105 protein-coding genes, 1 other RNA gene and 1 riboswitch (2 of these 107 running past the window's edge) are annotated in these 112,689 nt (G+C 60.6%); of the genes, 49 read left to right on the top strand and 57 right to left on the bottom strand.

The window, feature by feature from the left end; genetic code table 11:
- From guaD to xdhA, 4 genes are all read right to left on the bottom strand, one after another.
- Positions 1-850, bottom strand: partial view of a guanine deaminase gene (gene guaD / locus FBY10_RS15985; RefSeq protein ID WP_131699676.1) — the 5' portion only. 455 nt of this gene lie to the left of the window's left edge; the window shows 850 of its 1,305 coding nt (coding positions 1-850); it begins with the start codon at positions 848-850; its stop codon lies off the left edge, out of view.
- A 7-nt stretch (positions 851-857) separates the two neighbouring features.
- A complete protein-coding gene (xdhC, locus tag FBY10_RS15980; RefSeq protein WP_131699675.1) occupies positions 858-1,715 on the bottom strand; it encodes a xanthine dehydrogenase accessory protein XdhC in 858 nt (285 codons plus the stop codon).
- Between the two features lie 118 nt (positions 1,716-1,833).
- Complete coding sequence (xdhB, locus tag FBY10_RS15975) at positions 1,834-4,233, bottom strand: xanthine dehydrogenase molybdopterin binding subunit (protein ID WP_145337019.1); 2,400 nt, start codon at positions 4,231-4,233, stop codon at positions 1,834-1,836.
- Positions 4,226-5,674, bottom strand: a complete 1,449-nt coding sequence (gene xdhA, locus FBY10_RS15970) for a xanthine dehydrogenase small subunit (RefSeq protein WP_131699673.1) — start codon at positions 5,672-5,674, stop codon at positions 4,226-4,228. Before xdhA ends, xdhB begins: the two co-directional genes overlap by 8 nt.
- Before the next feature lie 291 nt (positions 5,675-5,965).
- Here xdhA and FBY10_RS15965 point away from each other — a divergent pair, with 291 nt between their 5' ends.
- The 8 genes from FBY10_RS15965 (at position 5,966) to FBY10_RS15930 (ending at position 17,145) form a co-directional block, all read left to right on the top strand.
- Positions 5,966-6,625, top strand: coding sequence for a GntR family transcriptional regulator (locus tag FBY10_RS15965; RefSeq protein ID WP_053132831.1), 660 nt, complete (start codon positions 5,966-5,968; stop codon positions 6,623-6,625).
- A gap of 2 nt (positions 6,626-6,627) precedes the next feature.
- The gene (gene smc, locus FBY10_RS15960) at positions 6,628-10,116 is read left to right on the top strand and encodes a chromosome segregation protein SMC (RefSeq protein ID WP_145337018.1); all 3,489 of its coding nucleotides are present in this window, start codon (positions 6,628-6,630) and stop codon (positions 10,114-10,116) included.
- Positions 10,117-10,415: 299 nt separating this feature from the next.
- The gene (gene zipA, locus FBY10_RS15955) at positions 10,416-11,279 is read left to right on the top strand and encodes a cell division protein ZipA (RefSeq protein ID WP_131699670.1); all 864 of its coding nucleotides are present in this window, start codon (positions 10,416-10,418) and stop codon (positions 11,277-11,279) included.
- 86 nt (positions 11,280-11,365) lie between these two features.
- Positions 11,366-13,732 (top strand): NAD-dependent DNA ligase LigA, encoded by a 2,367-nt coding sequence (gene ligA / locus FBY10_RS15950; RefSeq protein ID WP_145337017.1) that lies wholly within the window; start codon positions 11,366-11,368, stop codon positions 13,730-13,732.
- Between the two features lie 119 nt (positions 13,733-13,851).
- Positions 13,852-15,018 (top strand): putative zinc-binding metallopeptidase, encoded by a 1,167-nt coding sequence (locus FBY10_RS15945; protein ID WP_131699668.1) that lies wholly within the window; start codon positions 13,852-13,854, stop codon positions 15,016-15,018.
- Positions 15,019-15,163: 145 nt separating this feature from the next.
- Positions 15,164-15,260, top strand: an RNA gene (gene ffs / locus FBY10_RS15940) — signal recognition particle sRNA small type.
- 246 nt (positions 15,261-15,506) lie between these two features.
- Complete coding sequence (locus tag FBY10_RS15935; RefSeq protein ID WP_065924756.1) at positions 15,507-16,553, top strand: N-acetylmuramidase family protein; 1,047 nt, start codon at positions 15,507-15,509, stop codon at positions 16,551-16,553.
- Position 16,554: 1 nt separating this feature from the next.
- Positions 16,555-17,145 (top strand): hypothetical protein, encoded by a 591-nt coding sequence (locus tag FBY10_RS15930; protein ID WP_145337016.1) that lies wholly within the window; start codon positions 16,555-16,557, stop codon positions 17,143-17,145.
- A 64-nt stretch (positions 17,146-17,209) separates the two neighbouring features.
- On the opposite strand, the gene FBY10_RS15925 is transcribed toward FBY10_RS15930, so the two are convergent.
- Complete coding sequence (locus FBY10_RS15925; protein ID WP_131699665.1) at positions 17,210-18,073, bottom strand: LysR family transcriptional regulator; 864 nt, start codon at positions 18,071-18,073, stop codon at positions 17,210-17,212.
- Between the two features lie 102 nt (positions 18,074-18,175).
- On the opposite strand from FBY10_RS15925, the gene FBY10_RS15920 reads away from it, so the two are divergent.
- Positions 18,176-19,135 (top strand): DMT family transporter, encoded by a 960-nt coding sequence (locus FBY10_RS15920; RefSeq protein WP_145337015.1) that lies wholly within the window; start codon positions 18,176-18,178, stop codon positions 19,133-19,135.
- Here FBY10_RS15920 and FBY10_RS15915 read toward each other — a convergent pair.
- Positions 19,049-19,420 (bottom strand): VOC family protein, encoded by a 372-nt coding sequence (locus FBY10_RS15915; RefSeq protein ID WP_131699663.1) that lies wholly within the window; start codon positions 19,418-19,420, stop codon positions 19,049-19,051. The two genes, FBY10_RS15920 and FBY10_RS15915, sit on opposite strands and share 87 nt — an antisense overlap.
- A gap of 54 nt (positions 19,421-19,474) precedes the next feature.
- Positions 19,475-20,224 carry an ABC transporter substrate-binding protein gene (locus FBY10_RS15910; RefSeq protein WP_131699662.1) on the bottom strand — a complete coding sequence of 250 codons (750 nt, stop codon included), beginning with the start codon at positions 20,222-20,224 and terminating at the stop codon, positions 19,475-19,477.
- Between the two features lie 133 nt (positions 20,225-20,357).
- Here FBY10_RS15910 and dnaX point away from each other — a divergent pair, with 133 nt between their 5' ends.
- From dnaX to recR, 4 genes are all read left to right on the top strand, one after another.
- Positions 20,358-22,406 (top strand): DNA polymerase III subunit gamma/tau, encoded by a 2,049-nt coding sequence (dnaX, locus tag FBY10_RS15905; RefSeq protein ID WP_131699661.1) that lies wholly within the window; start codon positions 20,358-20,360, stop codon positions 22,404-22,406.
- Between the two features lie 43 nt (positions 22,407-22,449).
- Entirely contained in the window at positions 22,450-22,788 is a 339-nt protein-coding gene (locus tag FBY10_RS15900; protein WP_003193199.1) for a YbaB/EbfC family nucleoid-associated protein, read from the top strand.
- Positions 22,789-22,921: 133 nt separating this feature from the next.
- A complete protein-coding gene (locus tag FBY10_RS15895) occupies positions 22,922-23,956 on the top strand; it encodes an NADP-dependent oxidoreductase (RefSeq protein ID WP_145337014.1) in 1,035 nt (344 codons plus the stop codon).
- Between the two features lie 66 nt (positions 23,957-24,022).
- Positions 24,023-24,625, top strand: coding sequence for a recombination mediator RecR (recR, locus tag FBY10_RS15890; RefSeq protein ID WP_145337013.1), 603 nt, complete (start codon positions 24,023-24,025; stop codon positions 24,623-24,625).
- A gap of 78 nt (positions 24,626-24,703) precedes the next feature.
- Here recR and FBY10_RS15885 read toward each other — a convergent pair whose 3' ends face one another.
- Together FBY10_RS15885 and fnr are read right to left on the bottom strand one after the other, a co-directional pair.
- Positions 24,704-25,252, bottom strand: a complete 549-nt coding sequence (locus FBY10_RS15885) for an adenine phosphoribosyltransferase (protein WP_131699659.1) — start codon at positions 25,250-25,252, stop codon at positions 24,704-24,706.
- A gap of 79 nt (positions 25,253-25,331) precedes the next feature.
- Entirely contained in the window at positions 25,332-26,066 is a 735-nt protein-coding gene (fnr, locus tag FBY10_RS15880; protein WP_131699658.1) for a fumarate/nitrate reduction transcriptional regulator Fnr, read from the bottom strand.
- Positions 26,067-26,218: 152 nt separating this feature from the next.
- Here fnr and FBY10_RS15875 point away from each other — a divergent pair, with 152 nt between their 5' ends.
- Positions 26,219-26,686 (top strand): hypothetical protein, encoded by a 468-nt coding sequence (locus tag FBY10_RS15875; RefSeq protein WP_145337012.1) that lies wholly within the window; start codon positions 26,219-26,221, stop codon positions 26,684-26,686.
- Here FBY10_RS15875 and hemN read toward each other — a convergent pair whose 3' ends face one another.
- The 16 genes from hemN to ccoN (FBY10_RS15795) form a co-directional block, all read right to left on the bottom strand.
- Positions 26,687-28,069: an oxygen-independent coproporphyrinogen III oxidase gene (hemN, locus tag FBY10_RS15870; RefSeq protein ID WP_145337011.1), complete on the bottom strand. Its 1,383-nt coding sequence runs from the start codon at positions 28,067-28,069 to the stop codon at positions 26,687-26,689. It lies immediately after the preceding gene.
- A gap of 102 nt (positions 28,070-28,171) precedes the next feature.
- Positions 28,172-28,855 carry a sulfite exporter TauE/SafE family protein gene (locus tag FBY10_RS15865; protein WP_131699655.1) on the bottom strand — a complete coding sequence of 228 codons (684 nt, stop codon included), beginning with the start codon at positions 28,853-28,855 and terminating at the stop codon, positions 28,172-28,174.
- On the bottom strand, positions 28,848-29,066 hold the full coding sequence (gene ccoS / locus FBY10_RS15860; protein WP_053132914.1) for a cbb3-type cytochrome oxidase assembly protein CcoS: 219 nt from the start codon (positions 29,064-29,066) through the stop codon (positions 28,848-28,850). Before ccoS ends, FBY10_RS15865 begins: the two co-directional genes overlap by 8 nt.
- A gap of 22 nt (positions 29,067-29,088) precedes the next feature.
- Entirely contained in the window at positions 29,089-31,539 is a 2,451-nt protein-coding gene (locus FBY10_RS15855) for a heavy metal translocating P-type ATPase (RefSeq protein ID WP_145337010.1), read from the bottom strand.
- Between the two features lie 8 nt (positions 31,540-31,547).
- The gene (locus FBY10_RS15850; protein WP_131699653.1) at positions 31,548-32,087 is read right to left on the bottom strand and encodes a FixH family protein; all 540 of its coding nucleotides are present in this window, start codon (positions 32,085-32,087) and stop codon (positions 31,548-31,550) included.
- A 34-nt stretch (positions 32,088-32,121) separates the two neighbouring features.
- A complete protein-coding gene (gene ccoG / locus FBY10_RS15845; protein WP_131699652.1) occupies positions 32,122-33,549 on the bottom strand; it encodes a cytochrome c oxidase accessory protein CcoG in 1,428 nt (475 codons plus the stop codon).
- 207 nt (positions 33,550-33,756) lie between these two features.
- On the bottom strand, positions 33,757-34,167 hold the full coding sequence (locus tag FBY10_RS15840; protein ID WP_053132925.1) for a type II toxin-antitoxin system VapC family toxin: 411 nt from the start codon (positions 34,165-34,167) through the stop codon (positions 33,757-33,759).
- Entirely contained in the window at positions 34,167-34,421 is a 255-nt protein-coding gene (locus FBY10_RS15835) for a type II toxin-antitoxin system Phd/YefM family antitoxin (protein WP_027603731.1), read from the bottom strand. The genes FBY10_RS15840 and FBY10_RS15835 overlap by 1 nt, the downstream gene beginning before the upstream one ends.
- 176 nt (positions 34,422-34,597) lie before the next feature.
- Entirely contained in the window at positions 34,598-35,575 is a 978-nt protein-coding gene (gene ccoP, locus FBY10_RS15830) for a cytochrome-c oxidase, cbb3-type subunit III (RefSeq protein WP_145337009.1), read from the bottom strand.
- A complete protein-coding gene (locus tag FBY10_RS15825) occupies positions 35,572-35,757 on the bottom strand; it encodes a CcoQ/FixQ family Cbb3-type cytochrome c oxidase assembly chaperone (RefSeq protein WP_003193169.1) in 186 nt (61 codons plus the stop codon). The genes ccoP (FBY10_RS15830) and FBY10_RS15825 overlap by 4 nt, the downstream gene beginning before the upstream one ends.
- Positions 35,758-35,763: 6 nt before the next feature.
- Positions 35,764-36,372: a cytochrome-c oxidase, cbb3-type subunit II gene (ccoO, locus tag FBY10_RS15820; RefSeq protein WP_003193167.1), complete on the bottom strand. Its 609-nt coding sequence runs from the start codon at positions 36,370-36,372 to the stop codon at positions 35,764-35,766.
- The gene (ccoN, locus tag FBY10_RS15815; RefSeq protein WP_131699650.1) at positions 36,372-37,814 is read right to left on the bottom strand and encodes a cytochrome-c oxidase, cbb3-type subunit I; all 1,443 of its coding nucleotides are present in this window, start codon (positions 37,812-37,814) and stop codon (positions 36,372-36,374) included. The genes ccoO (FBY10_RS15820) and ccoN (FBY10_RS15815) overlap by 1 nt, the downstream gene beginning before the upstream one ends.
- 350 nt (positions 37,815-38,164) lie before the next feature.
- On the bottom strand, positions 38,165-39,112 hold the full coding sequence (gene ccoP, locus FBY10_RS15810; RefSeq protein ID WP_131699649.1) for a cytochrome-c oxidase, cbb3-type subunit III: 948 nt from the start codon (positions 39,110-39,112) through the stop codon (positions 38,165-38,167).
- Positions 39,109-39,309 (bottom strand): cbb3-type cytochrome c oxidase subunit 3, encoded by a 201-nt coding sequence (locus tag FBY10_RS15805; RefSeq protein WP_145337008.1) that lies wholly within the window; start codon positions 39,307-39,309, stop codon positions 39,109-39,111. The genes ccoP (FBY10_RS15810) and FBY10_RS15805 overlap by 4 nt, the downstream gene beginning before the upstream one ends.
- Before the next feature lie 3 nt (positions 39,310-39,312).
- Positions 39,313-39,921, bottom strand: a complete 609-nt coding sequence (gene ccoO / locus FBY10_RS15800; protein ID WP_090400253.1) for a cytochrome-c oxidase, cbb3-type subunit II — start codon at positions 39,919-39,921, stop codon at positions 39,313-39,315.
- Between the two features lie 10 nt (positions 39,922-39,931).
- Complete coding sequence (gene ccoN, locus FBY10_RS15795) at positions 39,932-41,356, bottom strand: cytochrome-c oxidase, cbb3-type subunit I (protein WP_131699647.1); 1,425 nt, start codon at positions 41,354-41,356, stop codon at positions 39,932-39,934.
- 79 nt (positions 41,357-41,435) lie between these two features.
- Between ccoN (FBY10_RS15795) and FBY10_RS15790 the strand changes: the two genes are divergently transcribed.
- Positions 41,436-42,128, top strand: coding sequence for an alpha/beta family hydrolase (locus FBY10_RS15790; RefSeq protein WP_145337007.1), 693 nt, complete (start codon positions 41,436-41,438; stop codon positions 42,126-42,128).
- Positions 42,129-42,221: 93 nt separating this feature from the next.
- Here the strand turns inward: FBY10_RS15790 and FBY10_RS15785 are convergent, their stop codons facing one another.
- Positions 42,222-43,787, bottom strand: a complete 1,566-nt coding sequence (locus FBY10_RS15785; protein ID WP_145337006.1) for a PAS domain-containing methyl-accepting chemotaxis protein — start codon at positions 43,785-43,787, stop codon at positions 42,222-42,224.
- 103 nt (positions 43,788-43,890) lie between these two features.
- A complete protein-coding gene (locus FBY10_RS15780; RefSeq protein WP_131699644.1) occupies positions 43,891-44,682 on the bottom strand; it encodes a CPBP family intramembrane glutamic endopeptidase in 792 nt (263 codons plus the stop codon).
- Between the two features lie 424 nt (positions 44,683-45,106).
- Between FBY10_RS15780 and FBY10_RS15775 the strand changes: the two genes are divergently transcribed.
- Positions 45,107-45,967 carry a DMT family transporter gene (locus FBY10_RS15775; protein ID WP_145337005.1) on the top strand — a complete coding sequence of 287 codons (861 nt, stop codon included), beginning with the start codon at positions 45,107-45,109 and terminating at the stop codon, positions 45,965-45,967.
- Positions 45,968-45,996: 29 nt separating this feature from the next.
- Here the strand turns inward: FBY10_RS15775 and FBY10_RS15770 are convergent, their stop codons facing one another.
- Positions 45,997-46,881, bottom strand: a complete 885-nt coding sequence (locus FBY10_RS15770) for a DMT family transporter (RefSeq protein WP_131698658.1) — start codon at positions 46,879-46,881, stop codon at positions 45,997-45,999.
- A 52-nt stretch (positions 46,882-46,933) separates the two neighbouring features.
- Positions 46,934-48,544: a methyl-accepting chemotaxis protein gene (locus FBY10_RS15765; protein WP_371920976.1), complete on the bottom strand. Its 1,611-nt coding sequence runs from the start codon at positions 48,542-48,544 to the stop codon at positions 46,934-46,936.
- Between the two features lie 402 nt (positions 48,545-48,946).
- Here FBY10_RS15765 and aceK point away from each other — a divergent pair, with 402 nt between their 5' ends.
- Positions 48,947-50,668 carry a bifunctional isocitrate dehydrogenase kinase/phosphatase gene (aceK, locus tag FBY10_RS15760; RefSeq protein WP_145337004.1) on the top strand — a complete coding sequence of 574 codons (1,722 nt, stop codon included), beginning with the start codon at positions 48,947-48,949 and terminating at the stop codon, positions 50,666-50,668.
- Between the two features lie 131 nt (positions 50,669-50,799).
- On the opposite strand, the gene FBY10_RS15755 is transcribed toward aceK, so the two are convergent.
- Both FBY10_RS15755 and FBY10_RS15750 read right to left on the bottom strand, forming a co-directional pair.
- Positions 50,800-51,210 carry a hypothetical protein gene (locus FBY10_RS15755; RefSeq protein WP_131698655.1) on the bottom strand — a complete coding sequence of 137 codons (411 nt, stop codon included), beginning with the start codon at positions 51,208-51,210 and terminating at the stop codon, positions 50,800-50,802.
- Between the two features lie 538 nt (positions 51,211-51,748).
- Positions 51,749-52,009 (bottom strand): hypothetical protein, encoded by a 261-nt coding sequence (locus FBY10_RS15750; protein ID WP_145337003.1) that lies wholly within the window; start codon positions 52,007-52,009, stop codon positions 51,749-51,751.
- Positions 52,010-52,484: 475 nt separating this feature from the next.
- Here FBY10_RS15750 and hrpA point away from each other — a divergent pair, with 475 nt between their 5' ends.
- The 4 genes from hrpA (at position 52,485) to FBY10_RS15730 (ending at position 58,750) form a co-directional block, all read left to right on the top strand.
- Entirely contained in the window at positions 52,485-56,396 is a 3,912-nt protein-coding gene (hrpA, locus tag FBY10_RS15745; RefSeq protein ID WP_145337002.1) for an ATP-dependent RNA helicase HrpA, read from the top strand.
- A gap of 361 nt (positions 56,397-56,757) precedes the next feature.
- Positions 56,758-57,879, top strand: coding sequence for a beta-ketoacyl-ACP synthase III (locus tag FBY10_RS15740; RefSeq protein ID WP_131698652.1), 1,122 nt, complete (start codon positions 56,758-56,760; stop codon positions 57,877-57,879).
- Positions 57,880-57,896: 17 nt separating this feature from the next.
- Entirely contained in the window at positions 57,897-58,511 is a 615-nt protein-coding gene (locus FBY10_RS15735; protein WP_131698651.1) for an RNA polymerase sigma factor, read from the top strand.
- Entirely contained in the window at positions 58,505-58,750 is a 246-nt protein-coding gene (locus FBY10_RS15730) for an anti-sigma factor (RefSeq protein ID WP_131698650.1), read from the top strand. The genes FBY10_RS15735 and FBY10_RS15730 overlap by 7 nt, the downstream gene beginning before the upstream one ends.
- A 106-nt stretch (positions 58,751-58,856) precedes the next feature.
- Here FBY10_RS15730 and FBY10_RS15725 read toward each other — a convergent pair whose 3' ends face one another.
- Positions 58,857-60,200: a putative porin gene (locus FBY10_RS15725; protein ID WP_131698649.1), complete on the bottom strand. Its 1,344-nt coding sequence runs from the start codon at positions 60,198-60,200 to the stop codon at positions 58,857-58,859.
- 283 nt (positions 60,201-60,483) lie between these two features.
- Between FBY10_RS15725 and FBY10_RS15720 the strand changes: the two genes are divergently transcribed.
- A complete protein-coding gene (locus FBY10_RS15720; protein WP_145337001.1) occupies positions 60,484-61,608 on the top strand; it encodes a GNAT family N-acetyltransferase in 1,125 nt (374 codons plus the stop codon).
- Positions 61,609-61,667: 59 nt separating this feature from the next.
- On the opposite strand, the gene aqpZ is transcribed toward FBY10_RS15720, so the two are convergent.
- From aqpZ to FBY10_RS15695, 5 genes are all read right to left on the bottom strand, one after another.
- The gene (gene aqpZ / locus FBY10_RS15715; protein WP_145337000.1) at positions 61,668-62,369 is read right to left on the bottom strand and encodes an aquaporin Z; all 702 of its coding nucleotides are present in this window, start codon (positions 62,367-62,369) and stop codon (positions 61,668-61,670) included.
- Positions 62,370-62,594: 225 nt separating this feature from the next.
- Positions 62,595-64,427, bottom strand: a complete 1,833-nt coding sequence (locus FBY10_RS15710) for an ABC transporter ATP-binding protein (RefSeq protein WP_145336999.1) — start codon at positions 64,425-64,427, stop codon at positions 62,595-62,597.
- Positions 64,428-64,509: 82 nt separating this feature from the next.
- A complete protein-coding gene (locus FBY10_RS15705; RefSeq protein WP_032879982.1) occupies positions 64,510-65,073 on the bottom strand; it encodes a peptidylprolyl isomerase in 564 nt (187 codons plus the stop codon).
- A gap of 3 nt (positions 65,074-65,076) precedes the next feature.
- Positions 65,077-65,880 carry an alpha/beta fold hydrolase gene (locus FBY10_RS15700; RefSeq protein ID WP_145336998.1) on the bottom strand — a complete coding sequence of 268 codons (804 nt, stop codon included), beginning with the start codon at positions 65,878-65,880 and terminating at the stop codon, positions 65,077-65,079.
- Positions 65,881-65,894: 14 nt separating this feature from the next.
- Complete coding sequence (locus FBY10_RS15695) at positions 65,895-66,818, bottom strand: LysR family transcriptional regulator (RefSeq protein WP_065946860.1); 924 nt, start codon at positions 66,816-66,818, stop codon at positions 65,895-65,897.
- 49 nt (positions 66,819-66,867) lie between these two features.
- On the opposite strand from FBY10_RS15695, the gene FBY10_RS15690 reads away from it, so the two are divergent.
- The 4 genes from FBY10_RS15690 to FBY10_RS15675 all read left to right on the top strand — a co-directional run bounded on the left by FBY10_RS15690 (position 66,868) and on the right by FBY10_RS15675 (position 69,497).
- A complete protein-coding gene (locus tag FBY10_RS15690; RefSeq protein ID WP_131698643.1) occupies positions 66,868-67,182 on the top strand; it encodes a 3-phosphoglycerate kinase in 315 nt (104 codons plus the stop codon).
- A gap of 151 nt (positions 67,183-67,333) precedes the next feature.
- Complete coding sequence (locus tag FBY10_RS15685; RefSeq protein WP_145336997.1) at positions 67,334-67,933, top strand: FMN-dependent NADH-azoreductase; 600 nt, start codon at positions 67,334-67,336, stop codon at positions 67,931-67,933.
- A gap of 203 nt (positions 67,934-68,136) precedes the next feature.
- Complete coding sequence (locus tag FBY10_RS15680; RefSeq protein ID WP_131698641.1) at positions 68,137-69,012, top strand: carboxylate/amino acid/amine transporter; 876 nt, start codon at positions 68,137-68,139, stop codon at positions 69,010-69,012.
- A 68-nt stretch (positions 69,013-69,080) separates the two neighbouring features.
- Positions 69,081-69,497 (top strand): Lrp/AsnC family transcriptional regulator, encoded by a 417-nt coding sequence (locus tag FBY10_RS15675; protein WP_027603763.1) that lies wholly within the window; start codon positions 69,081-69,083, stop codon positions 69,495-69,497.
- 38 nt (positions 69,498-69,535) lie between these two features.
- On the opposite strand, the gene FBY10_RS15670 is transcribed toward FBY10_RS15675, so the two are convergent.
- The 6 genes from FBY10_RS15670 to FBY10_RS15645 all read right to left on the bottom strand — a co-directional run bounded on the left by FBY10_RS15670 (position 69,536) and on the right by FBY10_RS15645 (position 75,953).
- Positions 69,536-70,213, bottom strand: a complete 678-nt coding sequence (locus FBY10_RS15670) for a phenylalanine--tRNA ligase beta subunit-related protein (protein ID WP_131698640.1) — start codon at positions 70,211-70,213, stop codon at positions 69,536-69,538.
- A gap of 4 nt (positions 70,214-70,217) precedes the next feature.
- Complete coding sequence (locus FBY10_RS15665) at positions 70,218-71,444, bottom strand: ATP-grasp domain-containing protein (RefSeq protein WP_256663497.1); 1,227 nt, start codon at positions 71,442-71,444, stop codon at positions 70,218-70,220.
- Between the two features lie 3 nt (positions 71,445-71,447).
- The gene (locus FBY10_RS15660; RefSeq protein WP_145336996.1) at positions 71,448-72,629 is read right to left on the bottom strand and encodes an MFS transporter; all 1,182 of its coding nucleotides are present in this window, start codon (positions 72,627-72,629) and stop codon (positions 71,448-71,450) included.
- Between the two features lie 8 nt (positions 72,630-72,637).
- Positions 72,638-72,952 carry a Rieske 2Fe-2S domain-containing protein gene (locus FBY10_RS15655; protein WP_131698638.1) on the bottom strand — a complete coding sequence of 105 codons (315 nt, stop codon included), beginning with the start codon at positions 72,950-72,952 and terminating at the stop codon, positions 72,638-72,640.
- 12 nt (positions 72,953-72,964) lie between these two features.
- A complete protein-coding gene (locus FBY10_RS15650; RefSeq protein WP_256663495.1) occupies positions 72,965-74,344 on the bottom strand; it encodes an iron-containing redox enzyme family protein in 1,380 nt (459 codons plus the stop codon).
- 319 nt (positions 74,345-74,663) lie between these two features.
- The gene (locus tag FBY10_RS15645) at positions 74,664-75,953 is read right to left on the bottom strand and encodes a mechanosensitive ion channel family protein (RefSeq protein ID WP_131698637.1); all 1,290 of its coding nucleotides are present in this window, start codon (positions 75,951-75,953) and stop codon (positions 74,664-74,666) included.
- 193 nt (positions 75,954-76,146) lie between these two features.
- Here FBY10_RS15645 and FBY10_RS15640 point away from each other — a divergent pair, with 193 nt between their 5' ends.
- Positions 76,147-77,493, top strand: a complete 1,347-nt coding sequence (locus FBY10_RS15640) for a DEAD/DEAH box helicase (protein ID WP_090400172.1) — start codon at positions 76,147-76,149, stop codon at positions 77,491-77,493.
- Between the two features lie 49 nt (positions 77,494-77,542).
- On the opposite strand, the gene FBY10_RS15635 is transcribed toward FBY10_RS15640, so the two are convergent.
- Positions 77,543-77,818 carry a hypothetical protein gene (locus FBY10_RS15635; RefSeq protein ID WP_131698636.1) on the bottom strand — a complete coding sequence of 92 codons (276 nt, stop codon included), beginning with the start codon at positions 77,816-77,818 and terminating at the stop codon, positions 77,543-77,545.
- A 154-nt stretch (positions 77,819-77,972) separates the two neighbouring features.
- On the opposite strand from FBY10_RS15635, the gene FBY10_RS15630 reads away from it, so the two are divergent.
- A complete protein-coding gene (locus tag FBY10_RS15630) occupies positions 77,973-78,362 on the top strand; it encodes a transcriptional regulator (RefSeq protein WP_131698635.1) in 390 nt (129 codons plus the stop codon).
- A 16-nt stretch (positions 78,363-78,378) separates the two neighbouring features.
- On the opposite strand, the gene FBY10_RS15625 is transcribed toward FBY10_RS15630, so the two are convergent.
- The 3 genes from FBY10_RS15625 to FBY10_RS15615 form a co-directional block, all read right to left on the bottom strand.
- Complete coding sequence (locus tag FBY10_RS15625) at positions 78,379-79,245, bottom strand: DUF6279 family lipoprotein (protein ID WP_145336995.1); 867 nt, start codon at positions 79,243-79,245, stop codon at positions 78,379-78,381.
- Positions 79,246-79,311: 66 nt separating this feature from the next.
- Positions 79,312-80,034, bottom strand: a complete 723-nt coding sequence (locus FBY10_RS15620; protein ID WP_145336994.1) for a TorF family putative porin — start codon at positions 80,032-80,034, stop codon at positions 79,312-79,314.
- 206 nt (positions 80,035-80,240) lie between these two features.
- Entirely contained in the window at positions 80,241-80,420 is a 180-nt protein-coding gene (locus tag FBY10_RS15615; RefSeq protein WP_003193095.1) for a hypothetical protein, read from the bottom strand.
- Between the two features lie 322 nt (positions 80,421-80,742).
- On the opposite strand from FBY10_RS15615, the gene FBY10_RS15610 reads away from it, so the two are divergent.
- The 3 genes from FBY10_RS15610 to FBY10_RS15600 all read left to right on the top strand — a co-directional run bounded on the left by FBY10_RS15610 (position 80,743) and on the right by FBY10_RS15600 (position 83,731).
- A complete protein-coding gene (locus tag FBY10_RS15610) occupies positions 80,743-81,579 on the top strand; it encodes a S1 RNA-binding domain-containing protein (RefSeq protein WP_053133042.1) in 837 nt (278 codons plus the stop codon).
- Between the two features lie 112 nt (positions 81,580-81,691).
- Positions 81,692-82,090, top strand: a complete 399-nt coding sequence (locus FBY10_RS15605; RefSeq protein ID WP_131698631.1) for a DUF2177 family protein — start codon at positions 81,692-81,694, stop codon at positions 82,088-82,090.
- Positions 82,091-82,288: 198 nt separating this feature from the next.
- A complete protein-coding gene (locus tag FBY10_RS15600) occupies positions 82,289-83,731 on the top strand; it encodes an NCS1 family nucleobase:cation symporter-1 (RefSeq protein WP_131698630.1) in 1,443 nt (480 codons plus the stop codon).
- Here the strand turns inward: FBY10_RS15600 and FBY10_RS15595 are convergent.
- A complete protein-coding gene (locus tag FBY10_RS15595; RefSeq protein ID WP_145336993.1) occupies positions 83,643-84,851 on the bottom strand; it encodes an MFS transporter in 1,209 nt (402 codons plus the stop codon). The two genes, FBY10_RS15600 and FBY10_RS15595, sit on opposite strands and share 89 nt — an antisense overlap.
- Positions 84,852-84,954: 103 nt before the next feature.
- Here FBY10_RS15595 and FBY10_RS15590 point away from each other — a divergent pair, with 103 nt between their 5' ends.
- The 3 genes from FBY10_RS15590 to FBY10_RS15585 all read left to right on the top strand — a co-directional run bounded on the left by FBY10_RS15590 (position 84,955) and on the right by FBY10_RS15585 (position 88,194).
- Entirely contained in the window at positions 84,955-85,848 is an 894-nt protein-coding gene (locus FBY10_RS15590) for a LysR family transcriptional regulator (protein WP_131698628.1), read from the top strand.
- A 143-nt stretch (positions 85,849-85,991) separates the two neighbouring features.
- The gene (locus FBY10_RS31790; RefSeq protein ID WP_003193089.1) at positions 85,992-86,114 is read left to right on the top strand and encodes a PA1414 family protein; all 123 of its coding nucleotides are present in this window, start codon (positions 85,992-85,994) and stop codon (positions 86,112-86,114) included.
- A 475-nt stretch (positions 86,115-86,589) separates the two neighbouring features.
- Positions 86,590-88,194, top strand: coding sequence for an NAD(P)-dependent oxidoreductase (locus FBY10_RS15585; RefSeq protein WP_145336992.1), 1,605 nt, complete (start codon positions 86,590-86,592; stop codon positions 88,192-88,194).
- 65 nt (positions 88,195-88,259) lie between these two features.
- On the opposite strand, the gene FBY10_RS15580 is transcribed toward FBY10_RS15585, so the two are convergent.
- Genes FBY10_RS15580 through speB form a run of 4 tightly spaced genes read right to left on the bottom strand, consistent with a single transcriptional unit; the run spans position 88,260 to position 92,575 of the window.
- Entirely contained in the window at positions 88,260-89,642 is a 1,383-nt protein-coding gene (locus tag FBY10_RS15580) for a sodium:solute symporter (protein ID WP_145336991.1), read from the bottom strand.
- Between the two features lie 24 nt (positions 89,643-89,666).
- Entirely contained in the window at positions 89,667-91,181 is a 1,515-nt protein-coding gene (locus FBY10_RS15575; protein ID WP_131698625.1) for a cytosine permease, read from the bottom strand.
- A gap of 21 nt (positions 91,182-91,202) precedes the next feature.
- The gene (locus tag FBY10_RS15570) at positions 91,203-91,625 is read right to left on the bottom strand and encodes a nuclear transport factor 2 family protein (protein ID WP_145336990.1); all 423 of its coding nucleotides are present in this window, start codon (positions 91,623-91,625) and stop codon (positions 91,203-91,205) included.
- Entirely contained in the window at positions 91,625-92,575 is a 951-nt protein-coding gene (speB, locus tag FBY10_RS15565) for an agmatinase (RefSeq protein ID WP_027603787.1), read from the bottom strand. Before speB ends, FBY10_RS15570 begins: the two co-directional genes overlap by 1 nt.
- 149 nt (positions 92,576-92,724) lie before the next feature.
- Between speB and FBY10_RS15560 the strand changes: the two genes are divergently transcribed.
- The 7 genes from FBY10_RS15560 to FBY10_RS15530 all read left to right on the top strand — a co-directional run bounded on the left by FBY10_RS15560 (position 92,725) and on the right by FBY10_RS15530 (position 100,620).
- Positions 92,725-93,618 carry a LysR family transcriptional regulator gene (locus FBY10_RS15560; RefSeq protein WP_131698623.1) on the top strand — a complete coding sequence of 298 codons (894 nt, stop codon included), beginning with the start codon at positions 92,725-92,727 and terminating at the stop codon, positions 93,616-93,618.
- 6 nt (positions 93,619-93,624) lie between these two features.
- On the top strand, positions 93,625-94,230 hold the full coding sequence (locus FBY10_RS15555; RefSeq protein WP_145336989.1) for a tRNA-uridine aminocarboxypropyltransferase: 606 nt from the start codon (positions 93,625-93,627) through the stop codon (positions 94,228-94,230).
- A 231-nt stretch (positions 94,231-94,461) separates the two neighbouring features.
- Complete coding sequence (cysM, locus tag FBY10_RS15550; protein WP_015885254.1) at positions 94,462-95,364, top strand: cysteine synthase CysM; 903 nt, start codon at positions 94,462-94,464, stop codon at positions 95,362-95,364.
- On the top strand, positions 95,364-96,716 hold the full coding sequence (gene rlmD, locus FBY10_RS15545; protein ID WP_131698621.1) for a 23S rRNA (uracil(1939)-C(5))-methyltransferase RlmD: 1,353 nt from the start codon (positions 95,364-95,366) through the stop codon (positions 96,714-96,716). Before cysM ends, rlmD begins: the two co-directional genes overlap by 1 nt.
- A gap of 123 nt (positions 96,717-96,839) precedes the next feature.
- Positions 96,840-99,083 carry a GTP diphosphokinase gene (relA, locus tag FBY10_RS15540; RefSeq protein WP_027603791.1) on the top strand — a complete coding sequence of 748 codons (2,244 nt, stop codon included), beginning with the start codon at positions 96,840-96,842 and terminating at the stop codon, positions 99,081-99,083.
- 132 nt (positions 99,084-99,215) lie between these two features.
- A complete protein-coding gene (gene mazG, locus FBY10_RS15535) occupies positions 99,216-100,049 on the top strand; it encodes a nucleoside triphosphate pyrophosphohydrolase (protein ID WP_131698620.1) in 834 nt (277 codons plus the stop codon).
- A 25-nt stretch (positions 100,050-100,074) separates the two neighbouring features.
- Positions 100,075-100,620 carry a DUF2058 domain-containing protein gene (locus tag FBY10_RS15530; RefSeq protein WP_028617375.1) on the top strand — a complete coding sequence of 182 codons (546 nt, stop codon included), beginning with the start codon at positions 100,075-100,077 and terminating at the stop codon, positions 100,618-100,620.
- Between the two features lie 151 nt (positions 100,621-100,771).
- Here the strand turns inward: FBY10_RS15530 and FBY10_RS15525 are convergent, their stop codons facing one another.
- The 4 genes from FBY10_RS15525 to purM form a co-directional block, all read right to left on the bottom strand.
- Positions 100,772-100,960: a hypothetical protein gene (locus FBY10_RS15525; protein ID WP_131698619.1), complete on the bottom strand. Its 189-nt coding sequence runs from the start codon at positions 100,958-100,960 to the stop codon at positions 100,772-100,774.
- A gap of 307 nt (positions 100,961-101,267) precedes the next feature.
- Entirely contained in the window at positions 101,268-101,981 is a 714-nt protein-coding gene (locus tag FBY10_RS15520; RefSeq protein ID WP_131698618.1) for a DUF3108 domain-containing protein, read from the bottom strand.
- Positions 101,982-101,989: 8 nt separating this feature from the next.
- Positions 101,990-102,640, bottom strand: coding sequence for a phosphoribosylglycinamide formyltransferase (gene purN, locus FBY10_RS15515; RefSeq protein ID WP_065909707.1), 651 nt, complete (start codon positions 102,638-102,640; stop codon positions 101,990-101,992).
- Positions 102,640-103,698, bottom strand: coding sequence for a phosphoribosylformylglycinamidine cyclo-ligase (gene purM, locus FBY10_RS15510; protein WP_014719398.1), 1,059 nt, complete (start codon positions 103,696-103,698; stop codon positions 102,640-102,642). Before purM ends, purN begins: the two co-directional genes overlap by 1 nt.
- Positions 103,699-104,055: 357 nt before the next feature.
- Here purM and FBY10_RS15505 point away from each other — a divergent pair, with 357 nt between their 5' ends.
- The 5 genes from FBY10_RS15505 (at position 104,056) to FBY10_RS15485 (ending at position 108,656) form a co-directional block, all read left to right on the top strand.
- The gene (locus FBY10_RS15505) at positions 104,056-105,096 is read left to right on the top strand and encodes a DUF2066 domain-containing protein (RefSeq protein ID WP_145336988.1); all 1,041 of its coding nucleotides are present in this window, start codon (positions 104,056-104,058) and stop codon (positions 105,094-105,096) included.
- 43 nt (positions 105,097-105,139) lie between these two features.
- Positions 105,140-106,213, top strand: coding sequence for an AI-2E family transporter (locus FBY10_RS15500; protein ID WP_145336987.1), 1,074 nt, complete (start codon positions 105,140-105,142; stop codon positions 106,211-106,213).
- 203 nt (positions 106,214-106,416) lie between these two features.
- Positions 106,417-107,121 (top strand): DnaA regulatory inactivator Hda, encoded by a 705-nt coding sequence (gene hda, locus FBY10_RS15495; protein ID WP_027603798.1) that lies wholly within the window; start codon positions 106,417-106,419, stop codon positions 107,119-107,121.
- A gap of 209 nt (positions 107,122-107,330) precedes the next feature.
- Complete coding sequence (locus FBY10_RS15490) at positions 107,331-107,975, top strand: C40 family peptidase (protein WP_053133099.1); 645 nt, start codon at positions 107,331-107,333, stop codon at positions 107,973-107,975.
- Between the two features lie 144 nt (positions 107,976-108,119).
- Positions 108,120-108,656, top strand: a complete 537-nt coding sequence (locus tag FBY10_RS15485; protein ID WP_131698615.1) for a C40 family peptidase — start codon at positions 108,120-108,122, stop codon at positions 108,654-108,656.
- 73 nt (positions 108,657-108,729) lie between these two features.
- Here FBY10_RS15485 and FBY10_RS15480 read toward each other — a convergent pair whose 3' ends face one another.
- Positions 108,730-110,043, bottom strand: coding sequence for a sorbosone dehydrogenase family protein (locus FBY10_RS15480; RefSeq protein ID WP_145336986.1), 1,314 nt, complete (start codon positions 110,041-110,043; stop codon positions 108,730-108,732).
- A gap of 99 nt (positions 110,044-110,142) precedes the next feature.
- Positions 110,143-110,400, top strand: a riboswitch (cobalamin riboswitch).
- Positions 110,401-110,472: 72 nt separating this feature from the next.
- On the opposite strand from FBY10_RS15480, the gene cobO reads away from it, so the two are divergent.
- The 3 genes in view from cobO to bluB are tightly spaced (each overlapping or abutting the next) and all read left to right on the top strand, a layout consistent with a single transcriptional unit that may run on beyond the window.
- Positions 110,473-111,084: a cob(I)yrinic acid a,c-diamide adenosyltransferase gene (gene cobO / locus FBY10_RS15475; RefSeq protein WP_027603802.1), complete on the top strand. Its 612-nt coding sequence runs from the start codon at positions 110,473-110,475 to the stop codon at positions 111,082-111,084.
- The gene (locus tag FBY10_RS15470) at positions 111,081-112,430 is read left to right on the top strand and encodes a cobyrinate a,c-diamide synthase (protein WP_145336985.1); all 1,350 of its coding nucleotides are present in this window, start codon (positions 111,081-111,083) and stop codon (positions 112,428-112,430) included. The genes cobO and FBY10_RS15470 overlap by 4 nt, the downstream gene beginning before the upstream one ends.
- Positions 112,427-112,689: the 5' portion of a 5,6-dimethylbenzimidazole synthase gene (gene bluB / locus FBY10_RS15465; RefSeq protein WP_131698612.1), read on the top strand. Its footprint extends 388 nt past the window's final position; 263 of the gene's 651 nt are visible here — the first part of the coding sequence; its start codon is at positions 112,427-112,429; its stop codon lies off the right edge, out of view. Before FBY10_RS15470 ends, bluB begins: the two co-directional genes overlap by 4 nt.

Here is a 112,689-nt window from a genome sequence, read left to right as displayed (position 1 = left end):
ACCGCGCGCATTCGTCATCACACAGGTGCACGCCGTGGGCAAACACCGAACGCTCGCCCAGCAGCTTGTAGTGGTCGTACACGTCCAGATAGCCGTTTCGCTCGGGGAATAGTGCCTTTACCCACTCGACTTCCTGCTTGTTCTCACTGATGTGCGTCTGCATGTACAAGTCCGGGTACTCGCCCAACAGTTGCCCGGCCAGCGCCAATTGCTCCGGCGTGCTGGTCGGCGCAAAACGCGGTGTGACCGCATAGTGCAGGCGACCCTTGCCGTGCCAGCGTTCAATCAGCGCCTTGCTTTCCCGGTAGCCGGATTCGGCGGTGTCGGTGAGGTAATCCGGGGCGTTGCGGTCCATCATCACCTTGCCTGCGATCATACGCAGGTCGAGTTTTTCCGCCGCTTCAAAAAAAGCGTTCACCGACTGCGGATGCACGCTGCCGAACACCAGTGCGGTGGTGGTGCCGTTGCGCAGCAGTTCCTTGATAAAAATGTCTGCGACTTCTTCGGCATGGGCCTTGTCGGCGAACTGGCTTTCGCACGGGAAGGTGTAGGTGTTGAGCCAGTCCAGCAACTGCTCGCCATACGCGCCGACCATGCCGGTTTGCGGCAGGTGGATATGGGTGTCGATCAGGCCCGGGGTGATCAGCGCATCCTGGTAGTGGGTGATGTCGATGTCGGCAGGCAAGGTCGGCAGCAGGTCGCCAGCATGGCCAACGGCGCTGATCCGGCCGTTTTCGATCACCAGCAAGCCGTCTTCGAAATACTCGTAGGAGGCTTCGATCCCAACGATGGCGGGGTCGGCGATGCTGTGCAGGATGGCGGCACGGTAGGCTTTGCGAGTCAAAGGCATGGTGATCTCAATTCTTGGCAAAAGAAGGAATTGCTTGGCTGCGGCGCGAGGCCGGGAGCAATTTGGCAATGGGTTCGGCGCTCGCGGTGTGCTGGCCGAAATTGGCGTTATAGGTGGCGATGATTTCGCCGGCGATGGAGATGGCGATCTCCACCGGCAACTTGCCCTTCACCTCGGTGAGGCCCATGGGGCAGCGCATGCGTTGCAACTGCGCGGCGTCGAAGCCGCGATCGCGCAGGCGATGTTCGAACTTGACGCGTTTGGTCTTGGAACCGATCAGGCCGAAGTAGGCAAAGTCATTGCGCTTGAGCAGGGCGGCGGTCAGTTCCAGATCCAGCGCGTGATTGTGGGTCATGACGATGCAGTAACTGCCCACCGGCAGGTCGGCGATTTCGTCCACCGGCTCTTCGCTGACGATTTTACGCACGCCGTGGGGGATATGATCCGGAAACTCCTGCTCGCGCGAATCGATCCAGTGCACCCGGCACGGCAGGGTCGCCAGCAACGGCACCAGCGCGCGGCCGACATGGCCGGCGCCAAATACGGCGATCTGCGCCTGGACCTGGCCCATGGGTTCGAACAGCAACACGGTGACGCCACCGCAGCACTGGCCCAGGCTCGCGCCGAGGCTGAAGCGCTCCAGGTGGGTGTTCTGCTGGCCACGCATGAGCATATCGCGGGCGATCTGCATCGCTTTGTACTCAAGGTGCCCGCCGCCGATGGTGTCGAAGGTCTGCGCGGCGCTGATCACCATCTTCGAACCGGCATTGCGCGGCGTGGAGCCGAGCTCTTCGATGATGGTCACCAGTACACAGGGTTCGCCTTGGTTTTGCAGGTCGGCGAGGGCGCTGATCCAGTTGTTCATAGTCACCTCTTGTGGTGTCTTTCAGGCCGTCATCGGGGGCAAGCCCCACTCCCACATTTTGATCTGTGAATACCTTCAAATGTGGGAGGGGGCTTGTCCCCGATGGCAGCGCCTCGGTCTAGAGCGAAGCCATTTCAGTTTCAGTCTCGACAGCTGTCGCCGTCTGCACCTTGCGCATCTGCTCACACCCCCACAACACCCGCTCCGGTGTCGCCGGCGCATCAATCTTCGGCTGATGGCGATAATCACCCAGGCTCGCCACCGCATCCTTGATCGCGCACCACGAGGCTATCCCGAGCATGAACGGTGGCTCGCCCACGGCCTTGGAATGGAACACCGTGTCTTCCGGGTTCTTACGGTTTTCCACCAGCTTCACGCGCAAATCCAAAGGCATGTCGGCCACCGCCGGGATCTTGTAGCTGGCCGGGCCGCAGGTCTCTAGCTTGCCCTTGTTATTCCACACCAACTCTTCCATGGTCAGCCAGCCCATGCCCTGGATAAAGCCGCCTTCCACCTGACCGATGTCGATGGCCGGGTTCAGTGAGGCGCCCACATCGTGAAGGATGTCGGTGCGCAGCATCTTGTATTCGCCGGTCAGGGTGTCGACGATCACTTCGCAGCAGGCAGCGCCAAACGCGAAGTAATAGAACGGCCGACCGCGCGCCTGGCTGCGGTCGTAGAAGATTTTCGGGGTCTTGTAGAAGCCGGTACTCGACAGCGAGACCTGGGCGAAATACGCCTGCTGGATCAACGCCTCGAAGGTCAGAATCTGGTCGCGCACGCGCACATGGCCGTTGTGGAATTCCACATCCGCTTCGCTCACGTCGTACTTGCGCGCGGCGAATTCTACCAGGCGTTGCTTGATGGTTTCGGCGGCATTCTGCGCGGCTTTGCCGTTCAGGTCCGCACCGCTGGAGGCAGCGGTCGGCGAGGTGTTGGGTACCTTGTCGGTGTTGGTGGCGGTGATCTGCACGCGGTCGATGTCCACCTGGAACACTTCGGCCACCACTTGCGCGACCTTGGTGTTCAAGCCCTGGCCCATCTCGGTGCCGCCGTGGTTCAGGTGGATGCTGCCGTCGGTGTAGATATGGATCAGCGCGCCCGCCTGGTTCAGGAAGCTCGCCGTGAACGAGATACCGAACTTGACCGGCGTCAGCGCCAGGCCTTTTTTCAGGATCGGGCTGTGGGCGTTGTACAGGCGAACCGCTTCGCGGCGCTCGGCGTATTGGCTGCTGGCTTCAAGTTCGGCGGTCATCTCTTCGAGCATGTTGTGCTCGACGGTCTGGTAGTAGTGGGTGACGTTGCGCTCGGTCTTGCCGTAGTAATTGGCCTTGCGCACCGCCAGCGGGTCCAGCGCCAAATGACGGGCGATGGCGTCCATCACTTCCTCGATGGCGACCATGCCTTGCGGGCCACCGAAGCCGCGATAGGCGGTGTTGGACGCGGTGTTGGTCTTGCAGCGATGGCCGTTCACCGTGGCATCGCCCAGGTAATAAGAGTTGTCGGCATGGAACATCGCGCGGTCGACGATCGAGTTGGACAGGTCCGGTGAGCAGCCGCAGTTACCGGCCAGCTCCAGATTGATCCCGTGCAGACGACCGCTGTCGTCGAAGCCCACGTCGTATTCGATATAGAAGGGGTGGCGCTTGCCGGTCATCAGCATGTCTTCGACGCGCGGCAGGCGCATCTTGGTCGGTTGGCCGGTGAGGCGCGCCACCACCGCGCACAGGCACGCCGGGCTGGCGGCCTGGGTTTCCTTACCGCCAAAACCGCCACCCATGCGGCGCATATCGACGACGATCTTGTTCATCGACACGTCCAGCACTTCGGCCACCAGCTTTTGCACTTCGGTGGGGTTCTGCGTGGAGCAGTAGACGATCATGCCGCCGTCTTCGGTGGGCATCACCGATGAGATCTGGGTTTCCAGGTAGAAGTGTTCCTGGCCGCCGATATGCAGCGTGCCCTGGATACGGTTTTTCGCCGTGGCCAGCGCGCCCGCCGAATCGCCCCGTTGGTGGGTGTGACTGTCGAGTACGAAATGCTTGTTGCGAAATGCCTCGACCACATCCAGCACGGGCTCCAGGTCTTCGTATTCGATCACCGCGGCCATCGCGGCCTTGCGTGCGGTGTCCAGGTCGCGGGCAGCCACGGCCAAAACGACCTGGCCGACGAACTGCACCGTATCGATAGCCAGCAACGGGTCGCCGGGCATGAGCGGGCCGATGTCCTTGAGGCCCGGCACGTCTTCATGGGTGATGACGATGCGCACGCCGTCAAAGGCATAGCAGGGCGCGGTGTCGATGCTGATGATCCGGGCGTGGGCGCGGTCGGACATGCGCGCATACAGGTGCAACTGGTTGGGGAATTCCAGGCGGTCATCGATGTACTGCGCTTCACCGGACACGTGCTTGGCGGCACTGTCATGCTTGACGCTGCGGCCGACCCCGGAGGTCAGGTCCTGGGCAAACAGCGCGGCCAGTTCGGCCTGGGTTTTTTCCACGGCGTGATGGTTAGACATAAGCGGTCACCCGAGTCTCGATGTGCGGCGTTTGCAGTTCGATGAAGTATTTGCGCAGCAGGTTCTGCGCGCTGAGCAGGCGGTATTCCTTACTGGCGCGGAAGTCCGACAGCGGGGTGAAGTCCTCGGCCAGGGCGGCGCAGGCTTTCTCGACGGTGGCGGCGTTCCAGGTGGCGCCGACCAACACGGCTTCGCAGCTTTTCGCGCGTTTTGGCGTGGCGGCCATGCCGCCAAAGGCGACGCGGGCCTCACTGATCACACCGTTGTCGATCTTCAGATTGAATGCAGCGCAGACGGCGGAAATATCATCGTCCAGGCGCTTGGAAACCTTGTAGGCACGGAACAACGCGTGGCCTTTAGGAACGATAATTTTCTCGATGAACTCGCTGTCCTGGCGCGCCGTCACACGGTAGTCGATGAAGTAGTCTTCCAGCGCCAACGTACGGCGCACGTTTCCTTTGCACAGCACGATCTGCGCGCCAAGGGCGATCAGCAGCGGCGGCGAATCGCCAATCGGTGAAGCGTTGCCGATATTGCCGCCGAGGGTGCCTTGGTTGCGGATTTGCAGGGAGGCGAAGCGGTGCAGCAGGTCGCCGAAATCCGGGTATTCGTGGTGCAGCGCGGTGTAGCAGTCGGAGAGGGCCGTGGCGGCGCCGATTTCCAGGCGGTCGTCGAAGCGCTCGATGCGCTTCATCTCTTCAATATTGCCGACATAGATCATCACCGGCAGGGTGCGGTGGAACTGGGTGACTTCCAGGGCCAGGTCGGTGCCGCCGGCCAGCAGGCGGGCTTGGGGGTAGGCATCGTAGAGGTCGGCCAGGTCGGCAACGGTGAGTGGCACCAGGCAGCGTTTGTCGCCGCTGTTGAGTTCACCGGTTTGGGTCGGCGCGATGGCTTTGAGGCGGGCGATGGTCTCGGCCTGGCGGCTGTCGAACTGGTCCACCGGTTTATTGCAGCAGGCCTGTTCGGCGGCGGCGAGGATCGGCCGATAACCGGTGCAGCGGCACAGGTTGCCGGCCAGGGCTTCGTGGGCTTTTTGGCTGTCGGGAGCGTCGCTGTTCTTTTGCAGGGCGAACAGCGACATCACAAAACCTGGGGTGCAAAAGCCGCATTGCGAACCGTGGCACTCCACCATGGCCTGTTGCACGCTGTGCAGTTGGCCCTGGTGCTTGAGGTCTTCGACGCTGATCAGTTGTTTGCCGTGCAGCGACGAGACAAATGTCAGGCAGGAATTGAGGCTGCGATAACGGATCTGCTCAACGCCCTGAGGGTCGGTGTGCAACTCGCCGACCACCACGGTGCACGCGCCGCAGTCGCCGCTGGCGCAGCCTTCCTTGGTACCGGGTTTACCCACATGCTCGCGAAGATAGTTGAGCACGGTGAGGTTGGGGTCCAGGGCGTGCTCGCTACGGAGTTCCTGGTTAAGTAAAAACTGGATCACGGAAGGCCTCGCAGACTCATTATTGTTGTTAACCGCTTTGCGCCGAATCTAGTCATGTCTGACTTTTCGGTCAACGATTTTCTGACTTTAAGGTCAAGAAATTGCGATCTCAACACATTCAATTATGGTCCAGTCTTCTGGAACCGGCGTTTTTGGCGGCTTATGGGTTTCGCCTGATGCGTAAAAGTTGCTTATTTCATGCCAAATTCGCCACGGTGGGCGTAGCGCCATCAGCGGGCCAATGCGCTACACTGCCGCGCTTGTACCGATAGAAGATTTTGAAGGGAAAACATGACGTTCAAGGCGCCGGACAGTCTCGCCGAGCAGATCGCTCACCACCTCGCCGAACGTATCATTCGCGGCGATCTCAAGCCTGGGGAGCGGATCCAGGAACAGAAAGTCACGCTGGCGCTCAATGTCAGCCGTGGTTCCGTGCGTGAAGCTTTACTGATCCTTGAACGTCGCCACTTGATCGCGATCCTGCCGCGCCGTGGCGCCCACGTGACCGAGCTCACGGCGCACAAGGTGCAGAGTCTGTGCACGCTGATGAGTGAGCTGTATATCCTGCTTGGCAATGCGGTCGCCCAGGGCTGGCAGACCCAGGCCGACATGGCGCCGTTCGTACAGATCCAGCAGCGCCTGGTGAGCAATTTCGAGCGCCAGGACATCCGCGCCTTTGTCGAAGAATGCTTCAATGTGATGCGCGCCGCATACCCCTTTGCCAACAACCCGTATTTGCAGGAAACCGTCGAGAACCTGCAGCCAGCGATGAACCGCGCCTATTACCTGGCCCTGGATCAGCGTAAGGCGTCCATGAGTGAGTACCTGGCGCTGTTCGAGCAACTGCTCGCCGCCGTGCTCGCCCGTGACCTTCTGCAGATTCGCCAGGTGCTGTCGGCCTACTGCGAGCGCAGCAGCTCGCTGGTCATCGCTGCGTTGGCGGACGCCTAAACGTGCGGCTCAAGTGCATCAAACTGGCGGGGTTCAAATCCTTCGTCGACCCGACCACGGTGAACTTCCCCAGTAACATGGCGGCAGTGGTCGGGCCCAATGGCTGCGGCAAGTCGAACATCATCGACGCCGTACGCTGGGTGATGGGCGAGAGCTCGGCAAAAAACCTGCGTGGCGAGTCGATGACCGACGTCATCTTCAACGGCTCCACCAGCCGCAAGCCAGTGAGCCAGGCCAGCATCGAACTGGTGTTCGACAACTCCGACGGCACCCTGATCGGCGAATACGCGGCCTACGCGGAAATCTCCATCCGCCGCAAGGTGACGCGCGACAGCCAGAACAGTTACTTCCTCAACGGCACCAAGTGCCGACGCCGGGACATTACCGACATCTTCCTCGGCACCGGCCTGGGCCCGCGCAGCTATTCGATCATCGAACAGGGCATGATCTCCAAGCTGATCGAAGCCAAGCCCGAAGACCTGCGCAACTTTATCGAGGAGGCGGCCGGTATCTCCAAGTACAAGGAGCGCCGCCGCGAGACCGAAAACCGTATCCGCCGCACCCATGAAAACCTTGCCCGCCTCACCGACCTGCGCGAAGAGCTGGAGCGCCAGTTGGAGCGCCTGCACCGCCAGGCCCAGGCTGCCGAGAAGTATCAGGAATACAAGGGCGAAGAGCGCCAGCTCAAGGCACAACTGTCGGCCCTGCGCTGGCAGGCGCTGAATGACCAGGTGGGCCAGCGCGAAGCGATCATCGGCACCCAGGAAATCAGCTTCGAGGCCCTGGTGGCCGAGCAGCGCAATGCCGACGCCGCCATCGAGCGCCTGCGCGACGGGCACCATGACCTGTCCGAACGCTTCAATCTGGTGCAGGGCCGCTTCTATTCGGTGGGCGGCGATATCGCCCGGGTCGAGCAAAGCATCCAGCACGGCCAGCAGCGCCTGCGTCAGTTGCAGGACGATTTGAAGGAAGCCGAACGCGCGCGCCTGGAAACCGAATCGCACCTGGGCCACGATCGTACCTTGCTGCTGACGTTGGGCGAAGAGCTGGACATGCTCACCCCCGAGCAGGAGATCACCAACGCCGCCGCCGAAGAGGCCGCCGCTGCGCTGGAAGAAGCCGAAACCACCATGCACGGTTGGCAGGAGCAGTGGGACGCCTTCAACCTGCAATCTGCCGAACCGCGGCGCCAGGCCGAGGTGCAGCAGTCGCGTATCCAGCAACTGGAAACCAGCATGGAACGCCTGGCCGAACGCCAGCGTCGTCTGCAGGAAGAGCGGGTGCTGCTTGCCGCCGACCCGGAAGACGCGGCGATCATGGAACTCAGCGAGCAACTGGCCGAAAGCGAAATGACGCTGGAGGAGCTGGAAGCCAGCGAAGAACAACAAGTGGAGCGCCTGGAGCAACTGCGTCAGCAGCTGCAACAGGCGACCCAGGCCCAGCAGCAGGCCCAGGGCGATTTGCAGCGGCTCAATGGCCGGCTGGCGTCCCTTGAAGCCTTGCAGCAAGCGGCGTTGGACCCAGGCACCGGCACCGCCGAATGGCTGCGTGATCAGCACCTGGCGGAGCGTCCGCGTTTGGCCGAGGGCTTGAAGGTTGAAGCCGGTTGGGAGCTGGCGGTAGAGACCGTTTTAGGCGCCGACCTGCAAGCCGTGCTGGTGGATGATTTTGGCGGCTTCGACCTGGCCGGTTTTACCCAGGGTGACCTGCGTTTGCTCAGCCCCGCCGCTGATGGCACGCGGGTGCTGGGCAGCCTGCTGGACAAGGTCGAGGCGGCGATTGACCTGTCGCCGTGGCTGGGCCAGGTCAAACCGGTGGAGTCCCTTGAGCAGGCCCTGGCCCAGCGCGGTCAACTGGCTGCCGGCGAAAGCCTGATCAGCCGCGACGGTTACTGGGTCGGCCGCCACTTCCTGCGAGTGCGCCGTGCCAGTGAAGCGGAAAGCGGCGTTCTGGCCCGTGGCCAGGAAATCGTCAACCTGATCGCCGAGCGTGAAGAGCGTGAAGCCACTCTGGAAAGCCTCGAAACCGAACTGCAAACCTTGCGCGCCACACAGCGCCAGCAAGAGACCGGCCGCGAACACCTGCGCCGCCTGTTGCAGGACGAAGCACGCCAGCAAGGCGAATTAAAAGCGCAGCTCTCCGCGAGCAAAGCCAAGGCCGAGCAACTGACCCTGCGCCGCACCCGCCTCGACGAAGAAGTGGCGGAGATGGGCGAGCAGCGCGCCCTCGAACACGAACAGATCGGCGAAGCGCGCCTGCAATTGCAGGAAGCCCTCGACAGCATGGCCCTGGACACCGAGCAGCGCGAACTGCTGCTGGCCCAGCGTGACAGCCTGCGCGAGCGCCTTGATCGTGTGCGCCAGGAAGCCCGCCAGCACAAGGACCACGCCCATCAGTTGGCAGTGCGCCTGGGTTCGCTCAAGGCCCAGCACAATTCCACGGCCCAGGCCCTTGAACGCCTGGAAATGCAGTCCGAACGCCTGACCGAAAAGCGCGAGCAACTGAGTCTCAACCTGGAGGAGGGCGAAGCGCCGCTGGAAGAGTTGCGCCTCAAGCTTGAAGAGTTGCTCGACAAACGCATGACCGTCGACGAAGAACTCAAGACCGCGCAGATCGCCCTGGAAGATGCCGATCGCGAACTGCGCGATGCGGAAAAACGCAGGACCCAGGCCGAGCAGCAATCCCAGCTGATTCGCGGCCAGCTCGAACAACAGCGCATGGAATGGCAAGCTTTGACCGTGCGCCGCAAGACCCTGCAAGACCAATTGCTCGAAGACGGCTACGACTTGCATGGCGTGCTCAACACCTTGACCGCCCAGGCCAACGAGAAAGAGGCCGAGGAAGAACTTGAACGGATTGCCGCACGTATCCAGCGACTCGGCGCGATCAACCTCGCCGCCATCGATGAATACCAACAGCAGTCCGAGCGTAAACGTTATCTGGATGCCCAGGACGCCGACCTGGTGGAAGCACTGGACACCCTGGAAAACGTGATCCGCAAGATCGACAAGGAAACCCGTAACCGCTTCAAAGATACCTTTGATCAGATTAATGGCGGTTTACAGGCGTTATTCCCGAAAGTTTTCGGTGGTGGCAGCGCTTACTTGGAACTGACGGGCGAAGATCTACTCGATACAGGGGTGACGATCATGGCGCGGCCTCCGGGCAAGAAGAACAGCACCATCCATTTGTTGTCCGGCGGCGAAAAAGCCCTGACCGCATTGGCCTTGGTGTTTGCCATCTTCAAGTTGAACCCGGCGCCGTTCTGCATGCTCGACGAAGTTGACGCACCACTGGATGACGCTAACGTTGGACGCTATGCGCGACTGGTCAAGGAGATGTCCCAGACGGTGCAGTTCATCTATATCACCCACAACAAGATCGCCATGGAAATGGCTGATCAGTTGATGGGGGTGACAATGCATGAACCGGGCTGTTCACGTTTGGTCGCGGTGGATGTGGAAGAAGCGATGGCGATGGTGGACGCCTAGCGGCAAGCTTCAAGCAGCAAGTGAGTTGGCTTGAAGCTTGTAGCTTGTAGCTCAGGGCTTGTAGCTCACAGTCGGCGCATGCTGTAGGAGATTGCCTACTATGCCTGAAAGCTGGCAATTCGACACATTTCGCGTCAACTGTGTAAAGTTATCTTTGGTCGTGCTAGTTTAATGTCAATTTTTCGTATGCGTGGGCAAAACGTCAGTCAGAACATAGAGTTGGCGCCACGTTTTAAAGCGGTTTGCACGGTGCTAAACCCCTTATTTTTCAGCATTTTTTATTAGAGGCACGGGATTACATGGAAATCGGTCTGCGCGAGTGGCTGATCGTCATCGGCATCATTGTCATTGCCGGTATTCTTTTTGATGGCTGGCGCCGCATGCGCGGTGGCAAGGGCAAGCTCAAATTCCGTCTGGACCGCAACCTGTCCAACTTGCCTGACGACGACGGCAGCGCCGAGCTGCTGGGGCCGCCCCGTGTGCTGGATACCCATAAGGAACCGCAACTGGACGAGCATGACTTGCCGTCGATGAGCGCGCCGGTGCGTGAAGCCCGCGAGCCATCCTCCAAGCGTGGCAAGCGTGGCAGCGCCAGCGTTGCCGAACCGCATCAGGGTGACCTGAACCTCGATGTCGATGAAGGCCCGAGCTTCAGCAGCCGCGACGATGATTTCCCGGATGAAAACGCTGGCAAGAATGCGCCGCGTCAATCGGTCAACGATCAGCCTGCCGCTGAAGAAGTGCTGGTGATCAGCGTGATCTGCCGCGACGCGGCCGGCTTCAAGGGCCCGGCGCTGTTGCAGAACATCCTCGAAAGCGGCCTGCGCTTTGGCGAGATGGATATTTTCCACCGCCACGAAAGCATGGCCGGCAACGGCGAAGTGCTGTTCTCCATGGCTAACGCAGTCAAGCCAGGCACCTTCGACCTTGACGACATTGACCTGTTCAGTACCCCTGCGGTGAGCTTCTTCCTCGGCCTGCCGGGCCCGCGTCACCCGAAACAAGCGTTCGACGTGATGGTGGCCGCTGCCCGCAAGCTGTCACAGGAACTCAACGGCGAGCTCAAGGACGACCAACGCAGCGTCCTGACCGCCCAGACCATCGAACACTACCGTCAGCGCATCGTCGAGTTCGAGCGTCGCGCCCTGACACAGAAACGCTGAGGATTGGTTTCCAGCGTTGTCATTAGAATAAGCGCACCAACATTTGAGCAGCTTCGGCTGCTCTTTTGCTTTATGAGAGAACACCCATGACCGCCGTCCACACCCGCATCCTCGAACTGCGCGCTGAACTGGATCAGCACAACTACCGTTACCACGTCCTCGACGAGCCGAGCATTCCGGACGCCGAGTACGACCGGTTGTTCCACGAGCTCAAGGCCCTGGAGGCCGAGCATCCGGACCTGGTGACGCGTGATTCACCGACGCAGCGGGTTGGCAGTGCGGCGTTGTCCGCCTTTACTCAGGTACGCCATGAGATCCCGATGCTCAGCCTGGGCAACGCGTTTGATGAAACCACCATGCTTGAGTTCGATCGCCGGGTCACCGAGGGTCTCGACCTGCCCGTGGGCGATCTGTTCGGCGGTGGCGCGGCGGTGGAATACAGCTGTGAGCCGAAGCTGGATGGCCTCGCGGTCAGCCTGCTTTACCAGGATGGCGAATTGGTACGCGGCGCCACCCGAGGCGACGGCACCACCGGCGAAGACATCAGCGTCAACGTGCGCACCGTGCGCAATATCCCGTTGAAACTGCATGGCAGTGGCTGGCCGGCGACCCTGGAAGTGCGCGGCGAAGTGTTCATGTCCAAGGCCGGTTTCGAGCGGCTCAACGCTTCGCAGCTGGAAGTCGGCGGCAAGACCTTCGCTAACCCGCGCAACGCTGCGGCGGGCAGCCTGCGCCAGTTGGATTCGAAGATCACCGCCAGTCGTCCGCTGGAATTCTGCTGCTATGGCCTCGGCCAGGTGACCGCGGATATCAGCGACACCCATATCGGCAACCTGAAGCAGTTGCAGCAGTGGGGCATGCCCATCAGCCATGAGCTGAAGTTGGCCAAGGGTATCCAGGAGTGCCTCGATTACTATCGCGATATTGGCGAGCGGCGTAACAGCCTGCCCTATGAAATCGACGGCGTGGTGTTCAAGGTCAACAGCATTGCCTCGCAACGTGAGCTGGGCTTTCGCGCCCGCGAGCCGCGCTGGGCCATCGCGCACAAATTCCCGGCCATGGAAGAACTCACCGAGCTGCTCGACGTGGAATTCCAGGTCGGCCGCACGGGTGCCGTGACGCCGGTGGCGCGCTTGAAGCCGGTCAAGGTCGCGGGTGTCACCGTGTCTAACGCCACCCTGCACAACATGGATGAAGTCGCGCGCCTGGGCGTGAAAATCGGCGATACCGTGATCATCCGTCGTGCTGGTGATGTAATCCCGCAGGTGGTGTCGGTGGTCCTCGAACGCCGCCCGGAAAACGCCCGTGCGGTGCCGATCCCTGAGCGCTGCCCCGTGTGTGGCTCCCATGTGGAGCGAACCCAGCTGGTCAAGCGTAGCAAGGGCAAGGAAACCGTCAGTGAAGGTGCGGTGTACCGCTGCGTCGGGCGCCTGGCCTGTGGTGCGCAGCTCAAGCAGGCAATTATCCATTTCGTCTCGCGCCGGGCCATGGACATCGACGGGCTCGGTGACAAAACCATCGAGCAACTGGTGGATGAAAAACTCATCGGTTCGCCGGCCGACCTCTACAAACTCAAATACGAGCAGATCATCGACCTGGAAGGCTTTGCCGATATCTCCAGCAAGAAGCTGATCACCGCCATCGAAAACAGCAAGACCCCGACCCTGGCGCGTTTTATCTACGCCCTGGGCATTCCCGACGTGGGCGAAGAGACGGCCAAGGTGCTGGCGCGCTCCCTGGCGTCCCTTGAGCGCGTGCAGAAAGCCTTGCCGGAAGTGCTGACGTACCTGCCGGATGTGGGCCTCGAAGTGGCCCATGAGATCCACAGCTTCTTCGAAGACAGCCACAACCAGGACGTGATCGGCGCGCTGTTGTCGCCTGATGAATGCGGCCTGCAATTGCAGGATCAGGGGGAACTGAGCGCCGAGTTCGCCGCCAGTACCACTTTGGGCGGCTTCCTGGACAAGCTGCATGTACCCTCGGTGGGCCCCGGCGCTGCGCAGAAACTTGCGGATAAGTTCGGCAGCCTGGAAGGCGTGATCAAGGCGGACTGGCTCGACATGCGCCAGGCGCTGCCGGAGAAGCAGGCCAAGGCCGTGCGGGAGTTTTTCGATAACCCGGACAACGCTCGCCACGCCCTGGCTATCGAGCAGCAACTGCGGGACTTCGGCATGCACTGGCAGAGCGAGAAGAAGGTGGTCGAAGGCCTGCCCGAAGCTGGGCATACCTGGGTGCTCACCGGCTCCCTGGAGCTGATGAGTCGCGACGTGGCCAAGGACAAGCTTGAAAGCCTTGGCGCCAAGGTGGCCGGTTCCGTGTCGGCGAAGACCCATTGCGTGGTGGCCGGGCCGGGTGCTGGCTCCAAGTTGGCCAAGGCCAGCGAGCTGGGCTTGAAGGTGCTGGACGAAGAGGCCTTTGTCGCGTTCCTTGCCAAACACAATATTTCGGTCTGACGCGGCGCCTGTGGTGAGCGGGCTTGCCCCGCGCCGGGCTGCGACGCAGCCCCAGAAGGAAAGTGGAACGATCCTGAGTCCTAAATGATCTAGTCTCAGTCACCCAGGGAGAGATCGCCATGTTCCGCTACTTCGAGCAACTCAGTTCGCGCATCGCTGCACCGTTCATGGCCGAAACCTCGCGCAACAGCAAGGTGTGGCAGTGTCGGTGCGGGCAAGCGCTGTTCTTTCGCAACAGCCAATGCCTGGCCTGCCAGGCGCTGCTGGGCTATCAGCCGCAGCAAAGCCGCTTGTCCTCCCTGCAGCCCGGGCCCGTGGAAGGCACCTGGCTGCAAGACGACAACCTCGACGCCGGCGCTTTTCGCCGTTGTGCCAACCTCGACACCGCGGCGGCCTGCAACTGGCTGATTCCCGCCCACAGCACTGCGCCGCTGTGTGTGGCGTGCAGCCTCAACCGCACCATCCCCGACCTGTCGATCCCGGAGAACCCCGAGCGCTGGAGCAAGGTGGAGACCGCCAAGCGCCGGCTGGTGGCGCAGTTGATCAGCCTGGGCCTGCAAGTAGTGCCCAAGAGCGTCGACGAGGATAGCGGCCTGGCGTTCGACTTCGTCGGCATCGACCTGGAAGGCAACGCGCCCATGACCGGGCATGCCAACGGCCTGGTCACCCTTGACATCAAGGAAGCTGACGACGCCCACCGCGAAAAAATCCGGGTGCAGATGCGCGAACCCTACCGCACCTTGCTGGGCCATTTTCGCCATGAGGTCGGCCACTATTACTGGGACCGCCTGATCGCCAACAGCCACTGGCTGGAGCCTTTTCGCCAGTTGTTCGGCGACGAGCGCGCCAGTTACGCCGACGCCCTCGACCAGCACTACCAGAACGGCCCGCGCCCCGACTGGCAGCAAACCAGCGTCAGTGCCTACGCCACCATGCATCCCTGGGAAGACTGGGCGGAGACCTGGGCTCACTACCTGCACATGATGGACGCCGTCGACACCGCCCTGGGCTTTGGCATGAGCGCCCGTGAGATGGACCTGGATTACCAGCCATTCCCCCTCACCACGCTCTACGACCCCGAGCATCCCGGCGGTGTTGCATTCCTGTCCTTCGTCAACGCCTGGATCGAACTGGCCGGCATGCTCAATGAACTCTCCCGCGCCATGGGCCAGCCGGATTTCTACCCGTTTGTGCTGCCACCGGCGGTGATCGCCAAGCTGCACTTCATTCACCTGGTGATCCAGGAAGAGGGCGGTCGGGCGGATGAGGTGTTGCAGGCACAATGATCAGCCAATGAGGAAGGGGAAGCCGATGGCATGGCAAGTGCTTGAACCCCTTCATATTTTTAATCCGTCACCAACGGTTGTAACTTCCGATGAGATCGGTACAATGGCCCCGCTTGCCGAGAGGCCAGCGTCGTTATGGTGACCCCATCGGTCCCCCCGCAACGATTACCCGTGAACCTGGTCAGAGCCGGAAGGCAGCAGCCACAGCGGGAACATTGTGTGCCGGGGTGTGGCTGGTGGGGTTGCCTCCATAACGCTCTTCCCAGCAGTCCCCCCCCTTCGATTCAAATCCAAATTACTTATTTTCAGTCAACTGCCGATGTTTTATTGCGCGGTCGATGACGGCTGCTTCACAACTTTCCAACACCCCTCTGGACAACCCCAAACCGCCTTGTTAGTTTCCGCCGGCCACTTGTTTCAGAATATGACAGTGGTGCTGATTTGATATTGAAGTGCTATCACTTCTTTAACTAACAAGGATGTCTGTATTGAAAAGCCTGCAAGGGTTACCTCGTCTTATCAGTGCTTCGGTAGGTGCGCCGGGTAAAGCCCGCAACTTGCCCGCCGATGTGCAGTGCATCCAGTATTTATTCAATCTGATCATTCCCAAGATGGGTTTCCCGTTGGCTGAAAACGGCAAGTGCGATGGCCAGTTGGTGCAGTGCATCAGCCAATACCAGTTTCGCCACCTCAAGTATGCCCATCCCGATGGCGTGGTCGACCCCACCGGTCGCACGTTCAACAGCCTGATCGAGGAAGCGGTGAAGGTGCCGGTGAAGGCCTTCCCGACGATGCGCATACCGAGTTTTCTCAATGCATTTGGCAACAACCAGGGCGATGCGGTGCAGGCCACGGTCAATGTGTACCTGGACCGCATGCGCGCGATGATCGAGGCCGAGCGGCGTAACCGGCAATTGATGCTCCAGGCCACGTGCGACGGGGGTATGACCCTCAGCGAAACGGACTTCCAGAACGCCGCCACGCAGTTGGGGAGCGGTATTTCGGTGAATATCATCAAGGCCTTCGCCACTGTGGAATCAGGTGGGCGTTCGGGGTTCGGCCCGGCCAAGTTGCCGGTGATCGCGTTTGAAGGGCACTTGTTTCGCAAGTACACCAAGCACATCTACGACCAGGCGCACCCGCTGTTGTCCTACCCCTACAAGAAAAAAGCCGGGCCGCAGTGGCAGGCCAATAACAAGGATCAGGCCAAGGCTTGGGAAACCATGGCCACCGCATTTGCCCTGGACCAGGAAGCGGCACTCATGTCGGCGTCGTGGGGTATGTTCCAGATCATGGGCTTCAACTTTGCATCGTGCGGCTACAAGACGGTGTTTGAGTTTTCGGCAGCATTAAAAGTGAATGCCGGCAACCAACTAAAAGCGTTCCTCGGTTTTTGCAGCAAGAGCCCGGCCTTGATGAAAGCCATGAAAGCCAAGGATTTTACCGGCATGGCGCGTAATTATAACGGCGAGGACTACGGCAACTACGACGTCCTGATGCAAAAAGCCTACGAAAAACTTGAAGGGAAAAAATAGGATGATCCGTTTTCTAGCGATAGGTGTGTTGTCGTTGTGCGCCGTGGGCCCTGCCTTGGCCGGTTCGGCTGCGTTGCATTCGGGCAAGTACGAAGGGCTGATGCTGGCAGTGACGCCCGAACATCGGGTTGAAGGGTTCTATTCTGAAGCCATGGGCGAGGGCGTCACCCGCCGTTGCGCGTTTTACCTGCAAGGCAAACCTGAGGCGCTCACCACTTGGCTCGATGAGGCTCATCCCGGCAGCCTGGCGCCTTCGTCCGATGGCGTGACCCTGACGGTGGAAGAGGGCCGCCAGCACCCTGGGTGCATGAACGTGCTGATGCCGGAGATTGCCACCGGCCTGGACCTGACCCAGACCGCCAGCAAAAAATGGATCGGCCTGGTGACGGTATCCGCCGACAAGGCTTACCTGCTGAAGACCCCAGGCGCCAAGCCCGCCAAGCGTCCGTATATCGTCAAGCGCGATGTGGTCGGTGTGCTGGCCTTCAAGGACGGTTGGGCCCAGGTCGAGTTCATCAATGCCGACGACCGCTCGTTCAGCGGCTGGATCAGTCAGGATCAGTACGCAAGGTTGGCTGCTCCGGAAGGCTGATTGCGCAGTTGCTTGAAAACGAAAGGTGGGAGGGGACAAGTCCGTTCCACCTTTTTGATTTGTGTCAGCCAAAAGTCTCCCGCAACAGCTCGGCAAATGCATCCCTGGCCAGATGTCGCTGGGTGTCCTTGTGCCAGAACAGCAGGTTATCCACGGCCGCCAGTTCTTCAAATCGATAAGACGCCAGCTGGTTGGCCTGCTCATAGCGGGCGAGGATGCCTTCCGGCGCCAGCGCCACGCCAATCCCAGCGCTGACGCAGCCGATGATCGTGCCCCAACTGGCATAGCTGGCGATGGTTGGCTTGAAGTCATGGGGCTTGACCCAGTTTTCCAGTGCCGCGCGATATGGGCAGCCGGGTGGCCAGACCAGCAAAGTGCGCCCGGCGAGGTCCTCGGCGCCACTGATGGGGTCACTGGACGCGCTGGCGATCAGCACCAGGCGTTCGCTGTAGACCACGCTGTGTTCGAGCCTGGTGCGCTTGTTGCCGGCGGCCACCAGCGCCACATCCAGGCGATGGTGTTGCAGGTCGTCGAGCAGTTGGCCCCAGGCGCCGGTCACCAGTTCCAGGCTGACATCGGGGTAGCGCCGGTGATACTCCGCCAGCAGTGGCGGCAAGCGTCCGCTGGCGCTGGACTCCACCGCGCCGATACGCAAGGTGCCACGGGGAATGGCGTTGGCGTCCACGGCGCGTTTTGACTCATCCACCAGCGCCAGGATGCGTTCGCAGTAATCCAGGAAAATCTCACCGGCAGCACTGATGGCCAGCCCACGCCCGGCGCGGATGAATAGCGGTGTGCCCAGTTCTCCCTCCAGCTGCTTGATGCGCGTGGTGATGTTGGACGGTACGCAGTGCAATTGCGCCGCGGCCTGGGCCACGCTGCCGGTTTGCGCCACGGCTCGCACCATTTTCAGTTGGGCCAGTTCCATTGCTCAGTTCCAGTGATTGCAGAAGTCAGAAACGGTTAATTGTCCTGCGCCTTACCCGGGCCAAGACTGACGGCACACCTTCTCAGTTTCTGGACGCCGTCGATGAATACCCCTTCACCCGTAAAGCTTACGCTAGTCATCGCCAGCGTCATCCTGTGTTGGGCCTATTCGCCGATTGGCGTGCACATGGGGTTGCACAGCTACAGTCCCGGCCAGTTGGCATTGCTACGGTTTTTGATCGCCTCGGTGTTCATGGGCGTCGTGGCGCTGGTGATGGGCATCGGCCGGCCGCGCTTGCGTGATGTGCCCTGGTTACTGGTACTGGGGTTTTTCGGCGTGTTCCTGCATCACACCGCGATCAACTACGAACAGCAATGGGTGACTGCGGCGGCGTCCAGTGTTCTGGCGCAGTCAGCGCCGTTGTTCAGTGTGCTGATCGCGTTTTTCTGCTTGAAGGAGCGGGTCAGCGCCTGGCGCTGGGGCTGCGTGTTGCTGGGCCTGCTCGGCGTGCTGGTGGTGATCTGGGGCGATCAGGGCGTGGGTGACATCGACCCGCGTGGCGCGTTGATCCTGCTGGCGGCGGTGTCGTGGAGCGTGTATTTCGCCCTCCAGAAACACTATGCCCACCGTTACAGCCCACTGACCATGGCGTGCTACATGGTGTGGGCGGGCACGCTGATGTTGTGTGTGAACCTGCCGGGCCTGCCTGCGGCGGTGCTGCAGGCGCCGTTGCCGGAGAACCTGGCGGTGCTGGTGCTCGGCATCTTCCCCAGCGCCCTGGCGTACCTGGCCTGGGGTTATGTGTTGAAGCATGTTGAAGTCAGTCGCGCGTCGGTGGCGATGTACCTGATCCCGCCGGTGGCGATGGTGATGGCCGCGACGTTGCTGGGCGAACACATTGCCTTGCAGGTGATGCTGGGGGCTGTGATCGTGCTGGCCAGCGTGGCGGCCATCAGCCTGGAGGGGCGCTGGCGGTCAGTCGTTCAGGCAAAACGCGCGCAGGCGGTGGCCATCGAGGTCCTGGGCGACGAAGGTGTAGCCGAAGTCCAGGCTCGTCGGTGACTGGATAATGACGGCGCCCCGTTCTGCCCATTGGTCGTGCAGCGCGTCCACGGCGGCCGTATCGGGCAGCGAGAAGCCCACTTCACCGCCCCCGCCTGTGAGCTGGGCTGCCGGCTCGACGGTATGGCGCGACCACAGCCCGAGCTTTACGCCGTTGTCGAGAATGAACAGGGCAAAGGTCGGGTTCAATTCGACCGGTGGCTTGCCCAGCAGGCGGCTATAGAAGTTGGCACTGGTGGCCGGGCTGTCGACGTACAGCAGGAAGTAATGGGCGACGGTGTTCATGTGGGCTCCTTGAGAACGGGTGGGTGAGGGCGCCGAGTCTATAAGGCGTCATTGTCAGTTCTTGTCAGGAGTCTCACCGGTGTACAGCTTGATGATTTCATCGACTTCGCCGGACATCTTCATGCGCAGCAAGGTGCGCAGGATCTGCTGCACCGGCACGTTCGGATCATTGCGCACGGCGCAGCCCACGCGTTGTTCATCGATCACGGCGACCTTATGCAGTTTTGTGCCGGTTGGCATACGCTGGTTGAAACGATCCAGGATCCATTCGTTGCTCACCGCAAACTTGAAGCGTCCGGCCACCAGCTTGTACAGCACCTGCTCTTCGCTGCGTGCGTCGTCGCGGGAGAGTTGGCCGCTGGCAAACAGCGGGTCGAGGATGGCGTAGCGATAATTGAGCACGGTGCCGATCGATTGAGGTGCCAGTCTGGTCACTTGCACCGGCTGCGTGGGAATGTGGCTACTCACCAGCACGTTTCGCTGCACCATCAACGGGATGCTCCAGGTGTAGTCGCCGGACAGGTTGTTGAGCCAGGCCTGGGTGACATAACAGCGCACATCAATATCGCCATGCTCCATGGCCGTCGAGATACGTGCCCGGGCCAGTACATGGAACTGTGCCGGACGGCCGACCTGGGTGGCCAGGCTCAACATCAAGTCATACAGAATGCCCTGGGTGGGCCGCCCCTCGTCCAGTTGCACCATGGGCATCGCCCAACTGTCGGAAACCGAGAAACGCAGCGGTGCAGGCGCCGCCAGGCAAGCCGTGGTCATCATCCATAAAGCGCCCAGGACTACACGCATACACTCTCCGGGTTAAGGCCTTTTTGGGGCCAATCAGCAGAGCTTAGTCAGATTAGGCGAGCGTGCCGGATGCAATTTCCCCCTTGCTCCGCTAGCATTACCGGCTTCCGCTTCCCAGTTGCGACGGTTTTCGATGAGTTATCAGGTTCTTGCACGTAAATGGCGTCCGCGCTCGTTCCGCGAAATGGTCGGCCAGACCCATGTGCTCAAGGCTCTGATCAATGCCTTGGACAGCCAGCGGCTGCACCACGCCTACCTGTTCACCGGTACTCGGGGGGTGGGCAAGACCACCATTGCGCGCATCATCGCCAAATGCCTGAACTGTGAAACCGGTATCACTTCGACGCCCTGCGGCACCTGCTCGGTGTGCCGCGAGATCGATGAAGGGCGTTTCGTCGACCTGATCGAGATCGACGCCGCGAGCCGCACCAAGGTCGAAGACACCCGCGAGCTGCTCGACAACGTGCAGTACGCGCCCAGCCGTGGCCGCTTCAAGGTCTACCTGATCGACGAAGTGCACATGCTCTCCAGCCATTCCTTCAACGCCTTGTTGAAAACCCTGGAAGAGCCGCCGCCCTACGTTAAATTCATCCTGGCCACCACCGATCCGCAGAAACTTCCTGCAACGATCCTGTCGCGGTGCCTGCAGTTCTCCCTGAAAAACATGACCCCTGAGCGCGTGGTGGAGCATTTGACCCACGTGCTGGGCGTCGAGAACGTACCGTTCGAAGATGACGCACTTTGGCTGCTGGGCCGCGCCGCCGATGGTTCGATGCGCGATGCCATGAGCCTCACCGACCAGGCCATTGCCTTTGGTGAAGGCAAGGTCATGGCCGCCGACGTGCGCGCCATGCTCGGTACCCTCGACCACGGGCAGGTGTTCGACGTGCTGCACGCGCTGATCGAGGGCGATGCCAAGGCGTTGCTCGAGGCCGTGCGCCACCTGTCGGAGCAAGGCCCCGACTGGAACGGCGTGCTTTCGGAAATCCTCAACGTGCTGCACCGCGTCGCTATCGCCCAGGCGTTGCCGGAAGGTGTCGACAACGGCCATGGCGACCGCGACCGCGTGTTGGCCCTTGCCCAGGCGTTGCCGGCCGAAGACGTGCAGTTCTACTACCAGATGGGCCTGATCGGTCGTCGCGACTTGCCTTTGGCACCGGACCCGCGCGGAGGCTTCGAGATGGTCCTGCTGCGGATGCTGGCGTTCCGACCGGCGGATTCGGCCGATGCGCCGAGACAGCCGCTAAAGCCAGTGGGGATCAGCCAGGCCACAGTTGATTCCGCCAAACCAGTGGCTGGCGCGGCGGTGGTCGCGCCAGTGGTTGCTGCCCCCGTTGCACCGGCGCCTGAGCCGGCACCGGTGGTGGCGGCAGCAGTGGTCGAGCCGGAACCGGTTGTCGAGCCCGAGCCTGTGGTCGACCTGCCCTGGAATGACCCGGTAGACGCTGAGGTCGAGGTCGAACAGCAGCCCTATGTCGAGCCGGTACTGGAAACCGCCGGTGAGCAGCCTGAGCTGACGCCGATGCCTGCACCGACGCCGGACAGCGTGGTGCCGGCCGCCCCTGAGTGGGTTTCAGCGCCGGTTCCCGAGCCGACCGTCGCCCAGGTCGAAGCCGCAATCCCGGGCATCGACCTCGACGACGAACCGCCGCTGGACGAAGATTACATCGAGCCGGACATGGATTCGGCCTACAGCTACCTGGACGACCTGGCCAGCGAGCACACTGCCGAGCCAGCCCCGGAACCCGAGGCAGAGCCCGCTGCGGCGCCGGCCACCGGCCTGGCCCTGCAATGGCTGGAGCTGTTCCCGAAACTGCCGATTTCCGGCATGACCGGCAGCATCGCCGCCAACTGCACCCTGATCGCCATTGACGGCGACCACTGGCTGTTGCACCTGGACCCGGCCCACAGCGCCCTGTTCAACGCGACCCAGCAGCGGCGCCTCAACGATGCCCTGAACCAGTACCATGGGCGCACGCTGACCATCACCATCGAGTTGATCAAGCCCGAGCAGGAAACCCCGGCCCAGGCCGCCACCCGTCGGCGTATCAACCGCCAGCGTGAGGCTGAGGACTCGATCCACGGCGATCCGCTCATCCAGCAAATGATGCAGCAGTTCGGTGCGGTCGTTCGCCAAGATACAATTGAACCTGTCGAAGCCCCGGTGCCCCAGGCGTCCTGACACCGGGCTATTAATTGATCCACGTACTTTTGAGGTGATTCCCATGATGAAAGGTGGCATGGCCGGCCTGATGAAGCAGGCACAGCAGATGCAGGAAAAGATGGCCAAGATGCAGGAAGAACTGGCCAACGCCGAAGTCACCGGTAAAGCCGGTGGCGATATGGTCAGTGTGGTGATGACCGGTCGTCACGACATCAAGCGCGTGAGCATTGACCCAAGCGTATTGCCAGGCGTGGGCGAAGATGACCTGGAAATGCTCGAGGCGCTGTTCGCTGCAGCCGTCAACGACGCCGTGCGCAAGATTGAAGCCAACAGCCAGGACAAAATGTCCGGCGTGACCGCCGGCATGCAACTGCCGCCGGGCATGAAGCTGCCGTTCTAATCGGCGGTCTTTAGCTAGACTCCAATGCCAGGCCTTGTGCCTGGCATTTTTGTTTGTGCCAATCCAATCGAACCCTGGCGCGGCACCCATGGTCTGCACCCTATACCGATAGATTCGATAAAGGAGCCCCTTCATGCCTCACGAACCGACTTTGAACCAGCGCATTGTCCTGGTCTCACGCCCCCAAGGCGCCCCCACCCCGGAAAACTTCCGCCTGGAACGGGTGACCTTGCCGGAGTTGGCAGACGGCCAGGTCCTGCTGAAAACGCTCTATCTCTCCCTCGACCCTTATATGCGCGGTCGCATGAGCGACGCACCGTCGTACGCCGCGCCCGTGGAAATCGACGAGGTGATGACCGGCGGGGCTGTCAGCCGTGTCGAGCAATCACGTAATCCGAAATTCGAGGTGGGTGACCTGGTCGTCGGCGCCACCGGTTGGCAAAGCCACAGCATTTCCGACGGCCGCAACCTGATTCCGGTGCCCAATGGCCTGGCCAGCCCGTCCATGGCCTTGGGGGTACTGGGCATGCCTGGCATGACCGCCTACATGGGCCTGATGGACATCGGCCAGCCAAAAGCCGGGGAAACCCTGGTGGTGGCCGCAGCGTCCGGCGCCGTGGGTTCGGTGGTCGGCCAGGTGGCCAAGCTCAAGGGCCTGCGTGTGGTCGGGATTGCGGGCGGTGCCGACAAGTGCCGCTACGTGGTGGAGGAATTAGGCTTTGATGCCTGCATAGACCATAAGAGCGCAACGTTTGCCGAAGACTTGGCCCAGGCCTGCTTCAAGGGCGTGGACATTTACTTCGAAAACGTCGGTGGCAAGGTGTTCGACGCCGTGCTGCCGCTGCTCAATCCCAAGGCGCGCATCCCCCTGTGCGGGTTGATCGCCGGCTATAACGCCCATGAAGCCCCCAGCGGGCCTGACCGCTTGCCGGCGCTGCAACGCACGTTGTTGACCAAGCGTGTACGGATCCAGGGCTTTATCGTGTTTGACGACTACGGTGATCGTCAGCCGGAGTTCCTCAGCGCCATGGCACCGTGGGTACGCGACGGCAAGATCAAGTTCCGTGAAGACGTGGTCGAGGGCCTGGAGCAGGCGCCCGAAGCCTTTATCGGTTTGCTGGAAGGGCGCAACTTCGGCAAGTCGGTGGTGCGGGTCGCGCAGGATTGAGCATTTGACGCTAATCCGGGGCGCGGGTATAAACCGCGTCTCGTTGTTTTGTCGGACCATTCGCCCATGAGCTTCAGCCCCTTGATTCGCCAACTGATCGACGCCCTGCGCACATTGCCGGGTGTCGGCCAGAAAACCGCCCAACGCATGGCGCTGCAACTGCTGGAGCGTGATCGCAGCGGCGGTACCCGGTTGGCCCAGGCCCTGAGCCAGGCCATGACCGGGGTGGGCCACTGCCGCCAGTGTCGTACCCTCACCGAAGAAGAACTCTGCCCGCAATGCGCCGACCCGCGCCGCGACGACACGCTGCTGTGTGTGGTGGAAGGGCCGATGGATGTGTACGCGGTGGAGCAGACCGGTTATCGCGGGCGCTACTTTGTGCTCAAGGGCCACCTCTCGCCGCTCGATGGCCTGGGGCCGGAGGCCATCGGCATTCCGCAGTTGGTGGCTCGTATTGAAGAACAGGGCGCCTTTACCGAGGTGATCCTGGCCACCAACCCGACCGTGGAAGGTGAAGCCACCGCGCATTACATCGCTCAACTGCTGAGCAACAAAGGCCTGGTCACTTCGCGCATCGCCCATGGCGTGCCGCTGGGTGGCGAGTTGGAGTTGGTGGACGGCGGCACGTTGGCGCATTCGTTTGCCGGTCGTAAACCGATCGCGCTCTAACGATCACCGCAGGATCAAATGTGGGAGGGGCGGTGCGGCGATTTCACTTGCCCCTGATAGCGTCAGTCCAGGCAACCGTTATCGCTCGGTGAGGGCAAAGCGGGTCAGGCAAAACGTCGGAATCCCCATATCTTCCAGGCGCTGCGAGCCACCCAGCTCCGGCAGGTCAATGATCGCCGCCGCTTCAAAAACCTTCGCCCCCATGCGCCGCACCAGGTTCGCCGCCGCGATCAGGGTACCGCCCGTGGCGATCAGGTCATCGAACATCAGCACTGAATCACCCTCGCACAGGCTGTCGGCATGCACTTCGAGGAAGGCCTCACCGTATTCGGTCTGGTAACCCTCGGCCAGCACGTCAGCCGGTAGCTTGCCCTGCTTACGGAACAGGATCAGCGGCTTGTTCAGTTGGTAGGCGATGATCGAGCCGATCAGGAAGCCTCGTGCATCCATTGCGCCGATATGGCTGAAATCAGCCTCGACGTAGCGATGGGCAAAGGTGTCAGCCACCAGGCGCAGGGCCTTGGGCGATTGGAACAGCGGTGTGATGTCACGAAAGATCACCCCAGGCTTGGGGAAGTCGATGACGGGGCGGATCAGGGATTTGATGTCGAACGAATCGAAGGTCATCGTCGAAGAGTCCAGGGCGGAAAACGGACTCGAAGTATACCTGCGGCCTCGCCGATTGGCGCGGCCGCAAGTGTCTGCGTCAGCCTTCCAGCGAACCGCCTGCCAGCGCACACAGTTGGATCGGATCGAGGATGTGCACTTCCTTGCCTTCGGCGGCGAGCAGTTCGCTCTGCTGGAAACGGGTAAACACACGGGACACGGTTTCCACCGCCAGGCCCAGGTAATTGCCGATTTCGTTGCGCGACATGCTCAGACGGAACTGGTTGGCCGAGAAACCACGGGCGCGGAAACGTGCTGACAGGTTGACCAGGAAGGTGGCGATGCGCTCGTCGGCGGTTTTCTTCGACAGCAGCAACATCATCTGCTGGTCGTCACGGATCTCGCGGCTCATCACGCGCATCAACTGACGGCGCAGTTGTGGCAGTTGCAGGGCCAGTTCGTCCAGGCGCTCGAAGGGGATTTCGCACACCGACGTGGTTTCCAGGGCCTGGGCCGACACCGGGTGAATCTCGGTGTCCATGCCCGACAACCCGACCAGCTCGCTGGGCAGGTGGAAACCGGTGATTTGCTCTTCGCCGCCGTCGCTCAGGCTGAAGGTCTTCAGCGCGCCCGAACGTACTGCATAGACGGAATCGAACTTGTCGCCCTGGCGAAACAGAAACTCGCCTTTCTTGAGCGGGCGACCACGTTTAACGATCTCGTCCAACGCTTCCATGTCTTCCAGATTCAGCGAAAGTGGCAGGCAGAGGGGGGCCAGGCTGCAATCCTTGCAGTGAGCCTGGCTGTTAGCGCGCAGTTTGACTGGCTCGGACATTTCTTAGATCCTTGTGGGAAAACACACATAAGACGTAAGGGTACCGCACTGGGGGGCAGTGAAGCCAGTCTGTACAAAAAACAGGCAACGGTATAAAGCTTTTTGTACCGATGCCGATACAAGCTGCACATCTACCATTCGGAGCTTGGATCATGTCTGTTGTCGCGGCTTACAACCCTGCCATCCGTGTACCCAGTGTGCAGGACTTGAAGCCCGCTGCCGAGACCGAGGAAAAACTGCCCGTGACCGCGCCGGTGCCTGAGGCCAAGGTGAATGAAGGGGTTACGGTGACTATTTCCGCCGCAGCGTTCAAGGCGGCTGCGGCGCCCAAAAGCGCGAATGCCGATATCGACGACAGCGGCCTGGACAATAACGTCAAGGACGTGCTGAAAATGATCCGTAAGCTGAAACAGCAGATCGCCGAGAAAATGGCTGAGCTTCAGGCGATCGCGGCTGACAAAAGCTTGACCCCGGAACAGGCCCGGGCCAAGACCGCCAATGTGCAAGGCGCGATCAGTTCGTTGCAGGCAGGTTTGATGACGGCCCAGATCTCTCTGGCCAAAGCGATGAAGACCATGAGCGCCGATGACGCGCTCAAAGCCGCTTCGTTGTCGATGTAACTAGATCACCCGTGAAAATCGTTGCCGGTTCTGGTGCTCCAGATAGGCATCGAACACCATGCACACCGAACGCACCAGCAGCCGCCCAGCTGGCAGAACCTTGATGCTCTGCGTATCCAGTTCGATCAGGCCGTCTTGCGCCATGGTCTCAAGTTGCGGCCAGACTTCGTCGAAGTACCCACGAAAATCAATATTGAACGCCTGTTCGATCTGCTCGAATGCCAGGCTGAACGTGCAGATCAACTGCTGGATCACTTCCCGGCGCAAGCGGTCGTCGGTGGTGCAGATCAAGCCGCGGCTGGTGGCCAGTTGGGCGCTGGCCAGGGCGTTCTGATAGCCGTTCAGGTCACTGCTGTTCTGGCAATACAGGTCGCCGATCTGGCTGATGGCTGACACGCCGAGCCCGATCAGGTCGCAATGGCCGTGGGTGGTGTAGCCCTGGAAGTTACGTTGCAGCGTGCCTTCTTCCTGGGCAATGGCGAGTTCGTCGTCCGGCAGGGCGAAGTGATCCATGCCGATGTAGCGGTATCCGGCCTGGGTCAGTTGCTCGATGGTGGTTTGCAGCATCAGCAGTTTGGATTCCGGCGACGGCAACTCCTCGCTGTTGATCCGTCGTTGGGGCATGAAGCGTTCCGGCAAATGCGCGTAGTTGAACACCGACAGGCGGTCCGGTTGCAGCTTGATCACTTCCTCCACGGTGCGCGCGAAGTTGATCGGCGTCTGCTTGGGCAGGCCGTAGATCAGGTCGATATTGATCGAGCGAAACTGCAGGGTGCGCGCGGCGTCGATCACCGCGCGGGTTTCTTCCAGGCTTTGCAGGCGGTTGACCGCCCGCTGCACGTCCGGGTCGAGGTCTTGCAGGCCGATGCTCACACGGTTGAAGCCCAGTTCACGCAGCAGGCCCATGGTCGCCCAGTCGGCTTCGCGGGGGTCGATCTCGATGCTGTAGTCGCCGGAGTCACCGTCGAGCAGATTGAAGTGCTGGCGCAGGCTGCCCATGACCTGGCGCAGTTCGTCGTGGCTGAGAAAGGTCGGGGTGCCGCCGCCGAAGTGCAATTGCTCGACTGATTGTTTCGGGTCGAGGTGGCAGGCCACCAACTGAATCTCCTGCTCCAGGCGTTGCAGGTAGGCTTGGGCGCGGCCACGGTCTTTGGTGATCACCTTGTTGCACGCGCAGTAGTAGCAAATATTCGCGCAGAACGGCACATGCACATACAGCGACAACGGTCGCGTGGCCTTGCGGCTTTCGCGCAGGGCGTGGAGCAGGTCGAAGGTGCCGACCTGGCTGTCGAATTGTACGGCGGTGGGGTAGGACGTGTAGCGCGGTCCCGCCAGGTCGTAGCGTTGAATCAGATGTTGGTCCCAACGAATGGCGTCGAGCATGCGGGCATTCCCCGGATAGGCTAGTGGGCCGAGTCTAGGGGCGTGGCCGATATGGCATCTTGATTTGCGTCAACGGGGAGCGGCGCTATGCCACATGGCCTTTTAGTGGCCCATTAGCCAGTGCTGATGCGGACCTGGTAGGGTCCAGATACCGAAAATAATCACCAGCAGGCCACCGGCCATACGCACGCTGCGCTTGCGCAATAACGCGGTCACGCGTTCGGCCGCCAACCCGGTCGCCAACAGTACCGGCCAGGTGCCTAAGCCAAAAGCCAACATCAGCAACGCACTGTCGAGCGCATTACCCTGGCTGGCGGCCCACAGCAGGGTGCTGTACACCAGCCCGCACGGCAACCACCCCCACAGCGCGCCCAGCAGCAGCGCGCGGGGCAGGCTGGACACCGGCAGCAAACGGTTGGCGACGGGCTGTATGTAGCGCCACAGGCCGCGCCCGAGGCTTTCGATACGGGTGAGGCCGCTCCACCAACCGGCCAGGTACAGCCCCATGCAGATCAACAGCAACCCGGCGAGCACGCGCATGAACAGGGCCGCCGGGCTGTTGGCCACGGCCCAGCCCGCCAGGCCGATCAATAACCCCGCAGTGGCATAGCTGAGGATACGTCCCAGGTTGTACGCCAGCAGCAGGCGGAATCGGCGGCTGCGTTGTTCCTTGGGAATCGCCAGGGTCAGCGCGCCCATCAGCCCGCCGCACATGCCCAGGCAATGGCCGCCGCCCAGCAGGCCCAGGATCAGAGCAGAGACCAGCAGCGGCGCCAGCTCAAGCATGGGGTGGGTCTTTGGGCGTGGGCGGTTGCTCGGGGCCGTTGGCTTCGTCGACGGCCGCGAGGTGGTTCGGGTCCTGGTCGTCGAACAGCACGCTGTGGGCCGGGCCGTCGAGGTCGTCGTACTGGCCGCTGTCCACGGCCCAGAAGAAGATGTAGATGGCCACGCCCACTAACAGCAGCGCCGCCGGAATCATCACGTATAAAGCTGGCATCTGCACTCCATGCCCGCGCGGCTCAAGCCGGCAGCGGGCGGGTTATCAAAGGGGCGCTTGTGGCCTGCGCACTCGGCACGCGAGTCAGGCGCAGGGCGTTGAGCACCACGGTCAACGAACTGAGGGACATGCCGATCGCCGCCCAGATCGGGGTGATCCAACCGAGGGCGGCAAATGGCAGCATAAGGCCATTGTACAGCCCGGCCCACAGCAGGTTTTCAATGATCACCCGGCGGGTGCGTCGTGCCAGGGTAAAGGCCTGTACCAGCGCGTCGAGGCGGTTGGACAGCAGCACCGCATCGGCGCTGGTCTTGGCCAGGTCGGTGGCCGAGCCCATGGCCACGCTGATATCGGCGGCGGCCAGCACCGGAACATCGTTGACGCCGTCGCCGAGCATCAGCACCTTGCGGCCTTCCTTGTGCAATTGTTGCAGCACGTGCAGCTTGTCGTCGGGGCGCAGGCCGCCGTGGGCTTCATCGATGCCCAGTTCAGCGGCGACGCTGGCGACCATCGGCGAACTGTCCCCCGACAGCAGCAGCGTACGCCAACCGCGCGCCTTGCAGGCGGCCAGCAGGGCCGGGGCATCGCTGCGCAGGCGGTCGTCGAGGACGAACCAGGCAAGGGCGCCATCGCCGTCGCCCAGCAGCAGCCATTGGCCGTCATCCTCCGGAGAGGCAGGAATCGGGCAACCACTGAGTGCGCAGACAAACCCCGGCTGGCCGATGCGCAACTGGCGTTTGCCGACACGTCCTTCCAGGCCGAGGCCGGGGGAGCTGAGCACCTCGTCAGCGGCCAGCGGCGCACGGCCGAAGGCGCGGGCAATCGGGTGTTCGGAGCGGTTTTCCAGGGCGGCGGCGAGGCCCAGGCACTCGTCGCTGTTCAGTGCGGTCAGGGGTCTGATCGCTTTCAGCGCCAGGCGGCCTTCGGTGAGGGTGCCGGTCTTGTCGAAAATCACCGTGTCGATCTGGTTCAGGCCTTCGAGCACATGGCCACGGGTCAGCAATAGCCCGAGCTTGTGCAGGGTGCCGGTGGCGGCGGTGAGGGCGGTCGGCGTGGCCAGGGACAACGCACACGGGCAGGTCGCGACCAGCATCGCCAGTACAATCCAGAACGCCCGCGATGAATCCAGCTCCCACCACAGCAGGCCAATCACTGCCGCGGCAATCAGCGAACACAACAGGAACCACTGCGCGGCGCGGTCGGCGATCTGCGCCAGGCGCGGCTTCTCGGCCTGGGCCCGTTCCAGCAGGCGCACGATGGCGGACAGGCGGGTCTCGTGGCCCAAGGCGCGCACTTCGACGGTCAGCGCGCCTTCGACGTTCAGCGTGCCGGCGGTGACGGCGTCGCCGGTTTGGCGCGGCAGCGGCAGGTACTCACCGGTGAGCAGCGACTCATCGATGCTGGACCGGCCATCGAGGATCACCCCATCTGCCGGCAGCACCGCGCCCGGATGCACCAGCACGCGGTCGCCCAGTGCCAGTTCGCTCAAAAGAATACGTTCGCTCTGGCCGTCACCTTTGAGGCGCAGGCATGAGGCGGGCAGCAGGTTGACCAACTGCGCGGTGGCGGCGGCCGTGCGCTCCCGGGCACGGCGCTCCAGGTAGCGACCGGCCAGCAGGAACAGCGCAAACATGCCCACCGCATCGAAATACAACTCGCCCACGCCGGTGATCGCGGTCCAGATGCCGGCCAGATAAGCCCCGCCGATGGCCAGGGACACCGACACGTCCATGGTCAGGTGACGCGTACGCACGTCGCGCATGGCGCCCTTGAAGAACGGCGCACAGCTGTAGAACACGATGGGCGTTGTCAGAAACATCGCCACCCAGCGCAGGATCACATGCAGTTCGGGGCTCAGGTCGATATTGAATTCCGGCCAGGTGGCCATGGTCGCCATCATCGCCTGGAACCACAGCAGCCCGGCGACCCCCAGTTGGCGCAGGGCCAGGCGGTTTTCGCTGGCCAGTTGTTCGGCCGCACGGTCGGCTTGATACGGGTGCGCGGCGTAGCCGATATGGCGCAGTTCACTGAGCACCTGGCTCAACGGCAATTGCCCGTCGGCCCAGCGCACCTGCAGGCGATGGTTGGACAGGTTCAGCCGCGCCTCGGCCACGGCGGGCAGGCTGCGCAGGTGTTTTTCGATCAGCCAGCCACAGGCGGCGCAACTGATGCCTTCCATCAACAGGGTGGTTTCGGCGAGGTCGCCTTCGTGGTGCACGAAGGGTTTTTGCACGTCGGCGCGGTCATACAGCGCCAGTTCGTCCACCAGTTGCACCGGCAGCGTCTCGGGGTTGGCCGAGGCTTCGCTGCGGTGCTGGTAATAGCTTTCCAGCCCACCGGCCACAATCGCTTCGGCCACGGCCTGGCAGCCGGGGCAGCACAGCTCGCGGCGCTCGCCGAGGATAACGGCGGTGAACCGACTGCCGGACGGGACGGGCAGGGCGCAGTGGTAGCAGGGGGTTGGGCTGGTCATGGGCGCTGCTATTTTTTCAGGTCTTCAGCACCCTGCAACGGTTCATCACCCAGCAGCAAGTCCTTGTCGTGGCTGACTTCTTCTTCCTCGAACAGGCGCCAGGTCTTGTCGCCTTCCACGCCCAGCAATTCCACGAAGCGACGGCCTTCGACCTTGTCGGTGACCTGGCCGATGTAGCGGCCCGGTTCGCTGTCGCTGCGGGTCAGGTTGATCTTGCGATCCTTCTCTGGCTGGGTCGGGGAAATAAGGTTCAGTTCCAGGGTGTTCGGGTTGCTGTAGCCGGTGAGTTGCAACTCGACTTCACCGGTCAGCTCATCCAGGTGCAGCTTGGCGCGCAGTTGCAGGGTCTGGGCAAGCCGTTCGCGGTCCAGGGAGCGGTTGATGCCTTTGCCGGCCTCGTAGTAGTTGTCGTTGACCAGGTTGTCCGGGTTGTTCACCGCGATGGTCACCATGGACAAGGTCAAGGTCACCGAGCAGGCCAGAATCCCAATGATGATCCAGGGCCAGAGGTGCTTGTACCAAGGGCTTGCGGCAGTGGCTTGGGGCATTGTTCTGCTCTCTATTAACGAAGCTTTCTATTTATTAACGAACCTGGGGGCCGATGAATCGGCTCTTGGCTTCAATATGGATGCTGGTGTCATCGGCATCCTTGAGGATGAACGTCACCTCGTTGGTACTCGACGGCAGTTGCTCGGGCGAACTCGACAGTTCCACCGGCATGCTGACGATGTCGCCGGCCGCCACTTTGATTTCACGTCGGCCTTGCAGCTTGAGGTCGGGCAGGCCGGCGGCGTCGAGCACGTAGGTGTGGTCGCGCTGGTCTTTGTTCATGATCTTCAGGCTGTAGACGTTTTCGATGCGCCCTTCGGCGTTTTCGCGGTACAGCACGCGGTCCTTGCTCACGTCGAAGCCCACCAGCGAACGCATGAAGAACGCCCCGGCCAACAGGCTCATCATCGTCAGCAACACCAAGGCATAACCGATCAGGCGTGGGCGCAACTTGTGGGTTTTCTGCCCTGATAGGTTGTGCTCGGTGGTGTAGCTGATCAGGCCGCGCGGGTACTCCATCTTGTCCATGATGTTATCGCAGGCGTCGATACAGGCGGCGCAACCGATGCACTCGATTTGCAGGCCGTCGCGGATGTCGATACCGGTGGGGCATACCTGTACGCACATCGTACAGTCGATGCAGTCGCCCAGGCCCTGGGCCTTGTAATCGGCACCTTTTTTACGCGGGCCACGCACTTCGCCACGGCGTGGATCGTAGGAGACGATCAGGGTGTCCTTGTCGAACATCACGCTCTGGAAGCGTGCGTACGGGCACATGTAGATGCACACCTGTTCGCGCAGCCAGCCGGCGTTGCCATAGGTGGCGAGGGTGAAGAAGCCGACCCAGAAATACGACCAGCCATCGGCCTGGCCGGTGAAGAAGTCGAACACCAACTCGCGGATCGGCGAGAAGTAGCCGACGAAGGTCATGCCGGTGGCAAAGCCGATCAGCAGCCACAGCGTGTGCTTGCTGAATTTGCGCAGGAACTTGTTGGCTCCCATCGGCGCCTTGTCCAGCTTGATGCGCTGGTTGCGATCACCTTCGGTGACCTTCTCGCACCACATGAAGATCCACGTCCACACGCTTTGCGGGCAGGTATAACCGCACCACACGCGGCCGGCGTACACAGTGATAAAGAACAGGCCAAACGCCGAGACGATCAGGATGCCCGAAAGCAGGATGAAATCCTGGGGCCAGAAGGTCGCGCCAAAAATAAAGAATTTACGTTCCGGCAGGTTCCACCATACCGCCTGGTGGCCACCCCAGTTCAGCCACACCGTGCCGAAGTAGAGCAGGAACAGGCCGGCGCCGCCGAGCATGCGCAGGTTGCGGAACAGGCCGGTGAAGGCACGGGTGTAGATTTTCTCTCGCGACGCGTAGAGGTCGACGCTCTTACCTTCAGGGCTATTCGAGATTTTGGCAGGCGGGGTAACGTCATGTACCGGTATCTGGTTGGTCATCATTGCATCCCACGGCGGTGGAGATTTGCCTCGGCCAGTACGTGCCAACCGGGGTCAAATTAAGGGTGTTGCAGTGGCGTAATGATACGCCCCCGCTGGCGCTCAAAGGGTGCGACCTTTGGTCGCATTGGGGGAAATCAATTGATGGTGTACGTGATCTGGATCAATTGACTTGTGAAGTATGGACGGTTTTTGTGGGGGAGGCGGTCATTCGTCCCAAGGATTGATCAGTGGAACACCGCTGGATTTGAAGTCGCTGACGTTGCGCGTGACAACCGTGAGCCCATGCACCAGCGCGGTCGCGGCAATTAATGCATCACTTTCATTGGCACGGTCCGGCACATGCAAGTGTGCGCAACGCAACGCGACTGCAGCATCGACGGGTAGGATTCTGGCATCAAAGGCCGGCATCACATGACGCTTGAGCCAGGTTCGCAACACCTTCCCCTGAGCCGGGTCTCGCCGCTCAATGCGCAAGACCCCGGTTTCCAATTCTTTAAGGGTGATTGCCGAGATAAACATACGCGGTGCGATGACACTTTTGGCCCAGGCGACCACGTTCGCATCAGCCTGGGGTTTACGCAGTTCAGAGATTACGTTGGTGTCGAGTAGATACATCAAGAGAGGTCCACGGGTCGATGAGTGATCACGGCACGTTCGGTTTCAAAGTCGATATCGGCCGCTTCCGGCATCACCAGCAGGTCAACGATGTTGGCATTGAGACCTGTCAGCTTTTGATAGTCCTCAATGCTTAGCAGTACATGGGCAGGCTTGCCGCGATCGGTGATAAAAACCGGGCCTTGGCGAGCGGCTTTTTTGGCACCGCTTGTGTCTTGATTGAATTCGCGGCTGGAAATGGTGGTGAAAGTCATGGTGCGCCTCCCCTGGAGTGGGCTGAATGTAGTTACGTTACTACTTCACCTTTGCTAGCCACAAGCTTAAAGCTACAAGCGGTCAACGTGCTTTTCCCATGCGAGCTGTCGCTGCATTGGAAACGAAAAAGCCCCGCCAGCTTTCGCTGGGCGGGGCTCTTTTGTTTCCGAGAGCCTTACTGCTCGTCAGCCTTCTTATCCCCATGGGACAAGCTGTAAACATACGCCGCGAGCAAGTGCACCTTGTCGTTGCCTTGCAGTTGTTCCTGCGCAGGCATCTGGCCCTGGCGACCCCAACGGATGGTCTGTTGCAGTTGGGCGAAGCTCGAACCGTAGATGAATGCACCCGGGTGTGTCAGGTCTGGCGCGCCCATGGCGGGAGTGCCTTTGCCGGCCGGGCCGTGGCAAGCCACGCAGTTGGCGGCGAAGAGTTTTTCGCCGTTGGCTACATCAGCCTTGACGCCTTCCGGCAGCTTGCGGCTGTCGAGGTTGGTGACGACGAACGCGGCAACGTCGCTGACGCCTTGCTCCTTGAGGATGTCCAGCCAGGCCGGCATGACCGCATGGCGACCTTTCATGATGGTTTCCTTGATGGTGGCAGGCTCGCCACCCCAGCGCCAATCGGCGTCGGTCAAGTTGGGGAAACCGTAGGCGCCCTTGGCGTCGGAGCCGTGGCACACCGAGCAGTTGGAGGCGAACAGACGACCGCCCATCTTCAAGGCTTGCGGGTCCTTGGCGACGTCTTCAATCGGCATCGACGCAAATTTGGCGAAGATCGGCCCGAACTTGGCGTCCGACCTGGCCATTTCCTTTTCCCATTCGTGCACGCCGGTCCAGCCGGTCTGGCCGTTGGCGAACGGGGTTTGCTTGTCGTTGTCGAGGTAGTTGTAGCCCGGCAGCAGGCCTTTCCAATTGCCCAGGCCGGGGTACAGCACCAGGTAGCCAAGGGCGAAGATGATGGTGCCGACGAACAGCATGAACCACCATTTGGGCAGCGGGTTGTCATACTCCTCGATGCCGTCGAACGAGTGGCCGACGGTCTCGTCGGTCTGCTCGGCGCGCTGGCCCTTGCGGGTCGACAGCAGCAGCCAGGTCAAGGCGAAGATGGTACCCAGGCTCAGGACTGTGACGTACAGACTCCAGAACGTAGTCATTCTTTGTTACTCCTAGAAGCTTGCTCGACGTGCTTGATGGCTTCGGGATCATCCGCAAAGGGCAACATGGTCGCGTCGTCAAACTCCGACTTGCGCCGGGGACTGAACACCCACAGCGCCAGGCCAATAAAGGCCACCATCACCACAACGGTGCCCAGGCCTCGAATCATCCCGATATCCATGAAGAATCACCGTTTGCTTTTGATGATGGTGCCCAGGCCTTGCAGGTAGGCCACCAATGCGTCCATTTCGGTCTTGCCCTTCACGGCTGCGGCTGCACCGGCGATGTCTTCGTCGGTGTAGGGCACGCCCAGGGTGCGCAAGACTTCCATCTTCTTCGCGGTGTCCTTGCCGTCGAGCTTGTTTTCCACGAGGAACGGGTACGCCGGCATTTTCGACTCAGGCACCACGTTGCGCGGGTTGTACAGGTGCGCACGCTGCCAGTCATCGGAGTAACGCCCGCCAACACGCGCCAGGTCCGGGCCGGTGCGCTTGGAACCCCACAGGAACGGGTGGTCCCACACGCTTTCACCGGCGACCGAGTAGTGGCCGTAGCGTTCGGTTTCGGCGCGGAACGGGCGGATCATCTGCGAGTGGCAGCCGACACAACCGTTGGCGATGTAGACGTCGCGGCCTTCCAGTTCAAGGGCGGTGCGCGGCTTCATGCCTTCGACCGGCTTGTTGGTCACGTCCTGGAAAAACAGCGGAACGATCTGGGTCAGTCCGCCGATGCTCACGGCGATGACCATGAAGAAGGCCAGCAGGCCGATATTCTTCTCGACTACTTCATGCTTCATCAGTGGGCTCCCACAACGGCGATCTTGGCGGCGGCTTCGGCTTCTGCCGGGTCCGAGGCACGCACGGTGCGCCAGACGTTGTAGGCCATTAACAGCATGCCGCTGGCAAAGAACGCACCACCAATGGCGCGGACGATGAAGCCAGGGTGGCTGGCTTGCAGCGCTTCGACAAAGGAGTAGGTGAGGGTGCCGTCATCGTTGATTGCACGCCACATCAGGCCCTGGGTGATGCCGTTAACCCACATCGAGGCGATGTAGAGCACGGTACCGATAGTGGCCAGCCAGAAGTGCGCGTTGATCAGCCCGACGCTGTGCATCTGCACGCGGCCGAACAGTTTGGGGATCATGTGGTACAGCGCGCCGATGGAGATCATCGCTACCCAGCCGAGGGCGCCGGCGTGTACGTGGCCGATGGTCCAGTCGGTGTAGTGGGACAGCGAGTTGACGGTCTTGATCGCCATCATCGGCCCTTCGAAGGTCGACATGCCGTAGAACGCCAGGGACACCACGAGGAAGCGCAGGATCGGATCGGTGCGCAGCTTATGCCAGGCCCCCGACAGCGTCATCATGCCGTTGATCATGCCGCCCCAGCTCGGGGCCAGCAGGATGATCGACATCGCCATGCCCAGGGACTGCGCCCAGTCCGGCAGCGCGGTGTAGTGCAGGTGGTGAGGACCGGCCCAGATGTAGAGGGTGATCAGCGCCCAGAAGTGCACGATGGACAGGCGGTAGGAGTAAATAGGACGTTCGGCCTGTTTCGGCACGAAGTAGTACATCATCCCCAGGAAACCGGTGGTGAGGAAGAAACCCACCGCGTTGTGGCCGTACCACCACTGGATCATCGCGTCCGTTGCCCCGGCGTAGGCCGAGTAGGACTTGAACAGGCTGACCGGCAACGAGGCATGGTTGACGATGTGCAGCATCGCCGTCACCAGGATGAAGGCACCGTAGAACCAGTTACCCACGTAGATGTGTTTGGTGTTGCGCTTGACGATGGTGCCGAAGAACACCACCGCGTAGGTCACCCAGACGATGGCGAGCAAAATCGCGATCGGCCATTCCAGCTCGGCGTATTCCTTGGTGGTGGTGTAGCCCAGCGGCAAGGTGACGATGGCGCCGACGATGACCGCTTGCCAACCCCAGAAGGTGAAGGCTGCAAGGCTGTCGGAGATGAGTCGCGTCTGGCAGGTTCGCTGCACGACATAGTAGGAGGTGGCAAACAATGCACATCCGCCGAAGGCGAAAATCACCAGGTTGGTGTGCAGCGGGCGCAGGCGGCCGAAGGTTGTCCATGGCAAGCCGAAATTCAATTCCGGCCAAACCAGTTGCGAGGCGATGAACACCCCGAGCCCCATGCCAAGGATCCCCCAGACCACCGTCATGATGGCGAACTGGCGGACTACCTTATAGTTATAAGCAGTCGGACTGATTGCTGTGCTCATTCTAAGGTTCCACGGTTTAGGTTTTTTTATAGGTAAAATTCGGCCGCAAGTATGTAGAAAGCAAGGGGCCATTGCAACGCAAGGCTGACCTGTGTCAATGCGTTCCACGCCAGATTCTGCGCCCTTTCCATGTTTGGCGTAAGGATAAAATCCGAAATCGAAAGCTGATCAAGTGGACAAGAAATTTTGGGGTTCGCAACGACTGTCGTCGCGTACGCCAGGATCGGTCCGCTGTGCAAGCAAGCGTAGACCCGAATGGCAGGAGGGGAAAGGTGTGCTTTGGAAGGGTGCGACACTTGGTCGCGTAGCGCGGTAGAGCTGCCGCCCCAAATTGGGGCGGCAGTCAGGTGTTACTGAGCGGGGCTTTCTGGCGTTGCACCATCAGCGTTATGGGACAGGCTGTAAACGTAGGCGGCGAGCAGGTGCACTTTGTCATTGCCCTGCAGCGCTTCCTGCGCTGGCATCTGGCCTTGGCGGCCGTGGCGAATGGTCTGCTGCAACTGCGCGAGGCTGGTGCCGTAGATGTAACCGGCAGGCAGGGTCAGGTTCGGCGCGCCCATGGCTTCCATGCCGTGGCCTTGTGGACCGTGGCAGGCCACGCAGGTGGTGTTGAACGCGGCTTGGCCGGCAGCCAGGTCGGCAGTGCTGTCGGCCGGCAATGGCAACTTGGCGATATCGTGACGCACATAGGCCGCGACGTTTTTCACGCCCTCGTCGCCCAGTATCTCACCCCAGGCCGGCATCGCCGCGTGGCGACCGTTCATGATGGTGGTCTTGATCGCTTCGGCCGAACCGCCCCAACGCCAGATGTTGTCAGCCAGGTTTGGAAAGCCGAATGCGCCCTTGGCATCCGAGCCGTGGCACACCGCGCAGTTGGAGGCGAACAGGCGGCCGCCCATTTTCAGCGCTTGCGGGTCTTTGGCGACTTCTGCCACGGGCATGGCTGAGAATTTGGCGAAGATCGGCCCGAACTTGGTGTCGGCCTTGGCCATCTCCTTGTCCCACTCCTTGGCCGATGTCCAGCCGTTTTCATAGCCCGGCAACACGCCTTTCCAGTTGCCCAGGCCCGGGTAGAGGATCAGGTAGCCGACGGCAAACACCAGGGTGCCGGCGAACAACATGAACCACCACTGGGGCAGGGGGTTGTCGTATTCCTCGATACCGTCGAAGGCGTGGCCCATGGTCTGGTCGACACTGCCCTTGGTCTCGCCCTTGCGGGTGGCGAACAACAGCCAGGTCAGGCCGATCAGGCTGCCGATGGTCAGTACGCAGATCCATGTACTCCAGAAGGTAGTCATGGCCGGTTGCTCCTTGTTGCAGGCTCTTGGTGAGCGTCGGATGGCGAAGGTTCATCGGCGAAGGGCAGCAGGCGCGCTTCCTCGAATTCCGCGTTGCGCCGGTTGTTGAATACCCACAGCGACAGGCCGATAAAGGCGATGGCGACCACCAGCGTGCCGAGGCCGCGGATGGTGCCCGCATCGAATTCAAATCCCATGGCTCACCTCTTGCTCTTGATGGCAGTGCCGAGTACTTGCAGGTACGAAACCAGCGCGTCCATTTCGGTCTTGCCCTTGAGGCTGGCCACGGCGGCACTGATGTCGTCGTCGGTGTACGGCACGCCGAGGGTGCGCATCACTTTCAACTTGGTCTCGGTGTGGCTGTTGTCGACCGCAGCCGTGACCAACCATGGGTAGGCCGGCATTTTCGACTCAGGCACTACGTTGCGCGGGTTGTACAAGTGCGCGCGGTGCCAGTCGTCCGAGTAGCGTGCGCCGACGCGTGCCAGGTCTGGCCCGGTACGCTTGGAGCCCCACAGGAACGGGTGGTCCCACACGCTTTCACCGGCGACCGAGTAGTGGCCGTAGCGCTCGGTCTCGGCGCGGAACGGACGGATCATCTGCGAGTGGCACTGTACGCAGCCTTCACGGATGTAGATGTCGCGGCCTTCCAGTTGCAGCGCGGTGTAGGGCTTCATGCCTTCGACCGGCTTGTTGGTCACGTCCTGGAAGAACAGCGGGACGATCTGGGTCAGGCCGCCGATGCTCACGGCGAGCACCATGAGCAGCATCAGCAGGCCGACGTTTTTTTCAATCGTTTCGTGTTTCATCACTGACTCCTCAGGCCATCTGCGCGACAGGGGCGGCTTCGACAGGTTGTGCCGAGCGCACGGTGCGCCATGTGTTGTAAGCCATCAGCAACATGCCGCTGAGGAACACCGCACCGCCCACCAACCGCACGATGAAGCCTGGGTGGCTGGCCACCAGGGTTTCGACGAAGGAGTAGGTCAAGGTGCCGTCGTCGTTGATCGCACGCCACATCAGGCCCTGGGCGATGCCGTTGACCCACATCGAAGCGATGTAGAGCACGGTGCCGATGGTGGCCAGCCAGAAGTGCGCGTTGATCAGGCCGAGGCTGTACATCTGCTCGCGACCGAAGACTTTCGGGATCATGTGGTACAGCGCGCCGATGGAGATCATCGCTACCCAGCCGAGGGCGCCGGCGTGTACGTGGCCGATGGTCCAGTCGGTGTAGTGGGACAGCGAGTTGACGGTCTTGATCGCCATCATCGGCCCTTCGAAGGTCGACATGCCGTAGAACGCCAGGGACACCACGAGGAAGCGCAGGATCGGGTCGCTGCGCAACTTATGCCAGGCGCCCGACAGGGTCATCATGCCGTTGATCATGCCGCCCCAGCTCGGAGCCAGCAGTACCAGCGACATCACCATGCCCAGCGACTGTGCCCAGTCCGGCAGCGCGGTGTAGTGCAGGTGGTGAGGACCGGCCCAGATGTACAGGGTGATCAGTGCCCAGAAGTGCACGATGGACAGGCGATAGGAATACACCGGACGCTCGGCCTGTTTCGGCACGAAGTAGTACATCATCCCGAGGAAACCGGCGGTGAGGAAAAAGCCTACCGCGTTATGTCCATACCACCACTGCACCATGGCATCCGTCGCACCGCCATACAGCGAGTAGGACTTGGTCAGGCTGACCGGGATTTCCAGGTTGTTGACGATATGCAGGATCGCCACGGTGATGATGAACGCACCGAAGAACCAGTTACCGACGTAGATGTGCTTGGTGGTGCGCTTGGCCACGGTGCCAAAGAACACAATGGCGTAGGCCACCCAGACGATGGTGATCAGTATATCGATCGGCCATTCCAGCTCGGCGTATTCCTTGGAGCTGGTGTAACCCAGCGGCAAGGTGATTGCGGCCAAAAGAATGACCAACTGCCAGCCCCAGAAGCAGAACGCGGCGATTTTCGGCGCGAACAGCTGGGTTTGGCAGGTACGCTGCACCGAGTAGAAGGAGCTGGCGAACAGCGCACAGCCACCGAACGCGAAGATCACCGCGTTGGTGTGCAGTGGGCGCAGGCGGCCGAAGCTGGTCCAGGGCAAGTCGAAGTTGAGCGCGGGCCAAACCAATTGGGCGGCGAGAAAAACCCCGAGCCCCATGCCGACGATGCCCCACACCACCGTCATAATGGCGAATTGGCGGACCACCTTGTAGTTATAGGCGGTACTTAAAGTAGTGTTCATGGTTCCCCATCCACGGTTCAACCCAAGCAGATGCGGCACTTGGGCTGGAGTTATAGGCAGACTGAATAGCGAGGCAAGCATGGGCAAAGAGCACAAGGCCAGTATTGACGGGGATCAATGGGCGCAGTGTGTGCGGGAACATGGCTGGCTTTGGGATGTCGCGTCGGGCGCTGCTTCGGGTGATTGCGTGACGCTGATCCTTGCCCATGGCGCCGGCGCACCGATGGACTCATCCTTCATGAACGACATGACTGCACGCCTTGCCGGGCATGGCGTCAACGTGTTGCGCTTCGAGTTTCCCTACATGGCTCAACGTCGATTGGACGGCGGTAAACGCCCGCCCAACCCGGCGCCGAAACTGTTGGAGGCGTGGCGCGGGGTGTATGCCGAGGTGCGACGTCATGTCGCTGGGAAACTGGCCATTGGCGGCAAGTCCATGGGTGGGCGCATGGCGAGTCTGTTGGCGGATGAATTGGCGGCAGATGGGCTGGTGTGCCTGGGGTATCCGTTCTATGCAGTGGGGAAACCGGAGAAACCCCGGGTCGAGCACCTGGCCGGGCTGAACACGCCGACGCTGATTGTGCAGGGCGAGCGCGATGCCTTGGGTAATCGGGTGGCGGTGGAAGGCTATGATTTGTCGCCGAGCATCGAGGTGATGTGGCTGGAGGCGGGGGATCATGACTTGAAGCCGTTGAAGGCTTCGGGGTTTACGCATGAGCAGCATTTGGAGGCTGCGGCCGTGCAAGTGGCTGAGTTTCTCAGCGCCTGTTAGGGCCAATCGGGAGCAAGCCCCCTCCCACATTCGACCGCATTCCAAGGGATGTACGCGGTTAACTGTGGGAGGGGGCTTGCTCCCGATAGCGGTTTACCGGTTGAAACGCTCGACCAACGAATACTGGGTATTCGCCGTATGCGTCAGCTCTTCACTCAACTGCGCCGAGTTCATCGCCTGCTCCGAAGTCTGATCCGCCAACAGCGCAATGGTGCTGATATTACGGCTGATCTCTTCGGCTACCGAGCTTTGCTCTTCGGTGGCGGCTGCAATCTGGGTGGTCATGTCGGTGATATGTGCCACCGCTTCACTGATGCCCACCAACGCCTGATCCGCCTCCATCACCCGCGCCACACCTTCTTCGGCCTGGCGATGCCCGGCATCCATGGTTTGCACGGCGGCGGCAGCGGTTTGCTGCAGCTTGGCGATCAGGGCATGGATCTGCCCGGTCGACTCAGTGGTGCGCTGCGCCAGTTGGCGGACTTCATCAGCGACCACCGCAAAACCACGGCCCATCTCTCCGGCACGCGCCGCTTCAATGGCGGCGTTGAGCGCCAGCAGGTTGGTTTGGTCGGCAATGCCTTTGATCACGTCGACTACGCCGCCGATCTCATCACTGTCCTTGGCCAGTTGGGTGACGGTCACGCCGGTCTCGCCCACGGCCACCGACAGACGCTGAATCGCCTCGCGGGTTTCCCCGGCAATAGAGCGACCGCGACCGGTCAGGCGATTGGCTTCCTGGGTAGCATCGGCGGTGCGCTGCACATGGCTGGCCACTTCCTGGGTGGTCGCCGCCATCTGGTTGACCGCAGTGGCCACCTGTTCGGTTTCCACGCGCTGGCGTTCCAGGCCGCTGGAGCTGTTATGCGCCAGGGTGTTGGACTGCGCCGCTTGGTCGTTGAGGTGCTCGGCAGTGTCCTGCAAACGCGTCAGGCAGGTCTTCAGACGCGCCTCCTGGCTGAGGATCGACATCTCCAGGCGTGCCTGGGCGCCACGGCTGTCGGTGTACATCTGTGCGATCAACGGGTCGGACGTGGTCTGCTCGGCCAGACGCAGCAAGCGCTTGAGACCGCGCTGTTGCCAGCTCAGGCCCAGCAGCCCCAATGGCACCGACAACCCCGCCGCCAGGGCAAAGCCCCAGTGGGAGTTGAGCGACGCACCGATCATGAAGCTCAGTTGGCTGATCAGGATAAACGGCACCCAGTCCTGCAACACCGGCAACCACTTGTCCCGCTGGGGAACGGCCGACTTGCCCTGGTTGATGCGTTGGTAGAGCGCCTCGGCACGGCGGATCTGCTCGGCAGTGGGCTTGATGCGCACCGATTCGTAGCCGACCACCTGATTGCCTTCAAAGACCGGCGTCACATAGGCGTTAACCCAGTAGTGATCGCCCGTCTTGCAACGGTTCTTAACGATGCCCATCCATGGCAAGCCTTGTTTGAGCGTGGTCCACATATGCCCGAACACGGCCGCTGGCACGTCCGGATGACGCACCAGGTTGTGCGGGGCACGCACCAGTTCGTCGCGAGAGAACCCACTGATTTCAACGAAAGCGTCGTTGCAGTAGGTGATCACGCCTTTGGCATCTGTGGTGGAGATCAACCGTTGCTGAGCGGGGAAGGTACGTTCGCGCTGGGTAACGGGTTGGTTATTACGCATGATTGTTCAATCCGCAAGGCTTTCAATGGGTATCGGCGGTAACGGGGGTTTATTTAACTTATTTTTGCAACAATCGGCGGGTTGCTCGTTTCTGGAGGTGGTGTCAACCCGCTAGCATCGGATAGGTAAACAACCCGAAGTGAAGCAGATTCAAGCCAAAGTGCGTGGCAATCGCCGCACCCAGCCCGCCAAACCGATAAGCCAGGCCATAACCGACCCCGGCGATGCTCGCCAGCAGTACCCAATGCCACCCCGCGCCCACGTGCACCAGCCCGAACAGCAGCGACGCCAGCAGCAGCGCGAGGTTTTCGCCGTAGGGCAACTGTTTGAAGCGCCGGCTCAAGCCGCCTTGAATGTAGCCACGGAACAGCGCTTCTTCCACCAGGGTCACCAGCAGCAGGTTATTGAGCACCCACAGCCAGGCCTGGTCCGGCCATTTCGGTGCCCAACTGATCACGCCCAGCAAGGCTGCGCCACCCAGAGCGATGATGGCGGTCAGCGCCAGCGCCAACGCGGTGACGCAGATCGACAAGCGCAACGAACGCCGCGCCACAATCCACGGGCAGGCCAGCAACAACCAAAAGCCAATCAAGGGCTTGTCCTGGTTCAGGTACATCGAGAACGGCACGGCATCAGGCGTGAGGCGCTGCGGGTCAATGCCGCGTCCGTTGTAGAACCCCGGCAACCAGTGCATTGCCAGGCTCAGGGCCAGTACGATAAACAGCCCGTGGCCGAGGTTGCGTGCCCACGGCGTGCGTTGCTGGCGTACGGCATAGCCGGCGATCAACAGCAGGGCGATGGACACCAGCGCCAGCACGCCCAGTTGCCCGTAGGCCAAGGCCAGCACATAGCCGATGGAAAGCAGCGTCAGGTACAGCCAGGGCAATGCGAGCATGGGGATTCCTTGGGAAAAACCGGTCGGCATTATAGCGACGGCCCGCGCGCCGGAACGTGAAAACGCCTCCACGCAACAGGGTTTGGGCAAGTGATTGCAAAACATGTCATTGGCTGGTTATAGTCCTCACGTCGTTATCCCTTCAAAAAGATCAGCACATGCCAGCTTCCCTGCGCATAGCGGTAGTCGATTCAGCGGTCAACGCTGTGGTCGTGCCGTGCGCGAACAAGCAGTCTGTGCAGATCAGTCACTACCCCCCACCTGTCAGTAGCACCCCGGTGTACGCAGTCGCATCACCGCCGGGTGTTGGCATTCCGGGCTGATCAGCGCGTTGCTGTTCCCGCTGTGCCTGCCTGAAAAAAACTACTGAATTTCAGCATCTGCTGCTGAATCGGCTTTTTTTGCCTGATTACAGGTGGTATCCATGTCCGTTCTTTCGAAACACTCCGTGGCCGCGGCGGCCTCGACGAGCCTGTTTGTCCTGCTGTGGAGCAGCGGGGCGATCTTCTCCAAACTGGGCCTGGCCCATGCGTCACCCTTCGCGTTTCTGTTGATCCGCTTTGCCGTCGCCCTTGCAGGCTTGGTGGTGCTGGTGCCGATCCTCAAGCTGAAACTGCCGCGTCCCGGCAAGCCCATGCTGTACGCGGCGGCAACCGGATTGGTGTTGTTGGGGGCCTATCAGATTTTCTATCTGCTGGCCCTGGACCTCAACGTCACCCCCGGCGTCATGGCGACCATCATGGGGGTGCAGCCGATCCTCACCGTGGTGCTGATGGAGCGCCAGCGTTCCTGGCGTCGCATGTTCGGCCTGAGTCTGGGCTTGGCCGGGCTGATCATGGTGGTCTACCAAGGCATCGGGCTGTCGGGCATGTCCCTGGCCGGGATGCTGTTCGGGCTGCTGGCCCTGGCAAGCATGACCTTCGGCTCGATCATGCAAAAGCGCATCACCGACAACCCCCTCGGCACCCTGCCGGTGCAGTACCTGGCGGGACTGGTGTTGTGTTCGGTGTTTGTGCCGTTCCAGCCGTTCCATGTTGAACACAACGCCGGCTTTTACCTGCCGGTGCTGTGGATGGGCCTGGTGGTGTCGGTACTGGCAACGCTGTTGCTGTACCGTCTGATCGCCAGGGGCAACCTGGTGAATGTCACCAGCCTGTTCTACCTGGTGCCGGCGGTGACGGCGGTGATGGATTACCTGATCTTCGGCAACCGGCTGGCGGTGCTGAGCCTGTTGGGGATGGGCTTGATCATCATTGGGCTGGTCTTCGTGTTCCGCAAAAACTGACCCCCCCGTAGGCGCCGGCCAGCCGGTGCCTACGGTTTTCGAGGCCGCAATACCAGCCACAACGCCCCGGCAATCAACATGCCGCCATATAAATGCGCCATTGATAATGGTTCGTCGAGCAACAGCGCCCCCCACAACACCCCAAACGGCGGGATCAGGAAGGTGGTGGTCATCGATCTCACCGGTCCGATAGCGGTGAGCAGTCGGAAGTACAAAACATAAGCAAACGCCGTACACACCAGCCCCAACCCCAGCAACGACAGCCACACCTGCCACCCACCCCAGCTCGCGGGCGGATGGCTGATCGCGCTGTAGGCAAACAACGGCAGCAGAAACAGCGTCGCGCCCAGCATGCTGCCCAGGGCCGCGAGACGACTGTCCAGCCCGCCACGCTGGTCCAGCCAGCGCCGCGCGAGGAAACCGGCAAAGCCATAACAGGTGGTGGCCAACAGGCAGGCCAGTGCGCCCATCAATAATTCCAGGTCAAACGCCACCGGCCCCGCGCGAGTCAGCACGCCCACGCCGAACAGGCCCAGGCACACCCCGGCGATTTTCGACGCGGTGAGGCGCTCACTGAAAAACAGCCCGCCAATCAACACGCCCATCAACGGCGTGGTGGCATTGAAGATCGCCGAGTAACCCGCCGGCAGCACCTGGGCCGCCACCGAATACATGGTCGCCGGGATCCCCGAGTTGATCACCCCCAGCAATAGCACGGTCTTGAACTTGCCCTGGAAATCCCAGCGCACCCGCATCACCGCCAGCATCACCAGCAAGCCTGCGGCGGCAATCGATACGCGGAAAAATGCGGTCGGCACCGTGCCGATTTCCGGCGCGATGATGCGCATGAACAGAAAGCTCGCGCCCCAGATGGCGGCGAGCCCCAGCAGGTAAAGGGTGTCAACAGGCCTCACGGAACGCTCCTACATCAATAAGGCGGCGAGTGTTGCACGCCGCTTTCACTGATTACAGGACAAACCGCGTCACCAGCCCATTGAGGTCCACCGCCAGCCGCGACAGTTCCTGGCTGGCGGCCGAGGTCTGGGTGGCGCCGGCGGCGGTCTGGGTGGAGAGGTCGCGGATGTTCACCAGGCTGCGGTCCACATCACGCGCTACCAGTGCCTGTTGCTCGGCGGCGCTGGCTATCACCAGGTTGCGCTGGCTGATCTGCGAGATGGCGGCGGTGATTTTCTCCAGGGCGCTGCCGGCGCCGTTGGCCCGTTGCAGGGTCTGGCCGGCGTGCTCGGCACTGCTGTTCAACGCTGTGACCGTATCCTGGGTGCCTTGCTGGATACCGGTGATCATCTGCTCGATTTCTTCGGTGGAGTCCTGGGTGCGCTGTGCCAGCGAACGCACCTCGTCGGCGACTACCGCGAACCCACGCCCGGCTTCACCGGCACGCGCCGCTTCAATCGCTGCGTTGAGCGCCAGCAGGTTGGTTTGCCCGGCAATGCCGCGAATCACTTCCAGCACCTTGCTGATGTCCTGGGCTTGCAGCGCCAGGCCTTCGGCCTTGTTGGAGGCGCCGAGCACTTCGTCCACCAGGTTCTGGATCGAGTTGATGGTTTCGCTGATCTGGTAGTGGCCGTGCTTGCTGTCTTCATCGGAAGCCTGGGACGCCTCGGCACTGGACACCGCATTACCCGCGACCTGGTCCACCGCCGTGCTCATCTCGGTCACGGCGGTGGCAGCCTGCTCGATTTCATCATTCTGCGCCTGCAGGCCGCGCGTGCTTTGTTCCATCACCGAGCTCATTTCTTCGGCGGCGGAAGCCAGTTGCTGCGCCGATTCGCTGATGCCACGGATGGTGGTCTGCAGCTGCACTTGCATGGTCGCCAAGGCGGTCAGCAATTGCGCGGGTTCGTCATGGCCGCGCACCACAATCGGCTGGCTCAAGTCGCCGGCGGCGATGGTGCGAGCCACCTTCAGGGCCTGGCCGATCGGCGCGGTGATGCTGCGGGTCAGCAGCCAGGCCAGCAGTAAGGTGGTGATCAGGGCGACGGCGATAATCAGGCCGACAATCCACTGTGCGCTCGAATACATCCGTGCGGCCGAATCAGCCGCTGCTTCGACGCCGTTCTGGTTAAAGACGATCAGTTTTTCCAGGCTCTGGCTCAAGATCGTGCCCTGAGGGGCGAGGCGGCTGACGAGCAGGTCGAGGGCGTCTTGCTGTTGATCCTTGTCCACCAGCGCGACCATCTGCCCGACGATGGCCAGGTACGTTGCGACATTGCTCTTGAGGGTTTTCAGCAGATCGCGCTCTTCGTCATTGCTCAGCAAGGTTTCATGGCGATCGAGCAGGGCTTGCAGTTCGTTGCTGGTACGGCTGATCAGGCCTCTGCTGGTGTCACGCACGCGAGATTCGTCGGTGCTCACCAGGCGCAGGGATTCCAGGCGGATGGTGGCCACCAAGGCTGCGCTGTCGTGGATATTCTCGATGCTCGGCATCCACGACTGTTCAATGACCAGCGCGCTTTCGCGCAGCTTGGCCATCTGGCCCAGGCCAAACATTCCCACAATCACCAGCAAGCTGGCCAAAACCCCAAAACTCAGGCCGGCACGCAGACCGATCCTCATATTCCTCAATGACATCTCAATGCTCCTTGGGCGATTAGAACCTGCTCCCGGATCGGTCTTCGGACCTTGTTAGGGTGGGAGAGGGCGCGCTGTATATCAAAGTGCCATTAAGGTGGTAATCGGGGTTTCCCTTAGTTGGATCCAAAGCCCTGCGGAGGGTGCGCCCCCGTGCTGGCTGGCGGTTTCCCGCCTCTACCGGCCAGGCCACGATAGTAAAGGCGTGTGGATAAAACGCGCTGGGACTGTAAGGGGCGTTTATTGACCAGATGGTCGAATTAAAAAATTGAAAATAAATGTACGAAATGAACAGAGCCGTACAAGTCAGTGCAAAAAATGACCCTTCTCCTGCCTTCGTACACTGGCTAAGCTCAGGGCTTCCAGATACCCGTAGAGGTTTCCCGCATGTCGACATCCACGCCCGCCCTCGCTATCGCCCGCACGATCCTCGAAGGCTTCGACGATTACCGCGAGCACTTTCGCCAGATCACCGATGGCGCCCGCGAGCGTTTCGAAAAGGCCCAGTGGCAGCAGGGGCAAGCGGCCTCGGCGGCGCGGATCAACCTGTATGAAGACAAGGTCGGTGAAGTGACCACGCGCCTGCGTGGGAATTTCGAGGGCGGCACATTGTTCGACATTGATCTATGGCCGCTGGTGAAAAGCGCCTACATCGGCCTGATCGACCTGCGTTTTGACGATGAGCTGTCCGAGACCTGGTACAACTCGATCTTCTGCGGCCTGTTCAGCCATGACCTGATCAGCGACGGCTGCATGTTCATCCACACCACTCGGCCGAGCCTGCGCCGGGCACGGGCGGCACAAACCCGGATCTACGCGCCTGCCGGCCAGATTCCCGAAATGCTCGCGCAGATTTTTGCGGACTATCGTTTCAGCGAGCCCTACGCCGATCTGGCGGCCGACCTGGGGCGCCTCGAAATCCAACTGCGGGAAAACCTGCCGGACTGGGTGTGCAAGGATCCGGACCTCAAGGTCGAGCTGTTTTCCTCGGTGCTCTACCGCAACAAAGGCGCCTACCTCGTAGGGCGCATCTACACCCGCGACGAGCAATGGCCCCTGGTGATTCCGCTGCTGCACCGCGAAGGGCAGGGCATCCAGATCGATGCGTTGATCACCGACGAGGCGGAGGTGTCGATCATCTTTTCGTTCACCCGTTCCTACTTCATGGTCGACGTGCCGGTGCCGGCGGAATTCGTCGGCTTTCTCAAACGCATCCTGCCGGGCAAGCACATCGCCGAGCTGTACACCTCGATTGGTTTCTACAAGCACGGCAAATCGGAGTTTTACCGCGCGCTTATCAACCACCTGGCCACCACCGACGATCAATTCATCATGGCCCCCGGCGTACGTGGCATGGTCATGAGTGTGTTCACCCTGCCGGGCTTCAACACCGTGTTCAAGATCATCAAGGACCGATTTTCACCGTCGAAAAACGTCAACCGCGCCACGGTGATCGAGAAGTACCGCCTGGTCAAAAGCGTCGATCGCGTCGGGCGCATGGCCGATACCCAGGAGTTTGCCGACTTCCGCTTTCCCCTGAGCAAGTTCGAGCCCGAGTGCCTGGCTGAATTGTTGGACGTCGCTGCCGGCACCGTCGAAGTGGAAGGCGACACCGTGCTGATTCGCCACTGCTGGACCGAACGGCGCATGACCCCGCTGAACCTCTACCTGGAAAACGCCAACCCCGCCCAGGTGCGTGAAGCCCTGGAAGACTACGGCCTGGCGATCAAGCAACTGGCGGCGGCGAATATCTTCCCCGGCGACATGCTGCTGAAGAACTTCGGCGTTACCCGCCATGGGCGCGTAGTGTTTTATGACTATGACGAAATCTGCTTTCTCACCGAGGCCAACTTTCGCCACATCCCCGCGCCGCGTACCCCCGAGGACGAAATGGCGTCCGAGCCCTGGTACTCCATCGGCCCGCTGGATGTATTCCCGGAAGAATTCCCGCCGTTTCTGTTCGCCGATGCCGGCCAGCGCAAGTTGTTCGATCAACTGCACGGCGAGCTGTACAACGCCGATTACTGGAAAGGCCTGCAGGATACAATTCGGGCGGGAAAGGTGATTGATGTGTTTCCGTATCGGCGCAGGTGGGGAGAAGTGTCTTGAACCGCTCAGTCACTGTGGTTTAGCACACCCTGGAGTGTGCCTACTGAAAAAAACTACTGGCAATTATAAAAGTGCCAGTAGTTCAAGGTGATGCAGGTTATAAGTCGATATGTCTAATGGTTCGGTTGAGTTTACTTCAGGAATGGCATGTCTTTGTTAGTTTCCAGTATCCTGTCACTCCAGTTAGTCAAACGGTTCCTGTCTGTTTCGTTGGGCGAACTCCTCTGGCCTTTAGCCGTTGCCTGGTAGAGGTCATTCATCGATTCTTTATACGTTTTGTCGATATTCTTGGTTGAATATCCTTTGTCCTGCAATTCAATTTTTCTCTGTAGCAAACCTATAGGCTTGTCAACGTAACTTTGACCGAATTTGGACGTGGGGAAGTCGGTGGGGAGACTTTTTAAAGTTTCAATGGTTTTCCACGAGCTGGAGGAAGATGCCGATGCACCTTGTGGCATGCTGTCGGGCGTACGTTGGTGCTTTTCCGCAAATGAATGTCCATAGCCTCCGACACGAGAGGAAGACATGCGATCTATAGGCATAAAAACTCCGATGAACACTGTTGTTGATGATTGATAAACAGCGCGCCGAATATAATTTCGATATTACATCAGCGCATCAGTGAGTTCTCACAAAAGTGCGAGATGCTTCTTTATTCCTCTGGTGGAATAGTTTTCTATGTTTTTTAATGGCGTATTCAAGTATCGAATGGAAAAAGACGCGTCTTCTTGGCTTTTCTTTTGTTAAAGGTTACTCATGAAGCGCATTCCTCGATTGGCCTGGCTTGTAGTGTGGTAGTTCGCGATTCGATTGGCTGTCAGGTTGGTGGCTGGCGCGGATGGAGTACGGCTATTGCTCGTCGAACGCTGCGTACCTGTTGCTCGCGCATAGCTGGGAGGGTGTTCATAGGGCGGCGGGTTTCGAGGATTCGTTGCTTCGGCGTAGGAGGGCGGGTTGTCTAGGCGCGTAGTGGATGGACTGATCTCCATGGAAACTCCTGTTCACGTTAAGAAATGAAGGTTGGCCAGATGTGTCTGGAAGTTTTATTGAACCTTTCACACGCCATCCATTCCATCGGACTTATGCTGTTAAAAAGACAGAATGATCCACTCGGTGTCGTAGTAAATGTCCTTTTAGGCGGTAGGTCAGCGCGGTCGTGATTGACTGACCGTCTCCAGACTTGCCGAAATCTTCGACAATTCCTTCCTCTTTGATGACTTGCGCTGTGCAGGCCTCACCAACCTTACTTAAAAAACCGTTACCGACCTGATGACTGACCAAGCGCCCGCTATCGACCAACTGCTGAAAAGCCTCGACCACGCCATGCTCGTCGACCGCCACCGCTTGCGGCGCCAGCCTGTCGGTGATTCGCTATGACGACAGCCTGCCGATTGCGGCCAAGCGAGCACGTTGAATAGTGGGTTCTTGCGCTTTGCACTATTGGCACCCGGGCATTGTAGGGTGTTCATAGGGCGGCGGGTTCCGAGAACTCATTGCTTCAGCGTAAGAGGGCGGGTCGTCTGAGCGTGTAGTGGACGGCATGATCTGCATGGAGGCTCCGTTTCACATTAGGTTGGTGTCTGGAAGTCTCATTGAACCGTTCACATGCCATCCATCCCATCGGACTGCTGCTATTGAAACTACCGAATGGTCCACTCAGTGTCGTAGTAAATATCGTCCTCAGTGGTAAGTCAGCGCAGTCATGATTGACTGACCGTCTCCATACTTGTCGAAATCTGCGACAATCCCCGTCCTCTCTGACGACTTACGCTGCGCAGGCCTCACCTGCCTCACCCAAAAGACCCTTGCCGCCCTGATGACTGACCAAGCGCCCGCTATCGACCAACTGCTGAAAAACCTCGACCACGCCATGCTCGCCGACCGACACCGCTTGCGGCGCCAGTTGCTCGAGCTGCGCAAGAAACCCGACGAGGAGAAGCTGGCGCAGTGGGTCACGCGCATGCAGGCGTCCTGCGCCCAGGTCACGGCGCGGCGTGCCAGCCTGCCGGTGATTCGTTACGACGACAGCCTGCCGATTGCCGCCAAGCGCGATGAGATCAAGGACGCGCTGCTCAAGCATCAGGTGCTGATCATTGCCGGCGAAACCGGCTCGGGTAAGACCACCCAGTTGCCGAAAATCTGCCTGGAAATCGGCCGCGGCCAATACGGCCTGATCGGCCATACCCAGCCACGCCGGATCGCTGCGCGCAGCGTGGCCAGCCGCGTCGCCGAAGAGTTGGCCACGCCGCTGGGTGCGTTGGTCGGCTATCAGGTGCGCTTCGAAGACCAGAGCGACGCCAACACCCTGATCAAGCTGATGACCGACGGCATCCTGCTGGCGGAAACCCAGAACGACCGTTACCTGGAACGCTACGACACGATCATCGTCGACGAAGCCCACGAACGCAGCCTGAACATCGACTTCCTGCTGGGTTACCTGAAAACCCTGCTGCCGCGTCGTCCGGACCTGAAAGTCATCATCACGTCGGCGACCATCGACCTGGAACGTTTTTCCAAGCACTTCGACGACGCACCGATTGTCGAGGTGTCGGGTCGTACCTTCCCGGTCGACACCTGGTATCGCCCGCTGACCCTGGAACAGGACGAGGAAGGCAACCGTGTCGAAGACGACCTGACCGTCGACCAGGCGATCCTCGCCACCCTCGACGAAATCGCCGCCTATGAGCGCAGCGAACGGCGCAGTCCCGGCGACGTGCTGGTGTTTTTGCCCGGCGAGCGCGAGATTCGCGACGCGGCCGACATGCTGCGCAAGGCCCAGCTCAAGCACACCGAGATTCTGCCGTTGTACGCGCGCCTGTCGCCGGCCGAACAACAGCGCATTTTCCAGTCCCACCCAGGGCGCCGCGTGGTACTGGCGACCAACGTCGCGGAAACCTCGCTGACGGTGCCGGGCATTCGTTATGTGATCGACAGCGGCACCGCTCGCATCAGCCGCTACAGCTACCGCGCCAAGGTGCAGCGCCTGCCGATCGAGGCGATTTCCCAGGCCAGTGCCAACCAGCGTAAAGGTCGTTGCGGCCGGGTGGAGCCGGGGATTTGCATTCGGTTGTACAGCGAAGAGGATTTTATCGGGCGTCCGGAATTTACCGACCCGGAAATCCTGCGCACCAACCTCGCGGCGGTGATCCTGCAGATGCTGCACCTGCGCCTGGGCGAAATCACCGACTTCCCGTTTATCGAGCCGCCGGATGGCAAGGCCATCAGCGACGGTTTCAACCTGTTGCAGGAGCTCTCGGCGGTCGACCGCAACAGCCAGCTGACCCCCCTGGGCCGCCAGTTAGCGCGCCTGCCGGTGGACCCGCGCATGGGCCGCATGCTGCTTGAAGCCGCCAAGCTTGGCAGTTTGCAGGAAGTGTTGATCGTGGCCAGTGCCATGTCGATCCAGGACCCGCGCGAGCGCCCACCGGAGCGTCAGCAGGCCGCCGATCAGGCCCACGCACAATGGAAGGACCCGGATTCGGACTTCGCCGGGCTGGTCAATTTGTGGCGTGGCTTTGAAGAGCAGCGCCAAGAGCTGACCGCCAGCCCGCTGCGCAACTGGTGCCGCAAGAACTTCCTCAACTATCTGCGCCTGCGCGAGTGGCGCGATTCCCATCGCCAGTTGAGCCTGATCTGTCGCGACATGCAGTTAACCGTCAACAAAGAACCGGCAGACTTCCCCAAACTGCACAAGGCGGTGCTGTCCGGTCTGCTCAGCCAGATCGGCCAGAAGACCGAGGACGGCGATTACCTTGGCGCCCGTCAGCGACGTTTCTGGATTCACCCGTCCTCGGGGATCGGCAAAAAACGCCCGCAATGGCTGATGACCGCCGAACTGGTGGAGACCACCAAGCTGTATGCACGCATGGTGGCGAAGATCGATGCCGACTGGATCGAACCGCTGGCCGGGCACTTGATCAAGAAGAACCACTTCGAACCCCACTGGGAGAAGAAGCGCGGCCAGGTGGTGGCGTTCGAGCAGATCACCCTGTTCGGGCTGATCGTGGTCGGGCGTCGGCCGGTGCATTACGGGCCGATTGACCCGGTGGTGTCGCGCGAGCTGTTTATTCGCGAAGGTCTGGTGCGCGGTGAGATCCAGTCCCGCGCCAAGTGCCTCACGGCCAACCAGCAACTGCTGGAGCAACTCGACGAACTGGAAGCCAAGGCGCGCCGCCGCGATATCCTGGCCGATGAAGAAACCCTGTACGCCTTCTACGATGCACGGCTGCCGGCGGATATCCACCAGACCGCCACCTTTGACAGCTGGTACAAGGTCAACAGCCAGAAAGATCCGCAGTTGCTGATCATGCGCGAAGAAGACGTGCTGGCCCGCGAGGCCAGTGAAGTCACTGCCGCGCATTACCCGGACACCCTGCACCTGGGCGATCTGGAACTGGCCCTGAGTTACCACTTCGAACCCAACCACCCCCGCGACGGCGTGACCCTGCGCGTACCGGCACCGCTGCTGCCGGCCTTGCCGCCGGAGCGTCTGGAGTGGCTGGTGCCTGGGGTGATCGAAGCCAAGTGCATCGCCCTGGTGCGCAACCTGCCCAAGGCCCTGCGCAAGAACTTCGTGCCGGTGCCGGATTTCGTCAAGGCGGCGCTGCAGCGCATCGAGTTTGGTCAGGGCTCGCTGCCCCAGGCATTGGGGCGCGAGTTGCTGCGCATGACCGGGGCGCGGGTCAGCGATGAGGCCTGGGCCGAAGCGGCGCAGCAGGTGGAAAACCATCTGAAGATGAACCTGGAAGTGGTCGACGGCCAAGGCAAGTTCCTTGGCGAAGGCCGCGACCTGGCCGAGTTGACCGCGCGTTTTGTCGAAGCCAGCCAGGCCGCGCTGGCCGTGCCGCACACCGCGAAAAGCCAGCAGCCGGTGGAGGCCAAGGTGTTCGCGGCGGTGGCCGAGAAAACCCAGCAGAAGATCGCCGGGCTGTCGATGACGGTCTACCCGGCGCTGGTGGAAGAAAACGGCACCGTCAAAGAGGGACGTTTTTCCACCGCCGCCGAGGCTGAGTTCCAGCACCGCCGTGCGTTGCAGCGCCTGCTGATGCAGCAATTGGCGGAACCGGCCAAATTCCTGCGCGGCAAATTGCCCGGCCTCACTGAACTGGGCCTGATGTACCGCGAACTGGGGCGTATCGATGCTCTGGTGGAAGACATCCTGCTGGCCAGCCTCGACACCTGCGTGCTGGACGGCGAAGCCAGTTTGCCGCGTGACGGTGCCGGATTGGCGGCGCTGGCTGAACGCAAGCGTGGCAGTTGGACCGAACACGCCGAACGCCTGGCGCGCCTGACCCTGGAAGTGCTGAAGCTCTGGCATGGCCTGCAAAAGCGCTTCAAGGGCAAGATCGACCTGGCCCAGGCCGTGGCCCTGAACGACATCAAGCAGCAATTGAGCAACCTGGTGTATCCCGGCTTTGTGCGCGAAACCCCGGCGCAGTGGTTCAAGGAATTGCCGCGTTTTCTCAAGGCCATTGAATTGCGCCTGGAGAAACTGCCGAGCCAGGTGCAAAAGGACCGCGTGTGGAGCAGCGAGCTGGGCGGCCTGTGGGCGCAGTACCAGAACCGCTTGAACAAGCACACCCAGGAAGGCAAGCGCGACCCGCAACTGGAGCTGTATCGCTGGTGGTTGGAGGAATATCGGGTGTCGTTGTTTGCCCAGCAGCTGGGTACCAAGGTGCCGATTTCCGACAAGCGCTTGAGCAAGCAGTGGAGCCAAGTAGAGCCCTGAAGCTCTCCCTGTCTCCAAGACTGAGCAGGTCCAAATGTGGGAGGGGGCTTGCCCCCGATAGCGGTGTATCAGTCACAGAATCTTTGTCTGACACACCGCTATCGGGGGCAAGCCCCCTCCCACATTGAAACTTGATGGCGTTTTGATCAGGGTGTTTGTCCGGCATATGGCGCCAAACCCCAGGGTTTGTGGCAAACTTCGCGGTTATAAATGCCGGGATCGTCGTGATGGGCTGGTGTGTAGCCACGGCGCGATGGAATAAAGCGATGCCAGTTTGATGTCCGCTGGGCGGAATAGAACTACTTACGGTTTGGTACGTCGGTACCAATATCATCTGCCTGACAGATTTAGAGGAACGATCGTGCATAACGTCGTCATCAGCGGCACTGGCCTTTACACCCCTGCCAACAGCATCAGCAACGAAGAACTGGTGCAGTCTTTCAATGCTTACGTGCACCAGTTCAATTCGGACAACGCCGCCGCCATCGAGCGCGGTGAAGTCCAGGCGCTGACGGAGTCGAGCGCTGCGTTCATCGAAAAAGCCTCGGGCATCAAGAGCCGCTTTGTGATGGACAAGGACGGCATCCTCGACCCGCAGCGCATGGCGCCGCGCCTGCCTGAGCGCAGCAATGACGAGTGGTCGGTGCTTTGCCAGATGGCCATCGGTGCCGCCGAACAGGCCCTGCAGCGCGCCGGCAAGACCGCTGCCGACATCGACGGCGTGATCGTCGCCTGTTCCAACCTGCAACGTGCTTACCCGGCCATCGCCATCGAAGTCCAGGAAGCCCTGGGCATCGCAGGCTTCGGTTTCGACATGAACGTGGCGTGTTCCTCGGCGACCTTCGGCATCCAGAACGCCGCCAACAGCATCCAGCTGGGCCAGGCCCGGGCGATCCTGATGGTCAACCCGGAAGTCTGCACCGGCCACTTGAACTTCCGCGACCGTGACAGTCACTTTATCTTCGGCGACGCCGCCACGGCCGTGGTCCTCGAGCGCGCCGACCTGGCGACCTCCGAGCATCAGTTCGACGTGGTGAGCACCAAGCTGCTGACCAAGTTCTCCAATAACATCCGCAACAACTTCGGCTTTCTCAACCGCGCGGCGGAAGAGGGCATCGGTGCGCCCGACAAACTGTTCGTGCAGGAAGGCCGCAAAGTCTTCCGCGACGTGTGCCCGATGGTCGCCGAGCTGATCGGCGTGCACCTGGAAGAGAACCAGTTGAACGTGGCCGATGTGAAGCGCTTCTGGCTGCACCAGGCCAACCTGAGCATGAACCACCTGATTGTGAAGAAACTGCTGGGCCGCGAAGCCACGGTGGAAGAAGCCCCGGTGATCCTCGATACTTACGCCAATACCAGCTCGGCGGGTTCGGTGATTGCGTTTCACACCTACCAGGACGATCTGCCCAAGGGCGCCGTCGCGGTACTCAGTTCGTTTGGCGCAGGCTATTCGATCGGTAGCGTGATCCTGCGTAAGCGTTAAGACAATCGAGGTCTTGAATGGCAGCAGCGGACGACGCGCACCTGCTTGAACGACTGCTCAAGGGCGAGCAACGGGCCTACAAGGAATTGGTCACCACGTACCAAAGCGCAATGCGGGCGGTGGCGTATGCCATCGCCGGCCAGCGCCATGCCGACGAAGTGGTGCAGGACGCCTGGCTGTCGGTGGTGCGCAACCTGGCCAAGTTCGAAGGGCGTTCCAGTCTCAAGACCTGGCTGCTGACCATCACCGCCAACGCTGCCAAGGGGCGCTATAAGCAGAATCGCCGGGAAGTGTTGCTCGACGATTTGCCTTCGCCCCACGGTACCATCGGCGATGACCGATTCTCCCCCGATGATGGCCACTGGGCCGTCGCCCCGTATGCCTGGCACCAGGACACCCCGGAAGCCTTACTGACCGAGGATGAACTGCGCGAGTGCCTGGAGCACACGTTGCTGAGTTTGTCCGAACTGCAAAGCAGCGTGCTGGTGCTGCGTGAACGGCAGGGGCTGGAGCTGGAGGAGATCTGTAATCTTCTGACGCTCTCACTCTCCAATGTCCGCGTGCTGTTGCATCGAGCACGGCTTAAAGTCTTCGCCACGGTGGAGCATTTTGAGGAAACGGGCGAATGTTGACCTGTAAAGAACAAGTGGCACGTTCCAGTGACTATCTCGATGGGCAATTGACCTTTCGTGAACGTCTGCTGGTGCGTCATCACTTGATGTTCTGCCCGAACTGCCGACGGTTTATCCGCCAGATGCGCCTGATGCAGGCGACGTTGCGGATTTTGCCGGACGACCCGGTAAAGGATGTGGATGCCTTGGCGCAGCGGCTGGCTGCCGAGCGGCTCAAGGATCAGAAAGGCGGGGAATAAGCAGGCTCGCGTGGATGGATCGGACGGATGATGGGGATCGATCCACCCATGCGAGACTGTTGCAGCCACCTCGGGCGTCCTTGCCCGGGGTTTTGAACACTTCTCTTTAGAACTTGGCTTCTGCATCCAGCTGGAAGGTGTTGGCTTTGGCGCTACCGTTCACGAGCGTACGGCTGTAGGTGTCGGTCTTGGTCAGGAAGTAGGTCGCGCCGACGGCGAAGTTCTTGTCGATGTCATAGCCGACTTTGAACTTGTGACCACGGGAACCGGTGAAGCCGCCGCCGAAGTCCGAATCGGTGAAGGCACCCACCACGGCGTTTTTCTGCACGTCGCGGTAGTTGTAGTCCAGGTTGAAACCGAACACCTGGGACTTGGCACCCAGCAACCAGGCAGTGTCCGCATCGTCGACAGCGTCGTTGTTTTTCACATACTGACCGTACAACGACAGGGGGACCGCCAGGCCGCCGATATCGACTTGACCGAAGCCTTCATACAGGCGGAACTCGCCGTTGGGGGTGTTACCGTTGGTTGCCAGCACGTTCGGGGTACTGCTGCCGGAGGCACGGCTGTCTTCATCGTTCTGGTAGGCGTAGACGCTGCCGCCCAGGGTCATTCTCAGGTTGTCGGTCACCGAGAAACGAGTCCCCAACTGGCCGGTGGTCAGGCGCAGGTCATGGCGGTACTGCACGCCGTCACCGTCCACGTTGTCCTTGAGGTTGTAGTTGCCCAGGCTACCGAACAGCTCGGCGTTGCCGCCCAGCGGATACTTGTAGGTGACTGCCAGGCCTTCCGGGTTGATGTCGCTATCCCAGATCACATCGCCCATGTTGACCCAGGGCTGCAGCATTTTGCCGCCAATGATGTGCAGGTTTTTGATCTGGTCGGGGTGGTAGTCGATGTAGCCGAGGTCCAGCCAGATCGATTTTTTATCGAAATAGCCGTCCAGGTCCTGGTTGGTGGAGCGCGCATCGCTGCCGCCGCCGGTGGCGATACGAATACCGGTGTCCACCTGTCGGTTGATTTCGGTGTAGGCGCCGAGGCGCGCGCGGATCCGTTCGCGGTCCTTGTCACGGCCGGTGACGCCAGCGCGGGTGACGCCATTTTCGCCTTCGACCTTGATGGTCTCGTGACGCATGCGCACATCACCCTTGAACTGAGTCTTGGCGGCCCAGGCCAGCTTCTGGTCGAAGCTGCTCAGCTCGTTGGTTTTCTTCGCGGTGGCCGCGATCTGTTCGTTGGTCTCTTGTTGAGCTTGCCGTGCGATCTGCTGTTCTTTCTGGTCTTTGGCCAACTCGTTTTGCAGTTCGGTGTACTGCGAAGCGGTGATCTGGCCGTTGGCCTTGAGCATGTCGAGCAATTTAGCGTCGACTGCAGCGCTGGCCGGAACGCTCAGGGCCAGTAACAGGCCACCGCACAGGACCGCCGCAGTTTTAGTGGAAGCAAGACGCATATCAATCTCCGAAAGTGAGGAGGGATGGCAAACCATCCAGGACACGACCGACCGATGACGGACGGAAAAATAACCACCTGCTAGAACCAGGCGCTCTAAAAACAGGCGTCAGTATCACGATCGTTTATGACGGCGCAGTGGCGAAGTGATGTCATGTAGATGACAAATTATTTAAGAATGGAACTATTGATTTAGAGCCTTGTCGGGCGATTTGGGGGTGTGCCCGGACCGGCGATAAGCGATACTCGCGAGGCTTTCACGCCCTGAAGTAGTGAGGATGCCGATGCCGCTGCAACGCCTGCTGAGCCTGTCCGAAATAGCCCCGGATACCTGGGATGCCCTGGTGCCGCAGGCCCAACCGTTCGTGAGGCATGCCTTCCTGAGCGCGCTGGAAGACAGCGGGAGCGTCGGACCGCATTCGGGCTGGCAACCTGAGCATTTGTTGCACTGGGAGGGTGATCGACTGGTGGCGGCATTGCCCTGTTATCGCAAGTGGCATTCCTATGGTGAGTATGTGTTCGACCATGGTTGGGCGGATGCCTGTGAGCGCGCCGGCATCGACTATTACCCCAAGCTGTTGACGGCCGTGCCGTTCAGCCCGGTCAGCGGTCCTCGCCTGTTGGCTGCCAGCGCCGACGATGGTTTCGAACTGCTGAAGAGCCTGCCGGGCTACCTGGAAATCGAAGGGCTCTCCAGCGCCCATATCAACTTCACCGACGGCTTGGCCGATGACGCGTTAGCCCAGCAGCCGGGCTGGCTGCAGCGCCTGGGTTGCCAGTTTCATTGGCAGAACCGCGGTTACCGTGACTTCCAGGATTTTCTCGACGCCCTCAGTTCCCGCAAGCGCAAACAGATGCGCAAGGAACGCGAACAGGTGGCGGGGCAGGGCATCGACTTCGAATGGTTGCAGGGCCACGAGTTGAGCGAGGCGCAGTGGGATTTTGTCTACGCCTGCTACGCCAATACCTACGCAGTACGTCGCCAGTCACCGTACCTGACCCGCGAATTTTTCAGCCTGCTGGCCGAACGCATGCCCGAGGCGATCCGAGTGGTGCTGGCCAAGCAAGGCACCCGCCCGGTGGCCATGGCCTTCAGCCTGATCGGTGGCGACAGCTTCTATGGCCGTTACTGGGGCTGCCTGGCGGAGTTCGACCGGCTGCATTTCGAAACCTGCTTCTACCAGGGCATGGATTACGCCATCGCCCACGGCCTGCAACGCTTCGACGCCGGTGCCCAGGGTGAGCACAAATTGATTCGCGGGTTTGAACCGGTGATCACCCGGTCCTGGCACTACCTGCGTCATCCCGGGTTGAAGAATGCCGTGGAGGATTTCCTCGAGCGCGAGCGGGTGGGGATTGCGGCGTATGCCGAAGAGGCGAGGGCGGCACTGCCTTATCGACACGTATAAGCCGCCCTCCGTAGATACCGTCTTATCCAACACCGCACAAATCCGTAGGGGGTTGCGTTTCAGGCCGGCTCCTCCTTGCCCAGCCATCGATAGACAACACCGCCCACCACCGCACCGAGGATCGGCGCGAGCCAGAACATCCACAACTGCTGGATCGCCCACCCGCCCACGATCAATGCCGGGCCGGTACTGCGGGCCGGGTTGACCGAGGTGTTGGTCACGGGGATGGAGATCAGGTGGATCAAGGTGAGGGCCAGGCCAATGGCGATGGGCGCGAGGCCCTTCGGGGCACGGTGGTCGGTGGCGCCCAGGATGATCAGCACGAACATGGCTGTCATCACCAGCTCACAGACCAACCCCGCTGCCATTGAATAGCCGCCCGGCGAATGCTCGCCATAGCCATTGGAGGCCAGCCCACCGGCCAGTTCAAAGCCCGGCCTGCCGCTGGCGATGAAGTACAACAATGCGGCGGCGACTACCCCGCCGATCACTTGGGCCACGATGTACGCCGGTAACTCCCTGGCCGGAAACCTCCCGCCCACCACCAGCCCCACCGATACCGCCGGGTTGAGGTGACAACCGCTGATGTGCCCGATAGCCACCGCCATGGTCAGCACCGTGAGCCCGAACGCCAGGGCCACGCCCAACAATCCGATCCCGACGGCGGGAAACGCGGCGGCCAACACCGCACTCCCGCAACCGCCCAACACCAGCCAAAACGTACCTAACCCCTCTGTGACTGAACGCTTGAACAAAGACATGCAACACGTCCTTGATAGATCGCTCTACCCAATCAGTAAATCAGTGATGCTCCCTGCAGATTTACTTCAGCGCCCGTCTGGGCACTGCACTGAGTACAGCACGGTTTTTACACAAATCCAGGCCACCAATGTGGGAGGGGGCTTGCCCCCGATGGCGGAGTGTCAGTCGCAAAATTGGGTGACTGACCCACCGATATCGGGAGCAAGCCCCCTCCCACATTTGCTTCAGTCGATGCCGACAAACCCCCCGGTCTGGTGCTGCCACAACCGCGCATACAACCCGCCATGGGCCAGCAGTTCGGCATGGCTACCCGTCTCGGCAATCTGGCCTTTCTCCAGCACCACCAGGCGGTCCATCCGCGCGATGGTCGACAACCGGTGCGCAATCGCAATCACCGTCTTGCCTTGCATCAGGGTTTCCAGGCTTTCCTGGATCGCCGCTTCCACTTCCGAGTCCAGCGCCGAAGTGGCTTCGTCCATGATCAGGATCGGCGCGTCCTTGAGCAGTACACGGGCGATAGCGATACGTTGACGCTGCCCACCGGAGAGTTTCACCCCGCGTTCGCCCACGTGGGCGTCCAGCCCGGTGCGGTCTTCCGAGTCCGACAGCAGCGGGATGAACTCGTCGGCACGCGCCTTGTGCACGGCCGCCCAGAGTTGTTCGTCGGTGGCGTCCGGCTTGCCGTACAGCAGGTTGTCGCGGATCGAGCGGTGCAGCAGCGAGGTGTCCTGGGTGATCATGCCGATCTGTTCACGCAGGGTTTCCTGGGCCACCTCGGCGATGTTCTGGCCGTCGATCAGGATACGTCCGCCTTGCAGGTCGTAGAGGCGCAGCAGCAGGTTGACCAGGGTCGACTTGCCCGCGCCGGACGGGCCGATCAGGCCGATCTTTTCACCGGCCTGGATGTTCAGGTTCAGGCCGCCAATGATCCCGCTCTTCTTGCCGTAGTGGAAATCCACCTGCTCGAAGCGTACTTCGCCATGGGGCACTGTCAGGCGCGGGGCATTGTCGCGGTCGACCACGGCCAGGGGTTGGGCGATGGTCTTGAGGCCGTCCTGCACGATGCCGATATTTTCGAAAATACCGTTGACCACCCACATGATCCAGCCGGACATGTTGACGATGCGAATCACCAGGCCGGTCGCCAAGGCGATGGCGCCTACTGAAATCAGCGACTGCGTCCACAGCCACAAGGCGAGGCCGGTGGTGGTGACGATCAGCAGGCCGTTGAGGACGGTGATGACCGCATCCATGCTGGTCAGTACGCGGGCCGCCAGCTGGGTTTTTTCGGTTTGCTCAATGATCGCTTCCTTGGCGTATTCCTGCTCATTCTGCGTATGGGCGAACAGCTTCAAGGTGGTGATGTTAGTGTAGCCGTCGACGATGCGCCCCATGAGTTTGGAACGTGCTTCGGAAGAAATGACCGAACGCTCCTTGACCCGCGGCACGAAGTAACGCAATGCCAGGCAGTAACAGATGATCCAGGTGATCAACGGAATCATCAGTCGCCAATCGGCCTCGGCAAACAGCACCAGGGAGGTGATGGCGTAGATCGATACATGCCAGATCGCCTCCGCCGTTGCCACCGCAGAGTCACGCAAGGAGTTGCCGGTTTGCATGATGCGCTGGGCAATGCGCCCGGCGAAATCGTTCTGGAAGAAATTCAGGCTCTGCTTGAGCACGTAGCTGTGGTTCTGCCAGCGAATCAGGCTGGTCATGCCGGGGTTGATGGTCTGGTGCACCAGCAGGTCATGCAGGCCATTGAAAATCGGGCGCAGCAGCAAGGCGACCACGGCCATCCAGATCAGCTCGGTGCTGTGGATCTGGAAGAAGTCAGCGGGCGGTGTGCCCTGGGCCAGGTCGATGATACGGCTCAGGTAGCTGAACAGCGCGACTTCGATCAGCGCACCGACCAGGCCCACCACCAGCAGTGCGGCAAAACAGGGCCACACCTGGCGCAGGTAGTAGAGGTAGAAGGGCAGGACTTTGTCGGGAGGGGCGGCGCTGGGTGCGTCGCGGAAAATATCGATCAGTTGTTCAAAACGACGATAGAGCATTGGGGTTGACGCCCGCCTGGCGGGCTCTCCTTTCAAATGCGCGCGCAGCCTTGTGGGCCGCGCGCGGAGCTACCTGCAGACCTCAGTCGATGCGCTTGGCCGACTTGATCAGGACAGGATCGATTGGCACGTTTTGCATGCCTTGTTTGGTGGTGGTCTGGGAGTTGACGATGATGTCGACCACATCCATGCCCTTGACCACTTTGGCGAACACGGCATAACCGGCATCGCGACCCGGGTCGAGGAAGGCGTTGTCAGCCACGTTGATGAAGAACTGGCTGGTGGCCGAGTTCGGGTCATTGGTGCGTGCCATGGACAGGGTGCCACGTACGTTATGCAGGCCGTTGCTGGCTTCGTTCTTGATCGGCGCTTCGGTCGGCTTTTGCGACATCTGCTGGGTGAACCCGCCACCCTGGACCATGAAGCCCGGGATCACGCGGTGGAAAATCGTGTTGGTGTAGAAGCCTTTGTCGACATAGGCCAGGAAGTTCTTGGTACTGATCGGCGCCTTGACCGGGTCCAGTTCGATTTCAATGTCGCCGTTGGTGGTGGAGATCAATACGTGTGGCGCCTTGGCAGGCTCGGCGGCCATCAGGTTGGCAGCGAACAGAACGGAACCGGCAAAGAAGGCGATTTTTTTCAGCATGGGTCAGTGATCCTGGGTAGTGGTTTCGACTGTCTTTAGAAAATCGAGCAGGGTGGTATTAAAGACTTCGGGTTGGTCCAAGGGCGTGGCATGGCGGGAATCTTCAATCACCACCAGTCGCGCATCGGGCAGCAGTTTTACATAGTTTTCTTTCTGGGCCACGGGGGTGTAGTCATGGTCGGCGCTGATGACTAGGGTTGGACAGGTAATCCTCGAAAGTCGTTCCTGTACGCCCCAGCCCACAATCGCATCGAAGCTGGCGAGATAAGCACGTTTGTCGTTTTTTGCCCAGCGTTCGGCCATCTTGCGGCGCAGGTCGGCCTGATCCGGCTTGGGGAAGAGGCGGGCACCGAGTGCCTTGCCGATGGTGGCCAGGCTAAGTACACGGGCGAGCGTCCAGCGCTTGGCCCACCACCCGTATTCCTGGGCTGTGCGCACCTTCACCTGCGGCGCGCTGTTGACGATGCACAGGCTCTTGACCCGGCCAGGTTCGTCAACCGCCAGTTGGAACGCGATCATGCCGCCCATGGACAAGCCCACCACATGGGCAGGCGGCAGGTCCAGGTGTTCGATCAGCGCAATCAGGTCGTAGGTGAACCCTTCGATGCTGTAGCGCTCCCGAGGTTTGTCGGAGCGCCCATGGCCGCGCACATCCACCACGATCAGGCGGTAGTGGCGAGCCAGTACCGGCACCTGCAGCTCCCAATCCTGGCTGCTGGAGCCCAGGCCGTGGATCAGGATCAGCGGCGTGCCGTGGCCATATTCCTCGTAGTGCAGGCTGCAGCCTTCATGGTCGAACCAGGCCATGCATGAACTCCGTTTCAGGCTTGCTGGGGGGCGGCGAAAGGCGCGTCCAGAGGGGCGGTGTCAAAGGTGCGCAGCAGCTCCACCAGGATTTGCGTTGCCGGCCCCAAGGGTTTGTCCTTGTTTGAATACAGGTAGAACGTAGGGTGGCGGCTGCCGCCCTGTTCCAAGGGTAGCTGCTTGAGCACACCTTCGGCGAGTTCGCGCTCGATCATGTGCCGTGGCAGCCAGGCAAAGCCCAGGCCGCTGCCGACAAAGGCGGCGGCGGTGGCGAGACTGCCGACGGTCCAGCGTTGCTCAGCGCCGAGCCAGCCCACATCCCGGGGTTGCTGGCGGCCGGAGTCGCGGATCACCACCTGCATCTGACTTTCCAGGTCCTGGAAGCTCAGCTCGCGATTCATGCGGTGCAAGGCGTGCTCGGGGTGGGCCACGGCGACGAACTCCACGTCGCTCATTTCGGTGCCCAGGTAGCCGGGGATGCTGAAGCCGCAAATCGCCAGGTCGGCCACGCCTTCCATCAACAGCTCTTCGACGCCGGACAGCACCTCTTCACGCAAGCGCACCCGGCAACCACGGCTCTGCGGCATGAACGCGGTGAGCGCGCGCACCAGGCGCGCGTTGGGGTAGGCCGCATCGACGACCAGCCGCACTTCGGCTTCCCAGCCCTGTTCCATATGGTGGGCGAGGTCTTCCAGCTGGCTGGCGTTTTTCACCAGTTGCCGGGAGCGGCGCAGCAGCACTTCACCGGCGTCGGTGAGTACCGCCTTGCGCCCGTCGATGCGCAGCAGCGGCACGCCGAGTTGGTCTTGCATACGGGCCACGGTGTAGCTCACCGAGGACTGCGAACGGTGCAGCGCTTCCGCTGCCTGGGCGAAGCCGCCGTGGTCGACGACGGCTTGCAGCGTGCGCCATTGATCGAGGGTAACGCGGGGCGCTTTCAAGATGTGTTCCTCTTGTCCTAAGCTGGCGGTCCCTATTGGAGACTGCCGAATGAGAAAATTCTGTTGTGTGTTGCTGACGCTGCTGCCGATGAGCGCGTTTGCCTACCCCATCGACGTGACGAAAAAGATCGACGGCGTGAGCATCGATTACACCGCCTCCGACGTGGACGGCGATATCAGCTCGATCCAGCTGAATAACTACGGCACCCAGGACGCCGTGTGTTCGGTAACGTTCACCAACGGTCCGGAATCTCCACGTCGCCGCACGGTTTCGGTGCCGGCGGGAAAAAGCACCAACACCACGGTCAAGTTCAACCGCGCCATTATCAAGATGCGTATCGCGTTGGCCTGCACGCCAAAATAAAGCGGCAGCGGAGCATGTCCACAGGAATACTCCGCTTATAAACAAATTTATAGATGGGTTATAGCAGTTTTTTGCGCTTTTTTATCGAATTGGCTCTGTCTAATCTCCACTGCATCGACTTACAGCAATTACAGATGGAGCCTACGAAGCCATGTCCAATGTCCTGATCATCGAAAGCAGTGCCCGCCAGCAGGATTCGATCTCCCGTCAACTGACCCAGCAGTTCATCAGCCAATGGCAGGCCGCCCACCCGACGGATCGGATCACTGTGCGTGACGTGGCGCTCAACCCGATTCCGCACCTGGACGCCAACCTGCTCGGCGGCTGGATGAAACCGGCGGATCAGCGCAACGGTAACGAACAGGCCTCCCTCGACCGCTCCAACGAATTGACCGACGAACTGCTGGCCGCCGACGTGCTGGTGATGGCTGCGCCGATGTACAACTTCGCCATCCCCAGCACCCTCAAGGCCTGGCTGGATCACGTGTTACGGGCGGGTGTGACCTTCAAGTACACCCCCACCGGACCGCAAGGTTTGTTGAACGGCAAGCGTGCCATTGTGTTGACCGCTCGCGGCGGTATTCACACCGGCGCCACTTCCGATCACCAGGAACCCTACCTGCGCCAGGTCATGGCTTTTATCGGCATCCACGACGTCACGTTCATTCACGCCGAAGGGGTGAACCTGAGTGGCGACTTTCAGGAAAAGGGCATCAACCACGCCAAGGCGCTGTTGGCCCAGGTCGCTTGATCCTTTAATCGTCAGATAATCGCACGGTGTTTATCTAGTGCCACGCAAACCCTTCAAGTACGCGTAACGAACCTCCCTTTGCACTTGTTGCTCCTGAGTGCTCCTGCCCGACTGCCGCTTTAGCGAGGTCGGGTTTTTTTTGCCTCGAGTTTCTTCAATCGCCGAAAACCTTTAATGTCCCGCCCATTCGATGCGAGGCGTACATGGGCTATCTACTGGTTGTCACCCTGATTCAGGCATTTTCCTTCAGCTTGATCGGCGAATACCTCGCCGGTCACGTCGACAGCTACTTCGCGGTGCTGGTGCGTGTAGTGCTGGCCGGGCTGGTATTTATCCCGCTGACCCGCTGGCGCTCGGTCGAACCTGCCTTTATGCGCGGCCTGCTGGTGATCGGCGCGCTGCAGTTTGGCGTGACCTATGTGTGCCTGTACCTGAGCTTTCGTGTACTCACGGTGCCGGAGGTGCTGCTGTTCACCATCCTCACGCCGTTGCACGTGACCCTGATCGAAGACGCACTCAACCGGCGCTTCAACCCGTGGGCACTGGTTGCTGCTCTGGTGGCAGTAGCGGGGGCGGCGGTGATTCGCTTCGACCAGATCACCTCGCACTTCCTGATGGGTTTCTTGCTGCTGCAACTGGCTAACTTCACCTACGCCGCGGGGCAAGTGATGTACAAGCACCTGGTGGCACGCTACCCGAGCAACCTGCCGCACTACCGGCGCTTCGGTTACTTCTACCTCGGCGCGTTACTGGTGGTGCTGCCGGCATTCCTGTTGTTCGGCAAGGCTGACTTCTTGCCGCAAGCGCCACTGCAATGGGGTGTCCTGCTGTTCCTCGGGCTGGTCAGCACTGCCCTGGGCATTTACTGGTGGAACAAGGGCGCCTGCCTGGTGCATGGCGGAACCCTGGCGGTGATGAACAACCTGCATGTGCCGGTAGGATTGTTGCTGAACCTGCTGATCTGGAACCAGCATGAGCCGCTGGGCCGCCTGGCCTTGGGTGGTTTGGTGATTCTGGGGGCGGTGTGGATAAGTCGATTGGGCGTAAAGCCCGCGCCTGGCGTACAGTCTGCGACGTAATGGGCCATGGGCATGCGTGAGCGGCAATGAAAGTCTGCTATCGAAAAGAACAGTGTGGGGGCGGCAGAGTGGACAAGATTGATGAACTGATCATTGCAGCCTTGAAGGATGACTCCCGAGTCAGCCTTGCGCAATTGGCGCGGCAAGTTCACAAGTCTCGAACCGCCGTGGAGTCGCGCGTTCAAAAGCTGATTGAAAAAGGCATCATCCTGGGCTTCACCATCAACGTCGCGGAGGGCGATGAGACCCTGCAAGCGGCGTTCTTGATGCTGACGCTCAATGGCAGCAATTGCCATCTGGTGTTTCCGAAGATCCAGCAGTTCAGCCAGGTGGTGCATGCCTATTCACTGTTTGGCGACGTGGACATGATGCTCGACGTTCGGTACAGGAGTTTTGAAGAACTGATGGTCTTCAAGGACAGCCTGCTGAAGATCGAGCATGTGAAAGAAGTCGTGGTCAATCCCGTGCTGAAGGCCTGGCGTTAGGCGCCGGCCACAATAGCCCTATCTGCTGGACCTATGCTTCAGGCGTGATCGCGAACGGTTTCAAGAAAATGATGGCTCAGGTTCGGCATTTTCTGACGCAGGGTGTCCACGAGTTCTTCGATGACCGCCTGGTTGAATTGGAACGATGTGTCGTCATGCCCCAGGATCACCACCAACAACCTCGACGAGTCTTTCGTCAGCCGGAAGTCATGGGCATCGGCATCCACCTTGCCGATGCTCGCCAACGGCACATCACCGCAGGTATAGACGATATCGCCAACGGGAATCGTGATGGCCTTCTTGGCGAACAGTGGGCGTAGCACCCTCGGCTTATCCGAGCGCATCACGTAGATGTCGTCCTTCTGATGATAGGTGTGCACGCCAATGCTGACCCCATGCCGGATCGCGACCGCGTTATAGGCGTCGACGATGTTGTTGATGGGATACACGCCTTTGGCGATGAAGCGTCGCAGCAGCTTTTCGTTGGCACTGACGGTATTTTCGTAGCCGAGTTTTTTGAGCTGCCTGGCAAACCCTTCGTACACGACGTTCGAGTCCAGCTCGTTAAGGCGCGAGGCCACGTGGTTCAGGTTACTTTGCAGTACCCCGACGAAGCTCTGGTCATCCGAGACGGTGATGTCTTCGATAACGGCGGCGCACGCATTATTGATGCCCAGCTCACAGGCTGACTTTCTGATGATCAAACGACTTTTCATAACCTTAGCCCCACAGTGTTTTTCGCAGGTTGACGGTACTGACGTCCAGTTGCTGCGCCGAAGGACTTTGCAGCCAGAACAGCCCCGGACAGGTGGCGAAGTCGATCGTGACCGGCGTGGTATCGCCGGCGCTGATGAAATAACGGTGCCCGCAATAGGCCTCGTCTGCCTGGGCGCTTTGTATGGCCTGGGGTGAGGGAAGATCGAAGGTATGGCGTTCATCGGAGCAGAAGAAACCGATCCGGCCATGGCTGATCTGGCTGACCGCATCGGCCTGGGGGCGTGGGTGGCCGAGGTAACTGTCGATCGACAGTGACAGCAAGTCGGGGTGATACACCTGCTGGAACAGCAGGGGCGCGATGCCCCCGTGCAAGCGACCGCCGGCCTCGATCATCACCGGCCCGGCCTCAGACCAGATGATTTCCATGTGAATCGGCCCCACCCGCACGCCTAGGGCCGCTGCCGCCTGGCGGGCGTAATCGGTCAGCGGGTGCAGTTCTGCAGCCCGAGGGTCGAGGGTGTCGAGGCTTTCGTAGACAAACATGCTGCCGTTCTTTTGGATCTTGGTGTACTTGCAGACGCTGGCAACGATGTAGGTGCCGTCAAAGGCGACCATATCCACCACGTACTCCGGTCCCGCGACGAACGACTGCACGATAAAACCGAGGTTGACTTCGCCCAGGTCGTTTTTCTGCTGCCAGGCCGCGTTTTTCAAGGCGGTCTCCACTTCGCGCTTGCCCCGGGCAAACACCACCCCTTCGGTGGCGGCCGAGTTCAGCGGCTTGACCACATAGGTGGCCGCCTCGTCGAGTTTGGCCAGCACTTCACCGATGCGGCTCGGTGAGCTCAGCAGGTGCGAATCGATGTGAGCCAACTGGTATTTTTTCAGCGCCTGCTGCATGGAGAACTTGTTGCGCCGCAGGTCGCTGGTGATACGGCTGTTGCCTGGGATGTCGAGCAGCTCCGTCAGGTAGTCCGTGAGGTAGATCGCGGTTTCGCAACCGGCGATCACGGCGCTCGGTGACAAGGTTTCCAGGGTGATCAACAGGCTCTCTTCCCAGGCATACACCTCATGGAAGTTTTCTGTGATCAGGTCGTTGGTGAAGTGTTCAGGCAAGGCGCGTGTGGAGATCACGGCGATGCACCGTATGCCCTGCGCATTGAGCAAGGGCGCGTAGAGTTTGCCCGTGGAGAACGGGTCAACGATCAGTACGGTTTTCACGTCGTGCATTCCTTATTCCGTGGTGGCGGTGGGCGCGGCGGCCGGGGTCAGGTTCCACGCCAGTACGGCGGTGGCCAACAGGCCGGCGGAGACGACCATCAACAGGCGGGCGCCTTCGAGTCCGAGAAATCCGGAGGTGGTGAAGAACGTCAGGATCATAGGTGCCGAGCCACTGACCAGCAGGTAGTAGAGCGAACTTTTGGCCGCGATCACGTCAGCTACCCGGGCGTTGGGCGCCGACTCGATCAGGGTTTTACGCAACTGGATCCGCAGGCTGTTGATGCAAAAACCCAGCAGGAAGGCCGCGGCCATCATCACGTAGAGGTTCTGGAAGTAGACGATTGCCACGTCCGCCAGTATCACCAGCGCGATGGCCCCGTAGCTGTTGAGCTTGATGCGCGGCAACACGGCGGCGCTGAAGGCGCCCAGGCCTGCCAGGCCACTGGCGACGCCAAACAGGGTGGCATTCCACTCATTGAGCTTTTGAAAAACGATGGGCACCAGGCTGTTGAACGCGCCGATATGGAAACCGATCATGCTCAACACGATGATCAGGATGTAGAGGTTGCGCGGCAGGTCCAGCGGACGCGCAGTGGAGGGCCCTGTGGCCTGTTCGGCGGCGTGCTCGTTGGGGTTGTCGGCCACCAGGAGGATGGCCGCGAGCGAGAGAATCGCCGCCAGGCTGATGATCTGCAGCGTCTGGTTGACCGAAAACACATCCACGATCAACCCGCCCAGGAGCGCACCGCCGAAGGCACCGATCTGTATGGAGGTTTGCATCAACCGCGCGCAGGTATCGCTGTCGGTGAGGCCGGCCAGCACCAGCTTGGTATTTTTCGATTCCAGGGTGCTGATGGTGAAGTAGTCGGTGACGCCCACCACGAACGCGATGGCCAGGAAGCCGATCGGTAGCAGGGCGGCCTGGGTAAACGACAGCCCCAGTACCGCGGCGAAGGCCGCCAGGCGAATGTACAGCAGCCGTTTCAGGCTGAGTTCAATGGTAAAGAACCGGCCGATGTACTGCTCGCATAAATACGGCACTACAGTCGCCACGCACAAGGTGGCGCCGACCAGGAATGTCGAGCCGGTGGTCTCCAGGCCGAACCAGACCATCGCGATGACAATCGCCATGTCGAGGCCGGTGAAGAGGGTCACGATTGAATAGAACGCGGTCAGTGTCGATTTAGTATTCATGGGCTTCATCAGTCGTAACGGGAGATTTTAAGCAGCGGCACACAGCGCTCGGTGTCGCCGACGACGGTGCTTATCTGGTTTCTGACGCGCACAGTGGGCAGCGCCTTCTTTTCCAGGTTGCAGACCTTGTAGGCGTTGTCGTGCCAGGGACAGATCACACTTTGGCCGTCGCCTGTCACTTCGCCCATATGCAGCGGGCCGCCACGATGGGGGCACGCGGTGGGCAGCAATTGCGTCGAATACGCATGACGTTTGAGAAAGTAGGTTCTTTCCTCCACGGCCACATAGTTGGCGTGGTTGAGATTCAGGCTGATGGCTTTCATTGGGTTGCCCACTCAGATGGCGGTGACGGTGTACGTGCATGACGGGCTGGTGATGCGGGTGCCATGCAGCATTCCCTTGGGAATCACCACGCCTTCGCCGGCCTTGAGGCGCACTGTCAGTTCGGGGCTGGCGACAAACTCCAGCTCGCCTGATTCGACCCAGAACAGTTCGTCATTCGGGTGGGTATGCAGCACCGACAACTCGTGTTCAGGCTCGGTAATCCTCAGGTCCACGGGTTTGTGGCCCTGGAGCGCCGCTGCCTGTGCCCGATGCTCATCGAACGCGTCATGCCATTTGATATGGGCATACAACTCTTCGTCGGCGATGTCCTGAAGCAGCCTGAACTCTTCAAAGCCGCGAATAAGGTCGGGGATGATCTTGGTGCCGAACTGCTTGATCATGGGAATGATCAGGCGCTGGAGGGCCATTCTTCCGTGGTGCACATCGATGTGGGCATGCTCATCGAAATAGTCCGTGGAGACGCTGCCGTTGAAGATGGTCTTGATCGCGCGTGACTGGTGCTTGGTCGTCAGGGCCAATGTGGCTTCGGTGTAGTACATGGCGCCGATATAGCGGAACAGCTCGCCATGGTTGGCCGATACGTAGTGGAAGTAGTTGGTCAGCGACAGCGACGCCGGGGTATAGAACTGCCAGTAATGGTGCACGTGATGGGACATGCCCATGTCCTGGAGCATGTCTTCAAAAATAGTGCTGTGTTTCTTTTTGTCGACGCCGTAGCCGTACTCGTCGATCAGGATCTTGAATAATTCGCTGGTGTAGACGCCGCTGTTACCCAGCACGTTGCGGGCCATGGCCGACGCTTCACTGAGGAAGTCTCCTGCGCATTGCGTCATGAAAAACCTGGCGGCACGTTCGGGGTGGCGGCTGGTGGTCAGCACTTCATGGAGTTTGGATTCGGACTGGGCGACGTCATCCAATACTTTATCGGTGTGGGCGATAAAAGAGTCCAGGCACCAAGGGCCGTTGATATGCACTTCTTCCTTGAGCCAGTTGTACAGGTAGTGTTCCAGCAACGGGCGGATCTTTTTGCCACTGGCCGCATGCTGCGGATCATAGAAGCGCTTGAACGCCTTGAAGTCCAGTTCCAATGGCGGCTTGGGCAAGAAGACCAGGTCTTGTTCGTAGATATTCAATAACAACCGTTGCGCCAATAGATGCTGACTGTTTGAAAGCTGGTCGCTGGTCAGGCAGGTGGTGATGATTGAATCGGTTACGTCCTGCGGCCGCGAAGGTCGCTGGTAGGGGCTTTGGGTATAAAAGTCGCGGGGTTGAGCAAAGGCGCCAGCACCACAATATTGGGTCAATGCTTCGGCATTCGAGCTTAATACAAAGTCTGCTGCATTATCGGAAAGCTGAGTTGTCCATAACATGAGGTGGGCCTTTTGCTGGCGTTGTTTGATGGCCAGATGCTAAGGCGTTGGTTTTTTTTAAAACAGATTAGAAATAGTGCGCGCAAGTAGTGAAATTCACTAAAGGTATAGGAAGAATTTTCTTTATGGGGTAAGTCGGTTGAATAATCGGCAGCAGCGGCTACACATAGTTGCCAGCTTTTATTGTGGGGGGGCGTCAGCGGTGGCTCAAGTTGCACGTGAACTTGCCGCCTTATCAGTGGTGTATTGGATCAATACCGTTCCAACGCTTCTAGCACCTTCCGGCGAGGCGCTTGCCAGCCCCTCGCCGGTATTGTTGTCAGTACTCCGGGGTTTCCGCGGTTCGGGTATTGTGTGCCAGCGCCAGTATCCCGGTGCGCAGATCGGTGCCGCTGGGTTGCTGGTACAGGTTCAGTCCGAACTCCGGCAATACGGCCAGCAGGTAGTCGAAGATATCCCCCTGGATCCGCTCGTAATCGGCCCATACGGTGGTGCGTGTGAAGCAGTAGATCTCGAGCGGCACGCCCTCGGCGGTGGTTTGCATCTGGCGCACCATGCAGGTCATGTTCGGCTGGATGTCCGGATGGCTTTTGAGGTAGGCCAGGGCATACGCGCGGAAGGTGCCGAGGTTGGTCATGCGCCGGCGGTTGGCCGACAGTTGCGCGCTGTGACCCTGGGCTTCGTTCCAGGCCTTGAGTTCGGCCTGCTTGCGCCCGATGTAGTCGGTGAGCAGGTGCACTTGGGTCATGCGCACTTCTTCATCGTCACGCAGGAAGCGCACGCCGCTGGCATCGATAAACAGGCTGCGCTTGATGCGTCGCCCACCGGAGGCCTGCATGCCGCGCCAGTTCTTGAACGACTCGGACATCAGGCGCCAGGTCGGGATGGAGACGATGGTCTTGTCGAAGTTCTGCACCTTGACCGTGTGCAGGGTGATGTCCACCACATCGCCGTCAGCGCCGACCTGGGGCATTTCGATCCAGTCGCCGACGCGCAGCATGTCGTTGCTGGTGAGCTGCACGCTGGCGACGAACGACAGCAGGGTGTCCTTGTAGACCAACAGGATCACTGCCGACATGGCGCCCAGGCCTGACAGCAGCAACAGTGGTGAACGGTCAATCAATGTGGCGACGATGATGATCGCGCCAAACACGAACAGCACCATTTTCGCCAACTGCACATAACCTTTGATCGAGCGGGTACGCGCGTGTTCGGTGCGGGCGTAGATGTCCAGCAGGGCGTTGAGCAGCGCGCTCAGGGCCAGCACCAGGAACAAGATGGTCAATGCCAGGGCCACGTTGCCGATAAACAGGATCGCGGTCTTGCTCAGGGCGGGCACCAGGTACAGGCCGAACTGGATCACCAGCGAGGGCGTCATCTGCGCCAGGCGATGGAAGACTTTGTTGTGCCGCAGGTCGTTGAGCCAGTGCAGCGCCGGTTGCCGGCCGAGCAATTTGACGGCGTGGAGGATCAGGTAACGGGCCACGCGCCCGAGCAGCAGGGCCACCACCAGCAACACCAGGAAACCGAGGCTGGCATGCAGCAGCGGGTGTTCGTCGAGGGTGCCCCAAAGGTCTTGGACGTTGAGCCAGAGCTGTTTGATATCCATGGATGAGACCGATTCTTCTGTAAGACAAGACGGCGCGATTAGAGCATTTAAGTGCAACAAAGTTGATGCCGTGGACAAATACTCTGACAAAAAAGCAACTGATTAGCGCCGTTCGCGTAAAGACACTCGGTTTGGACGCCCGAAACCGGTACCCTATGCAGCTGATTTTTTGTATTTCTTCGAGGTAGCACCCGTGTTTTCCCAATTCGCCCTGCACGAACGCCTGCTCAAAGCCGTGGCCGAGCTGAAATTTGTCGAGCCTACGCCTGTGCAAGCAGCGGCCATCCCGCTCGCGCTCGAAGGGCGTGACCTGCGGGTGACGGCTCAAACCGGGAGTGGCAAGACCGCCGCTTTCGTCCTGCCGATTCTCAATCGCCTGATCGGCCCGGCCAAAGTCCGCGTCAGCATCAAGACCCTGATCCTGCTGCCAACCCGCGAGCTGGCCCAGCAGACCTTGAAGGAAGTCGAGCGCTTTTCGCAGTTCACCTTCATCAAGTCCGGCCTGATCACCGGTGGCGAAGACTTCAAGGTCCAGGCCGCCATGCTGCGCAAGGTGCCGGACATTCTGATCGGTACGCCGGGTCGCATGATCGAGCAACTCAACGCTGGCAACCTTGACCTCAAGGAAGTCGAAGTGCTGGTACTCGACGAAGCCGACCGCATGCTCGACATGGGCTTTGCCGACGACGTGCAGCGCCTGGTGGCTGAATGCGTGAATCGCCAGCAGACCATGCTGTTCTCCGCTACCACCGGCGGTTCGACCCTGCGTGACATGGTCGCCAAGGTCCTGAACAATCCTGAGCACCTGCAGGTCAACAACGTCAGCGACCTGAACGCCACCACGCGCCAGCAGATCGTCACCGCTGACCACAACGTGCACAAGGAACAGATCCTCAACTGGCTGCTGGCCAACGAGACCTATCAGAAGGCCATCGTGTTCACCAACACCCGCGCTGCCGCAGACCGCATATACGGTCGTCTGGTGGCCCAGGACTACAAGGCGTTCGTGCTGCACGGCGAGAAAGACCAGAAGGACCGTAAACTGGCCATCGACCGCCTCAAGGCTGGCGGCGTGAAGATCCTGGTCGCCACCGACGTTGCCGCGCGCGGCCTGGACGTGGACGGCCTGGACATGGTCATCAACTTCGACATGCCACGCAGCGGCGACGAGTACGTGCACCGTATCGGCCGTACCGGGCGTGCCGGCAACGATGGCCTGGCGATTTCGCTGATCTGCCACGGCGACTGGAACCTGATGTCGAGCATCGAGCGCTACCTCAAGCAGTCGTTCGAGCGCCGCACCATCAAGGAGGTCAAAGGCACCTACACCGGGCCGAAAAAGGTCAAGGCGTCGGGCAAGGCGGTTGGCGTGAAGAAGAAAAAGACCGACGCCAAGGGCGACAAGAAAAAGGCCGGTGCCAAGTCGCCGACCAAGCGCAAGATCGCCAACCGGCCGAAGACCGACAACCTCTCGCTCGTCAGCAAGGATGGTATGGCGCCGCTCAAGCGTCGCAAGCCAGAAGCACCCGCTGCCGAGTAAGGCTTGAGGGATGTGAAAAAACCGGACGTTGTCCGGTTTTTTTATAACCTCAGTTTTTCGCTTTGGCGGCAGCTTCTTTCAATTCCTTGAGCCGGGCGTCGATCAACTGGCACTTGTCGGGGAACTCTGCGCTTTCAGTATCCAGGTCCATCTTCTGCAGCTCGTCGTTCATCTCCTTGGCCTTGGTCGGGTTCTGCTCAGTGAGTTTGGCCACTTCCTGGGCCAACTGCTCGCGCTTGGCGGTGGCCTCTTCCGGGGTGCAGGCCCAGGCGGGCAGGGCGGTGAGCAGCGTGGCGGCGATGGCCAGGTTTTTCAGGGTTTTCATGATCGGACCTCCTTGGCGGTGATGCTCAGTTGAGGTGGTGAACGTCTGGAAAGTTCAGAGAAATGACGTCCGTCGCTTGGTCTGAACGGCCACAGGCGCGCAGGGTCACTCCTACAGGCAGGCTACTTTCCTTAGGCCTGCAGGAGGAATCAGGATGACGACTTACAATTGGGATCTGATCGAACGTCTGCTGCACGAAGTGCAGAACGGCGAAGGCAGTTTTGCCCCGCGCAAATACGCCGAGCAGGAAGCGGCCGAGAAGGCCACGGCGGGCGAATCCACGGGCAATCTGGATGCGTTGAAAAAGACGGCTGCCGATTACGAGGCGCTGTTGTTCAAGCGTGGGTTTATCGAGTCGCGGCCTGAGGAAGAAGGCGGCAATGGTGAGAATTTCATTCTGACCGCACTGGGTGCGCAGCTATTGGCGCTGATCGACAGCTCCATCCCGGGCAATGATCACCCCCGTCAGGTGCTGGATGAGCAGGCGGATGCGTTGGACCCCGCGACTTTTTCCGAAGTGGCTTCGAAGGCGCAGATTGCCTGAGCGGGCACCTCCCACATTAATTCGCAGCGGCCTTGAGGCATTTAAGTGCTTTGAAGTCGCTGCGTACGCCGTCGATTTTCTGCGTTAATTTCAGGCGCTGCTGTACGGTACTTTCGGCCATCAAGTCGACGATCAGACTGCGCGCAGCGGCTTCGGTCTGTGCATAAGCGGCGCGGTACTCCGGTGTCCACAGGCTTTCGCGGTCTACCAGCAATTGCTGCATCTTCTGCGGGAAGTCGGTGTCGTGGCGCTGCTGCACGGCGTCGATGAATTGTGCCTGCCAGTGGGCACGGTTGCCGATCCACTGCTCGTTCTGCCCGCCCAGGCTGATGGACCAGGCCATCACCCGGTTTTTCTGGCTATCGCTCAGCGGCCCCATCCACGCATTCAGGCGCTTGTTCATGCGCTCGGCGCGGTCCTGGATCTGCTTGGCCAGCGGCGGCTTGAGATAGTCGTCCTGGCGTTTGCGCAGGTCCTTGGCCAGAGCATCGTTCATGTCGTTGACCTGTTGGTCATCCAGCCCTTGTAACAATTCGATCGCCGACGGTGTGATTTCCCGCGCCACTTCGGCAATTGCCTGCTTGGCCTCAACCGTGCGGGTTTGCAGCGCTGCATCGGTGACCTGGTTGCTCTCGACCATTGCTTGCAGACGGTCGAGCCAGTCGAGGTAACCCGGCAATTGTGTGGTGCAGTGCCAGGCCAGGTGTTCCTTGAGTGTGTCGTTGAACCAGCTCTTCTGCCCGGCATTCATGTCCAAGTAGTCGTTGAGGGTCCAGGGGATGATCACGTCCAGGTTGCGATAGGCCAGGCCCACGCGGTTGCAGCCCGCGAGCACCAGGCTCAGGGTCAGGAATACCACCAGCAGTTTGAGCCGATGCAGCATGGGCGTGTCCTTGCGCAGAGGGAGTTAATGCATGTGAACCCGCGGCGCACGCGACAGTTCAGCCCATCAATAAAACGACCGCATCGCCTTCAAGGTCAACAGGCCATCGCATTGCGAATTGTGTCCGGAATAGGCCGCGCAATCGCCGCCGCTGAGGCTGGAATCGCTGTAGATCAGGTCCAGGTCGATGCCCTTCCAGGCGCGGGAGAACTGTATCGACCAGTCGCTGAAGCTGCTGATGGACCCCCCCTCCACTGAGGTCGGGGTGCCCAGTTGATGGGTGGTGTATTTCATACTGACGCCGATGCCGAAGGGCTGGGTGCCGCTGAGGTCGGCGAACAGGGTGCTGTCCTGGCGGTCCGGGTCGTTGCTGAAGGAAGCGCCGAAGCGATTGCCCAGCAGGTTGAGGCCGCCGTAGAGCTCCTGGCTGTCGAGGGGGCTGAGCTTGGGGTAGCTGTAGTGGATCAGACCGACTTCGTAGCCCAGTGTCCGGTCGAAAGGGTGCTTGAATCCCATATACGAATCGACTTCAAGAGTGCTGGCCGGCGACAGGCCCATGTTCGGAGAAAACTGGCCAAAGTACAGGCCGCTGTCATGACTCAGGTCCAGCCCGCCATGAAATGAGTCACTGCCCGGCGAGGTCGGCTTGACCAGGCCTTGGGCCATGCTGCGGCTGGGGGTGGTGCCCAATTTCAGGTCGAAGTCGCCCAGTTCACGCTGGAAAATCTGCGCTTCGGCGAGAGGGCTGGCCGCCAGGATACTGGCCACGAAAATGCAGCGTTTAAGCATGCTTCACTCCATGAAAAGCGAGGAGCAGTAACGGAGAAATAGGGCAGATGCCCGTGCTAGACGTGTGCAAGCATACCGGCGAATCTCAGGAGGTGAGGCCCGTTCGTCGATTTGCACGTTCTGAAGGTGATGCGAGAGGGTATTTCGGGCTCTAGTCCTAGCGCCTTGAAGGTAAGACGCTTAGGGACCAGATGTGCTGCGCGGTATTACTTTTTACCCAGGCTGATCTGCTTGGACGGGCCGAAAGTCTGGCCGCTCACGCCCTTGGCAATTTGCTGGATTTCGCCACCGGACTTGAGGAAAGCAGCAATCTGGCTGTTGATCGATTCGCTGGTTTCAACGGCGGGAGCTGGCTTTGCTTTGCTGTTGGATGCTTTTACACGCATGGCGGCCACTAACCTGTAGAAAATTAACTTGGCCAGGCATCGTACAGGAAATACTTGACAATTGCTTGGTAAATATCCCCCGGGAATAAAAGCAGCGGCTGAAAACAGCCAAAGTTTATCTTTGAAATTAGCCCCTAACTTCCTGTTTTAACTCGAAACCACGGGCTGAGCCGGCACGGGTGGCGTGGCAAAATTCAGCCGAATGATCGGACGAGCGGGGCGGTGCCACTGGAACGCCAGGTAAACCCGCGATTTTTCAGGCGCGCGCGCGTGGCAGGCGCAACTCGGGTAGAATGCCGCCCACGCAATGAGGGTATTGGAAATGGCTTTAGTCGGGCGCTACAACAGCTTGCAAGTGGTTAAACACACTAACTTTGGTTTGTACCTCGATGGTGCGCAAGATGGCGAAATCCTCTTGCCTAATCGGTATATCCCCAAGGATATTCCCAGTGAAGATGAAGATTGGCTTAACGTTTTCATTTATCTGGACAGCGATGACAAACTTATCGCCACTACCGAAAAACCGAAAGTTCAAGTTGGCGAATTTGCCAGTTTGAAAGTCGTGGAAGTCAACAGCATTGGCGTGTTCCTCGACTGGGGTTTGCCAAAGGATCTGTTGCTCCCGTACTCGGAAGAAAAACGTCAGATGACCGCCGGTGAATACTGCGTGGTGCATGTCTATCTCGACAAACACACCAAGCGTATTACCGCCACCGCGCGCCTTGACCGCTACCTGGACAAGACGCCGGCCAACTACGTCGTGGGCCAGGAAGTCGACCTGCTGGTCGCCGAAGCCACCGACATGGGCTTCAAGGCGATCATCAACAACAAGCACTGGGGCCTGATCCACAAGAACGAAGTGTTCAAGTTCCTGCGCCCGGGCAAGGAAGAGAAAGGCTTTATCAAAGAGATCCGCGCCGATGGCAACATCAGCCTGAGCCTGCAACCGGTTGGCCAGGAAGCGGCCTCCAGCCTCAACTCGAAGATCCTCGCCAAGTTGCGTGAAAACAACGGCAGTTTGCCGGTCAGCGACAAGAGTGACCCGGCGGTGATCAGCAACTTGTTTGGCGTGAGCAAAGGCAACTTCAAGAAGGCCATTGGTGCGCTCTACAAGCAGGGCCAGATCGTGATTCACGCGGATCGCATTGAACTAAGCTGAGTGCGCTTTGCTCTCTGTAGGAGCGAGCTTGCTCGCGAAAAAGGTACATCCGACACCGTGATGCGCCTGGAATGTTTTCGCGAGCAAGCTCGCTCCTGCAGAGGCTGCATCAATGCCCAAGAAGTCTGTCTTCGCCTACCTCGGCACCTTGCTTGCCTTCCTGATCCTCGACGGCCTCTGGCTCGGTGTCCTCATGGGCCCGACCTACAAATCCCTGCTGGGCCCGCTGATGCTTGATCAGCCTCGCCTGTTGCCTGCCGTGCTGTTTTATCTCTTGTATGTCCTCGGTTGCGTGGTGTTCGTGGTCTTGCCCAGCGCCAGCTGGCAACGCGCAGCCCGACTGGGTGCGTTGCTGGGCCTGGTGGCCTACGGCACCTACGACCTGAGCAACTGGGCCACGCTGCAAGGCTGGTCTAGCGGATTGGCGATGATGGACATGGCCTGGGGCACCTTCCTCACAGCAGCGTGCTGCACGGTCGGGTACTTGTGTGCACATCGGGTGCACCGATGATTGTGTACAGGATTGATCTGCACCGTTGCTGAGCGCAATCCTCGTTACTAAACCTCCGTATACCCATTTGGAACGCCGTTGCAGAGGGATTGTGTTCTATTGGCACGTATTCTGCTGACTATATCGTATACAAACCAGGCCGCCTCCCGTATGCACCCCGTGACGGAAGCGCAGGCCGGTATTACGAGGAGCCCAGCGATGATCGAACAATTGCCCAAAGGCTATAGCCCACGCCTTTACAACCAGGACCTGGGCCCATTGCCGCAAAAGTGGACCTGGTACAACATCTTTGCCTTCTGGATGAGTGACGTGCACAGCGTGGGTGGCTATGTGTTCGCCGCCAGTCTGTTCGCCCTGGGGCTGGCCAGTTGGCAGGTGTTGATTGCCTTGCTGGCAGGCATTTGCATCGTGCAATTGATTGCCAACCTGGTGGCCAAGCCCAGCCAGCAGGCCGCCGTGCCCTATCCAGTGATCTGCCGGTTGGCGTTTGGTGTGTTCGGCGCGAACATTCCCGCGGTGATTCGCGGCCTGATTGCGGTGGCTTGGTACGGAATTCAGACCTACCTGGCGTCGAGTGCCTTGATCATTGTGGTACTGCGCTTTTTTCCACAGATGGCGGTGTATGCAGAGCCGCATTTTGCTGGCCTGTCTTACTTGGGCTGGTTTGGTTTCCTCAGTTTATGGGTGCTGCAGGCGGCCGTGTTCTGGGCCGGCATGGAGTCCATTCGCCGCTTTATCGATTGGGCGGGGCCGGTGGTCTACGCGGTGATGTTTGCCCTGGCCGGCTGGATCGTGTGGAAGGCAGGGTGGGCGAATATCAGTTTTACCCTGTCGGAAAAATCCCTGTCGGGTTGGCAGGCGGTCGGTCAGGTGATCGTGGCGACGGCGCTGGTGGTGTCGTACTTTTCCGGGCCGACCCTGAATTTCGGTGATTTCAGCCGTTACTGCCGCAGTATGCAGGATGTGCGGCGCGGCAACTTTTGGGGCCTGCCGGTGAACTTCCTGGCGTTTTCCCTGGTGACCGTGGTCATCGTCTCGGGCACCTTGCCGGTGTTTGGTGAAATGCTCCATGACCCGATCGCGACCGTCTCGCGTATTGATAACAGCATGGCGGTGCTGCTCGGCGCTTTTGCCTTTGTCACGGCCACCATTGGCATCAACATTGTCGCCAACTTCGTTTCCCCGGCGTTCGACTTCGCCAACGTCGCACCGAGCAAAATCAGCTGGCGCGCCGGCGGCATGATCGCCGCCGTGGCTTCGATCTTCATCACCCCGTGGAACCTGTTCAATAACCCGCTGATGATCCACTACACCCTGGATATTCTCGCGGCCTTTATCGGCCCGTTGTTCGGGATTTTGCTGGTGGACTTCTACCTGATCAAAAAGCAGAAGATCGACGTGGACGCGCTGTTCGATGACAGCCCGAGCGGGCGCTACTACTTCGATGGCGGTGTGAACTGGACGGCGGTCAAGGCGTTGGTGCCTGCGACACTGGTGGGTGTCGCGATCACCTTCACGCCGGCGTTGCAGGGCATGGCTAACTTTGCCTGGTTTACCGGTTGCTTCCTGGGTGGGCTGTTTTTCCTGGTGTTGGCGCGGCGAGAGCAGGTTCGCGCGCCGGCACCGTTGGTCGCGGGCTGACCAACACCCCTCCTGCCGCTAACAGGCCTGCACCGGCGATCACCAGCGCGGGTTGCAGGCCACCGCTCAGGTGGCTGCTCACCGACGCCAGCAACGGTCCACTCAATTGGCCGATGGCAAAGCTGGCGGTCAACAGCCCGGTGTTGCGCTGATAGCCGTGGGGCGCAATCTCCCGCAGGCGCGCCATCACCAACTGCATGCAGGCCAGGAATGGCGCGCCGCACAGCAACACCCCCAGCGCCAGCCCCCAACCGTTACCCAGCAGGCAGGCGAATACGCCGGCCGCTTGCAGCCACAACGTAGTCATCAGCCAGCGACGGGTGGTGTCCGGGTCCTTGGGACGCAGGCTTGCGACCACCACGCCAATCGCCGCCGCCAAACCAAAGCAGGGCCAGAACAGATCGGCCTGCCAGGCGCCCTTGAATTGCGCGCTGGCCATTTGTGACAGGAACGTCGCCGGAATGATGTAGCCCAGGCCGAACAACACATAGATCCAGCACAGGTGGGTAGTGCTGCCGTTGCTGGCCGTGTCGGCGTGGCTTGCCACAGGCGCAGTAACGGCGGACGGCTGGGGCAGGAAGGGCAAGATTACCAGTAGCATCACCAGCGCCACCCCACCATAGATCAGCCACAACGTTGCAGAGCTCTGGTCCAACAGGTTGGAGCCCAGCGCGAGTAACCCGGTCAGCACAATCCCCAGCCCCGGCCCGGCAAACACCAGGGCACCCAGGCGTGCACGCCCGGCGGCAATCGCCAGCGGCTGGCTCAGGCTGGTGATCATCACCAGTGCCCAGGCACTCGCAACGCCGGTTCCGAAACGCAGCAGCAAGTGCGGCCAGAACCCATGGGCCCAGTACGACGCCAGGGTCAGCAACACGCACAACCATAGCCCGCCATACAGGCGACCCCGCACATGGTGATGGCTGCGCGCAAAAATCGAATCCACTGCGCCCACGAAGTAGCCCAGGTAATTGGCCGCCGCGATCAGTCCGGCGCCGGTCAGGTCGATCTGTCCTTCACTGAGCAAGTGGGGCATTTGCGGGGTGAGGGCGAAGCGGCCGATGCCCATGGCCATCATCAGGGCGATAAAGCTGGCGAGTAAGCGGATCGGGGGTGACATGGTCAGGTGTCCTGCTGGTAAGCGAATACCGTCAGGCTAAAGCGGATTGACTTTCTGTAAAAATGAATAATAGTGAGCAACTTGTTCAGTTTTGGAGAAAGGTGTGGAATTCAGTCAATTGCGGATTTTCCAGGCCGTCGCGGAAGAGGGCTCCATCACCCGCGCTGCCGAGCGCCTGCATCGAGTACCGTCGAACTTGTCGACCCGGCTCAAGCAGATGGAAGAACAGCTGGGCGTGGAGTTGTTTGTGCGCGAACGCCAGCGCTTGCAGCTTTCTCCGGCAGGCAAGGTATTGCTGGACTACAGCACCCGTCTGCTGGCGCTGCACGATGAAGCCCATGGCGCCGTGCAAGGCGGGCAACCGGCCGGCGATTTTGTACTGGGCAGCATGTACAGCACGGCGGCGGTGCATTTGCCGAAGTTGTTGGCGCGTTATCACAAGGCGTACCCGATGGTTAACTTGCAGGTGCAATCGGCGCCCAGCGGTGAATTGCTCGAAGGGTTAATTACCGGGCGCCTGGATGCTGCTTTTGTGGACGGGCCCATCACTATCGCCTCGTTGGACGGTGTAGCCCTGTGCGAAGAGCGCCTGGTGCTCATATGCGAAGCCGACCATCCGCCGGTGCGCGGGCCACAGGACGTTGCGGGCCGTTCGGTGTTCACTTTCCGCCGCAGTTGCGCCTATCGCACGCGCCTGGAAACCTGGTTTTCCCACGAGCACGTCGCCATGGGGCGAGCGATTGAGATCGAGTCTTATCAAGGCATGCTTGCCTGTGTCATCGCCGGTTCTGGCGTGGCGCTGATGGCCGAATCCATGCTCGACAGCTTGCCGGGCAAGGACAGCGTGTCCGTTCATCCGCTGACAGGGCATTTTGCCACTGCGACCACCTGGCTGATGTGGCGAAAGGGTATGCTCGGCGCTAACCTCAATGCATGGATCGACCTGCAGCAAGAGGGCAGGGCCGAGGTCCTGCAAGACGCACGTGCGATTGCTTGAACGATCCGTCAGGATTTGGACCAATTCAGTAATAGTTCGTTGTGGTTTCGTTCAAGCAATACGTAGGACTTAGGGCTACTATCAGTGTAGGAAAAGGCGACAGAACTTGCGCCTACCAGCATTACCCTCAAAGGGGGCAAACCATGAAAGAGAAAATTCAAAACTGGCTCCACGACCTCGGCGTTGCGCTGGGCCTGATCGAGCCACCGCTGCAACCGGTGCCCATTCGTACCGATGACGAGCAGCGTCGTCCTCGCCGCAGATAATCTCCGGTCGAAGCAGGATTAAAGGTGGGAGCGGGCTTGCTCGCGAATGCGGTGTGTCAGTTAACGGAATGATTGACTGATCCAGCGCTTTCGCGGGCGAGCCCGCTCTCACAGTTTGTTTTGCACCAGTCCTATCTCCCGCCGCCCGAGTCACCCCTCGCGATAACCCCCTCACTCCACAACACTCACTCGCCTCAGGTGATCTGAACAATCGTTCCGATGGAAGCGTCTGCTTCCAGGAGATGTCTGTTGTTCCTCTGTGACACGGGGAGTAGTCCGAATCTATGCAGGTCAGTCAGGCTTTTGACTTTCAAGTGTCGGAATCAGGCTACTTGTTCATCAGAAACGGCTGGCTTATTCAATTCAAACGATGAGCGTAGGTTGAGTTCCTCAAGGGCATTTTAATAACGCCCCACCCTTCATTGAATGGCTCTCTGCGAGGCATTAGTCAGTCAGAATTGCTGGAGACACAGCTATGAGGCTCTCTTCCATTCCGCCAGTCGCCGCGTCCCTTATCGCCATAACCGGAAATATCCTGCATCTCGCACCGGTGTCGAGAGCCTGGAAGGCTCACGCACCCAGCAATGTAGTGTTCTTTCCCCCGACATTGACCAAACACGATCTGCTCATACAGATCGGTCTCCTGAGTCCATCGGCGATCATTGTCGGGGACCAGGCGATCGATGCCGACGTCATCGCCCAATGGCGCATATCCCACCCGTTTGGCGAGCTCCATTTGATCCGCAGAGGTACGAGCCTGGATAAGGTGCGAATGGACCTTTGCGGTTCCAACGACATCCGCGTGGTCAATACGCCGGGGGTCAACGCGCCGCATGTTGCCGCCTATATGGCACGCTGGCTGACACTCGCCGATGGCTCCCTGCCCCGTGACATCTGTGTACTGGGATACGGCAACGTGGGCAGAGAGCTGGTCAAGGTGTTGCTTGATCGGGATCCTGAGGTTCGGATCAAGGTATTGGATCGACAGGGTCCGAGGCCGGACACTCTCGGCAAAGCCTGTTCCGACAGTCGAGTGTCCTTTGGTCTGGACTGGCACGAGGTGCTGGAGGGGGCTCGTACTGTCGCTATCTGTTTATCCCTGAATGATGAGTCCACCCATCGCATTGATCAGGCCCTCATTCAGTGCCTGCACACGCAAGCTCGCCTGGTCTGCGTCGCCAAGCCGGATGTCTTCAGCGACGACGCGTTGCGGGCCCTGGCAACGGCTGAAGGTATCCAGCTTGTATTGGACTACGGGCCTGGGACACTCGATGCATTTCGGGGGCGCGCGCAGGCACTCGGCTGCAGTGTCTCCAAGTGGCGTAAACCTGCGCCCCTTACAACCCAGGCGGCAATGACTGAAGCCTGCCATGGCGACCTTGACTATGCCGTCTCAATTCAACTGAGCCTGACCGCCTTGCGCTGCCTGGTCAGGCGCAAACTTGCCCACTCATTGACGATCCCCGCGCAACAGGCAGATGCTGGCGCGCCGCGCGTGTCGATAATTGGCAGAGGTATCAACGGCCTGCTTCAAGCCGTGATGTTGCGCCTGGCCAACTATCAGGTCTCGGTCTACGGAGGACATCAGCAGAGCGATGGAGCCAGTCATAAGCAGGTGAACATGCGCCATCTGTCAGCCACGGAGACGACTGCAAAGCCGCTGAGTAACGATTATCTAACGCCTGGAAATCAGTACTTGGCCGTAGAGTGCAATCGCGCAGGCATTGAGCTGTTTGAAAAGTTTCTGGCTGACAATCCATCGATTGACGCATCGGGCGACGACCTGGGGTTTGCGCACTTGATGGATGAGATAGTCACGCTTTTGCAGCGTTCTGGGGTTCAGTTCATGCCCCAGTATCTGAGCCCAACCCAAATTGCTGATATGAGCAGAGAGCACTTCGTCGTCACGCCCATGGGAGCAGAGGAAACGGATGGACTGTCGATAGTCTATTGCTCCGCCTACAACCGCATTGCCGCCGGAGGCACATATGCCGGGGGGACGACGCAGGGATTGGTGTGGGCTTCATTGGTCCAGGAGATCATCCAGGCAAAGGCGTCTGCAGGTTCGGCACGGTATTAATGAAAAAACGGGTGCGACATCCGACGTCGCACCCGCTGAAAAAACCGCTCTAAACCCCCTATTTCTTACACCGTCCGAGCCACCTGCGCCTGTGGCCGGCGTGACAACACACTCACCAGCACAAAACTCACCAGCGCCACCGCCAGGCTGTAGTAGATCGGCGTGTTCGCATCCAACCCATCCTTGAACATGAACACCAGCGCCGTCACGAAGCCCAGGGTCATGGACGTGATTGCGCCCGGCGTGGTCGCCCGCTTCCAGAAGATCGCGCCGATCAGCGGGATCAGCATGCCACCCACCAGCAGGTTGTAGGCCAGGGTCAGGGCGCTGATCACGTCATTGACCACCAATGCGATGCCCAGCACGACGATACCGGTCAGCAGGGTGAACAGGCGGTTGATTGCCAGGCTCGATTGTTTACCGCCGCGCAAACGTGGCAGCAGGTCTTCGGTCAATACGGTGGAGGCGGCGAGCAAGCCGGCGCTGGCGGTGGACATCATCGCCGCCAGTGCCGCAGCGATCACCAGGCCACGAATCCCGTCTGGCAGCGAGACTTTGACGATGGCCGCAAACGCGTTGTTGACGTTATCCAGGTCCGGAATCAGTACATGGGCCGCCATGCCGATCAGTGCACAGGCCAGGCCGTAGAGGATGCAGTAGAAACCGGCGAAAGTGCCTGCGTACTTGGCAACCTTTTCGTCACGGGCGGTGAACACTCGCTGCCAGATGTCCTGGCCGATCAGGATGCCGAAGAAGTAGATCATGAAGTAGGTAATGATCGTGTCCCAGCCGATCGCGGTGAAGCTGAAGCTCGATGCCGGCAGCTTGGCCACCAGCTCATCCCAGCCGCCGACGCGGTACAGGCAGATGGGCAGCAGGATAAACATCAGGCCGACGGTCTTGATCACGAACTGCACGATGTCAGTGAGGGTCAACGACCACATGCCGCCGATGGTCGAGTAGACCACCACCACACCACCGCCCAGCAACACCGAGATCCAGAACGGCAGGCCGAACAGCACTTGCAGCACCGTGCCGATGGCCAGGATCGAGGTCACGCCGATCATCAGCGCGTAGGCCAGCATGATCACCGCACTCGCTTGGCGGGCCATGGGGTTGTAGCGCTTTTCCAGCACCTGGGTGACGGTGAAGATTTTCAGCTTCAACAGCGGCTTGGCCAGGAACAGGTTCAGCGCGATGATCCCCATGCCCAGCGCGGCACACAGCCAGAAGCCGGAGATGCCATGCACGTAACCCAGGCGCACAGTACCGACGGTGGATGCCCCCCCCAGTACCGTGGCGGCCATAGTGCCCATGTACAGCGACGGGCCCAGGTTCCGACCGGCCACCAGGTAGTCTTCGTGGGTCTTGGCGCGGCGCATGCCGTAATAGCCGAGCGCGAGCATGCCGGCGGCGTAGATGAGTACGACGAATAAATCCAAAGCCATGACGGCGGGTCTCCGATTATTGTTTTAGGTAACAGGCGAACTTGTTGTGGGAGCGGAGCTTGCTCCCGCAGGGCTGCGAAGCGGACTATTGGGGCCATACACCGAAGCCGGCTCCGGGAACACACGCAGTAACGTCAGGTACACCACCGACGCCAACCCCAGCGTCACCGGCAGGCTGATATCGATGCCGTTCGCCAGGTTGCCCAGCGGCCCGACAAACTGTCCCGGCAAGTTGACAAAGCACAGGCCCACCAGCGCGCTCGGAATCCAGGCCCCCAGCCCGCGCCAGTTCCAGCCATGGCTGAACCAGTAGCGGCCGCCGGTTTCACCACGGGTGAAGACCTGCAGGTCATCCGGGCAGTAGAAGCCGCGACGTACGATCAGGCCGATGATCATCATCACCATCCACGGCGTGGTGCAGGTGATGATCAGCACGGCGAAGGTCGATACGCTCTGCACCAGGTTGGCGGCGAAACGTCCGATAAAGATGAAGGCAATCGACATCACCCCGATCAGCAGCGTGGCCTTGACCCGCGACAGCAGGCGCGGGAACACGCTGGACATATCCAAGCCGGTGCCATACAGCGAGGTGGTGCCGGTGGACATGCCGCCAATCACTGCGATCAGGCACACCGGCAGGAAGAACCAGGCGGGTGCCACCGCCAGCAAGCCGCCGACGTAGTTGTTGGCCGCGATGTAGTCCGGCGCCTTGATCGCCACGATGGTCGCGGTGGCCAGGCCGAACAAGAACGGGATCAAGGTGGCGATTTGTGCCAGGACCACCGCCAGCATGATGCGCATTTTCGGCGTCTCACGCGGGATATAACGTGACCAGTCACCCAGGAACGCCCCGAAGGAAATCGGGTTGCTCATGGCCACCAGCGCCGCGCCGATAAAGGCCGCCCAGAAGCCGGTCTGGCCCAGGGCTACGGTGCCGGCGAAGTGGCTGTCGAAGGTCGGCGCGAACGCGAAGATGCCCAACAGAAACAGCAGGCTTGCCGCCCAGACCGCAATGCGGTTGACCCACAGCATAAAGCGAAAGCCGTAGATGCATACCGTCAGGACAAGCATGGCGAATACGCCGTAGGCCAGGCCCAGGGTCAGGTCGGTTTCCGGCAGGCCGATCAGCCGTTTCGCACCGCCGACCAGCGCATCGCCTGAACTCCACACCGACAGTGAGAAGAAGGCAATCGCCGTCAGCAGTGACAGAAACGAACCGACAATCCGCCCGTGCACGCCGAAGTGCGCACCGGAAGACACCGCGTTGTTGGTGCCATTGATTGGCCCGAACAGGCCCATGGGGGCGAGGATCAACGCACCCACCAGCACACCCAGTACAATCGCCCAGACGCCAGCCTGGAACGACAGGCCGAACAACACCGGAAAGGAACCTAGCACAGCGGTGGCAAAGGTATTGGCGCCGCCGAAGATCAGGCGGAACAGATCCTTGGGGGTGGCCGTACGCTCGTTGTCCGGGATCTGTTCGACCCCGTTGGTTTCTATTTTGCGAATACTTTTATCGTTGTTTTTATTATTCATGATCAGCTCCGATCACAGTGGCTAAGGGGGCGGCAGCCCTTCCGGCATAGCGGACAAATGTTCGTGACAGGCCAGCCACAGGCCTTCTTGTTGTTCTGTGCGAGATCCTTGGCGTTTGAAGACAATGGTCTCGCGTTCCTGGCTGAAAAATTGCTCCCCGTTCATGCGCAGCTCGGTGGCCACGTCATGAATAAATATCGCCACGTCACCCTGCAGGCTGACCACGGCGTTGCTCGAGGTGCAGGACAGCACCTCGAACCCTTCATCCCGACGCCAGCTGTCCCACAACGCCTGGTAGGCATCGCGACTGAGCAGCGGCTGGGGGAGGGTGTAAAACACAAAGCTGGCATCGGCCGTGAACGCGCCGAAGTAGGCGGCGCGGTCGTTGCGCGCAAACGCCGACACCAGGTCGGCGGCGGCTTTCAATACCTGCGGCACGCTCATCAACGGTGCGCCACGCCAGGCAGTACGCAGAGCATCTCGTACAGCAGGTTGGCGCCCAGCAGCGAGGTGTTGCCGGTGGTGTCGTAGGGCGGCGAAACTTCTACCAGATCGCAACCAACCAGGTCGAGGCCCTGGCAGCCACGGATGATTTCGATCGCCTGGATGGTGGTCAGCCCGCCAATTTCCGGGGTGCCGGTGCCGGGCGCCCAGGCCGGGTCGATGCCGTCGATATCGAAGCTCAGGTACACCGGGCCGCCGCCGACTTTTTCCCGCACCTCGGCCATCAGTGGCGCGAGGGAGTGGTGCCAGCATTCTTCGGCCTGCACCACACGGAAGCCCTGTTTGCGGCTCCAGTTAAAGTCCTCGGCGGTGTAGCCCTGGGCGCGCAGGCCGATCTGCACCACGCGGTCGCAATCAAGCAGGCCTTCTTCCACGGCGCGGCGGAAGGTGGTGCCGTGGGCGATTTTCTCGCCGAACATATGGTCGTTGACGTCGGCGTGGGCATCGATGTGCACCAGCCCTACCTTGCCGTGTTTCTTGTGGATCGCCCGCAGGATCGGCAAGGTAATGGTGTGGTCGCCGCCCAAAGTCATCGGGATCACGTTGTGCTCGAGAATCTCATCGTAGGCCTCTTCGATGATGCGCACGGCGTCCAGCAGGTTGAAGGTGTTGATCGCAACGTCGCCAATATCCGCTACTGACAGCGAGTCGAATGGCGCGGCGCCGGTGGCCATGTTGTAGGGGCGGATCATCACCGACTCGGCGCGGATTTCACGCGGCCCGAAGCGGGTGCCGGCACGCAGCGAGGTGCCGATGTCCAGGGGCACGCCGATAAAGGCCGCATCCAGGCCCTTGGCCGATTGCAAGTGGGGAAGACGCATCATGGTGGCGATGCCGGCGAAGCGCGGCATTTCGTTGCCGCCCAGTGGTTGGTGGAAAATCTTGTCCACGGGATTGCCTCATCGTTGTTGTGTTTATCAGGGGCCGATTCTGCGAAAAGCCCGTGGTGGGAAGAATCGGCAGGGGCAAATACTTAGTTCAGATTTTTCTAAACTAAAGCGCGCAGGTAGACTGCTGAGATCTATACCCGGAGCCAACCATGGCCAACGCCTTGCCCGACCTGAAACTCCTGCGCATCTTCGTCAGCGTCGTGCGCCACCAGGGCTTTGCCAACGCCCAGCACGAACTCAACCTGTCCACGTCGGCCATCAGCACCTATATGAGCCAGTTGGAAAGCGCGTTGGGCCTGGTGCTGTGCCATCGCGGGCGGGGTGGGTTCAGCCTGACCAGCAAAGGCGAGCTGTTTCACCAGGAAACCCTGCGCCTGCTGGGTGAGCTGGAAGGCTTCGAGCAATACGCCGCCGCGCTCAAGGGCGAGCTACGCGGCACGCTCAAGCTCGGCGTGCTCGACTCCACCGTAAGCGACAACGCCTTGCCGTTCGCCGAGGTTATCGGCGCCTATAGCCTGGAGCACCCGGCGGTGCACCTGAATTTATCGGTGATGAGCCCTTACGAACTGCAACTCGGTGTGCAGGATAACCGCCTGGACCTGGCCATCGGCGCCTTTTCCAATCGCATGAGCGGGCTGATCTACATGCCGCTGTACCGCGAGCAACACTGGTTGTATTGCAGCACCCGCCATCCGTTGTTCAACGAGCGTCGCATCCCTGAACAAGTGATCACCCAGCAACGCATGGTCGGCCGCGGTTACTGGAGCCAGGCCGAACTGGCGCGCCACGGCTTCAAGCACAGCGCCGCTACCGTGGAAAGTATGGAGGCGCAGCTGATCCTGGTGCTCTCCGGTGCCTACATCGGCTACCTGCCCGAACACTACGCCCAGGCCTGGGCCGACAAGGGCGACCTGCGCGTATTGCTGCCCGCCACCTTCGGCTACCAGGCGCCGTTCTCGATGATCATGCGCCGGGGCCGCAGTCGCGAGCCGTTGATCCAGACCTTCCGCGATTTACTCAAAGCCCAGCTCAATCAGGCCTGAACAACCATGTCCCGACCCCAATGCTCCCGCTGCCTCAGGCCTGTTGTCCATTGCCTGTGCGCGCTGATCCCCAATCTCGACAGCCGTACCCGCGTGTTGCTGTTGCAGCACCCGAGCGAGGTCAACCATGCGCTCAACACCGCGCGGCTGGCGGCGCTGGGGTTGAACAATGCGCAGTTGGTAGTGGGCGAGGTCTTTGATGACCTGCCAACCTTGTTGAGCCCGCCCGGCTATCAGGCGCGGCTGTTGTTTCCGGCTGACGATGCACAGCCGTTGCAAGCCTATGCCCCCGGCGATCAGCCGCTGTTGCTGGTGGTGCCCGACGGCACCTGGCGCAAGGCGCGCAAACTGCTGCACCTCAATCCGTTGTTGGCGGCGCTGCCTCGAGTGACGCTGGTCGAGGGCGCCGTGTCTCGCTACCGATTACGCAAGGCGCCCGGGCCAGGGGCGTTGTCGACGGTGGAGGCGATTGTGCAGGCGTTGCAGGTGCTGGAGGCGCCGGTGTCGTTTGAACCGTTGCTCAAGCCGTTTGACGCCTTGATCGAAGGGCAGATTGCGGCGATGGGGGAGGAGGTCTTTCAGAAAAATCATGGCGATGGGCATTTGGGCTAGGCGGGGTATCGACGCGCGGCCATCGGGAGTAAGCCCCCTCCCACATTCGACCGAGTTCCAGCATGAGAATGCGGTCCAGTGTGGGAGGGGGCTCGCTCCCGATGGGGCCCTCAAGCTCACCCTCTTTTACGCTTATTCCTTTAAGCCATAAGCACCGCACTTTGCGTGATATGGCCCGCCGACCTTTCCCGGTATGATGTTCGCCCCCGCAGTCTGGATTGCGAATACGCCATGACCTTGCAGTACCCTACAATCGCCGATTGCGTCGGCAACACGCCCCTGGTCCGCTTGCAACGCATGGCGGGTGAAACCAGCAATACCCTGTTGCTCAAGCTCGAAGGGAACAACCCGGCCGGCTCGGTAAAAGACCGCCCGGCGCTGTCGATGATCACCCGCGCCGAGCTGCGTGGGCAGATCAAGCCCGGTGACACCCTGATCGAAGCCACCTCCGGTAACACCGGGATCGCCCTGGCCATGGCCGCCGCGATCAAGGGTTACAAGATGGTGCTGATCATGCCCGACAACGGCAGCGCCGAGCGCAAGGCGGCGATGACCGCTTATGGCGCCGAGTTGGTGCTGGTCACCCAGGAAGAAGGCATGGAAGGCGCCCGCGACCTCGCTGAGCGCATGGCCGCCGAAGGCCGTGGCCAGGTGCTGGACCAGTTCGCCAATGGGGACAACCCCGAAGCGCACTACACCACCACCGGTCCGGAAATCTGGCGTCAGACCCAGGGCACCATCACCCATTTCGTCAGCTCCATGGGCACCACCGGCACGATCATGGGCAACTCGCGCTACCTCAAGGAGCAGAACCCGGCGATCCAGATCGTCGGCCTGCAACCGATGGAAGGTGCGGCCATCCCAGGCATTCGTCGCTGGCCCGAAGAGTATTTGCCGAAGATCTACAACGCGACGCGCGTGGACCGCATCATCGACATGGCCCAGCGTGAAGCCGAAGACACCACCCGCCGCCTGGCGCGTGAAGAAGGCATCTTCTGCGGCGTGTCGTCCGGCGGTGCCGTGGCGGGTATGTTGCGCTTGTCCAAGGAAGTGGAAAACGCGGTGATCGTCGCGATCATCTGTGACCGAGGCGACCGTTACTTGTCGACCGGCATTTTCGACGAACCCAACTGATGGCCAAGCACGAGAGAGGCCTGCGCTTCCAACCGACGGGCGGCAGCCGGGCCCCACAGATTCCCGTGGGCAAGAAGCAACGCCTGACCATCGAGCGCCTGGCCAACGACGGCCGCGGCATCGTGTTCTTTGAAGGCCGCACCTGGTTTGTGAACGGTGCGCTGGCCGGCGAAGAGGTTGAAGCGCGAGTGTTGGGCACCCACGGCAAAGTGGTCGAGGCCCGTACCGAACGCGTGTTCAAGGCAAGCGAGCTGCGTCGTCCGGCACCGTGCGCGCACTTCGGCCGCTGTGGTGGTTGCAGCGTGCAGCACTTGCCCCATGACGAACAACTTGCCCTGAAACAGCGCATGCTCGCCGAGCAACTGTCCCGCGTGGCCGGTGTCGAACCGCAGGAGTGGGCTGCACCGCTGAGCGGGCCGGAATTCGCTTACCGACGCCGCGCCCGCGTGGCCGTGCGCTGGGATGCCAAGGCGAAAAAACTCGAGGTGGGTTTCCGCGCCGTGGCCAGCCAGGACATCGTCGCCATCGATGATTGCCCGGTGCTGGTACAGGCCTTGCAACCGATCATGCAGCGCCTGCCGAACATGCTGCGTCGCTTGAGCAAACCTCAGGCCCTGGGGCATGTGGAGTTGTTCAGTGGCTCGTCCGTCGCCGTGCTGCTGCGGCATATGGCGCCGTTGTCGGACGCGGACCTGCTGATCCTGAAAGAATTTTGCAGCTTCCATGAAGCCCAGCTGTGGCTGCATGGGGAAGGTCAGCCGGAACCGATTGAGCCCGATCAATCACTAGGTTTCCGATTGGACGCGTGGAATTTGGAGTTGGCGTACCGACCAGGGGATTTTGTCCAGGTCAACGCCGGAGTCAACGAGGCGATGGTTGCCCAGGCCCTGGACTGGCTGGCGCCGCAGCCTGATGAGCGGGTGCTGGACCTGTTCTGCGGCCTGGGCAACTTTGCCCTGCCACTGGCGAAACAGGTGCGCGAAGTGGTGGCGGTGGAAGGTGTGCAGACCATGGTGGGCCGGGCTGCGCAGAACGCCATCAACAATAATTTGCATAATGCGCAGTTTTTTCAGGCCGATTTGTCCCAGCCTTTGACTGACGCGGAATGGGCCAAACAGGGCTTTTCTGCGGTACTCTTGGACCCACCCCGCGATGGTGCCCAAGAGGTTGTGCGCAAGCTCGCCACCCTGGGGGCCAAGCGCCTGGTGTATGTGTCCTGCAACCCGGCGACGCTGGCGCGGGACACGGTTGAGCTGGTCAAGCAAGGCTACCGGCTAAAACGTGCCGGGATCCTCGACATGTTTCCGCAGACAGCGCATGTCGAGGCCATGGCGTTATTTGAAGCGGGCTAGGATGCCCGTTTAATCCGACTGGCCTGCGTTCTCCAAGGCCTATGATCTGCCACGGAGTTCGCAGTAAAAAGGTCGGCGATGATTTTGGCGCATCCAAGGTGCGTCGTAGGGAAGGTAAGCAAGATGGTACAGGTGAGAGCACACCAGCCGATCAACACCGACGGCAGTATCAATCTCGAGGCATGGCTGGATCATGCCATCAGTGTCGACCCGGCACTGGACCGTGAAGCCTTGAAAGCAGCCTGCGAGTTCGCTCGCGAGTCTGAGCAACAAGACAATGCAGCCAAGAACCTTTGGGCCGAAGGCACTTCCAGCTTTCGAACCGGGTTGGAAATCGCCGAGATCCTCGCCGATCTCAAGCTGGACCAGGATTCACTGATCGCCGCCGTGCTCTATCGCGGCGTGCGTGAAGGGCACATTCAGTTGCCGACCGTCAGCCAGCGTTTTGGCGCGGTTGTGGCCAAGCTGATCGACGGCGTGCTGCGCATGGCCGCCATCAGCGCCAGCCTCAGCCCGCGCCAGTCCATGGTGCTGGGCACCCAGGGCCAGGTGGAAAACCTGCGCAAGATGCTGGTGGCGATGGTCGACGACGTGCGTGTCGCCCTGATCAAGCTGGCCGAGCGCACCTGCGCGATCCGTGCGGTGAAGACCGCCGACGACGAAAAGCGCAACCGCGTTGCCCGCGAAGTCTTCGACATCTACGCGCCGCTGGCCCACCGCCTGGGTATCGGCCATATCAAGTGGGAGCTGGAGGACTTGTCCTTCCGCTACCTCGAACCGGATCAATACAAACAGATCGCCACGTTGCTGCATGAGCGGCGGCTCGACCGCGAGCGCTTTATCAGCGACGTGATGGGCCAGTTGCGCGCCGAGTTGCAGGCCACCGGGGTCGATGCCGACATCAGCGGTCGTGCCAAACACATTTATTCGATCTGGCGCAAAATGCAGCGCAAGGGCCTGGCCTTCAGCCAGATCTACGATGTGCGCGCCGTGCGCGTTCTGGTACCGGAAATGCGCGACTGCTACACCGCGCTGGGTATAGTCCATACACTGTGGCGGCACATTCCCAAGGAGTTCGACGACTACATTGCCAACCCCAAGGAAAACGGCTACCGCTCGCTGCACACCGCCGTGATCGGCCCCGAGGGCAAGGTGCTGGAAGTGCAGATCCGCACCCACGCCATGCACGAAGAGGCAGAGCTGGGCGTGTGCGCGCACTGGCGCTACAAGGGCACCGACGTCAAGGCCGGGTCCAACCAGTACGAAGAGAAAATCTCCTGGCTGCGCCAAGTGCTGGAATGGCACGAAGAACTCGGCGACATCGGCGGCCTGGCCGAACAGCTGCGGGTGGATATCGAGCCGGACCGGGTCTACATCTTCACCCCTGACGGCCATGCCATCGACCTGCCCAAGGGCGCCACTCCGCTGGACTTCGCCTACCGCGTGCACACCGAGATCGGCCATAACTGCCGGGGCGCGAAGATCAACGGGCGCATCGTACCGCTCAACTACAGCCTGCAAACCGGCGAGCAGGTCGAGATCATCACCAGCAAGCACGGCACGCCGAGCCGCGACTGGCTGAACCCGAACCTGGGCTACATCACCACATCGCGGGCGCGGGCGAAGATCGTGCATTGGTTCAAGTTGCAGGCACGCGACCAGAACGTCGCCGCCGGCAAGACCCTGCTCGAACGCGAGCTGGGCCGCTTGGGCCTGCCGCAGGTGGACTTCGACAAGCTGGCCGAAAAAGCCAACATGAAGATTGCCGAAGACATGTTCGCCGCCCTCGGTGCCGGCGACCTGCGCCTGGCGCAACTGGTTAACCTGGCCCAGCAACTGGTCGAGCCGGAGCGCGGCAACGAACAACTGGAGCTGATCCCACGCAAAGCCACCGGCTACAAGCCCGGCAAGCGCGGCGATATCCAGATCCAGGGCGTCGGTAACCTGTTGACGCAAATCGCCGGCTGCTGCCAGCCGTTGCCGGGGGATGCCATCGTCGGCTACATCACCCAGGGCCGTGGCGTGAGCATTCACCGCCAGGACTGCGCCTCGGTGCTGCAACTGGGCGGGCGCGAGCCGGAGCGGATTATCCAGGTCAGCTGGGGCCCGGTGCCGGTGCTCACCTACCCGGTGGACATCATCATCCGTGCCTACGACCGTTCCGGCCTGCTGCGTGACGTCTCGCAAGTGCTGCTCAATGAGCGCATCAACGTGCTGGCGGTCAACACCCGCTCGAACAAAGAGGACAACACTGCGCTGATGTCCCTGACCATCGAGATTCCGGGGCTGGACGCACTGGGGCGGTTGCTGGGACGGATTTCCCAGTTGCCGAACATCATTGAGACGCGGCGCAACCGTACCCCATGATTCGCGGAATGAATGCAGGCTAAAGGTGGGAGGGGGCTTGCTCCCGATAGCAGGCTGTCAGTTGATACATCTGGTGGCTGACGCACCGCTATCGGGAGCAAGCCCCCTCCCACACTGATCGGACACAGAAAGATGTATTCACTTGAAGACCTGCTGCACCTGATGAGCCGCCTGCGAGACCCGAAATACGGGTGCCCGTGGGACATCAAGCAAACCTACGCCACCATTGTCCCGCACACCCTGGAAGAGGCCTACGAAGTGGCCGACGCCATCGAGCGCGGCGACTTCGATCATCTGCAGGGTGAGTTGGGCGACCTGTTGTTCCAAGTGGTGTATTACAGCCAGCTGGCGCGGGAAGAAGGGCGTTTCGAATTTGCCGGGGTGATCGACAGCATCACCCGCAAGCTGATTCGCCGTCATCCCCATGTGTTCCCGACCGGCGATCTGTATGCGCCGCTGGATATACCTCAGCTCAGCGAAGAACAGGTCAAGGAGCGCTGGGAGCAGATCAAGGCCGAGGAGCGTGCGGAAAAATCCGACGCGCCGGAGCAACTGTCCCTGCTGGACGATGTGCCGACTGCGTTGCCGTCCTTGTCCCGGGCCGCCAAGTTGCAGAAGCGCGCCAGCCAGGTCGGCTTCGACTGGCCATCGGCGTTGCCGGTGGTGGATAACGTGCGCGAAGAGCTGGATGAAGTGCTCGAAGCCATGGCTGACAACGACCCGGAGGCCATCGCCGATGAAGTCGGTGACCTGCTGTTCGCGGCGGTCAACTTGGCCCGTCACCTCAAGGTCGATCCGGAAACAGCACTGCGTGGCGCCAATGCAAAGTTCGAACGACGTTTCCGATTTATCGAACAGGCATTGCGCGACACCCACCAACCCATAGAAGATTGCACCCTCGAAGAGTTGGACGCCCTGTGGGGCGAAGCCAAACGTCAGGAAAAGAACGTGTCCAGCTGCGGTTGAGCAGTTGCCTAAGTGAGTAAGCACCATGAGCCTTTCCCTTCGCGACCAGTTGCTCAAAGCAGGTCTGGTCAACCAAAAGCAGGCCAAGCAGGTCGGCAAAGAAAAACAGAAGCAGCAGCGGCTGGTCCACAAGGGCCAGATCGAGGCCGATGACACCCAGGCTCGCCTGGCCGCCGAGGCGCACGCCGAGAAGGTCAAGCGTGACCAGGAACTCAACCGCCAGCAGCAGGAAAAAGCCGAGGCCAAGGCCCGTACGGCCCAGGTCAAACAACTGATCGAGACCTCGCGCCTGCCTAAGCTGACCACCGAGGACTACTACAACTTCGTGGATGACAAGAAGGTCAAGCGCCTGTCGGTCAACACGTTGATGCGCAACAAGCTGAGCAACGGCTCCCTGGCCATCGTGCATCACGGCGGTGGCTACGAGGTGATCCCGCGTGAAGCGGCGCTGAAGATCCAGGAGCGTGCACCGGAGCGTATCGTGCAGCTCAACATCCTCACCGAAAGCCAGGTGCCGGATGAGGACGATCCGTACGCCGCTTACCAGATCCCGGATGATCTGATGTGGTAAGGCTGTAGCAACGAATGGTGGCGAGCAGGCTTGCCCTGCGTTGGGCTGCGGAGCAGCCCCAGAACACACAAACCCCGCTCAAAAGGCGGGGTTTGTGTTTGATAGGCACCCCAGCTGCGTGGGGCTGGGGGGCCTACAGGATTTCGAAGTTTCAGGAGCTTTGTGCCTGGCGCTTCAACTCAAGCGATTCAAGCTCGTTTTTATAATTATGAGCATCGCTCTCGTTGTGAAACATGCCGACCAGCAGGTCTTGTTGGTGGACATCCCAGATATGAATCCCATGGCCCAGCGCTTCGTGGGACATATGTTCGTCGTCGCGTTCAGTTACTTTTACAGTCATCTGCTTGCTCCAATTTCTGGTGGGTATGCGGCAAGTCGTCGCAGGTCTTTTTATACGGTTTGTTAGCTTGCTAAGTAAACCGCTTTAGAGGTTTATGACAGAAGTTTCATGTTGGGCGGCAGCTTGATACCGGCTGTGTTGGTCATGCCGGCGCCATCGGGAGCAAGCCCCCTCCCACAGGGGAAAGTGTTCGCAGTTCAAATGTGGGAGGGGGCTTGCTCCGATGATGGCAGACAGTTGAACCCAAAACCCCCAGACGAAAAAAAGCCCCGCATTCAGCGAGGCTCTTTTCAGCTCATCAAGCCAATCAGCTGCCCTTGATGGCCTTGCCGTCAACGGTACCGTCCTGCAGCATGATGTTGTATTCCTTGCCGTCGGTTTCCACCTGGCGCAGGGCTACCAAAATGCCGCCCAGGTCCTTGGCAAACCACATCTGGGTGATGCGCTTGCTTTGAGTCGGGTCGCGTACGCGCTCAACCTTGATCGCGTCAATGCTGCCGACCTTGGTCTGGACTTTTTCCGGGCCGATCACACGGAAGTCGTAGGTGTCGACGTCAGTGCCTTCAACCACGTTGTAGCTCATGCTTTTCTTGCCCGCTGCGACGTCGCGTTGCAGGGCCAGCTGGTACGTCGATTTGTCGAGCATGCCGCTCTGCAGAGGGACGTTGACCGGGTCTTTGTTTTCAAAACCCGTTACTTTTTTGGTCGACGGATCGAAGTCCAGATTGATCTTTTTGGCCTTGCCCAAACCGCCGCGTTCGAAGGTGTAGCTCTTGGGTTGCAGAGTGTCCTTATCAAATAGGATCACGCTGGTTTCGGTCAGGCTGGCGATCATCATGGAAGCCTTGAAGTTCAAGGTCCAGGTGCCGTCACCGTTCTTGGTCAGGCTGCGTTCTGCCGAACCACTCATGGGCAACTGTTTCCAGTCGGCGGTGTAGCTGGCGGAGAACGGGTGTAGATCTGCCGCTTGCACGGCAGGCAAGGCGAACAGCGCAAAAGCGAAGAGCAAGGCGCGACGCATAAAATCTCCTAGGTTCGAATCAAGTGGCCGCTGGCCGCAAGTAACTGGCCGTCCAATAATGCACCCTGGTCACCAAGAATCAACCGCCCCTCGGCAAACCAGCGCACAGCCAGCGGGTAAATCCTGTGTTCCTGGGTATGAACCCGCTGCGCAAGTGTCTGCGCGGAGTCGTCAGACTCTACCGGAACCACTGCCTGTACGACCAGAGGCCCGCCATCGAGTTCCTCGGTGACGAAGTGCACGCTGCAGCCATGCTCGCTGTCACCGGCATCCAGCGCGCGCTGGTGCGTGTGCATGCCTTTGTATTTGGGCAGCAGGGACGGGTGGATATTCAGCAGGCGCCCTTCATAGTGGCGCACGAAATCAGCGCTGAGGATGCGCATGAAACCGGCCAGTACCACGAGTTTGGGGTTGAAGGCGTCGATCAGGTCGACCAGGGCGCTGTCGAAGGCCTCGCGGCCTTCGAAAGCCTTGTGATCCAGCGAGCGGGTTTCGATACCCGCGTCCCTGGCGCGTTGCAGGCCGTAGGCGTCGCTGCGGTTGGAGATCACCGCAGCGATGCGCACCGGGCTGTCGCCGGTGCGCGTGCTGTCGATCAGGGCCTGCAAGTTACTGCCGGTGCCGGAGAGCAGCACCACGACATCACAGGTCTGGGACATCAATGCGCCTTGAGGTTCTTCAGTTCAACCTGAGCCGCGCCTTCGGCGGCGGTGGCGATCTGGCCGATGACCCAAGGCTGCTCGCCGGCTTCACGCAGAACGTTCAGCGCGGTTTCAACGTGTTCTTGCGCCACGCAGATGACCATGCCCACGCCGCAGTTCAGCACGCGGTGCATTTCGGTTTCGTTGACGTTGCCTTTCTCTTGCAGCCAGTCGAATACCGCAGGACGCTGCCAGCTGGCCACGTCGACGATCGCCTGGGCGCCTTTTGGCAGTACGCGCGGGATGTTGTCCAGCAGGCCGCCACCGGTGATGTGGGCCATGGCCTTGACGGCGCCGGTGTCCTTGATCAGCTTGAGCAGCGGCTTGACGTAAATGCGGGTCGGGGCCATCAGCAGGTCGGTCAGCGGTTTGCCGTCGAGTTGGATGTTCTCGATGTCGGCGCCGGACACTTCGATGATCTTGCGGATCAGCGAGTAGCCGTTGGAGTGCGGGCCGGACGATGGCAGGGCGAGCAGGGCGTCACCGGCAGCCACTTTGGAGCCGTCGATGATCTCGGCTTTTTCCACGACGCCGACACAGAAGCCGGCCAGGTCGTAGTCTTCGCCTTCGTACATACCTGGCATTTCAGCGGTTTCGCCGCCGACCAGGGAGCAACCCGACAGTTCGCAGCCGGCGCCGATGCCGGTCACCACCTGGGTGGCGGTCTCGACGTTCAGCTTGCCGGTGGCATAGTAGTCGAGGAAGAACAACGGCTCGGCACCGCATACCACCAGGTCGTTGACGCACATGGCCACCAGGTCGATGCCGATGCTGTCGTGCTTGTTCAGGTTCAGTGCCAGGCGCAGCTTGGTGCCCACACCGTCAGTGCCGGAAACCAATACAGGCTGCTTGTAGCCGGCCGGGATCTCGCAGAGGGCGCCAAAACCGCCCAGGCCGCCCATGACTTCGGGGCGCGCAGTGCGCTTGGCAACGCTCTTGATGCGTTCGACCAATGCTTCACCGGCGTCGATGTCTACACCGGCGTCCTTGTAGCTCAGGGAGGGTTGCTTGCTCATGATCCAGGCCTTTAGGGGGGATTCAGGGGTAACGACCGAGCGGGCAGGCGCTTTTGGTAAAAGGCCCAGCCGTTGACGGTCTGCGAAGGCGCGCGATTTTATCAGGCTTGAGGGGCAGCGGCCATCCTCGGGCCGACGGGCAGGGCACATAGATTTAAAAAAGCAGGTTAAAAAAATGCTAATCGGGTCTGTTCAGGCACGTATTAAGGTATAGCCTTTAAACCGCTGTCGTTAATGACATGGCGAAAACTTACCGGGACCCCGTGAATGTTTTAGTTGTCGCTGTGGTCACAGCCTGGCTATGCCGATTTCACGCGGTCTGTTCCAGCCGCTAAATTTGTCGTTCGGGAATCTTCCATGCGTCTGTGTAATGTCTTTTTTGTAGGCTGCTTGTCGTTGATCAGCCTGGCGAGTCATGCCGAAACCCTCAATGGCCTTTATCAAGTACTTGAACCGGTCAGCAGCCAGTCCCCGCAGGAGCGCGACCAGGCCACTCAGCGTGCGGTGCAGACCCTGGTCATCCGCCTCACCGGCGATGCCAAGGCCGCCGAAGGCCCGGGCCTGGCGGCGATTCGCAAGGATCCGCAGCAAATCATCACTCAATACGGTTACGACGCCGGCCCGCCCGAGAGCTTGCAAGTGGACTTCGATCCGGTCAGCACTGATCGCGCCTTGCGTGACGCCGGCCTGTCGATCTGGGGCAGCAACCGGCCATCGATCCTCGGCTGGTGGCTGAACGACTCCACCGAAGGCAGCAGCCTGGTCGGCGATGGTCAGGCTGTCGCCCAGGCGTTGCGCCGTGCGGCACAACACCGTGGCTTGCCGTTGCGCCTGCCGCTGGGGGATCTGGATGAGCAGGTCGTCGCCACGGCGCCGAATCTGGAAAGTGCCGACGCCACACCGTTGCGTGCCGCGTCCGAGCGCTACGGTGCCGACGCCTTGCTTGCCGTGCATGCACGCCAGGAAGGCAATCAATGGCAGGCCAAATGGCGACTATGGCTGGGCGACAAGAGCGAGCAGGGCACCGCGCAAGGCGCCGACACTGGCGCGCTGGCCGATGCGGTCATGCTGGCGGTCAGCCAAAAACTGGCGCCGCGCTTTGCGGTCAAGCCCGGTGTGAGTACCGAACAATTGCTGGAAGTGCAGGGCATGAACCTGGAGCGGTACGCGGCGTTGGGGCACCTGCTTGAGCCGTTTGGCGGTCAGCCGCAATGGGTGGATGGCAATCGTATTGTGTACCGGGTCAACGGCAGCGCCGATCAGTTGCGTACCCAGTTGAGCCTGGCCAAATTGCAGGAGGTGCCTGCGGGTGAGGCCCCAACTCAGCAACCGGTCGTCGATGGTACGCAACCGGCCGCCGCCCCGGAGCCCCAGGCGCAACTGCGTTTTCGCTGGTAAAAAGTTCTTCCTATATAGATAGAAGCAAGTAATGGAGTGGTTTATGGCGGATACGCGTCGTTGGGTGTGGCTTGGCGGGATCGTCCTGCTGTGCGTTTTTGTGTTCTTGCTGCATTCGATCCTGACGCCGTTCCTGGTTGCGTTGCTGCTCGCCTATCTGTTCGATCCCGTGGTGGATCGCCTGGAAAAAGCCGGTCTGTCGCGGACCTTGGGTGTGGTTGCAGTGTTTGCGTTGTTCACGTTGATCATCACCGCGCTGGTGCTGGTGCTGGTACCGATGCTGGCCAAGCAACTGTTTCGGCTCTATGAGCTGGCGCCGCAGATGCTCGACTGGCTGCAGCACACGGCGATGCCGTGGGCCCAAACCAAGCTCGGGCTGGCGGACGGTTTCTGGAAGTTCGACAAGGTCAAGGCGGCGATCAGCGAGCACATGGGGCAGACCACCGATATTGTGGGGGTGATCCTCAGTCAGGCGACCGCCTCCAGCCTGGCGCTGATCGGCTGGCTGACCAACCTGGTGCTGATCCCGGTGGTGGCGTTCTACCTGCTGCGCGATTGGGACATCATGATGGCCAAGATCCGCAGCCTGCTACCACGCAGCCGCGAAGAGCGCATCGTGGCCCTGGCCGGCGAGTGCCATGAGGTGCTTGGCGCCTTTGTGCGCGGGCAGTTGCTGGTGATGCTGGCACTGGGGATCATCTACGCGGCAGGCTTGATGGCCATCGGCCTGGAGCTGGGCCTGTTGATCGGCCTGATTGCCGGCCTTGCCGCTATCGTGCCGTATATGGGCTTTGTGATCGGTATCGGCGCGGCGTTGGTAGCCGGGCTGTTCCAGTTTGGCGGCGACCTGTACCCGATGCTGGGGATTGTCGCGGTGTTCATGGTCGGCCAGGCCTTGGAAGGCATGGTGCTCACGCCGTTGCTGGTGGGGGACCGGATTGGCATGCACCCGGTGGCGGTGATCTTTGCGATCCTGGCGGGCGGCGAGCTGTTCGGCTTTACCGGTATCCTGCTGGCCCTGCCGGTGGCGGCGGTGATCATGGTGCTGGTGCGCCACATGCACGATTTGTACAAGGATTCCGACGCCTATACGGGGGTCGAAGACCCCGAGCTGTAACCGCTGCGTCATAAACCCGGCTTCGGCCGGGTTTGTTGTTTATGGGGCTGCGGCGTCAAACAATCCGCTTAAAACCGGCGAGTTAACGCAAACCTTTGATTTTGCTTGTGGTCTGCTGCATTGTGCGGCCGGCGTCACGGGTATAAACTTTGCAAACTTTACACAGAGGCCACTAACGGTTCGATGGGAGCCGTTCAGTCAGCATGAAACCGATTCAGCTGCCCTTAGGTGTGCGTCTGCGTGATGACGCTACCTTTATCAATTACTACCCAGGCGCCAATGCCGCTGCACTCGGCTATGTCGAGCGGCTCTGCGAAGCCGACGCCGGGTGGACCGAAAGCCTGATCTATCTGTGGGGCAAGCACGGCGTGGGGCGTACCCATCTGTTGCAGGCTGCGTGCCTGCGTTTCGAACAGATGGGCGAGCCGGCGGTCTACCTGCCCCTGGCCGAGTTGATGGATCGGGGCATCGGGATCTTCGACAACCTTGAGCAATACGAACTGGTGTGCCTGGACGATCTGCAGGCGGTGGCCGGCAAGGCGGATTGGGAAGAGGCGCTGTTCCATCTGTTCAACCGCTTGCGTGACAGCGGCCGGCGCTTGTTGATTGCTGCCTCTACCTCGCCACGCGAGTTGCCGGTGAAGCTGGCCGACCTCAAGTCGCGCCTGACCCTGGCGCTGATCTTCCAGATGCGCCCGCTGTCCGACGAAGACAAATTGCGCGCCCTGCAATTGCGCGCATCCCGTCGCGGCCTGCACCTCACCGATGAAGTCGGGCACTTTATCCTCACCCGTGGCACCCGCAGCATGAGCGCGTTGTTCGATTTGCTCGAACAGCTCGATCAGGCCTCTTTGCAGGCTCAACGAAAATTGACGATCCCTTTTCTCAAAGAAACTTTGGGCTGGTAACTGGTTGAATCTACGGGATTCGGCAATTTACAGGCGCCAGAAATCCTGCGTTTAAGCCACGTTGGCTACGCATTTGAACCGATAAATGGAATTACGGCTTAGATGTCATAGTCCAATCGCGAAGTCACATAGATCACGATTGAATTTGCAAATCGATGTGATAGAAGGCATAGTCTCGACTTCTTTACATACCAGCCACGGTCGTGCCCATGCTAAATCGCTTCGCACCCCTCGTGCCCCTCGCACTCGTTACCCTGTTGTTTGGTTGCGCCTCCCACCCTCAACAGGTGGTTGAGCAGCAAAAAACTCAACAACAGTCCCAGGCAAAATTCGTTGCTGCACAATCTGCTTCTGTTTATGAAGAAACGCTTTATAAAGAAGAGCAAGCAACCGAAAAGGAACTGGCCGATTTTTCCGGCAACAAGCCTTACCAGCTTCCAGTTCTGGCCGACAGCATCCTCGAACGCGGCATGTCCCTGATCGGTACCCGTTACCGTTTCGGCGGTACCTCTGAGGCCGGTTTCGACTGCAGCGGTTTTATCGGCTACCTGTTTCGTGAAGAAGCTGGCATGAACCTGCCACGCTCCACTCGCGAAATGATCAACGTGAAAGCACCGTTGGTCGCGCGCAATAACCTCAAGCCCGGTGATCTGCTTTTCTTCAGTACAGCAGGCCGTGGTCGCGTAAGCCACGCCGGTATCTACCTGGGCGATAACCAGTTTATCCACTCCAGCAGTCGTCGCAGTGGCGGTGTTCGAGTCGACAGCCTGGGCGACAGCTACTGGAGCAAAACCTTCATCGAAGCCAAGCGCGCACTCGCCATGGCCCCGACTACGGTTACCGCCAGTAAGTAAACTTAAAGTGATACTTGAAGTTTGACGTGTAAGCGCTAGAATCCCTGGACATTGTTGTAATCCGTTCGCGCGAGCTTTGCTTGCGCGTTCTGGTTTTCAGCGTTCGGCAGCGATAGCCGCATCCAGACCAGGATTGTTCTGCACATGTCGACCACAGCCCGCCTGCTCCTTATTCTCTGCGCCGCGCTTATCAGCGCCTGCGCCAGCCGGCCGCCGCCTGCTCCCGTTGCGGTCAAGCCCAAGCCGGTATTCAACTATTCCACCCAGAATTTCTCGCCTGCGGCCGAAGACGTGCTCTTTCGTGCGCTGGGTCTGGTCGGCACGCCTTACCGTTGGGGCGGCAACACGCCGGACTCGGGTTTTGATTGCAGCGGCCTGATCGGCTTTGTCTTCCGCGACGCCGCCGGCATCTCCCTGCCGCGCACCACTCGCGAACTGATCGTGATGCGCGCCCAGGACGTCAGCGAGCAGAACCTGCAGACCGGCGATTTGCTGTTCTTCGCCACCGGTGGCGGTTCCCAGGTCAGCCACGCCGGGATCTATGTGGGCGAAGGCCGCTTTGTCCATGCGCCGCAAACCGGCGGTACGGTGAAGCTGGATACCTTGTCCAAGGCGTATTGGCAGAATGCTTATCTGAGCGCCAAGCGTGTGTTGCCAGCAAATCTGGCACGTAATCCCTGAGTCAAACACCAAGCTCAATGTGGGAGGGAGCAAGCCACCTCCCACATTGGGTTTGTGTTGCTTCTAGGAGCGTTTATTTAGCCGCCGACACCCGCCACACCTTATTCCCCACATCATCCGCCACCAGCAGATCACCCTGCTGATCAATCACCACGCCCACGGGCCGGCCCATGGCTTTCTCATCGTTATCGAGGAACCCGGTCAGCACATCCACTGGCTGGCCCTTAGGCTGGCCTGCCTCGAACGGTACGAAGATCACCTTGTAGCCACTGTGTGGCTTGCGATTCCACGAGCCATGCTGGCCGATGAATGCGCCGTTGCTGAACGGCGCCGGGAGTTTGCTGCCCTCGGCGAACGTCAGGCCCAAAGACGCCGTGTGGGGCCCTACCGCATAGTCCGGCGCAATTGCCTTGGCGAACAGGTCCAGGTTCTGCGGTGTGACGCGCACATCCACATGCTGGCCGTAATAGCTGAAGGGCCAGCCATAGAACCCGCCATCCTTGACCGAGGTGATGTAGTCCGGCACCAGGTCGCTGCCGATCTCATCGCGCTCGTTTACCGCTGTCCATAGCTTGCCGCTCTGGGGTTCCCAGGCCATGCCGTTAGGGTTGCGCAGGCCGGAAGCGAAAATGCGGTGCTGGCCGCTGGCGCGATCCACTTCCCAGATAGCTGCGCGGCCCTGTTCCGCTTCAAGACCGTTCTCACCGACGTTGCTGTTGGAGCCAACGCTCACGTACAACTTGCTGCCGTCCTTGCTGGCGATCACGTTCTTGGTCCAGTGGTGATTCAGGGGGCCGCCCGGCAGGTCGACCACCTTGGTGCCAGGTGCCTTGATCGCGGTTTCGCCCGCTTGATAGGGGAAGCGCAGCAGCTTGTCCGAATCGGCCACGTACAGGTCATTGCCGACCAGTGTCATGCCGAAGGGCGAATTGAGGTTTTCCAGGAACACCGTACGGGTCTCGGCGACGCCATCGTGATCGGCATCGCGCAACAGGGTGATGCGGTTCGGGCTTGGCACCCCGGCGCCGGCGCGGCCCATGACCTTCTCCATGACCCAGCCGCGAATGCCCGTGGAATCATCCGGTTTCGGCGGCGCATTGGTTTCTGCCACCAGCACATCGCCGTTGGGCAGCACATACAGCCAGCGCGGGTGGTCCAGGCCTTCGGCGAACGCCGCCACTTGGGTGCCGGCCGCTGCGGTCGGCTTCACGCCCTCTGGCCAGCCGATTGCCGGGGCAATGTTCACGGTGGGAATCAGAGTGTTGTTTGGCTCCGGTAGCTTGGGCGATGGCCCGGTGCCGTCGGACACCTGCAGGGTGGAGCTTTCACCGCAGGCCGCGAGGGTGCCGGCGAGCATGATGAGTAGGGCGAGTCTGGTTTTATGCATGGTGTTCTCCTTGATACCTGTAAGGGTAGAGGAGGGCGCTGGTGCGATGGTTCAAGTGCAAGGCCAGCTTTAATTGACGCTCCACCCCCAACCCACTAACCTTCGCGGCTTGTTCCAGGTGCTCTGTGACCCATGGGTCGACCGAGTGAAACAGGGAAGCCGGTGAGCGAGCGCACTTGTACACAGTGCTGCCGCGATTCCGGCGCTGCCCCCGCAACGGTAAATGAGTCAAGACGGTGCCTTTTGCCACTGTATCGCCCGCGATATGGGAAGGCGCGCCGTCGGCGTGTTCGCTCTGTAGATGAGCAAGCGCGCCACTCATGAGCCCGGAGACCGGCCTGGATCATCCAACAGCATCACGGTGGGCGATGCTTGGCTGTCTGTTTTTTCCTGCCTGCCGTTTTTGTCCAGCCCCAACGGAGAGCTGCCATGACCGATACCCCCGACCGCGACGAACGCCACCTGGCGCGCATGCTGCGCAAAAAAGCCGTGATCGACGAGCGCATCGCCAATTCCCCCAATGAGTGCGGCTTGCTGCTGGTGCTGACCGGCAACGGCAAAGGCAAGAGCAGCTCCGCATTCGGCATGCTCGCGCGCGCCATGGGCCACGGCATGCAGTGTGGTGTGGTGCAGTTCATCAAGGGGCGCAACAGCACCGGTGAGGAGTTGTTCTTCCGTCGCTTCCCCGAACAGGTGCGTTTCCACGTGATGGGCGAAGGCTTCACCTGGGAGACCCAGGACCGCCAACGCGATATCGCCGCCGCCGAAGCCGCCTGGGCCGTCTCCCGTGAACTGCTGCAAGACCCCACCATCGGCCTGGTGGTGCTGGATGAGCTGAACATCGCCCTCAAGCATGGCTACCTGGACCTCGATCAGGTTCTCAGCGACCTGCAGGCCCGTCCGCCGATGCAACACGTGGTGGTCACCGGCCGTGGCGCCAAGCCTGAATTGATCGAAATGGGCGACACCGTCACCGAAATGGGCATGCTCAAGCACGCGTTCCAGGCCGGTATCAAGGCACAGAAGGGCGTCGAACTTTGAATCAGCCCCGTCATTGCCCGGCCGTCCTGATCGCCGCACCGGCGTCCGGCCAGGGCAAAACCACCGTCACCGCCGCGCTGGCCCGTTTGCACCGCAACCTGGGGCGCAAGGTGCGCGTGTTCAAATGCGGCCCGGACTTCTTGGACCCGATGATCCACGAGCGCGCCAGCGGTGCGCCGGTGTATCAGTTGGACATGTGGATGGTGGGCGAGCAGGAAAGTCGTCGCCTGCTGTGGGAAGCGGCGGGCGAGGCCGACCTGATCCTGATCGAAGGCGTGATGGGTCTGTTCGATGGCACACCGTCCAGCGCCGACCTGGCGCGGCACTTCGGCGTGCCGGTGCTCGCAGTAATCGACGGCACCGCCATGGCCCAGACCTTTGGCGCCCTGGCCCTAGGCCTGGCGCGCTATCAGCCGGATCTGCCATTCGCCGGGGTGCTGGCCAACCGCGTCGGTACCCTGCGCCATGCGCAACTGCTGGAAGGCAGCCTGACCGAAGGCCTGCGCTGGTATGGCGCACTGTCCCGCGAAACCGGGATCGAACTGCCCAGCCGCCATTTGGGCCTGGTGCAAGCCAGCGAACTGAACGATCTCGACGTGCGCCTGGACGCCGCCGCCCAGGCATTGGGCAGCAGCTGTGAAGTCGCATTGCCGCCACCGGTGACCTTCGCCGCGCCGGAAGTGATCGCGGCCGAGCCGTTGCTGGCCGGTGTACGCATTGCGGTGGCCCGTGACGAAGCCTTCGCCTTTACCTATGGCGCCAGCCTTGACCTGCTGCGAGCGATGGGGGCCGAACTGACGTTTTTCTCGCCGATCCATGATCGCCAGCTGCCCGAGGCTGACAGCCTCTATTTGCCCGGCGGTTACCCGGAACTTCATCACCAGGCGCTGTCGGAAAACACCCCGATGCTTGAAGCTATTCGTAACCACCATGCCGCCGGCAAGCCCTTGCTCGCTGAGTGCGGCGGCATGCTCTACCTGCTGGATTCGCTCACCGATGTCGACGGCATCCGCGCCGAACTGGTCGGCCTGCTGCAAGGCGATGCGGTGATGCAAAAGAAACTGGCCGCCCTGGCCCTGCAAAGCGTCGAACTGCCGGAAGGCGTGCTGCGCGGGCACACGTATCATCATTCCCTGACCAGCACCGAGTGCCAGCCGATTGCCCGTGGCCTCAGCCCGAACGGCGGGCGCGGTGCCGAAGCGGTCTTCCGACAGGGGCGGATGACCGCCTCTTACGTGCACTTCTATTTCCCGTCGAATCCGACGGCGGTAGCCGCCTTGTTTGCGCCGGACCGAGCTGAAACCCTATCCACTGTAGGAGGGGGCTTGCCCCCAATAGGGCTATGACCGACAACGCTTTCCCCCAGGCCGACCGCGACGCCGTCTACCGCGCCATCGCCGAACGCCGCGACATGCGCCACTTCAGCGGCGGCATGGTCGCCCCCGAATTGCTGCATCGCCTGCTCCAGGCCGCGCACCAGGCCCCCAGCGTCGGCCTGATGCAGCCTTGGCGGTTTATCCGCATCAGCGACCGCGCGTTGCGAAGCCAGATTCAACAGTTGGTGGAAGAAGAGCGCGTGCGCACCGCCGAGGCGTTGGGCGAGCG

This window comes from Pseudomonas sp. SJZ103, from assembly GCF_007828335.1.
In the GTDB taxonomy this organism is placed as follows: Bacteria; Pseudomonadota; Gammaproteobacteria; order Pseudomonadales; family Pseudomonadaceae; genus Aquipseudomonas.
The sequence above is the reverse complement of the archived record's forward strand: the minus strand, read 5'-3'. Positions and strand labels throughout refer to the sequence as shown.

What these genes read in the sequence shown, in the direction of transcription:
- xdhB (WP_145337019.1), bottom strand. Translation starts at nt 4,233, where the DNA reads ATGTCTAACCATCACGCCGTGGAAAAAACCCAGGCCGAACTGGCCGCG.
- ccoS (WP_053132914.1), bottom strand. Translation starts at nt 29,066, where the DNA reads ATGCCAGCTTTATACGTGATGATTCCGGCGGCGCTGCTGTTAGTGGGC.
- FBY10_RS15615 (WP_003193095.1), bottom strand. Translation starts at nt 80,420, where the DNA reads ATGCGTGTAAAAGCATCCAACAGCAAAGCAAAGCCAGCTCCCGCCGTT.
- ligA (WP_145337017.1), top strand. Translation starts at nt 11,366, where the DNA reads ATGACCGCCGTCCACACCCGCATCCTCGAACTGCGCGCTGAACTGGAT.
- FBY10_RS15755 (WP_131698655.1), bottom strand. Translation starts at nt 51,210, where the DNA reads ATGCCTATAGATCGCATGTCTTCCTCTCGTGTCGGAGGCTATGGACAT.
- FBY10_RS15775 (WP_145337005.1), top strand. Translation starts at nt 45,107, where the DNA reads ATGTCCGTTCTTTCGAAACACTCCGTGGCCGCGGCGGCCTCGACGAGC.
- FBY10_RS15645 (WP_131698637.1), bottom strand. Translation starts at nt 75,953, where the DNA reads ATGGATATCAAACAGCTCTGGCTCAACGTCCAAGACCTTTGGGGCACC.
- FBY10_RS15855 (WP_145337010.1), bottom strand. Translation starts at nt 31,539, where the DNA reads ATGACCAGCCCAACCCCCTGCTACCACTGCGCCCTGCCCGTCCCGTCC.
- FBY10_RS15555 (WP_145336989.1), top strand. Translation starts at nt 93,625, where the DNA reads ATGTCCCGACCCCAATGCTCCCGCTGCCTCAGGCCTGTTGTCCATTGC.
- FBY10_RS15865 (WP_131699655.1), bottom strand. Translation starts at nt 28,855, where the DNA reads ATGCTTGAGCTGGCGCCGCTGCTGGTCTCTGCTCTGATCCTGGGCCTG.
- FBY10_RS15485 (WP_131698615.1), top strand. Translation starts at nt 108,120, where the DNA reads ATGTCGACCACAGCCCGCCTGCTCCTTATTCTCTGCGCCGCGCTTATC.
- FBY10_RS15530 (WP_028617375.1), top strand. Translation starts at nt 100,075, where the DNA reads ATGAGCCTTTCCCTTCGCGACCAGTTGCTCAAAGCAGGTCTGGTCAAC.
- hrpA (WP_145337002.1), top strand. Translation starts at nt 52,485, where the DNA reads ATGACTGACCAAGCGCCCGCTATCGACCAACTGCTGAAAAACCTCGAC.
- FBY10_RS15605 (WP_131698631.1), top strand. Translation starts at nt 81,692, where the DNA reads ATGCCCAAGAAGTCTGTCTTCGCCTACCTCGGCACCTTGCTTGCCTTC.
- FBY10_RS15650 (WP_256663495.1), bottom strand. Translation starts at nt 74,344, where the DNA reads ATGTTATGGACAACTCAGCTTTCCGATAATGCAGCAGACTTTGTATTA.
- FBY10_RS15500 (WP_145336987.1), top strand. Translation starts at nt 105,140, where the DNA reads ATGGCGGATACGCGTCGTTGGGTGTGGCTTGGCGGGATCGTCCTGCTG.
- FBY10_RS15915 (WP_131699663.1), bottom strand. Translation starts at nt 19,420, where the DNA reads ATGAACACCGTCGCCCATTACTTCCTGCTGTACGTCGACAGCCCGGCC.
- FBY10_RS15965 (WP_053132831.1), top strand. Translation starts at nt 5,966, where the DNA reads ATGACGTTCAAGGCGCCGGACAGTCTCGCCGAGCAGATCGCTCACCAC.
- ccoO (WP_090400253.1), bottom strand. Translation starts at nt 39,921, where the DNA reads ATGAAACACGAAACGATTGAAAAAAACGTCGGCCTGCTGATGCTGCTC.
- FBY10_RS15575 (WP_131698625.1), bottom strand. Translation starts at nt 91,181, where the DNA reads ATGAATAATAAAAACAACGATAAAAGTATTCGCAAAATAGAAACCAAC.
- cysM (WP_015885254.1), top strand. Translation starts at nt 94,462, where the DNA reads ATGACCTTGCAGTACCCTACAATCGCCGATTGCGTCGGCAACACGCCC.
- FBY10_RS15895 (WP_145337014.1), top strand. Translation starts at nt 22,922, where the DNA reads ATGCCTCACGAACCGACTTTGAACCAGCGCATTGTCCTGGTCTCACGC.
- FBY10_RS15560 (WP_131698623.1), top strand. Translation starts at nt 92,725, where the DNA reads ATGGCCAACGCCTTGCCCGACCTGAAACTCCTGCGCATCTTCGTCAGC.
- FBY10_RS15635 (WP_131698636.1), bottom strand. Translation starts at nt 77,818, where the DNA reads ATGAAAACCCTGAAAAACCTGGCCATCGCCGCCACGCTGCTCACCGCC.
- FBY10_RS15525 (WP_131698619.1), bottom strand. Translation starts at nt 100,960, where the DNA reads ATGACTGTAAAAGTAACTGAACGCGACGACGAACATATGTCCCACGAA.
- FBY10_RS15725 (WP_131698649.1), bottom strand. Translation starts at nt 60,200, where the DNA reads ATGCGTCTTGCTTCCACTAAAACTGCGGCGGTCCTGTGCGGTGGCCTG.
- ccoP (WP_145337009.1), bottom strand. Translation starts at nt 35,575, where the DNA reads ATGACTACGTTCTGGAGTCTGTACGTCACAGTCCTGAGCCTGGGTACC.
- dnaX (WP_131699661.1), top strand. Translation starts at nt 20,358, where the DNA reads ATGAGTTATCAGGTTCTTGCACGTAAATGGCGTCCGCGCTCGTTCCGC.
- ccoN (WP_131699650.1), bottom strand. Translation starts at nt 37,814, where the DNA reads ATGAGCACAGCAATCAGTCCGACTGCTTATAACTATAAGGTAGTCCGC.
- aqpZ (WP_145337000.1), bottom strand. Translation starts at nt 62,369, where the DNA reads ATGTCTTTGTTCAAGCGTTCAGTCACAGAGGGGTTAGGTACGTTTTGG.
- relA (WP_027603791.1), top strand. Translation starts at nt 96,840, where the DNA reads ATGGTACAGGTGAGAGCACACCAGCCGATCAACACCGACGGCAGTATC.
- FBY10_RS15670 (WP_131698640.1), bottom strand. Translation starts at nt 70,213, where the DNA reads ATGAAAAGTCGTTTGATCATCAGAAAGTCAGCCTGTGAGCTGGGCATC.
- FBY10_RS15850 (WP_131699653.1), bottom strand. Translation starts at nt 32,087, where the DNA reads ATGCCCCAAGCCACTGCCGCAAGCCCTTGGTACAAGCACCTCTGGCCC.
- FBY10_RS15520 (WP_131698618.1), bottom strand. Translation starts at nt 101,981, where the DNA reads ATGCGTCGCGCCTTGCTCTTCGCTTTTGCGCTGTTCGCCTTGCCTGCC.
- FBY10_RS15840 (WP_053132925.1), bottom strand. Translation starts at nt 34,167, where the DNA reads ATGTATCTACTCGACACCAACGTAATCTCTGAACTGCGTAAACCCCAG.
- FBY10_RS15925 (WP_131699665.1), bottom strand. Translation starts at nt 18,073, where the DNA reads ATGGAACTGGCCCAACTGAAAATGGTGCGAGCCGTGGCGCAAACCGGC.
- hemN (WP_145337011.1), bottom strand. Translation starts at nt 28,069, where the DNA reads ATGCTCGACGCCATTCGTTGGGACCAACATCTGATTCAACGCTACGAC.
- FBY10_RS15680 (WP_131698641.1), top strand. Translation starts at nt 68,137, where the DNA reads ATGGGCTATCTACTGGTTGTCACCCTGATTCAGGCATTTTCCTTCAGC.
- FBY10_RS15805 (WP_145337008.1), bottom strand. Translation starts at nt 39,309, where the DNA reads ATGGGATTTGAATTCGATGCGGGCACCATCCGCGGCCTCGGCACGCTG.
- FBY10_RS15780 (WP_131699644.1), bottom strand. Translation starts at nt 44,682, where the DNA reads ATGCTCGCATTGCCCTGGCTGTACCTGACGCTGCTTTCCATCGGCTAT.
- FBY10_RS15480 (WP_145336986.1), bottom strand. Translation starts at nt 110,043, where the DNA reads ATGCATAAAACCAGACTCGCCCTACTCATCATGCTCGCCGGCACCCTC.
- mazG (WP_131698620.1), top strand. Translation starts at nt 99,216, where the DNA reads ATGTATTCACTTGAAGACCTGCTGCACCTGATGAGCCGCCTGCGAGAC.
- FBY10_RS15600 (WP_131698630.1), top strand. Translation starts at nt 82,289, where the DNA reads ATGATCGAACAATTGCCCAAAGGCTATAGCCCACGCCTTTACAACCAG.
- FBY10_RS15825 (WP_003193169.1), bottom strand. Translation starts at nt 35,757, where the DNA reads ATGGATATCGGGATGATTCGAGGCCTGGGCACCGTTGTGGTGATGGTG.
- ccoN (WP_131699647.1), bottom strand. Translation starts at nt 41,356, where the DNA reads ATGAACACTACTTTAAGTACCGCCTATAACTACAAGGTGGTCCGCCAA.
- FBY10_RS15720 (WP_145337001.1), top strand. Translation starts at nt 60,484, where the DNA reads ATGCCGCTGCAACGCCTGCTGAGCCTGTCCGAAATAGCCCCGGATACC.
- recR (WP_145337013.1), top strand. Translation starts at nt 24,023, where the DNA reads ATGAGCTTCAGCCCCTTGATTCGCCAACTGATCGACGCCCTGCGCACA.
- FBY10_RS15700 (WP_145336998.1), bottom strand. Translation starts at nt 65,880, where the DNA reads ATGGCCTGGTTCGACCATGAAGGCTGCAGCCTGCACTACGAGGAATAT.
- xdhC (WP_131699675.1), bottom strand. Translation starts at nt 1,715, where the DNA reads ATGAACAACTGGATCAGCGCCCTCGCCGACCTGCAAAACCAAGGCGAA.
- FBY10_RS15490 (WP_053133099.1), top strand. Translation starts at nt 107,331, where the DNA reads ATGCTAAATCGCTTCGCACCCCTCGTGCCCCTCGCACTCGTTACCCTG.
- FBY10_RS15595 (WP_145336993.1), bottom strand. Translation starts at nt 84,851, where the DNA reads ATGTCACCCCCGATCCGCTTACTCGCCAGCTTTATCGCCCTGATGATG.
- FBY10_RS15665 (WP_256663497.1), bottom strand. Translation starts at nt 71,444, where the DNA reads ATGCACGACGTGAAAACCGTACTGATCGTTGACCCGTTCTCCACGGGC.
- FBY10_RS15930 (WP_145337016.1), top strand. Translation starts at nt 16,555, where the DNA reads ATGATCCGTTTTCTAGCGATAGGTGTGTTGTCGTTGTGCGCCGTGGGC.
- FBY10_RS15505 (WP_145336988.1), top strand. Translation starts at nt 104,056, where the DNA reads ATGCGTCTGTGTAATGTCTTTTTTGTAGGCTGCTTGTCGTTGATCAGC.
- FBY10_RS15920 (WP_145337015.1), top strand. Translation starts at nt 18,176, where the DNA reads ATGAATACCCCTTCACCCGTAAAGCTTACGCTAGTCATCGCCAGCGTC.
- FBY10_RS15685 (WP_145336997.1), top strand. Translation starts at nt 67,334, where the DNA reads ATGTCCAATGTCCTGATCATCGAAAGCAGTGCCCGCCAGCAGGATTCG.
- FBY10_RS15875 (WP_145337012.1), top strand. Translation starts at nt 26,219, where the DNA reads ATGTCTGTTGTCGCGGCTTACAACCCTGCCATCCGTGTACCCAGTGTG.
- purM (WP_014719398.1), bottom strand. Translation starts at nt 103,698, where the DNA reads ATGAGCAAGCAACCCTCCCTGAGCTACAAGGACGCCGGTGTAGACATC.
- FBY10_RS15735 (WP_131698651.1), top strand. Translation starts at nt 57,897, where the DNA reads ATGGCAGCAGCGGACGACGCGCACCTGCTTGAACGACTGCTCAAGGGC.
- FBY10_RS15710 (WP_145336999.1), bottom strand. Translation starts at nt 64,427, where the DNA reads ATGCTCTATCGTCGTTTTGAACAACTGATCGATATTTTCCGCGACGCA.
- hda (WP_027603798.1), top strand. Translation starts at nt 106,417, where the DNA reads ATGAAACCGATTCAGCTGCCCTTAGGTGTGCGTCTGCGTGATGACGCT.
- fnr (WP_131699658.1), bottom strand. Translation starts at nt 26,066, where the DNA reads ATGTCCGAGCCAGTCAAACTGCGCGCTAACAGCCAGGCTCACTGCAAG.
- FBY10_RS15705 (WP_032879982.1), bottom strand. Translation starts at nt 65,073, where the DNA reads ATGCTGAAAAAAATCGCCTTCTTTGCCGGTTCCGTTCTGTTCGCTGCC.
- ccoO (WP_003193167.1), bottom strand. Translation starts at nt 36,372, where the DNA reads ATGAAGCATGAAGTAGTCGAGAAGAATATCGGCCTGCTGGCCTTCTTC.
- ccoG (WP_131699652.1), bottom strand. Translation starts at nt 33,549, where the DNA reads ATGACCAACCAGATACCGGTACATGACGTTACCCCGCCTGCCAAAATC.
- cobO (WP_027603802.1), top strand. Translation starts at nt 110,473, where the DNA reads ATGACCGATACCCCCGACCGCGACGAACGCCACCTGGCGCGCATGCTG.
- ccoP (WP_131699649.1), bottom strand. Translation starts at nt 39,112, where the DNA reads ATGACTACCTTCTGGAGTACATGGATCTGCGTACTGACCATCGGCAGC.
- FBY10_RS15655 (WP_131698638.1), bottom strand. Translation starts at nt 72,952, where the DNA reads ATGAAAGCCATCAGCCTGAATCTCAACCACGCCAACTATGTGGCCGTG.
- FBY10_RS15585 (WP_145336992.1), top strand. Translation starts at nt 86,590, where the DNA reads ATGAGGCTCTCTTCCATTCCGCCAGTCGCCGCGTCCCTTATCGCCATA.
- FBY10_RS15730 (WP_131698650.1), top strand. Translation starts at nt 58,505, where the DNA reads ATGTTGACCTGTAAAGAACAAGTGGCACGTTCCAGTGACTATCTCGAT.
- FBY10_RS15625 (WP_145336995.1), bottom strand. Translation starts at nt 79,245, where the DNA reads ATGCTGCATCGGCTCAAACTGCTGGTGGTATTCCTGACCCTGAGCCTG.
- FBY10_RS15910 (WP_131699662.1), bottom strand. Translation starts at nt 20,224, where the DNA reads ATGCGTGTAGTCCTGGGCGCTTTATGGATGATGACCACGGCTTGCCTG.
- FBY10_RS15765 (WP_371920976.1), bottom strand. Translation starts at nt 48,544, where the DNA reads ATGAGGATCGGTCTGCGTGCCGGCCTGAGTTTTGGGGTTTTGGCCAGC.
- FBY10_RS15570 (WP_145336990.1), bottom strand. Translation starts at nt 91,625, where the DNA reads ATGAGCGTGCCGCAGGTATTGAAAGCCGCCGCCGACCTGGTGTCGGCG.
- zipA (WP_131699670.1), top strand. Translation starts at nt 10,416, where the DNA reads ATGGAAATCGGTCTGCGCGAGTGGCTGATCGTCATCGGCATCATTGTC.
- FBY10_RS15945 (WP_131699668.1), top strand. Translation starts at nt 13,852, where the DNA reads ATGTTCCGCTACTTCGAGCAACTCAGTTCGCGCATCGCTGCACCGTTC.
- FBY10_RS15580 (WP_145336991.1), bottom strand. Translation starts at nt 89,642, where the DNA reads ATGGCTTTGGATTTATTCGTCGTACTCATCTACGCCGCCGGCATGCTC.
- FBY10_RS15900 (WP_003193199.1), top strand. Translation starts at nt 22,450, where the DNA reads ATGATGAAAGGTGGCATGGCCGGCCTGATGAAGCAGGCACAGCAGATG.
- FBY10_RS15790 (WP_145337007.1), top strand. Translation starts at nt 41,436, where the DNA reads ATGGGCAAAGAGCACAAGGCCAGTATTGACGGGGATCAATGGGCGCAG.
- purN (WP_065909707.1), bottom strand. Translation starts at nt 102,640, where the DNA reads ATGTCCCAGACCTGTGATGTCGTGGTGCTGCTCTCCGGCACCGGCAGT.
- FBY10_RS15785 (WP_145337006.1), bottom strand. Translation starts at nt 43,787, where the DNA reads ATGCGTAATAACCAACCCGTTACCCAGCGCGAACGTACCTTCCCCGCT.
- FBY10_RS15690 (WP_131698643.1), top strand. Translation starts at nt 66,868, where the DNA reads ATGAGAAAATTCTGTTGTGTGTTGCTGACGCTGCTGCCGATGAGCGCG.
- FBY10_RS15620 (WP_145336994.1), bottom strand. Translation starts at nt 80,034, where the DNA reads ATGCTTAAACGCTGCATTTTCGTGGCCAGTATCCTGGCGGCCAGCCCT.
- FBY10_RS15835 (WP_027603731.1), bottom strand. Translation starts at nt 34,421, where the DNA reads ATGACTTTCACCACCATTTCCAGCCGCGAATTCAATCAAGACACAAGC.
- FBY10_RS15660 (WP_145336996.1), bottom strand. Translation starts at nt 72,629, where the DNA reads ATGAATACTAAATCGACACTGACCGCGTTCTATTCAATCGTGACCCTC.
- aceK (WP_145337004.1), top strand. Translation starts at nt 48,947, where the DNA reads ATGTCGACATCCACGCCCGCCCTCGCTATCGCCCGCACGATCCTCGAA.
- FBY10_RS15630 (WP_131698635.1), top strand. Translation starts at nt 77,973, where the DNA reads ATGACGACTTACAATTGGGATCTGATCGAACGTCTGCTGCACGAAGTG.
- FBY10_RS31790 (WP_003193089.1), top strand. Translation starts at nt 85,992, where the DNA reads ATGAAAGAGAAAATTCAAAACTGGCTCCACGACCTCGGCGTTGCGCTG.
- rlmD (WP_131698621.1), top strand. Translation starts at nt 95,364, where the DNA reads ATGGCCAAGCACGAGAGAGGCCTGCGCTTCCAACCGACGGGCGGCAGC.
- FBY10_RS15885 (WP_131699659.1), bottom strand. Translation starts at nt 25,252, where the DNA reads ATGACCTTCGATTCGTTCGACATCAAATCCCTGATCCGCCCCGTCATC.
- FBY10_RS15610 (WP_053133042.1), top strand. Translation starts at nt 80,743, where the DNA reads ATGGCTTTAGTCGGGCGCTACAACAGCTTGCAAGTGGTTAAACACACT.